This is a genomic window from Leisingera sp. ANG-DT, from assembly GCF_000813785.1.
Classification (GTDB): domain Bacteria; phylum Pseudomonadota; class Alphaproteobacteria; order Rhodobacterales; family Rhodobacteraceae; genus Leisingera.
The window spans coordinates 219,505-328,224 of sequence record NZ_JWLE01000001.1; the positions used below are offsets into that span (position 1 = coordinate 219,505).

116 protein-coding genes, 4 tRNA genes and 1 other RNA gene (1 of these 121 only partly in view) are annotated in these 108,720 nt (G+C 62.9%); 58 read left to right on the forward strand and 63 right to left on the reverse strand.

The features are described from left to right. Window positions 1-99: 99 nt before the first annotated feature. From nagZ to RA21_RS01085, 4 genes are all read left to right on the forward strand, one after another. Entirely contained in the window at window positions 100-1,104 is a 1,005-nt protein-coding gene (nagZ, locus tag RA21_RS01070; protein ID WP_039145588.1) for a beta-N-acetylhexosaminidase, read from the forward strand. Next, the gene (locus tag RA21_RS01075; protein ID WP_019296543.1) at window positions 1,097-1,891 is read left to right on the forward strand and encodes a segregation and condensation protein A; all 795 of its coding nucleotides are present in this window, start codon (window positions 1,097-1,099) and stop codon (window positions 1,889-1,891) included. Before nagZ ends, RA21_RS01075 begins: the two co-directional genes overlap by 8 nt. Then, window positions 1,891-2,568: an SMC-Scp complex subunit ScpB gene (scpB, locus tag RA21_RS01080; protein ID WP_019296542.1), complete on the forward strand. Its 678-nt coding sequence runs from the start codon at window positions 1,891-1,893 to the stop codon at window positions 2,566-2,568. Before RA21_RS01075 ends, scpB begins: the two co-directional genes overlap by 1 nt. An 82-nt stretch (window positions 2,569-2,650) precedes the next feature. Then, the gene (locus RA21_RS01085; protein WP_019296541.1) at window positions 2,651-2,848 is read left to right on the forward strand and encodes a hypothetical protein; all 198 of its coding nucleotides are present in this window, start codon (window positions 2,651-2,653) and stop codon (window positions 2,846-2,848) included. Here RA21_RS01085 and RA21_RS01090 read toward each other — a convergent pair. Continuing rightward, window positions 2,841-3,998, reverse strand: coding sequence for an MFS transporter (locus RA21_RS01090; RefSeq protein WP_052257560.1), 1,158 nt, complete (start codon window positions 3,996-3,998; stop codon window positions 2,841-2,843). The two genes, RA21_RS01085 and RA21_RS01090, sit on opposite strands and share 8 nt — an antisense overlap. A gap of 44 nt (window positions 3,999-4,042) precedes the next feature. Between RA21_RS01090 and RA21_RS01095 the strand changes: the two genes are divergently transcribed. Beyond that, on the forward strand, window positions 4,043-4,603 hold the full coding sequence (locus RA21_RS01095; protein ID WP_241483457.1) for an Lrp/AsnC family transcriptional regulator: 561 nt from the start codon (window positions 4,043-4,045) through the stop codon (window positions 4,601-4,603). A 151-nt stretch (window positions 4,604-4,754) separates the two neighbouring features. Here RA21_RS01095 and RA21_RS01100 read toward each other — a convergent pair whose 3' ends face one another. The 8 genes from RA21_RS01100 to RA21_RS01135 all read right to left on the reverse strand — a co-directional run bounded on the left by RA21_RS01100 (window position 4,755) and on the right by RA21_RS01135 (window position 11,949). Then, on the reverse strand, window positions 4,755-5,834 hold the full coding sequence (locus tag RA21_RS01100; protein ID WP_039145590.1) for a 2'-deoxycytidine 5'-triphosphate deaminase: 1,080 nt from the start codon (window positions 5,832-5,834) through the stop codon (window positions 4,755-4,757). A 125-nt stretch (window positions 5,835-5,959) separates the two neighbouring features. After that, a tRNA-Pro gene (locus tag RA21_RS01105) sits at window positions 5,960-6,036 on the reverse strand. Window positions 6,037-6,234: 198 nt separating this feature from the next. After that, window positions 6,235-8,421 (reverse strand): MerR family transcriptional regulator, encoded by a 2,187-nt coding sequence (locus RA21_RS23100; RefSeq protein WP_241483458.1) that lies wholly within the window; start codon window positions 8,419-8,421, stop codon window positions 6,235-6,237. Between the two features lie 16 nt (window positions 8,422-8,437). Continuing rightward, window positions 8,438-8,740, reverse strand: coding sequence for an integration host factor subunit alpha (ihfA, locus tag RA21_RS01115; protein WP_008207184.1), 303 nt, complete (start codon window positions 8,738-8,740; stop codon window positions 8,438-8,440). A gap of 101 nt (window positions 8,741-8,841) precedes the next feature. After that, a complete protein-coding gene (locus tag RA21_RS01120; RefSeq protein ID WP_019296536.1) occupies window positions 8,842-9,813 on the reverse strand; it encodes a beta-ketoacyl-ACP synthase III in 972 nt (323 codons plus the stop codon). Between the two features lie 18 nt (window positions 9,814-9,831). Continuing rightward, complete coding sequence (gene plsX / locus RA21_RS01125) at window positions 9,832-10,944, reverse strand: phosphate acyltransferase PlsX (RefSeq protein ID WP_039145593.1); 1,113 nt, start codon at window positions 10,942-10,944, stop codon at window positions 9,832-9,834. A 37-nt stretch (window positions 10,945-10,981) separates the two neighbouring features. Then, window positions 10,982-11,188: a 50S ribosomal protein L32 gene (gene rpmF, locus RA21_RS01130; protein WP_008558107.1), complete on the reverse strand. Its 207-nt coding sequence runs from the start codon at window positions 11,186-11,188 to the stop codon at window positions 10,982-10,984. Between the two features lie 224 nt (window positions 11,189-11,412). Further along, window positions 11,413-11,949, reverse strand: coding sequence for a YceD family protein (locus RA21_RS01135; protein ID WP_039145595.1), 537 nt, complete (start codon window positions 11,947-11,949; stop codon window positions 11,413-11,415). 101 nt (window positions 11,950-12,050) lie between these two features. On the opposite strand from RA21_RS01135, the gene RA21_RS01140 reads away from it, so the two are divergent. From RA21_RS01140 to RA21_RS01150, 3 genes are all read left to right on the forward strand, one after another. Further along, entirely contained in the window at window positions 12,051-12,524 is a 474-nt protein-coding gene (locus RA21_RS01140; RefSeq protein ID WP_029204843.1) for an outer membrane protein assembly factor BamE, read from the forward strand. Between the two features lie 64 nt (window positions 12,525-12,588). Continuing rightward, window positions 12,589-13,329, forward strand: a complete 741-nt coding sequence (locus tag RA21_RS01145; protein WP_052257561.1) for a GNAT family N-acetyltransferase — start codon at window positions 12,589-12,591, stop codon at window positions 13,327-13,329. Between the two features lie 69 nt (window positions 13,330-13,398). Further along, window positions 13,399-15,207, forward strand: a complete 1,809-nt coding sequence (locus RA21_RS01150; RefSeq protein ID WP_082008870.1) for an ABC-F family ATP-binding cassette domain-containing protein — start codon at window positions 13,399-13,401, stop codon at window positions 15,205-15,207. A 145-nt stretch (window positions 15,208-15,352) separates the two neighbouring features. Here RA21_RS01150 and RA21_RS01155 read toward each other — a convergent pair whose 3' ends face one another. Both RA21_RS01155 and RA21_RS01160 read right to left on the reverse strand, forming a co-directional pair. Beyond that, a complete protein-coding gene (locus RA21_RS01155) occupies window positions 15,353-15,907 on the reverse strand; it encodes a sugar O-acetyltransferase (protein ID WP_039145603.1) in 555 nt (184 codons plus the stop codon). A gap of 150 nt (window positions 15,908-16,057) precedes the next feature. Further along, window positions 16,058-16,345 carry a putative quinol monooxygenase gene (locus RA21_RS01160; protein ID WP_039145605.1) on the reverse strand — a complete coding sequence of 96 codons (288 nt, stop codon included), beginning with the start codon at window positions 16,343-16,345 and terminating at the stop codon, window positions 16,058-16,060. 95 nt (window positions 16,346-16,440) lie between these two features. Between RA21_RS01160 and RA21_RS01165 the strand changes: the two genes are divergently transcribed. Next, window positions 16,441-16,797 (forward strand): winged helix-turn-helix transcriptional regulator, encoded by a 357-nt coding sequence (locus RA21_RS01165; protein WP_019298567.1) that lies wholly within the window; start codon window positions 16,441-16,443, stop codon window positions 16,795-16,797. A gap of 299 nt (window positions 16,798-17,096) precedes the next feature. Here RA21_RS01165 and RA21_RS01170 read toward each other — a convergent pair whose 3' ends face one another. Together RA21_RS01170 and RA21_RS01175 are read right to left on the reverse strand one after the other, a co-directional pair. After that, window positions 17,097-17,852, reverse strand: a complete 756-nt coding sequence (locus RA21_RS01170) for an SDR family NAD(P)-dependent oxidoreductase (RefSeq protein ID WP_039145607.1) — start codon at window positions 17,850-17,852, stop codon at window positions 17,097-17,099. Between the two features lie 100 nt (window positions 17,853-17,952). Further along, window positions 17,953-18,867 carry a GNAT family N-acetyltransferase gene (locus RA21_RS01175; RefSeq protein ID WP_052257562.1) on the reverse strand — a complete coding sequence of 305 codons (915 nt, stop codon included), beginning with the start codon at window positions 18,865-18,867 and terminating at the stop codon, window positions 17,953-17,955. Between the two features lie 46 nt (window positions 18,868-18,913). On the opposite strand from RA21_RS01175, the gene RA21_RS22785 reads away from it, so the two are divergent. Next, on the forward strand, window positions 18,914-19,051 hold the full coding sequence (locus RA21_RS22785; RefSeq protein WP_193747109.1) for a hypothetical protein: 138 nt from the start codon (window positions 18,914-18,916) through the stop codon (window positions 19,049-19,051). 296 nt (window positions 19,052-19,347) lie between these two features. Here RA21_RS22785 and tyrS read toward each other — a convergent pair whose 3' ends face one another. Then, window positions 19,348-20,604: a tyrosine--tRNA ligase gene (tyrS, locus tag RA21_RS01180; protein WP_039145609.1), complete on the reverse strand. Its 1,257-nt coding sequence runs from the start codon at window positions 20,602-20,604 to the stop codon at window positions 19,348-19,350. Window positions 20,605-20,747: 143 nt separating this feature from the next. Between tyrS and RA21_RS01185 the strand changes: the two genes are divergently transcribed. Continuing rightward, the gene (locus RA21_RS01185) at window positions 20,748-21,857 is read left to right on the forward strand and encodes an anhydro-N-acetylmuramic acid kinase (protein ID WP_039145611.1); all 1,110 of its coding nucleotides are present in this window, start codon (window positions 20,748-20,750) and stop codon (window positions 21,855-21,857) included. 81 nt (window positions 21,858-21,938) lie between these two features. Here the strand turns inward: RA21_RS01185 and RA21_RS01190 are convergent, their stop codons facing one another. Further along, window positions 21,939-22,841: a fatty acid desaturase gene (locus tag RA21_RS01190; protein ID WP_039145618.1), complete on the reverse strand. Its 903-nt coding sequence runs from the start codon at window positions 22,839-22,841 to the stop codon at window positions 21,939-21,941. A 44-nt stretch (window positions 22,842-22,885) separates the two neighbouring features. After that, window positions 22,886-23,305, reverse strand: coding sequence for a cupin domain-containing protein (locus RA21_RS01195; RefSeq protein ID WP_039145620.1), 420 nt, complete (start codon window positions 23,303-23,305; stop codon window positions 22,886-22,888). A gap of 57 nt (window positions 23,306-23,362) precedes the next feature. Between RA21_RS01195 and RA21_RS01200 the strand changes: the two genes are divergently transcribed. Further along, entirely contained in the window at window positions 23,363-24,781 is a 1,419-nt protein-coding gene (locus RA21_RS01200) for a protein adenylyltransferase SelO (protein WP_039145622.1), read from the forward strand. 156 nt (window positions 24,782-24,937) lie between these two features. After that, entirely contained in the window at window positions 24,938-25,642 is a 705-nt protein-coding gene (locus RA21_RS01205; protein WP_039146448.1) for an endonuclease/exonuclease/phosphatase family protein, read from the forward strand. A gap of 234 nt (window positions 25,643-25,876) precedes the next feature. Here the strand turns inward: RA21_RS01205 and RA21_RS01210 are convergent, their stop codons facing one another. Then, window positions 25,877-27,193 (reverse strand): DEAD/DEAH box helicase, encoded by a 1,317-nt coding sequence (locus tag RA21_RS01210; RefSeq protein ID WP_029205083.1) that lies wholly within the window; start codon window positions 27,191-27,193, stop codon window positions 25,877-25,879. Window positions 27,194-27,545: 352 nt separating this feature from the next. Between RA21_RS01210 and RA21_RS01215 the strand changes: the two genes are divergently transcribed. The 5 genes from RA21_RS01215 to RA21_RS01235 all read left to right on the forward strand — a co-directional run bounded on the left by RA21_RS01215 (window position 27,546) and on the right by RA21_RS01235 (window position 31,875). Further along, window positions 27,546-27,959, forward strand: a complete 414-nt coding sequence (locus RA21_RS01215; protein ID WP_019298556.1) for a Fur family transcriptional regulator — start codon at window positions 27,546-27,548, stop codon at window positions 27,957-27,959. 195 nt (window positions 27,960-28,154) lie between these two features. After that, entirely contained in the window at window positions 28,155-29,048 is an 894-nt protein-coding gene (locus tag RA21_RS01220; RefSeq protein ID WP_019298555.1) for a DMT family transporter, read from the forward strand. A gap of 173 nt (window positions 29,049-29,221) precedes the next feature. Next, entirely contained in the window at window positions 29,222-30,496 is a 1,275-nt protein-coding gene (gene eno, locus RA21_RS01225) for a phosphopyruvate hydratase (RefSeq protein WP_039145624.1), read from the forward strand. Between the two features lie 53 nt (window positions 30,497-30,549). Then, window positions 30,550-31,176 carry a DUF2306 domain-containing protein gene (locus tag RA21_RS01230; protein WP_039145625.1) on the forward strand — a complete coding sequence of 209 codons (627 nt, stop codon included), beginning with the start codon at window positions 30,550-30,552 and terminating at the stop codon, window positions 31,174-31,176. 168 nt (window positions 31,177-31,344) lie between these two features. Further along, the gene (locus RA21_RS01235; protein WP_039145627.1) at window positions 31,345-31,875 is read left to right on the forward strand and encodes an AAA family ATPase; all 531 of its coding nucleotides are present in this window, start codon (window positions 31,345-31,347) and stop codon (window positions 31,873-31,875) included. Between the two features lie 341 nt (window positions 31,876-32,216). Here RA21_RS01235 and RA21_RS01240 read toward each other — a convergent pair whose 3' ends face one another. After that, complete coding sequence (locus RA21_RS01240) at window positions 32,217-32,492, reverse strand: glycine zipper 2TM domain-containing protein (protein WP_019298551.1); 276 nt, start codon at window positions 32,490-32,492, stop codon at window positions 32,217-32,219. Window positions 32,493-32,778: 286 nt separating this feature from the next. On the opposite strand from RA21_RS01240, the gene RA21_RS01245 reads away from it, so the two are divergent. Then, on the forward strand, window positions 32,779-33,240 hold the full coding sequence (locus tag RA21_RS01245) for a GNAT family N-acetyltransferase (RefSeq protein ID WP_019298550.1): 462 nt from the start codon (window positions 32,779-32,781) through the stop codon (window positions 33,238-33,240). A 3-nt stretch (window positions 33,241-33,243) separates the two neighbouring features. On the opposite strand, the gene RA21_RS01250 is transcribed toward RA21_RS01245, so the two are convergent. Both RA21_RS01250 and RA21_RS01255 read right to left on the reverse strand, forming a co-directional pair. Continuing rightward, window positions 33,244-33,693 (reverse strand): GNAT family N-acetyltransferase, encoded by a 450-nt coding sequence (locus tag RA21_RS01250; protein WP_019298549.1) that lies wholly within the window; start codon window positions 33,691-33,693, stop codon window positions 33,244-33,246. Beyond that, window positions 33,690-34,631 carry a nucleoside hydrolase gene (locus tag RA21_RS01255; protein ID WP_039145629.1) on the reverse strand — a complete coding sequence of 314 codons (942 nt, stop codon included), beginning with the start codon at window positions 34,629-34,631 and terminating at the stop codon, window positions 33,690-33,692. Before RA21_RS01255 ends, RA21_RS01250 begins: the two co-directional genes overlap by 4 nt. Before the next feature lie 268 nt (window positions 34,632-34,899). Between RA21_RS01255 and RA21_RS01260 the strand changes: the two genes are divergently transcribed. Further along, window positions 34,900-35,454, forward strand: coding sequence for a hypothetical protein (locus RA21_RS01260; protein ID WP_039145630.1), 555 nt, complete (start codon window positions 34,900-34,902; stop codon window positions 35,452-35,454). A 77-nt stretch (window positions 35,455-35,531) separates the two neighbouring features. Here RA21_RS01260 and mazG read toward each other — a convergent pair whose 3' ends face one another. Beyond that, a complete protein-coding gene (gene mazG, locus RA21_RS01265; RefSeq protein WP_039145631.1) occupies window positions 35,532-36,347 on the reverse strand; it encodes a nucleoside triphosphate pyrophosphohydrolase in 816 nt (271 codons plus the stop codon). Between the two features lie 63 nt (window positions 36,348-36,410). Between mazG and RA21_RS01270 the strand changes: the two genes are divergently transcribed. The 5 genes from RA21_RS01270 to RA21_RS01290 all read left to right on the forward strand — a co-directional run bounded on the left by RA21_RS01270 (window position 36,411) and on the right by RA21_RS01290 (window position 40,561). Beyond that, on the forward strand, window positions 36,411-37,577 hold the full coding sequence (locus tag RA21_RS01270; RefSeq protein WP_039145633.1) for a M20 aminoacylase family protein: 1,167 nt from the start codon (window positions 36,411-36,413) through the stop codon (window positions 37,575-37,577). A gap of 75 nt (window positions 37,578-37,652) precedes the next feature. Further along, window positions 37,653-38,621, forward strand: coding sequence for an agmatinase (gene speB / locus RA21_RS01275; protein WP_039145635.1), 969 nt, complete (start codon window positions 37,653-37,655; stop codon window positions 38,619-38,621). Further along, complete coding sequence (speB, locus tag RA21_RS01280) at window positions 38,614-39,561, forward strand: agmatinase (RefSeq protein ID WP_019298543.1); 948 nt, start codon at window positions 38,614-38,616, stop codon at window positions 39,559-39,561. The genes speB (RA21_RS01275) and speB (RA21_RS01280) overlap by 8 nt, the downstream gene beginning before the upstream one ends. Window positions 39,562-39,648: 87 nt before the next feature. Next, window positions 39,649-40,077, forward strand: a complete 429-nt coding sequence (locus RA21_RS01285; RefSeq protein ID WP_446720189.1) for a DUF1499 domain-containing protein — start codon at window positions 39,649-39,651, stop codon at window positions 40,075-40,077. Between the two features lie 136 nt (window positions 40,078-40,213). Beyond that, window positions 40,214-40,561 carry a DUF7668 domain-containing protein gene (locus tag RA21_RS01290; RefSeq protein ID WP_039145639.1) on the forward strand — a complete coding sequence of 116 codons (348 nt, stop codon included), beginning with the start codon at window positions 40,214-40,216 and terminating at the stop codon, window positions 40,559-40,561. A 39-nt stretch (window positions 40,562-40,600) separates the two neighbouring features. Here RA21_RS01290 and RA21_RS01295 read toward each other — a convergent pair whose 3' ends face one another. Further along, the gene (locus tag RA21_RS01295) at window positions 40,601-40,900 is read right to left on the reverse strand and encodes a hypothetical protein (RefSeq protein ID WP_039145640.1); all 300 of its coding nucleotides are present in this window, start codon (window positions 40,898-40,900) and stop codon (window positions 40,601-40,603) included. A gap of 60 nt (window positions 40,901-40,960) precedes the next feature. Between RA21_RS01295 and prfA the strand changes: the two genes are divergently transcribed. The 3 genes from prfA to RA21_RS01310 all read left to right on the forward strand — a co-directional run bounded on the left by prfA (window position 40,961) and on the right by RA21_RS01310 (window position 43,762). Beyond that, complete coding sequence (prfA, locus tag RA21_RS01300) at window positions 40,961-42,016, forward strand: peptide chain release factor 1 (RefSeq protein ID WP_019298540.1); 1,056 nt, start codon at window positions 40,961-40,963, stop codon at window positions 42,014-42,016. A 2-nt stretch (window positions 42,017-42,018) separates the two neighbouring features. After that, a complete protein-coding gene (gene prmC / locus RA21_RS01305) occupies window positions 42,019-42,870 on the forward strand; it encodes a peptide chain release factor N(5)-glutamine methyltransferase (RefSeq protein ID WP_193747161.1) in 852 nt (283 codons plus the stop codon). A gap of 214 nt (window positions 42,871-43,084) precedes the next feature. Next, window positions 43,085-43,762, forward strand: coding sequence for a DUF4167 domain-containing protein (locus tag RA21_RS01310; RefSeq protein ID WP_039145643.1), 678 nt, complete (start codon window positions 43,085-43,087; stop codon window positions 43,760-43,762). Window positions 43,763-43,842: 80 nt separating this feature from the next. Here the strand turns inward: RA21_RS01310 and RA21_RS01315 are convergent, their stop codons facing one another. From RA21_RS01315 to lptF, 7 genes are all read right to left on the reverse strand, one after another. Beyond that, the gene (locus tag RA21_RS01315) at window positions 43,843-44,610 is read right to left on the reverse strand and encodes a pyridoxine 5'-phosphate synthase (RefSeq protein WP_039146451.1); all 768 of its coding nucleotides are present in this window, start codon (window positions 44,608-44,610) and stop codon (window positions 43,843-43,845) included. 39 nt (window positions 44,611-44,649) lie between these two features. After that, window positions 44,650-45,492, reverse strand: coding sequence for a 16S rRNA (adenine(1518)-N(6)/adenine(1519)-N(6))-dimethyltransferase RsmA (gene rsmA / locus RA21_RS01320; RefSeq protein ID WP_039145645.1), 843 nt, complete (start codon window positions 45,490-45,492; stop codon window positions 44,650-44,652). A gap of 84 nt (window positions 45,493-45,576) precedes the next feature. Further along, a complete protein-coding gene (gene pdxA, locus RA21_RS01325; RefSeq protein ID WP_039145647.1) occupies window positions 45,577-46,548 on the reverse strand; it encodes a 4-hydroxythreonine-4-phosphate dehydrogenase PdxA in 972 nt (323 codons plus the stop codon). Beyond that, window positions 46,545-47,804: a peptidylprolyl isomerase gene (locus RA21_RS01330; protein WP_039145649.1), complete on the reverse strand. Its 1,260-nt coding sequence runs from the start codon at window positions 47,802-47,804 to the stop codon at window positions 46,545-46,547. The genes pdxA and RA21_RS01330 overlap by 4 nt, the downstream gene beginning before the upstream one ends. Continuing rightward, complete coding sequence (locus RA21_RS01335; RefSeq protein WP_193748042.1) at window positions 47,789-49,969, reverse strand: LPS-assembly protein LptD; 2,181 nt, start codon at window positions 49,967-49,969, stop codon at window positions 47,789-47,791. Before RA21_RS01335 ends, RA21_RS01330 begins: the two co-directional genes overlap by 16 nt. Then, the gene (lptG, locus tag RA21_RS01340) at window positions 49,953-51,056 is read right to left on the reverse strand and encodes an LPS export ABC transporter permease LptG (protein ID WP_039145651.1); all 1,104 of its coding nucleotides are present in this window, start codon (window positions 51,054-51,056) and stop codon (window positions 49,953-49,955) included. Before lptG ends, RA21_RS01335 begins: the two co-directional genes overlap by 17 nt. Continuing rightward, on the reverse strand, window positions 51,053-52,180 hold the full coding sequence (lptF, locus tag RA21_RS01345; protein WP_019298531.1) for an LPS export ABC transporter permease LptF: 1,128 nt from the start codon (window positions 52,178-52,180) through the stop codon (window positions 51,053-51,055). Before lptF ends, lptG begins: the two co-directional genes overlap by 4 nt. 201 nt (window positions 52,181-52,381) lie before the next feature. On the opposite strand from lptF, the gene RA21_RS01350 reads away from it, so the two are divergent. The 3 genes from RA21_RS01350 to RA21_RS01360 all read left to right on the forward strand — a co-directional run bounded on the left by RA21_RS01350 (window position 52,382) and on the right by RA21_RS01360 (window position 55,039). Continuing rightward, a complete protein-coding gene (locus RA21_RS01350) occupies window positions 52,382-53,857 on the forward strand; it encodes a leucyl aminopeptidase (protein ID WP_039145652.1) in 1,476 nt (491 codons plus the stop codon). Between the two features lie 6 nt (window positions 53,858-53,863). Continuing rightward, window positions 53,864-54,322, forward strand: coding sequence for a DNA polymerase III subunit chi (locus RA21_RS01355; RefSeq protein ID WP_019298528.1), 459 nt, complete (start codon window positions 53,864-53,866; stop codon window positions 54,320-54,322). Between the two features lie 165 nt (window positions 54,323-54,487). After that, window positions 54,488-55,039, forward strand: a complete 552-nt coding sequence (locus RA21_RS01360; protein WP_019298527.1) for a CHAP domain-containing protein — start codon at window positions 54,488-54,490, stop codon at window positions 55,037-55,039. 33 nt (window positions 55,040-55,072) lie between these two features. On the opposite strand, the gene RA21_RS01365 is transcribed toward RA21_RS01360, so the two are convergent. The 5 genes from RA21_RS01365 to RA21_RS01385 all read right to left on the reverse strand — a co-directional run bounded on the left by RA21_RS01365 (window position 55,073) and on the right by RA21_RS01385 (window position 59,056). Further along, window positions 55,073-55,489, reverse strand: a complete 417-nt coding sequence (locus tag RA21_RS01365) for a globin domain-containing protein (RefSeq protein WP_039145654.1) — start codon at window positions 55,487-55,489, stop codon at window positions 55,073-55,075. A 116-nt stretch (window positions 55,490-55,605) separates the two neighbouring features. Beyond that, window positions 55,606-56,187 carry a retropepsin-like aspartic protease family protein gene (locus tag RA21_RS01370; protein ID WP_039145656.1) on the reverse strand — a complete coding sequence of 194 codons (582 nt, stop codon included), beginning with the start codon at window positions 56,185-56,187 and terminating at the stop codon, window positions 55,606-55,608. 44 nt (window positions 56,188-56,231) lie between these two features. Next, window positions 56,232-56,852, reverse strand: a complete 621-nt coding sequence (locus RA21_RS01375) for a MarC family protein (RefSeq protein WP_019298524.1) — start codon at window positions 56,850-56,852, stop codon at window positions 56,232-56,234. Next, on the reverse strand, window positions 56,849-58,696 hold the full coding sequence (locus tag RA21_RS01380; RefSeq protein WP_019298523.1) for an ABC-F family ATP-binding cassette domain-containing protein: 1,848 nt from the start codon (window positions 58,694-58,696) through the stop codon (window positions 56,849-56,851). The genes RA21_RS01375 and RA21_RS01380 overlap by 4 nt, the downstream gene beginning before the upstream one ends. Before the next feature lie 81 nt (window positions 58,697-58,777). Further along, window positions 58,778-59,056, reverse strand: a complete 279-nt coding sequence (locus RA21_RS01385) for a hypothetical protein (RefSeq protein WP_039145657.1) — start codon at window positions 59,054-59,056, stop codon at window positions 58,778-58,780. A gap of 198 nt (window positions 59,057-59,254) precedes the next feature. Between RA21_RS01385 and ndk the strand changes: the two genes are divergently transcribed. Then, the gene (ndk, locus tag RA21_RS01390; protein WP_019298521.1) at window positions 59,255-59,677 is read left to right on the forward strand and encodes a nucleoside-diphosphate kinase; all 423 of its coding nucleotides are present in this window, start codon (window positions 59,255-59,257) and stop codon (window positions 59,675-59,677) included. Between the two features lie 56 nt (window positions 59,678-59,733). On the opposite strand, the gene RA21_RS01395 is transcribed toward ndk, so the two are convergent. The 3 genes from RA21_RS01395 to RA21_RS01405 all read right to left on the reverse strand — a co-directional run bounded on the left by RA21_RS01395 (window position 59,734) and on the right by RA21_RS01405 (window position 60,892). Then, window positions 59,734-60,252: a DUF4112 domain-containing protein gene (locus RA21_RS01395; RefSeq protein ID WP_039145659.1), complete on the reverse strand. Its 519-nt coding sequence runs from the start codon at window positions 60,250-60,252 to the stop codon at window positions 59,734-59,736. Continuing rightward, window positions 60,245-60,415 carry a YqaE/Pmp3 family membrane protein gene (locus RA21_RS22190; protein ID WP_019298519.1) on the reverse strand — a complete coding sequence of 57 codons (171 nt, stop codon included), beginning with the start codon at window positions 60,413-60,415 and terminating at the stop codon, window positions 60,245-60,247. The genes RA21_RS01395 and RA21_RS22190 overlap by 8 nt, the downstream gene beginning before the upstream one ends. A gap of 129 nt (window positions 60,416-60,544) precedes the next feature. Then, window positions 60,545-60,892 carry a TfoX/Sxy family protein gene (locus RA21_RS01405; RefSeq protein WP_039145661.1) on the reverse strand — a complete coding sequence of 116 codons (348 nt, stop codon included), beginning with the start codon at window positions 60,890-60,892 and terminating at the stop codon, window positions 60,545-60,547. A gap of 161 nt (window positions 60,893-61,053) precedes the next feature. Here RA21_RS01405 and RA21_RS01410 point away from each other — a divergent pair, with 161 nt between their 5' ends. Then, the gene (locus RA21_RS01410) at window positions 61,054-62,283 is read left to right on the forward strand and encodes a cytochrome P450 (RefSeq protein ID WP_039145662.1); all 1,230 of its coding nucleotides are present in this window, start codon (window positions 61,054-61,056) and stop codon (window positions 62,281-62,283) included. Window positions 62,284-62,297: 14 nt separating this feature from the next. On the opposite strand, the gene RA21_RS01415 is transcribed toward RA21_RS01410, so the two are convergent. Beyond that, window positions 62,298-63,344: an AraC family transcriptional regulator gene (locus RA21_RS01415; protein WP_052257563.1), complete on the reverse strand. Its 1,047-nt coding sequence runs from the start codon at window positions 63,342-63,344 to the stop codon at window positions 62,298-62,300. 91 nt (window positions 63,345-63,435) lie between these two features. On the opposite strand from RA21_RS01415, the gene RA21_RS01420 reads away from it, so the two are divergent. After that, a complete protein-coding gene (locus tag RA21_RS01420; RefSeq protein WP_039145667.1) occupies window positions 63,436-65,187 on the forward strand; it encodes an acyl-CoA dehydrogenase in 1,752 nt (583 codons plus the stop codon). 56 nt (window positions 65,188-65,243) lie between these two features. Continuing rightward, complete coding sequence (gene dmdD / locus RA21_RS01425; RefSeq protein WP_019298514.1) at window positions 65,244-66,050, forward strand: methylthioacryloyl-CoA hydratase; 807 nt, start codon at window positions 65,244-65,246, stop codon at window positions 66,048-66,050. A gap of 150 nt (window positions 66,051-66,200) precedes the next feature. On the opposite strand, the gene RA21_RS01430 is transcribed toward dmdD, so the two are convergent. From RA21_RS01430 to RA21_RS01445, 4 genes are all read right to left on the reverse strand, one after another. Next, window positions 66,201-66,275, reverse strand: a tRNA-Asn gene (locus RA21_RS01430). Window positions 66,276-66,412: 137 nt separating this feature from the next. Beyond that, window positions 66,413-67,117 carry a GntR family transcriptional regulator gene (locus tag RA21_RS01435; RefSeq protein WP_029205094.1) on the reverse strand — a complete coding sequence of 235 codons (705 nt, stop codon included), beginning with the start codon at window positions 67,115-67,117 and terminating at the stop codon, window positions 66,413-66,415. Window positions 67,118-67,255: 138 nt separating this feature from the next. Continuing rightward, window positions 67,256-67,330, reverse strand: a tRNA-Asn gene (locus RA21_RS01440). Between the two features lie 71 nt (window positions 67,331-67,401). Beyond that, a complete protein-coding gene (locus tag RA21_RS01445; protein ID WP_039145670.1) occupies window positions 67,402-68,319 on the reverse strand; it encodes an MBL fold metallo-hydrolase in 918 nt (305 codons plus the stop codon). 73 nt (window positions 68,320-68,392) lie between these two features. Here RA21_RS01445 and RA21_RS01450 point away from each other — a divergent pair, with 73 nt between their 5' ends. Then, a complete protein-coding gene (locus tag RA21_RS01450; protein WP_039145671.1) occupies window positions 68,393-69,712 on the forward strand; it encodes an ATP-binding protein in 1,320 nt (439 codons plus the stop codon). 108 nt (window positions 69,713-69,820) lie between these two features. Here RA21_RS01450 and RA21_RS01455 read toward each other — a convergent pair whose 3' ends face one another. Further along, on the reverse strand, window positions 69,821-71,005 hold the full coding sequence (locus RA21_RS01455; RefSeq protein WP_019297442.1) for a hypothetical protein: 1,185 nt from the start codon (window positions 71,003-71,005) through the stop codon (window positions 69,821-69,823). 360 nt (window positions 71,006-71,365) lie between these two features. Between RA21_RS01455 and RA21_RS01460 the strand changes: the two genes are divergently transcribed. Together RA21_RS01460 and RA21_RS01465 are read left to right on the forward strand one after the other, a co-directional pair. Beyond that, entirely contained in the window at window positions 71,366-71,629 is a 264-nt protein-coding gene (locus RA21_RS01460) for a spike base protein, RCAP_Rcc01079 family (protein WP_019297443.1), read from the forward strand. Next, window positions 71,629-72,333 (forward strand): hypothetical protein, encoded by a 705-nt coding sequence (locus RA21_RS01465; protein WP_039145672.1) that lies wholly within the window; start codon window positions 71,629-71,631, stop codon window positions 72,331-72,333. The genes RA21_RS01460 and RA21_RS01465 overlap by 1 nt, the downstream gene beginning before the upstream one ends. Window positions 72,334-72,436: 103 nt before the next feature. Here RA21_RS01465 and RA21_RS01470 read toward each other — a convergent pair. Both RA21_RS01470 and RA21_RS01475 read right to left on the reverse strand, forming a co-directional pair. After that, window positions 72,437-72,512: transfer RNA gene (locus RA21_RS01470), tRNA-Ile, on the reverse strand. Between the two features lie 37 nt (window positions 72,513-72,549). Then, window positions 72,550-73,485 (reverse strand): LysR family transcriptional regulator, encoded by a 936-nt coding sequence (locus tag RA21_RS01475; RefSeq protein ID WP_052257564.1) that lies wholly within the window; start codon window positions 73,483-73,485, stop codon window positions 72,550-72,552. A 119-nt stretch (window positions 73,486-73,604) separates the two neighbouring features. Between RA21_RS01475 and RA21_RS01480 the strand changes: the two genes are divergently transcribed. The 3 genes from RA21_RS01480 (at window position 73,605) to purN (ending at window position 76,349) form a co-directional block, all read left to right on the forward strand. Next, window positions 73,605-74,585, forward strand: a complete 981-nt coding sequence (locus RA21_RS01480) for an MBL fold metallo-hydrolase (protein ID WP_039145673.1) — start codon at window positions 73,605-73,607, stop codon at window positions 74,583-74,585. A gap of 124 nt (window positions 74,586-74,709) precedes the next feature. After that, window positions 74,710-75,756, forward strand: coding sequence for a phosphoribosylformylglycinamidine cyclo-ligase (purM, locus tag RA21_RS01485; RefSeq protein WP_039146459.1), 1,047 nt, complete (start codon window positions 74,710-74,712; stop codon window positions 75,754-75,756). Further along, complete coding sequence (gene purN / locus RA21_RS01490) at window positions 75,753-76,349, forward strand: phosphoribosylglycinamide formyltransferase (RefSeq protein WP_039145674.1); 597 nt, start codon at window positions 75,753-75,755, stop codon at window positions 76,347-76,349. Before purM ends, purN begins: the two co-directional genes overlap by 4 nt. On the opposite strand, the gene RA21_RS22495 is transcribed toward purN, so the two are convergent. After that, on the reverse strand, window positions 76,346-76,531 hold the full coding sequence (locus RA21_RS22495; RefSeq protein WP_019297449.1) for a hypothetical protein: 186 nt from the start codon (window positions 76,529-76,531) through the stop codon (window positions 76,346-76,348). The two genes, purN and RA21_RS22495, sit on opposite strands and share 4 nt — an antisense overlap. 231 nt (window positions 76,532-76,762) lie before the next feature. Between RA21_RS22495 and rnd the strand changes: the two genes are divergently transcribed. Further along, on the forward strand, window positions 76,763-77,920 hold the full coding sequence (gene rnd / locus RA21_RS01495; RefSeq protein ID WP_039145675.1) for a ribonuclease D: 1,158 nt from the start codon (window positions 76,763-76,765) through the stop codon (window positions 77,918-77,920). A gap of 72 nt (window positions 77,921-77,992) precedes the next feature. On the opposite strand, the gene RA21_RS01500 is transcribed toward rnd, so the two are convergent. Further along, window positions 77,993-78,502, reverse strand: a complete 510-nt coding sequence (locus tag RA21_RS01500) for a hypothetical protein (protein ID WP_039145677.1) — start codon at window positions 78,500-78,502, stop codon at window positions 77,993-77,995. 134 nt (window positions 78,503-78,636) lie between these two features. On the opposite strand from RA21_RS01500, the gene RA21_RS01505 reads away from it, so the two are divergent. Next, window positions 78,637-79,047 (forward strand): SufE family protein, encoded by a 411-nt coding sequence (locus tag RA21_RS01505; RefSeq protein WP_019297452.1) that lies wholly within the window; start codon window positions 78,637-78,639, stop codon window positions 79,045-79,047. Window positions 79,048-79,107: 60 nt separating this feature from the next. On the opposite strand, the gene RA21_RS01510 is transcribed toward RA21_RS01505, so the two are convergent. Continuing rightward, window positions 79,108-79,818: a DUF1638 domain-containing protein gene (locus tag RA21_RS01510; RefSeq protein WP_039145679.1), complete on the reverse strand. Its 711-nt coding sequence runs from the start codon at window positions 79,816-79,818 to the stop codon at window positions 79,108-79,110. A gap of 1 nt (window position 79,819) precedes the next feature. Continuing rightward, window positions 79,820-80,518: a corrinoid protein gene (locus tag RA21_RS01515; protein WP_019297454.1), complete on the reverse strand. Its 699-nt coding sequence runs from the start codon at window positions 80,516-80,518 to the stop codon at window positions 79,820-79,822. Window positions 80,519-80,740: 222 nt separating this feature from the next. On the opposite strand from RA21_RS01515, the gene RA21_RS01520 reads away from it, so the two are divergent. Continuing rightward, window positions 80,741-81,820 (forward strand): PA0069 family radical SAM protein, encoded by a 1,080-nt coding sequence (locus tag RA21_RS01520; RefSeq protein WP_039145680.1) that lies wholly within the window; start codon window positions 80,741-80,743, stop codon window positions 81,818-81,820. A 73-nt stretch (window positions 81,821-81,893) separates the two neighbouring features. After that, window positions 81,894-82,172, forward strand: a complete 279-nt coding sequence (locus RA21_RS01525; protein ID WP_019297456.1) for an acylphosphatase — start codon at window positions 81,894-81,896, stop codon at window positions 82,170-82,172. A gap of 77 nt (window positions 82,173-82,249) precedes the next feature. Here the strand turns inward: RA21_RS01525 and bmt are convergent, their stop codons facing one another. After that, complete coding sequence (bmt, locus tag RA21_RS01530) at window positions 82,250-83,272, reverse strand: betaine--homocysteine S-methyltransferase (RefSeq protein WP_039145682.1); 1,023 nt, start codon at window positions 83,270-83,272, stop codon at window positions 82,250-82,252. A 250-nt stretch (window positions 83,273-83,522) separates the two neighbouring features. Continuing rightward, on the reverse strand, window positions 83,523-83,840 hold the full coding sequence (locus RA21_RS01535; protein ID WP_019297458.1) for a DUF1476 domain-containing protein: 318 nt from the start codon (window positions 83,838-83,840) through the stop codon (window positions 83,523-83,525). Window positions 83,841-84,114: 274 nt separating this feature from the next. Here RA21_RS01535 and purC point away from each other — a divergent pair, with 274 nt between their 5' ends. The 6 genes from purC to RA21_RS01565 all read left to right on the forward strand — a co-directional run bounded on the left by purC (window position 84,115) and on the right by RA21_RS01565 (window position 92,626). Beyond that, window positions 84,115-84,876: a phosphoribosylaminoimidazolesuccinocarboxamide synthase gene (gene purC / locus RA21_RS01540; protein WP_039145684.1), complete on the forward strand. Its 762-nt coding sequence runs from the start codon at window positions 84,115-84,117 to the stop codon at window positions 84,874-84,876. A gap of 101 nt (window positions 84,877-84,977) precedes the next feature. Beyond that, a complete protein-coding gene (gene purS / locus RA21_RS01545) occupies window positions 84,978-85,208 on the forward strand; it encodes a phosphoribosylformylglycinamidine synthase subunit PurS (RefSeq protein WP_019297460.1) in 231 nt (76 codons plus the stop codon). Beyond that, entirely contained in the window at window positions 85,208-85,876 is a 669-nt protein-coding gene (purQ, locus tag RA21_RS01550; protein ID WP_039145686.1) for a phosphoribosylformylglycinamidine synthase subunit PurQ, read from the forward strand. Before purS ends, purQ begins: the two co-directional genes overlap by 1 nt. A gap of 36 nt (window positions 85,877-85,912) precedes the next feature. Continuing rightward, window positions 85,913-87,685 carry an ATP-binding protein gene (locus tag RA21_RS01555; protein ID WP_019297462.1) on the forward strand — a complete coding sequence of 591 codons (1,773 nt, stop codon included), beginning with the start codon at window positions 85,913-85,915 and terminating at the stop codon, window positions 87,683-87,685. A 30-nt stretch (window positions 87,686-87,715) separates the two neighbouring features. Next, on the forward strand, window positions 87,716-89,053 hold the full coding sequence (locus RA21_RS01560; protein WP_019297463.1) for a sigma-54-dependent transcriptional regulator: 1,338 nt from the start codon (window positions 87,716-87,718) through the stop codon (window positions 89,051-89,053). 588 nt (window positions 89,054-89,641) lie between these two features. Further along, a complete protein-coding gene (locus tag RA21_RS01565) occupies window positions 89,642-92,626 on the forward strand; it encodes an Rne/Rng family ribonuclease (protein WP_039145687.1) in 2,985 nt (994 codons plus the stop codon). A gap of 182 nt (window positions 92,627-92,808) precedes the next feature. On the opposite strand, the gene RA21_RS01570 is transcribed toward RA21_RS01565, so the two are convergent. Beyond that, window positions 92,809-93,042, reverse strand: coding sequence for a sulfurtransferase TusA family protein (locus RA21_RS01570; protein ID WP_029204941.1), 234 nt, complete (start codon window positions 93,040-93,042; stop codon window positions 92,809-92,811). Between the two features lie 94 nt (window positions 93,043-93,136). On the opposite strand from RA21_RS01570, the gene RA21_RS01575 reads away from it, so the two are divergent. From RA21_RS01575 to RA21_RS01585, 3 genes are all read left to right on the forward strand, one after another. Next, window positions 93,137-93,889 carry a cytochrome c biogenesis CcdA family protein gene (locus RA21_RS01575; protein WP_019297466.1) on the forward strand — a complete coding sequence of 251 codons (753 nt, stop codon included), beginning with the start codon at window positions 93,137-93,139 and terminating at the stop codon, window positions 93,887-93,889. 91 nt (window positions 93,890-93,980) lie between these two features. Next, a complete protein-coding gene (locus tag RA21_RS01580) occupies window positions 93,981-95,249 on the forward strand; it encodes a hypothetical protein (protein WP_039145689.1) in 1,269 nt (422 codons plus the stop codon). Beyond that, window positions 95,246-96,601 (forward strand): cytochrome P450, encoded by a 1,356-nt coding sequence (locus RA21_RS01585; protein ID WP_039145691.1) that lies wholly within the window; start codon window positions 95,246-95,248, stop codon window positions 96,599-96,601. The genes RA21_RS01580 and RA21_RS01585 overlap by 4 nt, the downstream gene beginning before the upstream one ends. Before the next feature lie 48 nt (window positions 96,602-96,649). On the opposite strand, the gene RA21_RS01590 is transcribed toward RA21_RS01585, so the two are convergent. The 4 genes from RA21_RS01590 to fumC are packed head-to-tail and all read right to left on the reverse strand — an operon-like array spanning window position 96,650 to window position 98,686. Beyond that, on the reverse strand, window positions 96,650-96,877 hold the full coding sequence (locus tag RA21_RS01590; RefSeq protein WP_039145693.1) for a hypothetical protein: 228 nt from the start codon (window positions 96,875-96,877) through the stop codon (window positions 96,650-96,652). Between the two features lie 23 nt (window positions 96,878-96,900). Next, a complete protein-coding gene (locus RA21_RS01595; protein ID WP_019297470.1) occupies window positions 96,901-97,119 on the reverse strand; it encodes a ribbon-helix-helix domain-containing protein in 219 nt (72 codons plus the stop codon). Next, window positions 97,116-97,292, reverse strand: a complete 177-nt coding sequence (locus tag RA21_RS01600; RefSeq protein ID WP_019297471.1) for a DUF4169 family protein — start codon at window positions 97,290-97,292, stop codon at window positions 97,116-97,118. Before RA21_RS01600 ends, RA21_RS01595 begins: the two co-directional genes overlap by 4 nt. Then, entirely contained in the window at window positions 97,292-98,686 is a 1,395-nt protein-coding gene (gene fumC, locus RA21_RS01605) for a class II fumarate hydratase (protein ID WP_039145695.1), read from the reverse strand. Before fumC ends, RA21_RS01600 begins: the two co-directional genes overlap by 1 nt. 201 nt (window positions 98,687-98,887) lie before the next feature. Here fumC and RA21_RS01610 point away from each other — a divergent pair, with 201 nt between their 5' ends. Beyond that, window positions 98,888-99,460 carry a hypothetical protein gene (locus tag RA21_RS01610; protein ID WP_019297473.1) on the forward strand — a complete coding sequence of 191 codons (573 nt, stop codon included), beginning with the start codon at window positions 98,888-98,890 and terminating at the stop codon, window positions 99,458-99,460. Window positions 99,461-99,534: 74 nt separating this feature from the next. On the opposite strand, the gene RA21_RS01615 is transcribed toward RA21_RS01610, so the two are convergent. The 7 genes from RA21_RS01615 to RA21_RS01640 form a co-directional block, all read right to left on the reverse strand. Next, entirely contained in the window at window positions 99,535-100,011 is a 477-nt protein-coding gene (locus RA21_RS01615; RefSeq protein WP_019297474.1) for an SspB family protein, read from the reverse strand. Window positions 100,012-100,129: 118 nt separating this feature from the next. Continuing rightward, window positions 100,130-101,401 (reverse strand): chromate efflux transporter, encoded by a 1,272-nt coding sequence (gene chrA / locus RA21_RS01620; protein WP_039145697.1) that lies wholly within the window; start codon window positions 101,399-101,401, stop codon window positions 100,130-100,132. Next, complete coding sequence (locus tag RA21_RS01625; protein ID WP_039145699.1) at window positions 101,398-102,213, reverse strand: chromate resistance protein ChrB domain-containing protein; 816 nt, start codon at window positions 102,211-102,213, stop codon at window positions 101,398-101,400. The genes chrA and RA21_RS01625 overlap by 4 nt, the downstream gene beginning before the upstream one ends. Before the next feature lie 131 nt (window positions 102,214-102,344). Continuing rightward, a complete protein-coding gene (locus RA21_RS01630; RefSeq protein ID WP_039146462.1) occupies window positions 102,345-102,770 on the reverse strand; it encodes a nuclear transport factor 2 family protein in 426 nt (141 codons plus the stop codon). 214 nt (window positions 102,771-102,984) lie between these two features. Next, window positions 102,985-103,334: a transfer-messenger RNA gene (gene ssrA / locus RA21_RS22195) on the reverse strand. A 126-nt stretch (window positions 103,335-103,460) separates the two neighbouring features. Continuing rightward, entirely contained in the window at window positions 103,461-103,691 is a 231-nt protein-coding gene (locus RA21_RS01635) for a hypothetical protein (protein ID WP_029204944.1), read from the reverse strand. A 34-nt stretch (window positions 103,692-103,725) separates the two neighbouring features. Then, entirely contained in the window at window positions 103,726-104,454 is a 729-nt protein-coding gene (locus RA21_RS01640) for a FadR/GntR family transcriptional regulator (protein ID WP_039145701.1), read from the reverse strand. 199 nt (window positions 104,455-104,653) lie between these two features. On the opposite strand from RA21_RS01640, the gene RA21_RS01645 reads away from it, so the two are divergent. The 3 genes from RA21_RS01645 to RA21_RS01655 form a co-directional block, all read left to right on the forward strand. After that, window positions 104,654-105,748 (forward strand): dimethylsulfoniopropionate demethylase, encoded by a 1,095-nt coding sequence (locus RA21_RS01645; protein ID WP_039145702.1) that lies wholly within the window; start codon window positions 104,654-104,656, stop codon window positions 105,746-105,748. Window positions 105,749-105,858: 110 nt separating this feature from the next. Continuing rightward, window positions 105,859-106,851 (forward strand): acryloyl-CoA reductase, encoded by a 993-nt coding sequence (gene acuI / locus RA21_RS01650; protein ID WP_039145703.1) that lies wholly within the window; start codon window positions 105,859-105,861, stop codon window positions 106,849-106,851. 292 nt (window positions 106,852-107,143) lie between these two features. Beyond that, on the forward strand, window positions 107,144-108,720 hold the 5' portion of the coding sequence (locus RA21_RS01655; RefSeq protein WP_039145705.1) for a BCCT family transporter. The gene runs 64 nt beyond the window's last position; only the first 1,577 of its 1,641 coding nucleotides appear in the window; the start codon lies at window positions 107,144-107,146; the stop codon falls past the right edge of the window.

Sequence of the window (108,720 nt, forward strand, 5' to 3'; positions counted from 1 at the left end):
CCCGCCCCCCACGGGGCGGGCGCTTTGCACCCTCCCCGCCGGGCCGGGCGCAGCCCTTTTTGTCACTGACTGGGGGAGCGCGAACACCAGGGGGCAATCATGACCTACGGAGCCACGATCCTTGATGCCGAGGGCCTGCGGCTGAGTGCAGATGAAAAGGCGTTCTTCCGTGATGCGGATCCCTTCGGCTTCATCCTGTTTGCCCGCAATCTGGAAGACGTTGAGCAGATCCAGGCCCTGTGCAACGACTTCCGCGAGGCGGTGGGCCGCAATTGCCCGATCACCATCGATCAGGAGGGCGGCCGGGTGCAGAGGCTGCACAAGCCGCTGGCGCGCAACTGGCGCCCGCCGCTGGAGCATGTGCAGCTGGCCGGCGAGGACGCCGTCCGTGCCATGTATCTGCGCTACCGTCTGATTGCGCATGAGCTGCACACCCTGGGCATCGACAGCAATTGCGCCCCGATCGCTGACATCGCCTATGCGGAGACTCACGAATTCCTGCGCAACCGGTGTTATGGCACCAGTGCCGCAACCGTGGCGCGGATTGCCCGTGCGGTGGCCACCGCACATCTGGACGGCGGTGTGCTGCCGGTGCTGAAACACATCCCCGGCCACGGCCGCGCCACCGCCGACAGCCACCTGGACCTGCCGCATGTGGCCAGCCACCCGGAAATGCTGGAGGAAGGCGATTTTGCCGCCTTTGCGGCACTCAATGACCTGCCGCTGGGGATGACCGCGCATCTGGTCTATGACGCCTATGACGACCGCCCGGCCACAACCTCTCCGGTGATGATGCGGCTCATTCGGGAGCGCATCGGCTTTGACGGGCTGATCATGACCGACGACATATCGATGAAGGCGCTGCAGGGCTCGCTGGCCGGCAACGCCCGCGCCTCGATCGAGGCAGGCTGCGATGTGGTGCTGCTGTGCAATGCCTCGCTGGAGGAACGGATCGCCGTGGCTGAGGCCGCAGGCACCATGAGCGAAGCGGCACAGACCCGCGCAGAGCGCGCGCTGGAGGCCCGCCGCGCGCCTGTTGCCCTTGACATTATGAGCGCTGAAAGAGAACTTGCCGCCCTCATGGGCGGGCAGGTGTATGGCTGAGCAGACACTTTTTTCAGAAGCGGACACGAGCGTAGAGGAACGGCTGGCGGCCGAGGCCCTGATCGTGGACGTGGACGGGTTCGAAGGCCCGCTCGACCTGCTGCTGACGCTGTCGCGCACGCAGAAAGTCGATTTGCGCAAGATCTCGGTGCTGGAGCTGGCAAAACAGTACCTGGCCTTTGTCGAGAAGGCCAAGGAACTGCGTATTGAGCTGGCCGCCGACTATCTGGTGATGGCGGCCTGGCTGGCGTTCCTGAAATCCCGTCTGCTGCTGCCCCCCGATCCGGAGGAAGAGGGCCCGTCGGGCGAGGAATTGGCCGCCCACCTGGCATTTCAGCTGGAGCGCCTTCAGGCGATGCGCGACGCCGCCGCACGGCTGATGGGGCGCGACCGGCTGGGCCGCGACTTCTTTGCCCGCGGCGAGGAAGAGAACGTCGCCCGGATCAAGACCGTGACCTATACCGCCAACCTCTTGGATCTGATGCAGGCCTATGCCCGCATCCGCACCAAGGAGGATTTCCGTCCCTTCGTGATGGACCGCGACTCGGTCTTCACCATGGAGGAGGCGCTGGACCGGATGCGCCATCTGCTGGGCTTTACCGGCGACTGGACCGACCTGATCAGCTATCTGCCGGACGGCTGGCACAGCGATCCGGTCAAGCGCCGTTCAGCGACTGCGGCGACCTTTGCCGCCTCGCTGCAGCTGGTCAAGGAAGGCAAGGCAGAGCTGCGCCAGAGCGAAACATTTGCGCCCATTCAGCTGCGCAGCCTCGACGAGGATACCTGATGGAAGATCAGATCATGGACGCGGCCAGCAGCTCTGGCCGGACCGAGAACGACACCCTGTTTGACGCACCGCCCATGGCAGAGCAGGAGCGGATGGTGGAGGCGGTGCTGTTTGCCAGCGCCGAGCCCGTTACCTTACGCGACCTGGAAGGCCGCATGCCGCCCGGCTGCAACCCGCGCGAGGCGCTGGAGCATCTGCGCAAGCGCTATGAGGGGCGTGGTGTGCGCGTCGTGCGCCTGGGTGATGCCTGGGCGATCCGCACCGCTCCGGACCTTGGCTTCCTGATGCAGAAGGAAACCACCGAGCTGCGCAAGCTGAGCCGCGCCGCGATCGAAACCCTGGCCATTGTCGCCTATCACCAGCCGGTGACACGGACGGAGATCGAGGAAATCCGCGGTGTGTCGGTGTCGCGCGGCACCATCGACCAACTGATGGAGATGGATTGGATCCGCCTCGGCCGCCGCCGGATGACACCGGGCCGGCCGGTGACCTTTGTGGTGACGCCGGATTTCCTGGACCATTTCGGACTGGAAAGCGCCCGCGACCTGCCGGGCCTCAAGGAACTGCGCGCCGCGGGCCTGCTGGAGAACCGGCCGCCGCCGGGAAGCCTGCCGCTGGGTCAGGGCGGCGACGAGGACGACGAGGCGGAAGAACAGGCGGAACTGTTCGAGGAGTGACGCCTCCGTGGCCTCGAGCGCCCGGAAATTGCCGCATTACTCTTCTACGGTGGCAGGCAAGCGAAGGCAGAGGACTGAGGCCATGAATGCGAACTGGATTATCCGCATGGTGCTGCGCCGCCTGATCGGGCGCGCGGTTAATGCCGGGCTGCGCCGCGCGGCGCAACACGGTGCGCAGCGGCTCGGCAAGAGCAAAGGGCCGGCACCGGGGTTCGGAGCCGGCCCCAGCCCGCAGCGCAAATTCCGCAATGCAAGGTCACGCATTCCCAAGGTCAAGTAGCGGAACTAGCGGGCAGCGCACCACCGGGCTTTCGCCGGAGGCCAAACGCCTCAGCCGCGCCGCTGAGCGCTAGGAAGGCCGATAGCCCCAGGCAGCCCGCCAAACCCCATCCTGCAAACAGCAGCCCGCCCGCGAAAGGCGCCGCAAAGACGCAGAGATAGGTGACGGTGCTGTAAAGCCCCATGATGGCGCCGCGCTGCGCAGGCTCCAGCGCCGTAAGGCGCGCCACCAGCAGGTTGAGGGCAAGATGCTGGAACATGCCCCAGACCAGGGCCGCCCCCAACAGTAGCAGGTATTGCGGTGCCACCGCCATCATTAGCAGGTAGCTGGCTGTGACCGCCAGCAGCACCGGCGCAGTGGCGCGGGCCAGTCCCAGCCGGTCCAGCAGCGGATCCAGCAGCACCGCGAGGCCAAAGCCGATTCCGTAGAACAGCGGCAACAGGCCCGCCTGCGTGGTGCTGAGGCCAAGCGCTTGGGTGATATGGGCACCGGTAAAGAAATAGCTGCAGTAAAACCCCATCATCAGCAGCGCGGTTGCCAAGAGGCCGCGGAAGATTCCCGGCACCCGAAGCGCCGTCAGCGGAGAAGTTGCCTGGCCGCTGGGGCTGCCTGCGGCGCGCATCGGCGAGGAGGCCGCCCATAAGGTCAGCGCCACACCCGCCAGGGTTCCGTAGACCGCGCGCCAGCCCGCGAGATCGGTGGCCCAGGCGCTGACGCTGACACCCAGCACCATCGACACGGTCCAGCCCGCCAGCACGTAGCCCAGCACCCGCGCCTCGCGTCCCTTGGGGGCTATCACCATTGCCAGCGTGTAGATCGAGGGCAGGGCGGCTCCGGCCGCCAGCCCACAGACCGCCTGCGCTGCCATCAGTGTCCAGACATCCGGTGCTGCGGCGCTGGCGCCCAGCCCGGCCCCAAGCAGCAGGAGGGCAGCACGCATCAGCCGCCCGGCACCGATCCGGTCCCCGAGCGGCGCCAGCAGCAAGGCTGCGGCGGCAACCCCCAGCCCATAGGCGCTGGCTGCCCGCATCACCTCTGCCGTGGTGGCATCCAGGGTCTGGCTGACCGCCGTCACCACCGGGGACAGCAGCAGGGAGTTGGCGCCAATCACGCCAATGGCGCTCATCAGGATCAGAATCGGGGTTCGCATGGGTTTACCTTGAAGAATGTTCAGATATCTTTGCTATGTGCTGAATGATGTTCTGTGAAGGGCGGGCGAAGATGGTCAGGGAAAAAACAGATGAGGTTCGGAGGAACGGCGGGGCCGCCCGTGTTCTGGACGCATTGGACCGAAAAATATTAGGCGCGCTGAGCGTCGATGCGACGCTCTCCTACGCCGCCATCGGCCAGGAAGTGGGCCTCTCGGCGCCCGCGGTGCATGAGCGGGTGAAGCGGCTCAGGGCCTCTGGCGCGATCCGGGCGACGGTGGCGCAGCTGGACGGGCCTGCTGTGGGCAAGCCGATGCTGGCCTTCATCCATGTGGACACGGTCGGCTGGGGCAAGACGGCGGAACTTATGTCGCTGGAAGCCTGGCCGGAGGTGGAGGAGATTCACACTGCCACCGGCGACACCTGCCTGATCCTCAAGGTGAGGGTGGCCTCGCCGCATGCGCTGGAGGGGCTCTTGGCCCGGATCTATGATGTCGAAGGGGTGCGCGGCACCCGCACCTATATGACGCTCTCCACCCATCTGGAGCGCACCGTGCAGGCCGGCGTCAGCGCGGAACTGGAAGAGGATTTATATATCAAGCGTTGAGGGCGCGGTGAAGTAACGGATCTATCGCCTGGCCGAAGGCCGGGCAGCGCCCGCCCCGCCCCCGTCAAACCGGAGGTTTGCCTCCGGCAAAACGGGCGAGCGCTTCGCTTCCTGCCCCGCCGGGCCGGGCGCAGCCCTTAGCTGCAGATGATTACTCCGGCGTCTTGAAATGCTTCGACAGTTTCAGCCCCTGGCCCTGATAGTTGGAGGCAATGCCCGCACCATAGAGCTGCTCCGGCACCTCGGCCATCTTCTCATAGACCAGGCGGCCAACCACTTGGCCGTGCTCCAGCACAAACGGCGCCTCGTGGCAGCGCACTTCCAGTACCCCGCGGGAGCCGGTGCCGCCGGCGGCGTCATGGCCGAACCCGGGGTCGAAGAAACCGGCGTAATGCACCCGGAATTCACCGACCATCGCCAGATAGGGGGCCATCTCCGCCGCATAGGCGGGCGGGATATGCACCGACTCGCGGCTCACCAGAATATAAAACGCACCGGGGTCCAGGATGATGCGGCCATCCTTGGTGCGTACCTCTTCCCAGTATTCCTGCGGGTCGTATTCGCCGATCCGGTCCAGGTCGATGACGCCGGTGTGCGGCTTGGCGCGGTAGCCGACCAGATCGGTGCCGGGCAGTTTCAGATCGACGGAGAAGCCAAGACCGTCCTCGATCACCGCCTCGCCATCCACCAGCGGCGAGCCGGCGTGCAGCATCTTCAATTCCGCATCCGACAGCACCGCCTGGCCGGTGCGGAACCGGATTTGGTTGAGTCGCATGCCGGGGCGCACCAGCACCGAAAAGGAGCGGGGGCAGATTTCTGCGTAAAGCGGGCCGGTGTAGCCGGGCTTGATGCGGTCAAACTCCTCGCCGCCGTCGGTGATGGTGCGGGTCAGGAGGTCCAGCCGCCCGGTGGAGCTTTTGGCGTTGGCGACGGCAGAGACATCATCCGGCAGCGCCAGCCCTTCCATCAGCGGCACCACGTAGACGCAGCCCTTCTCCAGCACCGCGCCGTTGCTCAGGTCGATCCGGTGCATCTCAAATTCGGTCAGCCGGTCGGAAACGCTGCGGCCCTGGCCGGCCAGAAACGACGCCCGCACCCGGTAGGCCACATTGCCGAGGCGCAAGTCGAGGCTGGCGGGCTGCACCTGGCCCTCCACCAGCGGTGTGCTGACGGTGATCTCCCCGCGTTCCAGCATCATTTCAATGGTTTGGCTGGGCAAAACGCCTGTCATTCTCTGTCCCCTCCGCGCGCCGGCTTTGCGGCGATGCTGTCCCATCCGGGCGCCATGCGCAATCGGCAAAGCTGGTTCCGGATGTGAAAACGCCCGGGTGCGTGAACACCCGGGCGTTTTTCATATGGTCGGGCTAGCAGGACTCGAACCTGCGACCTTCCGTCCCCCAGACGGACGCGCTACCAGGCTGCGCCATAGCCCGTTGCAAAGCCTTCTAACCGTTTTCGCAGCAGGGGCAAGAGGGGGCAGCAAGATTTTTTGCGGCCCTGCAAAGAAATTCAGCAGCCAGAAGCGGTTGCCGGGGCAGACACAGACGGCATCCGTTTCCCGGCGCGGGAAACGGCTCGGAAATCACGTGATTTCCGGGCCGGAATTCGCGCCGAATTCCGGCTTGCCGGCTTCAGGGCCTGTTCTGAACAAAAGCGCGCAGTTCATCGGCGCAGGCGGCAATGCCTGCCAAAGACCGCGGCGGCAGGCTGCGGGTTTCGGCCAGAAGCGTCAGGATGCCGGGCTGCACCGGGGCAGGGACGGCGGCTTCTTCGTCTGCCGCAGGCTGCTGTTCGGACATGTCCGCCGGTTCAGGTTCCGTTAGTGCCTCTGTCTGCTGTTCCGCACTCTCTGCCAGCGCAGGCTCCGTCTCTGCATCGGTCAGGGCATCTGCCTGCATATCCGGCTCTGCTTCCGCGAACACATCCGGCTGGGCATCTTGTCCGGCTTCCGCAAGAACCTCCGCTTCGCCGTCGTCCTGTGCGTCGTCCCCGCCGCCGTTGAAGCCGGTCGCGAATTCCAGCGCGTCCACCTGACGGGCAGCTTCGTCCAGATCATGCGGTGGGAAGGCTGCGGCGGGATCAGAGGGCTGATCTTCCTCCGGCTCTGGCGCTGCTTGCACGGACTCTTCTGCGGAAACGGCGAAGTCCAGCGGCTCCTCGGGCTGCAGTCCTGCAGCTGCAACCAGCGTGTCTTCTGCGGGCTCGGGCTCTGCCTGAGGCTCCGGCTCCGCCACGGGTTCAACTGCGGGGGCAGCCTCCTCTGTGAACTCAGCCGCAGCGGAAGCGGCTTCCGGTTCGGGGTTCTGAACGGCGTCCCGCATTTCTTCTGCTGCAGACAGTCCGGCGGCTGCGGGCACTCCGGCGGCAGTGCTGTCCTGCGCGAAGTTTTGCGGTTCCGCGGCCAGGTCCTCAGCGGGGGCTGATTCCGCCTCGTCCAAGTGCTCCTGACCGCTCAGCGGCGCGATATCCTCCAGCGGAGCAGGTGCCGTATCGGGGGCTGGGTTCGCTGCCACTTCCTGGCCAGTTTCCTGCGCGTCCTCTTGCAGCTGTTGCGCAGCCGCAGGTGGTGTCTCGGCCGCGGCAGGATCCTCCGCGGAAAGGGTTTCCGCCTCTTCCTCCGGTTCGGGCAGATGTTCCTGTCCGGTCAGGGGGGCGATCTCTTCCAGCGGTGAGGGCTGAGATTCGGGGGGGGTCCCTGCGGCAGCCTCTGGCGCGGTTTCCAAAGTTGCTTCCGCGGCTTCCGGCGCGGCCGCAAGCGCTTCCTCCGCAGGAGCGGGTGTGTCTGCAAAGGTTTCCTGCAGCTCCTCTGCGCCGTCAGCCGTTTCAGGCGCGGGGTCAGGGTCCGCGGCGGCCTCCGTCAGCTCCGGGGCCGGCGAATTCTCTTCAATGGCGGCCGGCTCTGCGGCGGCCTGATCCGCAAAAAGATCCTGCGGTGCCTGGCCGGTGGGCTCGGCCGGCTGTTCCGGGGCGGAATCACCCTCATGCAGAGCGGCTGCCGCAGCGGTTTCCTGTGTCTGAACCTGAGATGCAGATGCCTCATCGGGCATCACAGCGTCCGCTGCACCGGACAGCGGTTCCGGGGCTGCTTCAGACGCTGGCAGCGATGGCTCAGGCTGATCCTCAAACGGTGCAGAAGTTGCAGGCGCAGGCGTTTCGGGGGCCTCCGGGGCGCCGTCCTGGGGGGGCAAACCTGTTACGGCGGTTGCCGGCGGTTCTGCCTCTGCGCCGGATGGTTCCCCTGCAGGGGCCGCTGGCATCCCGCCGGAGGGGGCAGTGCTGCCTCCCGCTGCGGGTGGAGCCAGATCCATCTGCATTTGCGGCGCAGCGGCAGCTTCGGGCCGCGGGGAAGCGGGGGCTGGCTCCGCGGATGCGGAGGCCGGCGGGGCAGCGTCTGCACCGGAGGCTTGCGGGAAGCCAACCACATTGCTGTCTTCGGGGGGGGCTTCGGACGCGGCCTCAGCGCTTTGCTCCAGCGACTGATCCCAGTCATCGCCCAGCTTGTCCGCGGGCGGCGGCGCCTCAACAGCAGGCTCTTCCTCGCCGTCCAGCGGATGCGACAGGCTGGCGACATGGGCCACGCCCTGCTCGCGCAGCAGTGCCTGCACTTCCTTGATCGACAATCCGTCGACGTGCAGCAGTTTCCTGATCCCGCCCAGCAGCTGCATGTCCGCAGGCCGGTAATAGCGCCGCCCGCCGGCGCGCTTTACAGGTTTGACCTGGGTGAACTTGCTCTCCCAGAAGCGCAGAACATGCGCCTGCACGTCCAGCCAATCCGCAACTTCACTGATGGTGCGGAAGGCGTCCGGTGATTTCGACATGGCTTAATTGGTCCCGTTACTTACGGTTGCCGTCTGCCACGCGGTCTTTCATCAGGTGGGAGGGCCGGAAGGTCAGCACGCGGCGCGGCTGGATCGGCACTTCTTCGCCCGTCTTCGGGTTGCGCCCGACCCGGGCCGACTTGTCCCTTACGCTGAAGGTGCCGAACGAGGAAATCTTAACCTGTTCACCGCGCACCAGGGCATCCGACATATGCTGCAGCATGCTTTCTACCAGCTGTGCGCTTTCGTTGCGCGACAGGCCGACTTCCCGGAAAACAGCTTCACTCAAATCCATTCTTGTCAGTGTTTTTTCGCCCATACCAATCCCCGTTGTTTGCCAAAGCATAGGGCGGAGGGAATTTCCCTGTCAATATCAATGAATTGCACCGGGGTATTCGGGCGGAAATTAGAGCTGCGCGGTTACCAGCGCAGCACAACTGCTCCCCAGGCCAGGCCGCCGCCGATGGCCTCAGTCACGATCAGATCGCCTTCCTTGATCTGGCCGCGTTCCTTGCCGACCGACAGGGCCAGCGGGATGGAGGCGGCGGAGGTATTGCCGTGATCCTGCACGGTAACCACCACGTTGTCCATGCTGAGGCCCATTTTCTTGGCTGTGCCCTGGATGATGCGGATGTTGGCCTGATGCGGCACGATCCAGTCGACATCCGCTGCCGACAGGCCTGCACGGTCCAGCGCGGTGTTGGCGGTGGAGGCGAGTTTTTCGACCGCGTGGCGGAACACCTGATTGCCCTGCATCCGCAGATGGCCGGTGGACTGGGTCGACACCCCGCCGTCCACGTACAGCAGGTCCTTGTAGCGGCCGTCGGAGTTGAGGTCGGTCGCCAGGATGCCGCGGTCCGCATTGGTGCCGGGCTGTTCCTGCGCTTCCAGCAGCAGCGCCCCGGCACCGTCGCCGAACAGCACACAGGTGCCGCGGTCGGTCCAGTCCATGATCCGGCTGAAGGTCTCTGCGCCGATCACCATCACCCGGTTTGCCTGGCCCGAAGCGATCAGAGCGCTGGCATTGCTGAGCGCATAGACAAAACCCGCGCAGACCGCCTGCACGTCAAAGGCAAAGCCCTTGGTCATGCCCAGCTTGGACTGCACCATGGTGGCAGCAGAGGGGAAGGTGAGATCCGGGGTGGAGGTGGCCACAACGATGGCATCCACATCATCCGCGGTCAGGCCCGCGTCCGCCAAAGCGCGTTCAGCTGCCTTGGCGGCCATATCCGATGTGGTCTCTCCCTCAGCGGCAAAATGGCGGCGTTCGATGCCGGAGCGGCTGCGGATCCATTCGTCCGTTGTGTCCAGCGTGGCTTCGAATTCCGCGTTTTCAACCACCCGTTCGGGGAGATAGTGTCCTGTGCCAACAACTACCGCGCGTCGCGTCATCCGTCTGCCTGCCTATTTTCAGTCTTTTTCGGTGGCCGCCCGCATCTCGCGGGGGGCAGTATTATCTTGGGTATGCAGGCCGGCAGATGCAACCCGCGCGGCCAGCTTTTCGGCGAATCCGTGCTGTGCCAGCCGGAACGCCAGCTTGACTGCAGCGGAGACGCCCGTGGCATCGGCGCCGCCATGGGATTTCACCACCGTGCCGTTGAGGCCCAGGAACACGCCGCCGTTGACGCGGCGCGGGTCCATCCGCTTGGACAGCCGTTTCAGCGAGGTCATCGCCAGAACCGCGGCAATCTTGGACAGGAACGAGTACCCGAACGCCTCGCGCAATGCGGTGCGCATCAGGCTGGCGGTGCCTTCGCCGGTCTTGATTGCCACATTGCCGGTGAAACCATCGGTCACGATCACATCGGCAATATCGCCGGGAATGTCGCTGCCCTCGACAAAGCCGACAAACTCGTAATTCGCCTGCCCGGCTTGGTCTGAGATAAGCCCGTAGGCCTCCTTCAGCTCGGCGCGGCCCTTGTGTTCTTCGGTGCCGACATTCAGCAAGCCCACGCGGGGGCGGATGATGTCCATCGAGTTGCGCACGTAAGACGTGCCCATCAGGGCAAATTGCAGCAGATCCTCTGCATCCGCCTTCACGTCGGCGCCGACATCCAGCATCACGTTGAAGCCTTGCGGGTTCAGCGAGGGCCAGAGGATCGCAATGGCGGGCCGGTTGACGCCCGGCAGCTTGCGCAGGCGCAGCATCGACAGCGCCATCAGCGCGCCGGTGTTGCCGCAGGAGACGGCGCCCGAGGCCTCGCCGTTCTTGACCGCATCCAGCGCCGACCACATCGAGGTGCCCTTGCCGTTGCGCATCACCTGGGAGGGTTTATCCTCCATGGTGACCACATCGCGGACATCGCGGATCTCGACGCGGCCTTTCAGGGCGCGCTTCTTGGCAACCAGCGGTGTCAGCTGATCCGCGGGCCCGTGCAGGATAAACCCGATATCCGGGTTCTTTTCTGCAGACATGGCAATGCCGGCCACCACAACTGCGGGGCCGGCGTCTCCGCCCATGGCGTCAACAGAAATAGTGATGCGGCCGGCTTTTGCCTGATTTTGATCGGGTTTACCCGTCATGCGAAAGCCTGCCTGGCATCAGGATCCTGTCCGTGGCTTACGCCGCGTCCTCGTCGATCTCGATCTCGTCAGCCGCTGCGACGATTTCCTTGTCGTCGTAATGGCCGCAGGAGGGGCATACGTGGTGCGGGCGCTTCAGCTCGCCGCAGTTGCCGCATTCGTTCGGGTTCGCAGCAACCAGTGCATCGTGCGCGCGGCGGTTGTTGCGGCGCGATTTGGATACTTTGTTCTGTTGGACGGCCATGTCTCAACCTTTGTCTGTTTGGGCCTTGGGGCCATCCCCGCGGCGCGATTGCATTCTGTTCGATCAGTCTGACGTGCGTTTAGGCGTCTGCCCAAGCATTGTCCAACCAAAAATTCCGATGAGCGCGCGAAAATACTGCGAATCTCCGCTGGCGCAAGCTGTTTTTTACGGCAGGCAGAAGGGCGGCGCCAGAGGCGATTTTCTGCGCTGCAAAAATTCTGCCCTCAGTCCTCATCTTTCAGCTGGCCGCGCAGCGCGGCAAGGCCCGCGAAAGGCCGGGTGTCCTCGTCCCGCATCGGCTGTACGCCATCCTCGGCATAAACGGCTTCGCCGAGTTCTGCGCCGTCCTTGCGCGGATAGGCGGGGATATGCAGTGCCAGCGCCTCAGCCATCACGGCAGCCGGGTCGATGTGTGTGCCCAGCGGTTCGATGCTGTCATCTTCGGGCATTTCGACCTCGGCACCTTCCGGGGTCTCAACGCGGGCTAGGTAGGTGATCTCCACCTGTTCCTCGATCCGGGTGGTGACCGGCTCCAGCGTCACCACGCAATCCTGCACCACGGTGGCGCCCAGGCGGCCGGTCAGTTTCCAGTCCTTCTTGCCCATCGCCTTGATTTCACCGGTGAAGCGCAGTTTGCGCACTGCGTTCACCCCCATTTCCGCCGCAAGCGCGGTCAGGGTGTCCTTGTCCGGGATGATTTCAAAGGCAGTCGGGGTGTTCTGAGGCAGGTCCGCGACCCGCAAAGCGGTGCTGTCAGACATATTCGGGGACTTTCGTTTCTTGAACCGGAGGCGGTCATTAGGTAATCGGGTTAAAAGACGTATTCAAGCCGCCGGTCATGGCGGCAGGCTGGGGGGCAGTCATGGTTGCAAAGGCATTTCACTTCAAGGCCGTTTTGCGCGGCGCAGTATTTGCGGCGGCAGGGCTGGCACTGGCGGCCTGCACGTCCGTCTACCGCAAGCACGGTTATGTGCCGTCGCCGCATCAGCTGGCCGAAGTGGTGCCGGGCATCGACACACGGGATTCGGTGGCGGAAACCATCGGCATCCCGTCCTCGACCGGCGTGCTGAACGACAGCGGCTATTACTATGTCGCCACCCGGTTCCGCCACTACGGGGCCAAGGCGCCCGAGCCGGTGGCACGCGATCTCGTGGCGATCAGTTTCGACACTTCGGGCGTGGTGCAGGCAATCGAGCGTTACAGCCTGGAGGATGGTAAGGTGGTGCCGCTGGAGCGCCGGGTGACCAGCTCCGGTGTGCAGGACAACACCTTCCTGCGCCAGCTCTTGGGCAACCTGGGCAACTTTGGCCCCGGTCAGCTGCTGAACAACGAATAAGCCGGCTTCACTGCTCTGTCACAGCGCATATGTTATGGGCTGAGCCGGAAAGCTGGAGGCCGCCGTGGCGGAACCTGAGATATTGCTGAGCAAGGGGCGCTACCGTGCCCGGCTTGCTGCGGGTGCCGATGATGTGGCGGCGGCACAGGCGCTGCGGACACTGTGTTTCCGGACCGCCGCCGCCGACAGCGACCCCTTTGACAGCCGGTGCACCCATGTTCTGGTGGAGGAAAAGGCCAGCGGCGCGCTGGTCTGCTGTTTCCGGCTGCTGCTGCTGGAGGGCGGCGCAGTGCTGGAGCAAAGCTATTCGGCGCAATTCTATGATCTTTCTGCGCTCCAAAACTTTGCGGGGCGGATGGCGGAGCTGGGCCGCTTTTGCACGCACCCGGAATGGCAGGATCCCGACATCCTGCGTATCGCCTGGGGGGCATTGACGGGCCTTGTAGACGGGCAGGGGGTGCAGATGCTTTTTGGCTGCTCCTCCTTTGCGGGCACCTCGGCCGAGCCCTACAAGGAATCCTTTGAATTGCTGCGGCAGCGGTATCTGGCGCCTGCGCAGTGGCGCCCGGCTGAAAGGGCGCCTGAGGTGGTGCGTTTTTCCGTGGAGTCGCCGCGGACGGCAGATGTGAAGAAGGCACTGCAGGCGATGCCGCCCTTGCTGCGGGCCTATTTGGCGATGGGCGGCTGGGTCAGCGGTCATGCGGTGGTGGACCGGCAGATGAACACGCTGCATGTCTTCACCGGCCTTGAGACCGGCGCAATTCCTGACGCCCGCAAGCGGCTGCTGCGGGCAGTGGCCGGGTGATTATGAGTATTTCAGGAAAGATGAACGGGGAGCGTTGACGGGATTTGGCCGCCGGGGTAGCTGGCTGGCATGGCACGTATTCCTCTTTTGCAGATGTCCGGCATTTCCCTCACCTTCGGGGGTGATCCGGTTTTTTCGAACCTTGATCTGGTGGTGCAGCCCGGCGACCGGGTGGCGCTGGTGGGCCGCAACGGCTCGGGAAAATCCACGCTGATGAAGGTGATGGCGGGGATTGTTGAAGCCGATCAGGGCGACATCGTGGTGCCGCCGGGCAAATCCGTCGGCTACATGGAGCAGGACCCGAAGATGGAGGGGTTCGCTACCTTAGGCGATTTTGCCGCCAGCGAGTTGGACCCCGGCGAAATGTACAAGGTGGAACGCGCGGGCGAGGGGCTGAAATTTGATCCCGCAAGGCCGGTGGAAACTGCCTCCGGCGGCGAGCGGCGGCGCGCGGCGCTGGCCAAGCTGATGGCCGAAGCGCCGGACCTGATGCTGCTGGACGAGCCGACCAACCATCTGGATATCGAGGCGATCACCTGGCTGGAGAATGAGCTCAAAGGCACCCGCGCGGCCTTTGTGCTGATCTCCCACGACCGGGCGTTTCTGCGGGCGTTGACCCGCGCCACCCTGTGGGTGGACCGCGGCGAGGTGCGCCGCCAGGAAAAGGGGTTTGAGCATTTCGAGGCCTGGCGCGACAAGACCTGGGAAGACGAGGACATGCAGCGCCACAAGCTGAACCGGCTGATCAAGTCGGAAAGCCGCTGGGCGGTGGAAGGCATCTCTGCCCGGCGCAAGCGCAATATGGGTCGGGTGCGGGCGCTGCAGGACCTGAAGGCGGAACGCGCAGGCCAGATCAAGCGCCAGGGCGCCGCCGAGATGGCGCTCGAGGCAGGCCCCAAGTCGGGCCGCAAGGTGATCGAGGCCGAGGGGCTGAGCAAGGCGTTTGGCGGCAAGGAGATCGTCAGGGATTTCTCACTGAAAGTGCAGCGCGGCGACCGGGTGGCCTTTGTCGGCCCCAATGGCGCCGGGAAGACCACGCTATTGAAGATGCTGCTCGGGACGGAAGACCCGGATGCGGGTTCTGTGAAGCTGGGCACCAATCTGGAGATCGCCCTGTTCGACCAGACCCGTGACCAGCTGGACGGCGATTCGACCCTTTGGGAGAACCTGACGGCCGATCCGCTGCTCGGCATATCCGGCAAGGCCGATCAAGTGATGGTGCGCGGCCAGCCCAAGCATGTGGTGGGCTACCTGAAGGAGTTCCTGTTCGACGAGCGCCAGGCGCGGGCGCCAGTGCGCTCGCTGTCGGGCGGCGAGAAGGCGCGGCTGTTGCTGGCGCGGCTGATGGCGCGGTCCTCGAACCTGCTGGTTTTGGACGAACCGACCAACGATCTGGATGTGGAGACGCTGGACCTGCTGCAGGAGCTGTTGGACAACTACGACGGCACTGTGCTTTTGGTCAGCCACGACCGGGATTTCCTGGACCGGGTGGCAACCACCACCATTGCCATGGAAGGAAACGGGCGGGCCACGGCCTATGCCGGCGGCTGGAGCGACTACATCGCGCAGCGCGGGCCGCTGGAGGTTTCTGAGAAAGCGGAGAAGGTGAAGCCTGCAAAGGTAAAGCCCAAGCAGGAGAGCCAGCCCAAGGACGGGCTCAGCTTCAAGGAGAAGCTCCGGCTGGAGGCGCTGCCTGCGGAGATCGAACGGCTGGAAGCGGAGATCGGCAAGCTGCAGGAGCTGATGAGCGATCCCGAGCTGTTCACCCGCGAGCCGGTCAAGTTCAAGAAGGCCACCGAGGCGCTGGTGGAGCGGCAGGAAAAGCTGGCTGCAGCCGAAGAGGAATGGCTGGAGCTGGAGGAGAAGGCTGGGGCCTGAGGCCGGTTCCCCAGTTAGGTCAGTACGCCTGACCAAATGTTTCGCGCGCGAAACATTTGGTCAAGGATGCTGCCGTAATGATTTGGAAAGTATTAAGAAAGTTGAATCGCGGGTGAAGGCGGCGGGCGCTGGATTTACCCTTTGATTACCCCTGCCGGAGGCGGGCGGGATTGCCGGTGACGGTCTGGTCCGCGGCGACATCTTTGGTCACCACGGCGCCCGCGCCGACGATGGCGCCGTCGCCGATGGTGACGCCCGGCAGGATGATCGCGCCGCCGCCGATCCAGACATCTGCGCCAAGGGTGACGGGAAGGGCGATCTCCAGCCCCGTGGCCCGCAACTCCCTGTCTTTATGGTGCTGGGCGCAGTAGATCTGCACGTTCGGACCCAGCATAGTGCCATCGCCGATGCTGACGGGGGCGGTGTCCAGAATGGTGCAGCCCGCGTTCATGTAGACGTTGTTGCCTAGCCGGATGTTGACGCCGTAGGCGCAGTGAAACGGCGCCTCGATCAGGCAGTTTTCGCCGGCGGCGGTGAAGAGGTTGGCGAGCGGCGGGCTGAGGTTCTCAGCCGGATCAGGCAGTGCGGTGTTGTGCTGATGCACCGCAACCCGGGCCTGGTGGCGCAACGCGGAGAGTTCGCTGTCCAGGCAACAGTACCATTCCCCTTCCTGCATTTTCTGCCGTTCGGATTTGTTCATCGGGGCCTCCTGACCCGGAGTGAAGGGCGGGCGGCATCGATTGTCAATTGCGGGTGTGCTCCCGCACCCGCAGGCGCCCTGGCTTTGCCAAGGCGCCCTTTTGCGGCCTTGGGCCGGGCACCGCTGGTGCGGTGCCCGGCGGGCAGAAGCTCAGGCGGTTTGGGTCATCTCATTGAGGGTAAAGGCGGCCACCGCGCCCTCAGTCGCGGTCATATAGGCGGCCAGATGCGGTGCGTTCATGTGCTGCTGCCACAGCTCCCGCGATTCCCAGGTTTCGTAGAACACGAAAAACCCGGGCGTCTGGTTGTCCTGGTGCAGGTCATAGCGGATGCAGCCGTCCTCGGCGCGGGTGATGGGCACCAGCTTTTCGAGTTCAGCTTTGACCAGGGCTTCTTTACCGGGCTGGGCGGTAATCTGGGCGAGAATTGTCAGGGCCATTTGGGCCTCCTGTTCTTGAGGGATGTGACGGGACGGGATATGGCTGCACGGTGTATTCTGCGCAAGAACGCACATTTTGTGAGGGTAGGTACAAAATGGATACTGTAGATCAGGGCGAAAGCCGGGCCGCACGGTTCGAGACTTACGATTGCAGCGGCGGCTGCCCGGTTGAGGCGGCGCTGGAGCAGATCTCCGGCAAGTGGAAGGGGCTGATCGTCTATCACCTGCTGCCCGGCACCTTGCGGTTCAATGCCCTGGCGCGGGCACTGGGGGATGTGACGCAGCGCAGCCTGACCAAGCAGCTGCGGGAGCTGGAGGCGGATGGCATCGTGCACCGCAAGGTTTACGCCGAGGTGCCGCCGCGGGTGGAATACAGCCTGACCGGCAAGGGACAGGCGCTGCGCCCGGTGATCGAGGCGCTGGCGGCCTGGGGTGCCGGGCCGGGGAGCTAAGGCAGCGGCTTGGCAAGAAACTCCCGCGGCCGCAGGTGCCCTGGCTGCGCCAAGGCGCCTTTGTGCGGTCGTGGGCCGTTCGTTGCTGCGCAACGCTGAAGGTTTTGCTGAGAAGCGCTTCAGGGGCAGGTTTGCCCCTCAAGACTCCATCACAAGTGTGTTCTTTTTTGAGGCCGCCTCAAGGGTGAACGGCGCAAGCGCCGCCGCTTTGGGCTCCGCCCGTTCGCAAGCGAAACGCTCCCCCGGAGCGTTTCCAGGGAGCTTGCTCACCCCTTGACCCGCCCGCAACGGAAGGGGCATCAGCGCATGCGCAGGGCGCCGTCTATGCGGATGACCTCGCCGTTGAGGTAGCCCATCTCGACGATGAAGCCGGCGAGACGGCCGTATTCGCGCGGGTCGCCCAGGCGGGCGGGGTTGGGAACGTCGGCGGCCAGCTGCTGCTGCACCTCTTCCGGCAGGCCGGCCAGCATCGGGGTCATGAAGATGCCGGGCGCAATGGTCATCACCCGGATGCCGGAGGACGCGAGATCGCGCGCCATCGGCAGGCACATGCCGGCAACACCACCCTTGGAGGCAGCATAGGCGGCTTGGCCCTTTTGCCCGTCAAAGGCCGCAATCGACGCGGTGTTGATGATCACGCCGCGGGCGTTGTCCGCATCAGGCGCGTTCTTGGCGATCTCGACAGCGGCGAGGCGGGCGACGTTGAAGGTGCCGACCAGGTTGATGTCGATGGTGCGCTTGTAGGCATCCAGCGGGTGCGCGCCCTCCTTGCTCACGGTCTTGGCGCCGATGGCGATGCCCGCGCAGTTCACGCAAGCGGTGATCTTGCCCATCTTCTCTGCCGCGTGGGCGATGGCAGCGGAGACCGAGTCTTCGCTAGTTACATCGGTCTGGGCGAAGTGGCCGCCGATTTCCTCTGCCACCTGAGTGCCGCGTTCGGCGTCGCGGTCGAGGATGGTGACCTGAGCGCCTTGTTCGGCGAAATAGCGCGCGGTGGCCTCACCCAGGCCGGAGGCGCCGCCGGTGACGACGGCTGCGGTGTCTGCAAGTTTCATGAGCGGGGCTCCTCCCGGTTATCTGAACATCTGTTCATATAATGGAGAGGCCGGGCACCTGTCCAGCGGGACGGGACGTCGCGGACTTACGAGAAACCTGTCAGGCCATTTGCTGCCGGTCGAGCAAGGCCAGCGGGCGCAGGAGGCGGCCCAGCGGCTGCCAGAGACCCCAGGTGCCGCCCAGACGGTGCAGATGGGCGCCGGTGCCGAGTTTGAAGCGGGCAAGGCCTGGGGCGTCCTCGGTGTTGATGAGGCCGAGGTCGAGCCGGCAGATTCCCTTGGCGGCGAGCCAATTGGCGGCCTCCCACAATAGGAGGGGATGGGCGCTGAGCTGTTTGCCGCGGGCGGTGGTATGGGCGATGTGGTAGGTGGCGGTGCTGCCGTGGGTCAGGATCAGGATGGCGGCAACCGCTTCCTTGCCCTCAAACGCCTGGAAGAGTTTTGCCTGGCCCTTGTTTTCGCGGGTATAGGCGAGGGTGAGGCCAATGGGCCAGCTGCGGTAGCCGCGCTGTGTTTGCTGTGCCGCGTCGGCCTGGAACAGCCAGTGGCGCACGTCATGCGGCAGGTTCTGGCGGGTGAGGCGGAGGTTTTGCGCTTCTCCGTGCTTCAGCCGGTTGCGCCATTTCTGATGCAGGGCGGCGCGGCGCTGCTCTGCATCGCCTGTCAGGTCCCAGAGCGCGGCATGGGCTGGCGTGGCCAGCGGCACGGCGCCGAGGCGGGCAAGATGCGGCGCCGGGGATTCGGGCGACAGGATCAGCGGGGTGCGGGCGAAGCCGCCTGTGCGCAGGGCGGCCATCAGCGGTGCGGGATCAGTCAGGTCCGCCCGGTTTACCATCGCCAGCCGCAGCCCGCCGTGGAAGCGGCGGCGCAGTACCAGCGTGCCATTCAGCATCCGGGGCTCCTGTCCGCAGGCCATCAGCGCGCGGGCAAACTCCGGCGATTGCTGCAGGGCGCGGGGCCGGGGGCGAGTGGTTGCTGCTGCGGGCAGATCGGGATCGGGGGCGCTGTCGAACATGGGGTTATTAACGCACTGGAAACCTAAATCATGGTTAATTTCAGGCATGAAGAAAGCAAAACAGATCATGGGGCAGGCGGCAGCCGCCCCGCGGATGACCAAGGCGGCGGCGCTGCTGATTGCCATCGGCCTGTCAGTGCCGGTGTTTTTAGTGCTGACGCTGGTGGAAGCGCTGTTTTTCTGAGGCAGGATGATTTGCTGAGAGGCGTTTAAGGTCAGGTCTGCCCTTAAGCGCCTTTTTGAGTGTATCCTGGCCTTCCCCGCCTCAAGGGTAAACCGTGCTGCGCACGGCCGCATGCGCGGTCCTTGACCCGGGGCTGGCCTGAAGGGCCGTTGCATGAAACCGCTGGCGCGCCGCGCAGCGGCGCCCCGCCCAACCGTGAGGACCCGTCTTTGACGGGGCTGGAACGGGCGGGAGCATCTGCAGGCAAGAAAAAAGGGAGCGCGGAGGCCCCCTTTTTCCGTGTCATGTTAGAAGGTTCAGCCGTCCAGCTTCACCAGCGCGTGGCGTTTCTTGCCGGCGCTCAGCTTGATCGGCGAGGACAGCGCGCCTGCGTCGATCATCAGGCCTGCGTCGGTCAGCGGCTGGTCGTCGATCCGGGCGCCATTCTCGGAGATCAGCCGCTTGGCGTCCTTGCCGGATTTGGCGAGACCGGATTTCACGATCAGCTGCACGATCGAGATACCGTCGCCCAGGTCCGCAGGCGTCAGCGACAGCGTGGGCAGGTCGTCACCGACGCCGCCCTTTTCGAATACCTCGCGGGCGGTGGCTTCTGCCGCCGCAGCAGCCTCGGCGCCGTGCAGCAGGGTGGTCACCTCGTTGGCGAGGATCACTTTGCCCTCGTTGATCTCGGAGCCTTGCAGGGCGCCGATGCGTTCGCACTCCTCCACCGGCAGTTCGGTGTAGAGCTTCAGGAACCGGCCCACGTCGGCGTCGGTGGTGTTGCGCCAGAACTGCCAGAACTCATAAGGGCTGCGCATGTCGGCGTTGAGCCAGATCGCGCCTTCGGCGGTCTTGCCCATCTTCTTGCCATCCGAGGTGGTCAAGAGCGGCGAGGTGAGGCCATAGACCTCATGTTCGATGGTGCGGCGCGTCAGGTCGATGCCGTTGACGATATTGCCCCACTGGTCCGAGCCGCCCATCTGCAGGATGCAGCCGTAGCGGTTGTTCAGCTCCATGAAGTCATAGGCCTGCAGGATCATGTAGTTGAATTCGAGGAAGCTGAGCGACTGCTCGCGGTCGAGGCGGGATTTGACGCTCTCGAACGACAGCATCCGGTTCACCGAGAAATGGCGGCCGATGTCGCGCAGGAACTCGAGGTAGTTCAGCCCGTCCAGCCATTCGGCGTTGTTCAGCATCAGCGCCTTGTTCGGGGCGTCGGTTTCATAGTCGATGTAGGCGGAGAACACCTTTTTGATGCCAGCGATATTGTCGTCGATCTGTGCTTCGGTCAGCAGCGGGCGCTCGTCGGCGCGGAAGGACGGGTCGCCCACCTTGGTGGTACCGCCGCCCATCAGGGTGATCGGCTGGTGGCCGGTCTTCTGGAACCAGCGCAACATCATGATCTGAATGAGCGAGCCGACGTGCAGCGATTTCGCTGTGGCGTCAAAGCCGATATAGGCCGGGCGCACACCTTGCAGCAGGGCGTCGTCCAGGCCCTGATAATCGGTGCAGTCCGCGAGGAACCCGCGTTCCATCATGACTGCGACGAAATCCGATTTCGGTGTGTAGGTCATAACATGCCTCGGTCTATGGTTTTGCACCATGCCCTATAAATCGCATTGGCGCCGGTTGGAACCTGTTTTCCCGGCAAATTATGCGCTGTAGTATCCCCTGCAACGGGCGGTACGGCCCGGATCCAGAAGGATGGGGGCAGGCCATGAGCAGGGCCATTGCAAAAACGGGTGCGGTCAGGGCGCTGGGCGCGATGAGCGGCACCTCGCTGGACGGGGTGGATGCGGCGGTGGTGGTGACCGACGGCGCGCGCATTCACGGATTTGGCGAGAGCAGCTACCGCGAGTATTCGGCAGAAGAACGCAGCGTGTTGCGTGCGGGCCTCGGCAAGTGGGCGGGGCCGGAGGTTGAGGCCGCGGCAGAGGTTTGCGATGCGGCCCATGCGGCGGCGCTGGCGGAGTTCGGTGATGTGGAAATCATTGGCTTTCACGGCCAGACCCTGGCCCATGCGCCGCGGTTGCAGGGCACATTGCAGGTGGGCGACGGAGCAGCCTTGGCCGAAACGCTGGGCAAGCCTGTGGTCTGGGACTTCCGCACTGACGATGTGGCGATGGGCGGCGAGGGCGCGCCGCTGGCGCCGTTCTTCCATTTTGCCTGCGCCAAGTATATCGGCGCTGAGCGGCCCTTGTGCTTCCTGAATCTGGGCGGGGTTGGCAACCTCACCTATGTGGATCCGCGGTTTGACAGGCCCGAGCAGCCGGGTGCGCTCTTGGCCTTTGACACCGGCCCGGCCAATGCGCCGGTCAATGATCTGGTACAGGAGCGGTTGGGTATTCCCTGGGATGCGGACGGCAAAGTGGCGCGGTCCGGCACCGTGGAAACAGGCGCGCTGGAGCTGTTCCTGGCCGAGCCCTATTTCGCAAGAATGCCGCCCAAGTCGCTGGACCGGAACGATTTTGCCGAGATGGTCGGACTGGTCAATGAACTGAGCGATGCGGATGCGGCTGCCACCCTGATTGCCATGTGCGCGGCTGCCGTGGCGCAGGGCATGGAACATTGCCCTGAGCCGCCGGAGGTGGTGCTTGTCACCGGCGGCGGGCGGCACAACCCGGTGCTGATGGAGATGCTGCGGGTGTCGCTCGATTGTCCGGTAAAGCCGGTGGAGGACGCAGGGCTGGACGGCGACATGCTGGAGGCGCAGGCCTTTGCCCATCTGGCGGTACGGGTGTCGCGGGGAATGCCGACATCGGCGCCTGGCACCACCGGAGTCAGCGCCTGTGTGGGCGGCGGTGTGGTGAGCGTGCCGGGGGCGTAAGGTTGTGACCGGGCGGACAAGAAACTTCGAAGTTTCTTGGCAAATTTCTTCCAAGAAATTTGTGCGGCCTCTGGCGGCGGATCAGCGGGAGAGCTGGCGGAGGTAGTCCGCCGTGAACTCCCCGTACCCGTCTGACGTCGACTTCAAATGCGCGCGGGTGATCGCGTGGAAGGCCGGCAGCTGGTGAAAGGGCACATTCGGGAAAGAATGGTGCTCTGCGTGATAAGGCATGTTCCAGGCCACAAACCGCACCAGCCGGTTGGTGAAGGTGGTGCGGGAGTTTTCCAGCATGTTCGCCACCGGGGGGCAGAGACCGTGTTCCGCCAGCAGGTAGGCGCGTAGGACAGGCTGGCCGATCAGCAGCGGCACAATCCACAGCCACAGGATCAGCGGTGATACAAGCAGGCTCAGGATCGCGGCGGCGTAGATCGCCAGCAGCAGGCGCGCCTCCAGCCGCATGGCCGCGTGGCGGCGTTCCGGCAGGTAGGGCGCGGTGATGGTGCCAAAAGCGTTTTGCCAGAGGGTTGCCGCCATGCCGCGCCAATAGCCCCAGCCGCTCAGGTATTTCAGCCATTGAGCGAAGGTCTCCGGCCGCCCTCCGTGTTCCAGCTCCGGGTCGCGCTGAGGATCGTTGGTGTATTTGTGATGCGCCAGGTGGAAGTAGCGGAACCAGACAAAGGGCAGGGCGATGGCGACGGCGCAGAAATGACCTGCGGCCTCATTCATCCAGCCGCTTCGGAACGGGGTTTTATGGGTGCACTCGTGCGACAGGGTGAACAAGAAGACCAGAAGCACCCCCTGCGGCAGCATCAGAAGCGGCCAGAGGGGCACATGCAGCGCAATGCCGGTTGAGCAGGCGCCGAGCGCCGCCAGATACAGCGCCAGATGCCGCAGGCCCGCCGCGTCAGAGCGGGCGGTCAGTACCGCCTTGGTGTCCGGCGGCAGCGATTTGATGAGACGCGTGTGATCCGGTTCTGCAGACATATGGACAGTCTTGTCCAGACCGGCGATTCGCTGCAAGGGGCGGATCAGCCGCGCGGGATGTCGAAGCCGGGGGCAGCCAGTTCAAAGCCTTCAAACTGGAATCCCGGAGACACGGTGCAACTGGCCAGCGTGAAGTCCCCGGTGGTGCGGGCGGCTTGCCAGTGGCCCGTGGGCACGATCAGCTGCGGTGCGCCTTTGGTCAGGTCCGGGGTCAGCAGGTGGTCCTGCACCGGGCCTTCATCTGTCGCAGCCATTGACAGCACCAGCGGCGCGCCGGCGTGGTACAGCCAGATTTCGGTGGCGTCGACGCGGTGCCAGTGGCTGCTCTCGCCAGCCTTCAAAAGAAAGTAAATACAGGTGCCTGTGGGGCGGCCTTCATTTTCCGCACGCCAGGTTTCCTTGTACCAGCCGCCCTCCGGATGCTGCTGCAGGCCCAGGTGCTCGATGATCCGGTCTGCGTCCATTGCTGCTCTCCCCGCTTTGGTGCTGGTAAATCTCTATTCCAGTCATATGTTTGGGCCATGACACTCATGATCCCCTTTGACAACACCTATGCTGCCCTGCCGGGGCAGTTCTACTCCAAACTGCCGCCGCAGGCAGTGAAGGCGCCCAGGCTGGTTGCGTTTAACGAGGATCTGGCGCGGATCATGGCGATCACGCCCGGTGAGGCGGTGGAGATGGCAGAGGTGTTCAGCGGCAATCAGGTGCCGGAGGGGGCCGATCCGCTGGCGCAGCTATATTCCGGACATCAGTTCGGCACCTACAATCCGCAGCTGGGCGACGGGCGCGCGATCCTGCTGGGGGAGACGGTAGGGACGGACGGCCAGCGCCGGGACATTCAGCTGAAGGGGGCGGGGCGAACGCCGTACTCCCGCAACGGGGACGGGCGCGCTTGGCTGGGGCCGGTGCTGCGCGAATATGTGGTGAGCGAGGCGATGCATGCGCTTGGCATCCCGACCACGCGGGCGCTGGCGGCCGTGGAGACCGGCGAGACCGTATGGCGCGAGGGCGGCCTGCCCGGCGCGGTGCTGACCCGGGTGGCGGCAAGCCATCTGCGGGTGGGAACGTTTCAGGTATTTGCGGCACGCGGCGACAAGGCGAGCCTCAGGCAGCTGACAGACTATGCCATTGCCCGCCACTACCCGGAGGCTGATGGCCCGATGGGGCTGCTCAGCGCGGTGCGTGATGCGCAGGCCGAGCTGATTTCTGCATGGATGTCCGTGGGCTTTATCCACGGGGTGATGAACACCGATAATTTCTCGATCTCCGGCGAGACCATCGACTACGGGCCTTGCGCCTTCATGGATGTGTACCACCCGCATACGGTGTTTTCTTCGATCGACCGGGGGCGGCGCTATGCCTATGCCAACCAGCCCACGATTGCGGTCTGGAATCTGGCGCAGCTGGCAACCGCGCTGATCCAGCAGATGGACGACCCGCAGGCAGGTGTCGAGCAAGCAACGGAGATCGTGCATGCGATGCCCGCACTGACAGAGGCGGCCTGGCTGCGGCGGTTCCGGGCCAAGCTGGGGATCACCACGGAGCGGGACGCGGACCTGGAACTGGTCACCTCTCTGCTGGGTCGGATGGCGGAGAACCAGAGTGATTTCACCAATACCTTCCGCGCTCTGGCGGATGGCACGGCGCGGGATCAGTTCACCGATCCGGCAGCTTTTGATGCCTGGGCGGAGGACTGGCAGGCGCGGCTGGAAGACGAACCGGACCCGCAGGCGGTCATGCGTGCGGCGAACCCTGCCTTCATTCCACGCAACCATAGGATCGAGGAGATGATTGCCGGTGCGGTGGCAGGCGACTATGCGCTGTTCCACCGGCTGAACACAGTGCTGGCCAACCCTTACGAGGACCAGCCGGAGCATAGTGATCTGCAGCGTCCGCCGCTGCCCGAAGAAGTGGTGCAGGCAACCTTCTGCGGCACCTGATCTGCTCCTTTCTGATTGAAAATACCCGCGGGGGTGAAGTGAGCTGCAGGCTCAAGAGGGGGAGGCAGCCCCCCTTTTTAACCTTCTGCGGCGTGATGCCGGTTGTGCTTGGATGGCGTCCTGCCCCACACTCCGATTGAGACCCGGGACAAGCAGATGCCACAAAGACCCCCGCCGGACACGCTGCGGATTGCCACCTACAACATCCAGAAATGCGTCGGCCTGGACCTGCGCCGGCGGCCGGAGCGTATTCTGCAGGTGCTGGCCGGGTTGAAGGCGGATGTGGCGGTGCTGCAGGAGGCGGATAAGCGATTGCCGCCGCGCCCGGCGGCGCTGCCGCATTTCCTGGTCGAGGAGACCGGCTGGCGGGCCGCGGATCTCGGCGGTGCGGGGTCCTTGGGCTGGCATGGCAATGCGGTGCTGTACCGGAATGGGGTGCAGCTGCGGGCAAAGGGGCATATCGCGCTGCCCGGGCTGGAGCCGCGCGGGGCGGTCTGGGCGGAGCTGGAAACCGCGCTGGGCCCGGTGCGGGTGATCGGCGCGCATCTGGGGCTGACAGGCAGGGCCCGGCGCGAGCAGATGCATGCGCTGGCGCGGGCCGCGAAACGCGATGACGCCGCGGTGGTGCTGGCAGGGGATTTCAACGAATGGTCGCGCGGGGCGGTGCTGGAGCATATTGCCCCGGCGCTGAATTTTCTGCCGCCGAAACCGAGTTTTCCAGCGCTCAGGCCGCTGGGCGCGCTGGATAGGATCGCCCATTGCAAGCGGCTGACGGCGGTGGCGCATGGGGTGCATGGCAAAAGGCCCGCGCACATCGCCTCTGACCATCTGCCGGTCTGGGCGGATCTGCGGGCGGTCTAGCGAAGCGAGGGAGCTCCCGCGCCTTTCCAGGGAAATTGCCTGGGCAATTTACCGTCAGGCTTGGGCCGGGCGCTGCTGCGCAGCGCGGAGTATTTTCTGCTGAGAGGCGCTTAAGGGCAGGTGTGCCCTTAAGCGCCATTTCAAGTGTGTGTTCCGCCAGCGCCGCGTCAAGGGCAAGCCGCGCGTGCCGCGCGGTCCCTGCGGGACCCTTGACCCGGCGCTGGCGGGGAAGGCTTAGCGCGCGCGCTGTTTCTGGCCGCGGCGCTGGGCGTTGCCGGGCTTGCTGCCCTGGGGTTTGCCCTGGCTGTTGCCGCCGCCGCTGCCGCCACGGCGGCGCTGGCCGCCGGGTTTGCCGCCGCCGCGGCGCCCGTTGGGACGGCCGCCGGGCTTGCCCGCGGGGGCTGCCGGATCGGGCATCGCTTCCCAGGCGCGGCCGGAGGCGGTGGGGATGGTGATTTTCATCACTTTCTGGATCGCCTTCAGCTCTTCCATCTCATCCGGGGCGCACAGCGCAATTGCCTGGCCGTCCTTGCCCGCACGCGCGGTGCGGCCGATGCGGTGCACATAAGCGTCGGGCACGTTGGGCAGTTCATAGTTGTAGACGTATTTCACATCCGGAATGTCGAGGCCGCGGGCCGCCACATCGGTAGCAACCAGCACCTTGATCTCGCCCGCCTTGAAGGCCGCCAGGGCGCGTTCGCGCTGGCCTTGGGATTTGTTGCCATGGATGGACGCCGCGGCAAAACCTGCCTTGTCCAGCGTCTTCATCAGCTTCTCCATGCCCCATTTGGTGCGGCCGAAGACCAGGGTGCGCTCATCCTTGTGTTCGTTCAGCAGTTCCTTCAGCAGGTCAAGCTTGGCGGCCTTGGCGATGAAATGCACCGACTGGGTGATCTTGTCGGCGGCCTTGCCCGGAGGTGAAACCTCGATCCGGACGGGGCTTTGCAGGTAGGAGTTGGCGATCTCGTTCATCTGCTTGGGCATGGTGGCCGAGAACAGCATGGTCTGGCGTTCCGCGGGGATCAGAGCAGCGATCTTGCGCAGGGTGTGGATGAAGCCCAGATCCAGCATCTGGTCGGCTTCGTCGAGCACCAGGAAGTCGCAGGAAGCCAGGTCCAGCGCGCCGCGGTCGAGGATGTCGATCAGGCGGCCCGGAGTGGCAACCAGGATGTCGGTGCCCTTGGCGATGCGGGCGATCTGCGGATTGATGGAGACGCCGCCGACCACCAGGCCGACTTTCATCGGGGTGCCTTCAGTGAGGCCCTTCAGCGTGTCGGCGATCTGGTTGGCCAGTTCGCGGGTCGGTGCCAGAACCAGGCCGCGCACGGTCATCGCGGCGGGCTTGCGGCCGTATTGCATCATTTGCGCGATCAGCGGCACGCCGAAAGCAGCGGTTTTGCCGGTGCCGGTCTGCGCGAGGCCCAGCACGTCCTTGCCATTGAGGGCATGGGGAATGGCGCGCGCCTGGATCGGGGTGGGGTCGTTCAGACCCATGTCCTTGAGGCGCGCGAGGAGCTTTTCAGGCAGCCCCATGGTCGAAAATTCAGTCACGTATCGTCCTTTCACGGCCCTGCAGTCTGCACGGGCCGGAGTCCGCTGCATGGCAGCGGTGTCTTGCGGGGCAGGGACCTCGGGCGCGCGCTGGCCGGATGCCAGGCCGCTGGCCTCTGCAATCCCCACGCGTGATTTTGGGAATGGCGGCATATCACTAGACCCCGGAACTGTGGTTTGTGCGCAGGTTGCGCGTCCGGTCAATGGCCTCTGCTCACGCGGCAGGGAGGGATGCCTGGGTGCCAAATGGCTGTGGATAAGCTGTTTGTCAACCATTGATACGGTTGAAAAGCCTGTTTTCGCCGCAGAACGCATCCGCTAAAGAGGAAGACCAGAAAACCGCGAGGAAGATATGCAAAAGACGATTATCGCCCGATGCGAAGCCAAGGGGCTCCGCATGACCGGCCAGCGCCGGGTGATTGCCCAGGTGCTGCAGGACAGCGATGATCACCCGGATGTCGAGGAGCTGTACGCCCGCGCCAGCGCAAAAGACGCCGGGATTTCGATTGCCACGGTGTACCGCACGGTCAAGCTGTTCGAGGAGGCGGGCATTCTGGAGCGGCTGGAGTTCGGCGACGGGCGCGCGCGCTACGAGGACGCCGAGCGCGAGCATCATGACCATCTGATCGACATGAACACCGGCGAGGTGATCGAGTTCTGCGATCCGGAGATTGAGGAGCTGCAGGAGCGGATCGCCCGCAAGCTGGGCTATGAGCTGCGCGGGCACCGGCTTGAGCTCTACGGAGTGCCGCGCAAGGCGGAGTAGGCTAGCGGGGGTGTTTTCCAGCCCAAAGCCCGGTTGTGCGGGTAGCTGGTGTTCGGCTTATCACAAATATTGATGTGTGTGCTCACGTCTTGTCATGGGCCGGGGTCGGAAACGGAGTTGTCCGGCACCTTGTGCTGATGTCATTTGCCCGGATGGTCCGGCGTGCTGCCGGTCCGCATTACGGGACGCGCGAAAATGAACAACCTGCACGGCATTCTTCTGGTCATCGCCTCTATGGCGTTCTTCACGCTTGAAGACATGTTCATCAAACAGCTGTCAGGCACTTTGCCGGTTGGGCAGATCCTGATCTGCCTTGGCATTGGCAGCGGGCTGGTCTTTGCGGTGATGGCAAAGATGCAGGGCCACAAACTGTTTGCGCCGCGGTCCTGGCGTCTGCGCCCCGTGCTGCGCGCGGGGACAGAGGCGGTGTCGGCGATGGGCTTTGCTTCGGCGTTGGCGCTGGTTGATATCTCGGTTGTGGCCGCCGTTTTCCAGGCGACGCCGCTGGTGATCACAATGGGCGCTGCGCTGTTTCTGGGTGAACAGGTCGGCTGGCGGCGCTGGCTGGCGATCTGCGTTGGCTTTGCCGGGGTGCTGCTGATCATCCGGCCGGGTCTGGACAGTTTTGAGCCTGCGGCGCTCTTGGTGGTGATTGCGGTGCTGGGCGTCGCCACGCGGGATCTGATGACCCGGGTGATGGACAGCGCCGTTCCCTCTACCGTCGTCAGTTTCCAGGCGTTTTTGGCAGTCATTCCTGCGGGCCTGCTGCTGCTGGCCTTCACTCCCGGCGAGGCGCAGGTGATGGAGCAGAATGAATACCTGATGATGGCAGGCGGCGTTCTGTTCGGGGTCTTGGGCTATTACGGCATTGTCACGGCGATGCGGGTGGGGGATGCCTCGGCGGTGACACCGTTCCGCTATACCCGGCTGCTGTTCTCGATCCTGGCGGGCGTTCTGGTTTTTGGCGAGCGGCCCGATGCGCTGACCATGACCGGGGCGGCGCTGATCATCGGGTCGGGTCTTTACACCTTTGTGCGCGAGCAGCGGCTGGCACGGCGGGCCCGCCGTGCGGCGGCGGCTGCGGCCTGACGTCCCGGCTGGCGAATTTCCTCTGCCCTGTTGGCGCAAACAGCGCCTTGTTAGCCCTAACCTGCCGCTTTTATGCGTGTTAGCGATAACGATCCCGGTTTACTTTCCTGCAGCGGCTGGTATGACGCTGGCAGCAAAACGCGCCGCTTTCAGGCCAAACCAAGGATGGACAGATGAGCACCATTATCGACATTCACGCCCGTGAGATCCTCGACAGCCGGGGCAACCCGACGGTTGAGGTCGACGTGATCCTGGAAGACGGCACCATGGGCCGTGCAGCCGTGCCCTCGGGTGCCTCGACCGGTGCCTATGAGGCGGTGGAGAAGCGCGACGGTGACAAGTCCCGTTACATGGGCAAAGGCGTGCTGGAAGCGGTGGCCGCGGTGAACGGCGAGATCGCCGAGGAGCTGGTCGGCTTTGATGCTACCGAGCAAGTTGCGGTCGATCAGGCGATGATCGAACTGGACGGCACCGAGAACAAGGGCCGCCTGGGCGCCAACGCCATTCTGGGCGTGTCGATGGCGGTGGCCAAGGCCGCGGCCGATTTCACCACCCAGCCGCTCTACCGCTATATCGGCGGCACCTCGGCCCGGGTTCTGCCGGTGCCGATGATGAACATCATCAACGGCGGCGAGCATGCCGACAACCCGATCGATATTCAGGAATTCATGATCATGCCGGTGGCCGCGGAAAACATCCGCGACGCGGTGCGCATGGGCTCTGAAGTGTTCCACACCCTGAAGAAAGAGCTGTCGGCGGCGGGGCTGTCGACCGGGATCGGCGACGAGGGCGGCTTTGCCCCCAACATCGGCTCCTCCCGCGAGGCGCTGGATTTCATCCTGAAGTCGATCGAAAAGGCTGGCTACAAGCCCGGTGAAGAGATCTACCTGGCGCTCGATTGCGCCGCGACCGAATACTACAAGGACGGCAAATACGTGCTGGCGGGCGAGGGCAAGTCGCTGTCCAGCGAAGAAAACGCCGACTATCTGGCCGCACTTGTCAATGACTACCCGATTATCTCCATCGAAGACGGCATGTCCGAGGATGACTGGGACGGCTGGAAGCTGCTGACCGACAAGATCGGCAGCTCTGTGCAGCTGGTGGGGGACGATCTGTTTGTGACCAACCCGGCGCGCCTGGCCGAGGGCATCGAGCGCGGTGTCGCCAACTCGATGCTGGTGAAGGTGAACCAGATCGGCTCCCTGACCGAGACCCTGAAGGCGGTCGATATGGCGCATCGTGCCCGTTACACCAACGTGATGTCGCACCGCTCTGGCGAGACCGAGGACGCCACCATTGCCGATCTGGCTGTGGCCACCAACTGCGGCCAGATCAAAACCGGTTCGCTGGCGCGCTCTGACCGGCTTGCCAAGTACAACCAGCTGATCCGCATCGAGGAAGCGCTGGGTGAAGTGGCTGAATACGCAGGCCGCTCGATCCTGAAGTAAGATTGCGAAGCCCCGCCTCTCCGGCGGGGCTTCTCATTTTGAACCACACATAGATGTTCCGATTTGATACCGTATTTCTCTATCTGTTGAGCTGGCCGGTTCTGCGGGACAGTTTTGACCGTTTGCTTTTCCTGTTTCAGCCTCATGACGGGTTGCCTCTTGTGGACCAGCGCTATGCTGATCACCCACTGGCGTCAGCTGTCCACCTAATTCCTGGTATCGTGTTCTTTCTGATTGGCCCCCTTCAGTTTTCCCCCGTGGTCCGAAGGCGTTTTCCCAAGGCTCACCGGGCGCTGGGCCAAGTGTTCATTCTAAGCGGGGTGATTTCAAGCCTTGGCGTAATGCATATGGTGATGGTCTTCCCGGCGCTTGGCGGGGTTCTGACACAGGCAGTTACTTTCGCAATTTGCATCAGCTTGATGGCGGCTATGGCTTTCGCATACCGTTTTGCTCGCCTGCGGAAATTCGGAATGCACATGCGTTTGATGCGGCTGGCTTTTGCCCTTGGACTGACGGTCTCCACTGCGCGGGTTTACATTGAACTGGCCAATCAGTTGCTTTCTGTCCCCTTTGAACAGAGTTTTACCGCAGCATCGGCGGTGGGTTTGGTGACAAATCTGGCTGTTCTTCTTGTCCTGGAGGCGCGTGCGGGCGTTTTCCATAAGGCGTTGAGGTTTTGATGATTTGCCTCTGACCCATACTCAGTCTCTCCTTAAGTAAGAGGTAGTTTGCTGGCTATTCGGCTGGGCGAGGCGGCAAGTTTCCGCGAGTTTTCGTTTCTCTGAGAAACCCTATGCGGGTATTGCCGAATGATGGTAAATCTGTGCAGGCAAAACTGAGCTGAAAAGATGAAAGCGGCAATTATCCTGACAGGTTTGCCCGGCAGCGGGAAATCCGCACTTGGGCATGTCTTGGCGCGGCAACTGAGCTGGCCCTGTCTGGACAGGGATGACTTCCTGGAAGCCTTGTCTGTGCGCGCGGCTGATGCCACGCCGGAGCAGCGCAGGCGGCTGGAGCAGGAATGCGACCGCCTGTTTCAAACCGCCGCTGAAGCGCTCAGCCACTGTGTTCTGGTGGCTCAGTGGCAGCCGCGCGTAGGGGCGGCTGGTTTCGGAACACCAGCTGGCTGGTTGCAGCAGTATGAGACCTTGGTGGAGGTGCATTGCGCCTGCAGTGCCGAAGTTGCTGCGGAAAGGTTCGGCTCAGCCAAAAGGCGTCTTGAAGACCTGAGCAGCCGGGGTGATGTTCTGAAGTGGCTTCAAGTACTCGAAGCCGGCTACCCTCTGCAGGCGGGGCGGCTGATTTCTCTGCCGTGCGGCCTGGAATTCGACGCTGAGCAGCTGGGCCGTGCCTTGGCCGCAGAGCTGGCAGAGACGTAAGAAATCCCCATTTCGGCATATGTGGCCCGGATCACAGACGCTCACGCTGGCGTCATGTAGCCTGTTCTTACGCGGCGCAATGCAGCCGCGGGAAAGGGGAGCAAGCCATGACGATGCGGGCTTTGCGCACAGTGGCAATCTGTGCAGTTCTTTCGACCCTTCTGGGATGCAGCGGACCGGGAACCTACCCATTCAGCGGCCAGGCCGCGTCACCGGACGATCCGGTCCAGCGGCTGAATCTTGGCGGTGAAATACGCTGATGCCAGGGATGCGGCCTGACCGCAGGCTGCATCGGGAGATCTGGCGCCCTGGCCGGGGGGAGGGCGCCAGATCGTGAATTCTTAGCACGGGGCGGTGTAATAGGTGCCGTCGCCGCGGGAATATGCGCACTGCCGGGTCTGGTTGTTCTGCGCAACCAGCGTGCCTGCGGCGGCGCCACCAAGCGCTGCGATCAGGCGCCAGTCGTCGTCTGCCTTGAGCGCGTCAGCTGCGATCAGGCCGGCTGCGGCACCGCCTGCCACACCGGCAACGGTGCGCTGTTCCGGGGTCAGATTGGTACAGGCCCCGAGGCCCAGTACAGCGGAACTTGCAAGTGCAGGGATCCAGCGGAAAGTCATTTGATATCTCCATTTTCAGGTCCAGGGTGGCCATGTTTCAGGCCGCAGACGGGACTATAACGCCGGCCTCAGGAGGATGGTTCCGCATAAATGCGCGCTTTGGGGTCAGCAGCGCAAAACTGCCGGAGGGGGGCGCACAGCGGCGGGCTTTTGCCGGGGAGGGGTGGAAAGCCCGCCGTGACGTGCCGGGATTTTCAGTGAAACAGCCGCTTGGCCTTTGTAATAGACACGGGTGGCCAGCTGGGGTTAATTTGATCATATTATTGGCATGTATTGGGGGAATCCTTTGAACGGCACCAGCATTGAAGTTCGCCAGCTTGTTCCAGGCGAGGCCGCTGTTGCATCGCGATTCATTGCTGCATTGCTGGAGGAGCTTAGCGGTGGCGAGGCCGTGCAGTCTGACCAGTTGCTGCCTGTTGCGGAAGAAGTGCTGCGAACCGGCTCTGTTGCCGGTTTTGTTGCGGCCACCGCTGGGCGGCAGGTTGGGCTGCTCATGCTCAATGAATGCGCAGCAGTCTATGCGGGCGGGCGGTTTGGCGAGATCACCGAGCTTTATGTGGAACCGGACTGGCGTTCAAAGGGCGTGGCCGCGGCACTGGTTGCCGCGGCATCCGAGCATGGGCGCCAGCACGGCTGGAAGCGATTGGAAGTCGGGGCTCCTGATCAGCCGGCCTGGGCGCGGACCTTGGCATTTTACAAACGGAGCGGGTTTCAGGAGGTCGGCCCGCGGTTGCGCTGCCTGCTGTAAACGCTAGAGGCTCTTGCTCATCAGGATGTAGTTCTTGCGCGGCTGAAACCGGGTGCGCAGATAAAGCCGCTGCGCGGTCTCGTTTTCCCGGTCGACCTCCAGATGCAGGGCGCGCATGCCCGCCGTAGCCAGCGATTTTGGCAGCTCGGTCAGCACTTCAGTGGCGATGCCGCGGCCGCGCACGGCGGGGCGGATATAGAGCTCATCCACGAAACCGTCCATGCCGCCGAACTCCACGGACCAGCCGAAAGTGATGACGATGTAACCTATCGGCGCGCGGGTGGGGCCGATCAGGTAGACGGCGCCATAAGGGTGGCCGTTCAATAGCGGCTCGATTCCGGCGCGGCGGTGCTCGTCGCTGCTTTCCAGCCCGGATTCGGCATGGAAGGCGGCAACCAGTGCCAGCACGGTTTCCAGATGTTCCGGTTTGGCGAGATGCAGTGCGGCGCTCATAGGCGGGCGAGCCTTTCGGTCAGAAGGGTGAAGAAGCCGTCCGCGTCAGCATCACCGATGAAAAGGGCATTGGGCTTGCGGTTTGCAACGCCCCACCAGTCGGCGACGGTCATACCGAGGGTGAGGTCCGAACTGGTTTCGATCTCGACGTTCACATGACGGCCGGAAAACAGCTCTGGCTGCAGCAGCCAGGCGATGACGCAGGGGTCGTGCAGCGGGCCGCCTTCTGAGCCGTATTTCTCCACATCGAAGCGCTCGAAGAAATCCAGCATCTCCGCAGTGAAATGGCCAACCCGGGTATCAAGCGCGCGGATCGCCTCGACGCGCGGCTTGGTGGCCAGCACCTTATGCGTGACATCCAGCGGCATCACCGTGAGCGGCGCGCCGGATCTGAACACGATTTCAGCAGCTTCCGGGTCGACGTAGATGTTGAATTCCGCGGCTGGAGTGATGTTTCCGACCTCGAAATAGGCGCCGCCCATCATCACGATCTCCTGCACCCGGTCGATGATGTCCGGGGCGGTGTTGAAGGCGGCGGCAACATTGGTCAGCGGCCCAAGAGTGCAGAGCGTGACAGTGCCGGGTTCGTGTCGGCGCAGAGTTTCGATGATGAAATCGACGCCGTTCCCCTCGGCCAGCGGCATCTGCGGCTCCCATAGGTTAGGGCCGTCCAGGCCGGTCTGGCCGTGCACGTGTTCGGCAGTGATCAGCGGGCGGGCGAGCGGCGCCTTGCTGCCTGCATAGATAGGCACATCGGTACGGCCCGCGGCCTCGCAGACGATACGGGCGTTCTTACTGGTGAGCTCCAACCGCACATTGCCGGCCACGCAGGTGATGCCGAGCAGGTCGAGCTCTTCCGGGCTCGCCAGTGCCAGCAGGATGGCGACGGCATCGTCCTGGCCGGGATCGGTGTCGATGATGATTTTTCTGGCGCTCATGGCGGTCTCCGCGGGATCGTGAACCGGGAGACTACGCGCTGTTTCACCGGGATTGAACCGCTGCCGTGCAGGTATGCGCAAATTTCGCGGGATTTTCTGCGACGGAAGTTTGCTGCGCCCGCGTTTGCTTTCTATAGTTGCCTGACGCGGCGTCACGGACGGGATGGTTCGCAGGCGCAGGCAGTGATTTCTCAGCCCGCATTGTGGGCTTTATTGGTACGGCATTGGTTGGCCGGAAACACATTGATTTGCATGGGGAAAACAAGACATGCCCAAAGAGCCCAAGGTTGTTGGCGATATCCTGAAAGACAAGAAGATGACCGCCGCTTACATGGATTACTGCAAGCGGCGCTATTGCCTGAACGAGTTCATGTTCACCCAGAACAAGGGCAACGCGGAATCGCTGTGGACCCGCTACATGGACCAGAAGAAGGGCAAGGAACCGGTCAACATCACCTCCAAGACGCATCTGGCAGCCAAGGCGCTGGCCGACAAAGGCGACTTCAAGCACGCCGACTGGAAGAAGATCATCGCGACCGGCAAGGAAGAGGTCGTGAAGATGCTGAACAAGGATGTGATGGGGTTCACCGGCGGCGATGAATACAAAAAATACGTGGCTGAAAACGCTATGGGCGATCCTAAGAAGGCGGCCAAGCTGCTGGGTATCACTGACGTGAAGAAGCTGAAGGAAGTGATGGTGAACGTCGCCGTCGACGATAAGAAAACCGCCGAGAAGCTGTGGAAAGAGCTGGCGAAGAAGGAAAAGATCCTTGAGGATTACAAGGCGATTTCATCGTCCTTGAAAAAGGCCAACCTGGTCTGAGTCAGCGGACCCAGGGACCCGGCGGCGCTGCCGCCGGGATTTGAGTATTTAGGGAAAGATGAAAGATCTGGGCGCGTTCAGGCGCGCTCGTCGGCCTTTACCGCATCCCAGAGCGCATCCATTTCCTCTAGGTCACTGTCCTCAGGCCGTTTGCCGCGGGCGGCGAGCTTGGCCTCGACGCCCTCGAAACGGCGGGTGAATTTGGCGTTGGCAGCGCGCAGCGCGGCTTCGGGTTCAACGCCAAGGTGGCGGCCCAGGTTGGCCATCACGAACAGCAGATCACCGAATTCTTCTTCCACCTCAGCGTGGGAGAGGCTGTCGCGGGCCTCAACCAGCTCGGCGCATTCCTCGGTGATCTTGGCGATGACATTGTCAGCCGAGGGCCAATCAAAGCCAACCCGGGCGGCGCGTTTCTGCAGCTTGTAGGCGCGCAGCAGGGCGGGCAGGCCGACGGCGACACCATCCAGCGTGCCCTTCTGTTCCTTGCCTGCGCGCTCCGCTGCCTTGATTGCCTCCCAGTCCTGCGTCTGCTGCTCGGCGGATTTCTCGCGGCTTTCATCGCCGAACACATGCGGGTGGCGGGAGACCATTTTGTCCGACATGGTCCGGACCACGTCCTGAAAAGTGAAATGCCCGGCTTCCTCTGCCATCTGAGCGTGGAAGACCGATTGGAACAGCAAGTCGCCCAGTTCCCCCTTCAGTTCGTCCCAGGCCTTGCGTTCGATGGCATCGGCAACTTCATACGCCTCTTCAATGGTATAGGGGGCGATGGTGGCGAAATCCTGTTCGATATCCCAGGGGCAGCCGGTTTGCGGGTCGCGCAGGCGCGCCATGATCTCCAGGAGGCGCTCGATGCCTGCGGTTTGGTCGTGGATCAGGTCTGTTTCTTGCATTGCGGCTGCTCTTTTTCCGGTGTCAGATGCATCATCCCGAGTCTGGAGCAGGAGTCCACCCCGATGCCCGTTGTGAACCGTATTGCCGATTACGCCGAGGAGATGAAGGCCTGGCGGCGGCATCTGCACCAGATCCCGGAATTGGCGCTGGACCTGCCCAAGACCGCCGCCTTTGTGGCGGAGCGGCTGCGGGAGTTCGGTGTGGACGAGCTGCACGAGGGCATCGCACAGACCGGCATGGTGGCGATCATCAACGGGCAAGGTGAGGGGCCGACGATTGGCTTGCGCGCCGATATGGATGCGCTGCCCATCCCGGAGGAAACCGGGGCGGAGTATGCCTCTGGCCATGCGGGCAACATGCATGCCTGCGGCCATGACGGCCATACAACGATGCTGCTGGGCGCGGCGAAATACCTGGCGGAGACGCGCAATTTCAAAGGCCGGGTTGCGCTGATCTTCCAGCCCGCGGAGGAAGCGATCGGCGGCGCACGCATCATGGTCGAGGAAGGCATCATGGATCGGTTCGGTATCGGCGAGGTCTATGCGCTGCACAATGCGCCGGGCCTGCCGGAGGGGCATTTCCTGACCACCCCGGGCGCGCTGATGGCGGCAGTTGATACCTTCCACATCCATATCCAGGGCAAAGGCGGCCACGGGGCGATGCCGCATGAGACCCGCGATCCGGTGATGGCGGCCTGTGGCATCGCGCAGGCGATCCAGACCATCGTCAGCCGCAATCACCACACTCTGGAGGATCTGGTGGTCTCTGTCACCCAGATCCACACCGGCACCGTCGACAATGTGATCCCGGACACCGCCTATATCAACGGCACCGTGCGCACGTTTAACCCGGACGTGCAGAAAATGGTGATGCGGCGGATGAAGGAAATTGTTGCCGGGCAGGCGGCGAGTTACGGCGTCGAGGCAGAGCTTGACTACGAGATAGGCTATCCGGCCACGTTCAACGACGCCGAAAAGACCGGTTTTGCGGTGGAAGTCGCGAAGGAAATTTCCGGCGACGCCAATGTGGAGGCTGACGGCGGACGCGAGATGGGAGCGGAGGACTTCGCCTATATGCTGCAGGCGCGGCCCGGCTCCTACCTCTTCCTGGGGCAGGGCGACAGTGCCGGGCTTCACCATCCGAAGTATGATTTCAATGACGCGATTGCACCGGTGGGGGCGTCCTTCTTTGCCCGGCTGGTGGAACGCGCGCAGCCTCTGAACGGCTAGAGGCGCTGAGTAATGACAATGGCCCGCTGGGCCTGTATTTGATCAAAAGGTCAGCATAAACAGGAAGAATCCGCCATGGCACTGGAAGATGCAAAACGCATTGTCGATCACGCCTTCACCCGCGAGGATTTGAAGGGGCTGAGTCCGGAGATCACCTTTGGCGGGGCGACATCCTTTCTGCGCCGGAAGTACACCAAGGACCTGACGGGGGTGGACATCGCGGTGACTGGCGTGCCGTTTGACCAGGCCGTCACCAACCGTTCCGGCACCCGGCTGGGACCGCGGGCAATCCGGGAGGCATCGTCCATGCAGGCGCCGGATGAGCCCTACGGCTGGCCTTACAAACCGCTGAGCACCCTGGCGATTGCCGATTACGGCGACCTGGCCTTTGATCATGCCAACGTGCCTGAGTTTCCCGCAGCGCTGACGGAGCATATCCGCGGCATTCTGGCGGCAGATGCGGCCTCCGTCGTGCTGGGCGGGGATCACTACATCAGTTTTCCGATCCTGAAAGCCTATGCGGAGAAATACAGCCCGATTTCGCTGCTGCAGTTCGATGCCCATACGGACACTTGGGCGGATGACAACATGGACCGGGTCGATCATGGCACCATGTTCTACAAGGCCGTGAAGACAGGGATCGTGGATCCGGCCACGTCCGTGCAGGTGGGGATCCGTACCACCAATGACGACACGCTGGGGGTCAATATCATAGACGCGCCCACGGTGCATGAGATCGGGCCGGTGGAAACCGCGCGGCGGATCAAGGACATCTTGGGGGACCGGCCGGTTTATCTGACCTTTGATATCGACTGTCTTGACCCGGCCTTTGCGCCCGGCACCGGCACGCCGGTCTGGGGCGGGCTGAGCTCGGCACAGGCGTCGCGCATCCTGCGGGAGATTGCCGGCATCAATATCAAGGGCGGTGACGTGGTGGAGGTCTCTCCGCCCTTTGACACAACCGGCGCAACTGCTATTGCCGGGGCACACGCAGCGACGGAAATTATCTGCCTTCTTGGCTGGAACATGAGAGACAATGACTGACTTCAATCAGCCGATCAGCGGCAATGACCTGGCGCGGTTTTCCGGGCCGAACACCTTTATGCGGCTGCCGCAGGCGACCTCGCTGGACGGTTTGGATGTAGCAGTGCTGGGGGTTCCGATGGATATCGGCACCTCCTGGCGGTCGGGCACCCGGTTCGGACCAAAGCAGATCCGCGCGGAAAGCGCGATGCTGCGGCCCTACAACATGGCGACGGGCGCGGCGCCCTTTGACAGCCTGAACATCGCCGATATCGGCGATCTGGCGATCAATACGTTTTCGCTGCCGGAATCGCTGCGCATTATTGAAGACAGCTATGACGCGATCCTGACGGGCGGGGTGGTTCCGGTGGCAATGGGCGGTGACCATTCGATTACCTTGCCGATTCTGCGCGCGATTGCCAAGAAATACGGCCCTGTCGCACTGGTGCATGTGGATGCCCATGCGGATGTGAACGACGAGATGTTCGGGGAGCGGGAGACCCATGGCACTGTGTTCCGCCGCGCCTATGAGGAAGGGCTGATCGTCCCGGACAAGACCTATCAGATTGGCATCCGCGGCACCGGTTATGCCGCCACCGATTTTTCCGAGGCGCAGGGCTGGGGGTTCCAGCACTTCCCGGCGCAGGAGCTGTGGAACCGCTCGCTGCACCAGATGGGTGCGGAAATTCGCCGCGATATCGGCAATAGGCCGGTTTATGTCACCTATGATATCGATAGTCTTGACCCGGCCTATGCGCCGGGCACCGGCACGCCGGAAATCGGCGGGCTGACCACGCCGCAGGCGCTGGAACTGATCCGGTCCCTGAAGGGGGTCAACATCGTGGGCTGCGACCTTGTAGAGGTGTCGCCGCCTTATGACCCGTCGGGCAACACTGCCCTGGTGGGCGCCAACCTGCTCTATGAGCTGTTGTGCGTGCTGCCGGGCGTGGCAACGAGATAAGCGGTCCGGCCTCACACAGAAGGCCGGGGGAGGACCGCGTGTGAGGAGGAGGCAAGGGGTGACCTTGAAACCGCGTTGAGGCGGCTGATGCTGCTGGGCTGGCTGCTGCTGGCCGCGATAGTTGCCGGACTGGGGTTCGTCCGGCTGGCGCCAAGCGATCCGCTGGACTGGAACACCCAGCCGGAGCTGAGCGAGGATAAGGAATTCCGCGGCGGCGTGTTCCGGGTGATCCGGACCGGGCCGGACGGGCTGGAGCGGTTCCACCGTATTGCCAGCCACTCGCCGCGCACGAGCGTGCTGGCGGGCGGCCCGGACGACGGCATGGTGACCTATATTACCCGCACCCAGGTGCTGGGCTTTCCCGATTACACCACCGCGGCGCAGGACGGCGATCTGCTGAAAGTCTATGCCCGGCTGAGGTTCGGCCGGTCTGACCTTGGCGCCAACAAGGAGCGGATCAACGGTTGGCTGGCGGCGATGGAAGCGGCGGCGCAGGCTGTTTCGGCTGGCGAGTGAGCAAGGGCTCCCGCCTGCTCGCGGGCTTTTGGAAAAAGCCCCTCGCAGTTGGGCGTGGCGCCGCGCTGCCGCGCGGCGCAGGCTCATCGGCCTTTGGCGGCAGAGCCTAGGTGTACAGGCGATGAGGGTTTTCAGAATGAGTGAAAACAAAAAAATATCGGTGACGACGCGTCTTGTCGTTCAGATGCTGGTGGAAGGAGATTTCGATTCAATCGAAAAATTGAGTGGTGGTAACCGGTTGAGCGCAGCTGACATTTCCAGCGCGGTTGAGGAGTATGGCCGCACGCTCATTTCTCCTCCAGAAGAAAGCTACTCAAACATTGATGCTGTTCAGATTGAAGATGAGCTACCTTCAATGTGGTCAGTGAGATTTCATCTTTGGACTGAGGAAGAAGGGCAATCGGACTTGTCTATCGTGCTGACACTTTCTGATATTGGGCGCGACCTAATGCGAGTGGATTTTGATGGTATTTTGGTGCTATGAGTTCACACTTATTCGCATCAACACATCTGGTTCTGCAATTCAGAGTCGAGGTGGCTCTGGCGGGACGCTCGACATGCCGGGCTCATCCCCCAGCGACGCCGACAGGCAGCTGCTTTGCACCTCGCGCCACATCGGCACGTTCAGAGACATCTGGCATTGCGCCATGAACATGCGGCCGTCCACTTGCAGGCAGCGCAGCTCTCCCAGCTCCACGCGGGAGCCGGATTTGTCAGTGCAGTAGCAGTCGATGGTCTTGCCGCCCGGACCCTTCACATCCGCCAGCCCCAGGCCGGGCAGGGTGAGAAGGATTGTGGCAATAAGGGCTCTGGCATGTCGCATGGCTCTAGCATATCACATGGGGGTCACTTGGCCAAAACATGAACAACAATAGGCGCGCCCATGGTTCCCGAAGAACGGCTGGAACAGATCCTGCAGCGGTTTCAGTATCTTGAAGCCGCGATGGCGGATGGCGCCGGGGGCGGGGATATTGCCGCGCTGGCTAAGGAATACTCCGACCTGCGCCCGGTGGTGGAACAGGTGACGGCCTACCGTAAGCTGCTGAGCGATCTGGAAGAGGCGGAAGCGATGCTGGCGGACCCGGACATGAAGGACCTGGCCGCCGAGGAGATCCCGGAGCTGAAGGCCGCGATCCCGGAGGCTGAGCACGCGCTGCAGCTTGCCTTGCTGCCCAAAGATGCCGCCGATAGCCGTCCGGCGATGCTGGAAATCCGCCCAGGGACCGGCGGTGACGAGGCGGCGCTGTTTGCCGGCGATCTGTTGCGGATGTACCAGCGTTATGCCGAGGGGCAGGGCTGGAAGTTCGACATCATCGAGGAGCAGGTGACCGAATTGGGCGGCATCAAGGAAGTGGTCGCCCATATCAAGGGTGAAAACGTCTTTGCACGGCTGAAGTATGAATCCGGGGTGCACCGGGTGCAGCGGGTGCCAACGACCGAAAGCGGCGGGCGTATCCATACATCAGCGGCTACCGTGGCGGTGCTGCCGGAGGCGGAGGATGTGGACATTCATATCGACCCCAATGACATCCGCATTGATACCATGCGCGCGTCGGGGGCCGGCGGGCAGCACGTGAATACCACCGACTCTGCCGTGCGGATCACCCACCTGCCGACCGGCCTGATTGTGACCTCTTCGGAGAAGTCACAGCACCGGAACCGCGAGATTGCCATGCAGGTGCTGAAGACGCGGCTCTATGATCTGGAACGCCAGCGGATCGACAGCGAACGCTCAGCCGACCGCGCGAGCCAGGTCGGCTCCGGCGACCGGTCCGAACGCATCCGCACCTATAACTTCCCTCAGGGGCGCATGACCGACCACCGTATCAACCTGACGCTCTACAAGCTGGATCAGGTGATGGGCGGCGATCTGGAGGAGATCATCGACGCGCTCACCGCGGACAATCAGGCGCGGCTTCTGGCCGAGATGGGGCAGTGAGCATGGCAGAAACCGCGGCACAGGCAATGGCAGCAGCAACAGCCAAGCTCCGGGCTGCGGGGGTGCAGGATCCGGCACGCGATGCGCGGGTGCTGCTGGCGCATGCCGCGCGCATCGAGGCCAGCCGGGTGACGCTGATCGCGCCGGAGGAATTGGCGCCGGAAATCGCCGAACGCTATGAACAGCTGATTTCACTGCGGGCGGTGCGGGTGCCGGTTTCGCATCTGATCGGCGAGCGGGAGTTTTACGGGCGCCGGTTCAAGGTCTCGCGGGATGTTCTGGACCCGCGGCCGGAGACCGAAATCCTGATCGAGGCAGCGCTGGCGGAACCTTACGCGCGGGTTTTGGACCTGGGCGTCGGCTCCGGCTGCATCCTGGTGACTCTGCTAGCGGAACGGCAAGAGGCCACCGGGCTGGGCGTCGACATCAGCGAGGCGGCTTGCCTGCAGGCCAGCGCCAACGCGGTTCTGCACCGGGTCGAGGCGCGCGCCGATATCCAGCAATCGGACTGGTTCGAAAAGGTCGAGGGGCAGTTTGACCTGATCGTGTCGAACCCGCCTTATATCGCGCTGGACGAGATGGAGGGGCTATCCGCGGAGGTGCGCGGGCATGAGCCAGGCATCGCTTTGACCGATGGCGGCGACGGATTGGGCGCCTACCGGCAGATAGCTGCAAAGGCGGCGGCGCATCTGGCAGAGGGCGGCCGGATACTGCTTGAAATCGGCCCAACCCAGGGCCAGGCGGTCAGCGCGCTGCTGGAAACTGCCGGGTTCAGCGGCATTGCAGTGCTGCAGGACCTGGACGGGCGCGACCGGGTGGTGCGGGCGCATTCCTCCTCAAATCGCGGATTTTAGCGCGAAATTCCGCAGATTCGGTCGAAAAAACACAGAAAATCCTTTTGGCCCCCTTGTCTGGGGCTTCGGAACATGGTTACTCAAGATGAGCCGTATAGAGGTGAACGCTTCTCGAGCATTCCCGCGGCATCAAGCCCAAAAAAGCTAACGATCCGGCGCTGAGGCGCGCTGCATAGGGTCAACGGCGCATTAACTCAAGGCTTATGATAGGCATATGAGATCGTCCAAATCACGTTCACGCTCCAAGTCGAACCGGAACCGCCCGAATGGCGCCAATGTGGTCAACCGGGTGTTCGACAGCTCCGGTCCCGAAGGCAAGGTGCGCGGAACCCCGCAGCAGATCATCGACAAGTACAATCAGCTGGCCCGCGATGCGCAGCTGAGCAATGACCGCGTTGCAGCAGAAAATTTCCAGCAGCATGCAGAGCATTACCTGCGGATGCTGAACGAGGCGCAGCGCGAGATCGAAGCGCGCCGCGAGGAACAGGAACGCCAGAACCGCGAGCGCCAGGCAGAGCGCGACCGCGAGCGGGCGGAGCGGCTGGAACGCCAGGAGCGCGAGGCTGCGGCCTCTGCCGCGGCAGACAGCGACCCGGCCAGCGCGCCGCAGCCCGAGGTGATTGACCCGCGCGGCGACAATGGCAATGGCCAGGACAGCGGGTTGGTTGAAACGCCGGAGAGCCAGAGTGCGGCACCGGCTGAGGGGGCTGAAGAGGCTGCGCCGAAGAAGGCGCCGGCCCGCAAAACCCGCACCCGCAAGCCCGCAGCCAAGGCTGAGGGGGCAGAGGCGGCAGGCGAGGGCGGTGACGCCCCGGCGCCGAAGAAACCAGGCCGCCCGCGCGCCAAACCGAAGCCGAAGGCCGAGGATGGCCCTGCGGAAGCTGCTGAGTAATTCGGTAGCGGTCAGAAAAGCAAAACCCCCGAAGCTGAGTGCTTCGGGGGTTTTCTTTTGCGGAATTTTCGGCTGGCTGTTCAGGCGTCGTGGCCCAGCACACGCAGGTAGCGGCGGACGGTCTCCGGGAAGCCCAGCATCAGCGCATCTGCTGTCAGGCCATGGCCGATGGAGACCTCGGCCAGATCGGGAATGGCCTGGCGCAGGCCGGGCAGATTCTCGACGGTTAGGTCGTGGCCTGCATTCATCATCAGATTGCCAAGGGCGCGGGCCTCGTTCGCGGTATCCCGGATCATATCCAATTCGCGGATGGTGGCATCGGGGTCAGTCTGGTCCGCGTAGGGGCCAGTGTAGAATTCGATCCGGTCGGCGCCTGCCTGCTGCGCGAGCGCCGGATCAGCGGGGTTTGCGTCCACAAAGTAGGAAACCCGGATGCCGGCCGCCTTGAACTCCTCCGCAATGGGCAGGAGCATCTCGCCATCGGCGGCAAAATCCCAGCCATGGTCGGAGGTGGATTGCTCCGGTGTGTCAGGGACCAGCGTTACTTGATGGGGTTTGTTTTCCAGCACCAGGTCGATGAAATGCCTGGTTGGGTATCCCTCGATGTTGAACTCGGCCTGGGGGAACTCCTCGGCGATCAGGCGGGACAGGGCAGGCAGATCGGAAAAGCGGATGTGCCGCTCATCCGGGCGCGGGTGCACGGTGATGCCGTGGGCACCGGCCTGCAGGATAGCGCGGGAGATGTCGATCAGGTCCGGCCAGGGCACTTCGCGCCGGTTGCGCAGGTAGGCGACCGCATTGACGTTCACAGACAGGAGGGTCGGGCGCGCGGCAACGGCTTGGGTCATCTGAAAATCGGGCTCCGGCAGCATTTCTGGAAAAGAGGGTTAGGCCTTGGCGACTTCGCGCGCCAAGGTGCAGAAGGCCTCGAGGCTCACCTGTTCGGCGCGCTCGGTGGGCGGGATCCCGGCCGCGGTCAGATGTGCTTCGATATCAGGTGAGATGCCCTTGAGCGAGGCGCGCAGCATCTTGCGGCGCTGGTTGAAGGCGGCCGCCACGACCCGCGACAGGATGGCGGCATCCGCCGGGAAGCGCGGCTCGGGCAGGGCGTCCAGATGCACGACGGCGCTGGAGACCTTGGGCGGGGGGGTGAAGGCGCCTGGCGGGAGCGATAGCACGATACGCGCATCCGCCCGCCACTGCGCCAGGATCGCCAGACGGCCATAGGCCTTGGAGCCGGGCTGCGCCACGATGCGCTCGGCAACCTCGCGCTGGAACATCAAGGTGAGGCTCTGCCAGAACGGCGGCCAGTCCTTGGGCGTCAGCCAGCGCACCAGCAGTTCGGTGCCGACGTTGTAGGGCAGGTTTGCGGCGATGCGGATCGGCGGGGTGAGGTGCTCAAGCGGGTCGATCTCCAGCGCGTCGCCGTTGATCACGTCAAAGCGGCCTGGATACGCCTCTGCGATCTCCTGCAGGGCGGGCAGGCAGCGCTGGTCCTTCTCGACCGCCAGCACGCGGCGGGCTCCTTCGGCCAGTAATCCGCGGGTCAGGCCACCGGGGCCGGGGCCGATTTCCAGCACGTCGCAGCCGGTCAGATCGCCGGCCTGCCGCGCGATCTTGGCGGTGAGGTTCAGATCCAGCAAAAAGTTCTGGCCCAGCGACTTGCGGGCCGACAGCTGATGCGTGGCGATCACTTCGCGCAAGGGGGGCAGGCTGTCGATAGCGCTCATATCATCTGGACCTTGGGACTGGGCGCACGGCGCGCGCCAAAATTTTCATGCCTCCGGCGGGGATATTTCCGGTAACGGGAAGAATCAAGTGCTGGCGGCCATGGCCCGCGCCAGCTTCAGCGCCTCAATCAGACTGGAGGGGTTGGCCTGTCCGGTGCCCGCGATGTCGAATGCGGTGCCGTGATCTGGTGAAGTGCGGATAAAGGGCAGCCCCAGAGTCACATTGACGCCGCGGTCGAAATCCAGCGTCTTGATCGGGATCAATGCCTGATCGTGATACATGCAGACCGCCGCGTCATAGCGGGAGCGGGCGGCGGCGTGGAACATGGTGTCGGCCGGATGGGGGCCGGTGACGTTCAGGTCCTCACTTTGCAACTGCGTGATCAGACCGTTGATCCAGTCCAGTTCCTCGCGGCCCATGGCGCCGCCTTCGCCTGCGTGCGGGTTGAGGCCCGCGACAGCGATGCGCGGGGAGGCAATACCGAACTGGCTTTGCAGGCCGGCAGCTGTGATCTCGATCGTTTCACGCAACGTTTCCGGGGTCAGCGTGGCGGGCACGTCCGACAAGGCGATGTGGATGGTTGCCGGCACCACCCGCAACTGCTCGCTGGCGAGCATCATCACCACCCGGCTGCGGCCCGCCAGAGCGGCGAGGAATTCGGTGTGCCCGGGATAGGCAAAGCCTGCGCCGTCGATCAGTGCCTTCTTGTGAAAGGGGGCTGTGCAAACGGCGGCGGCTTCACCACCCTGGACCAGTCTCACGGCGGTCTCAATGGATTGGATGACGCCCGCAGCATTGGCCGGGTCCGCGGTGCCCTTGGCAGCGCTGCCGCCGAAGGCCATGGGCAGAACCGGAAAGCTGCCGGCACTGGCTGCAGCGGCCTCTGCCGGGGAAGAGATTTCCCGGACGGGTGTGCCGGAGGGCAGGTGGCGGGGATCACCGATCCAGAAGAACGGACAGCTGTCCCGCAGCGCCTGCCAAGCCTTGACGGCGATTTCCGGGCCGATGCCTGCGGGCTCTCCGCAGCTGAGGGCAATAGGCCCGGACAGGCTCATTTGATATCAATCCGCGCATCCGACCGCAGTTGTTCCAGGAAGCTGTCGGTCAGCGAAGTCATCCGCTGTGCGGTAAGCGCGTTAGCCACGGTTTCGCGGTTGGCGCCTTCGCCAAGGTCGGCAGTGCGGCCGCACAGCATCAGCACCATCAGGGTCTGGCCGTTGTTGCGGGTCAGCGCAGTCGAGGTCTCGCTGGGATCAAGCTTGGCCAATTCCAGCGCGATGTCGCGGGGAATGTCGGCGGGCGGCAGGCTTTGGATCTCCAGCACAGAGGGGTCCTGGCCCTGAGCGAGGCCATAGAAGTCCTCGCAGGTGTCGACATTGTTCACAACCTTCTGCGCGGCTGCCAGCCCTTCGGGTGTGCGCCCGCCTGGCAGGTAGTAGGCGGCGTATTCAATTGCGGTGTAACGCGGTGCGGCGCCTTCGACCTCGCGGACGCCGCGCATCTGGAACAGCGCCACGGCGTTCTGCAGCGGCAGAGGTTCTGAAATTTCGCCCGGTTTCAGTGCCAGCACGACTTCCTGCAGTTGCGGCGGCAGTTTGGTCAGCGGCATCCAGGGCAGGCGGCCGCCTTCATTGCGGCTGGCCGCGGCGGAGTATTGAGCGGCAGCTGCAGAAAAGCTGTCATAGCTCTTGAGCCTTGCCACCTGTTCGATCAACTCCTCGACCTGGGCAGCGTTCTGCTCGTTGATCGGGACAATGAACTCGCTCAGCAGCACCTGGACGCTGCCGGTGCCTGCGCTGCCCATAGCGCGGTCGATCTCTTCCGGAGTGGGGCGGGCCTGGGACAGGAAACGGGCGCGGGTGTATTCACGCCAGCCTAGTCCGACCTCAGTGAAGTCGCGCAGCGTTTGCGGCGCAACACCCTGCTGCTGCAAGGCTGTCAGGAACTCATTCAGCGACAGGTTGGCGCGGCCCGCCAGTTCTTCCATGCCGGCGGTGACATCCTCATCGGACAGTTCAATCCCTGCCTGCTTCAGCACGTCCAGCTTGAGCCGGTCGTTGATCAACTCCTCGCGGGCGGTCTCCAGCGGGTCGCCCGGCACCCGCAGTGCCGACTGAAAGCGGGCGCGCTGCTCCAGCTCGTAGCGGGTGATGACCTCGTCATTTACTGTAATTGCGGGGGCAAAGAGGTTCTGCGCCGCTGCCGGCAGGCCGGTCAGCGAAAGACCCGCGGCCAGCGCCAGCGCGGCTGCGGATTTGAGAGCACGGGAAAGGAAGGGAGCCGGGAACCGGGTATTCACGTCTTGCTGCATGACCGCCTGTACTGTTTGTTGCCGCTCTTCACGGAGAAACCGCTGAGGGAGATGGTAAAGCCGAAATCCGTTGTCGGCTCAACACTTGTTGTTGAGGTATAGCGCCGGTTGACCGAAAGGTCGACCGTTACGCATTCATTCTGATAGGCCACGCCGAGGCCTGCGCGAGTGGCGCGGGCGCCGGCAATGTCATAGCGCAGCCGGGCGCTGGCGGACCAGCTGGGGTTGATATCATAGCGCCCGTCGACCCAGATTTCCGAACTTTCCTCTACCCGGTCCTCGTCCGGATCGGTGCCCAGCCACAAGTAGGTGCCGGACAGGCTGGAGCGGTGTGTGTGCCACTCGCCGCGGACTTCGGCCTTGGAGAAGTTCAGCGAGCCGTTCAGCAGCCCGCGGCTGGAGAGGGCCAGCCCGTCGCCGAATTTGATCTGCCCGGCCAGCAGAAGGTCGGAAGAAGTGCCGCTGAGGCCCGAGCTTTTGGTGAAACGGGTGTCGTCCTCACTGCGCAGCACCTGGCCGATCGTGGCATAAGCCTGCCAGCCGTTCGGGGAATAGCGCGCCCAGTTGGTGCCATAGACCAGGGTGAACCCGTCCTCACGCGCATCGGTCGACGGAAAGCGGGACAGTGACAGCAGGTTGCCCTGATCGAATTCGACGAACCGGCTTTCTTCACTAACGACATCACCGCCGCCTTCATCGCGCCAGCCCAGCTGCAGGATCGGTTCCAGGTACTGGGTCGCGCCGCTGGCTTCACGCCGGGTCATCGGCAAACGGAAGGTCATCGCTCCGCGGGGGGTCAGACGGGTGACATCCTCTGTGAAAAAGGCGTCATCATAGGCCCGGAAAGCATCCGCCGCGGCGCCAAGCTCCGCCTCTGCCAGAATGCCGTAGCCGAATTTCCAGGTCCGGTGCCAGCTGAGGTCAGCCGAAAGCCGGGCAAGGTCGCGGCCGTTGGCGTCGGTCGCGGTGGCCTCAATGCTGGAGCTGCGGTGATGGCCGTGGCCTTGAAGTGTAAGGCGCATTTCACCGCCGGTCAGGGCAGGGAAATACCGCTTCTGGTAAAAGGCCTCTGCGATGCCGGAAGGGATATCGCTTTGGACTTCGCTGTCACGCAGGGTCTTGTAGTGGGTCAGTGACGTGCGGAACAGGCTGTCGCGGCGGATCCGGGCAAGCTCTGCCCGCGAGCGCAGGCGGTCAAGGTCCGGCAGGCCGTAGTCTTCGAGATAGGCATCATCTGAGACCGCTTTGACGTCGAAGGTGAAGCGGTAGTCGCGCGGCAAGTCGAACTGGCCGTCGCCGAAGATATAGCCGCGGTCCTGATCCGGATACAGATCGTCCCGGGTGTAGGCGCCATTGAACTCGATCCGGCCGCGACGGAAGGCTTGGCGGTAGCGCAAGTCCAGTGTTCGCGTTCTGGACGAGATATAAGGCGCCACGGTCAGATCCTTGTGCGGACCGAGGGTGAAAAAGTAGGGAATTTTCAGCCCGGTTCCGAGGTTCGAAGTGGAGCGCACCGAAGGAACCAGAAAACCGCTGGCCCTTTCCAGCGAAGGATCCGGCAGGCGGATTGCCGGGAAGTAAAATACTGGCACATCCAGCACCCGCAGCTGGGCACTTTCGAAATACAGCTGCCGTTCCTGCTGGTCGTGGGTCACCCGTTCTGCCCGGATCTGCCAAAGCGGCGGGCGGCCGTCGTCGCAGACATGGCAGGAGGTGACAGCCGTCTTGTAAAGCTGCGTATAGCGGCCGCTGACCCGTGTCATCTGCAGCGAGGCCAGCTGCAGCTGCTGCTGGAACACCATGCGGGCCCCAGTCAGGAGGCCATTGCGCAAATCCTGGTCCAGCTCGGCGGCATTGGCCAGGATCGTAATGTCACCGTCCTGGTCGATGCGGATCGGACCTTCGATCTGCAGCGTGCCTGTGGTCTGGTCAAAGGTGATCTTCTTGGCGCGGAGCCGGATGTTGCCCTGAAATGCTTCGACATTGCCTTCGGCCACGAGGGTGCGGTCCGGGGTGATGAAAACCTGGTCTGCAACCAGCATCGCGGGCTGGGCCGGATCCGGCGGCACGGCAGTCTGGGCCTGCAGGGCAGGGGGGGACAGCACCAGCCAGGGCAGCACGGCAGAAAGCAGCAGGGCGCGGCGCAAATTACCCGTCTTCGGCATGGAGAAGCAGTCCTAAGGTCAATAGTATCGCAGCGGCAGGGGGAGCCCAGGCGGCAAGGGCCACCGGTATTTGCCCGTTCTCGCCAAGGATTTGCGCGAAATTGCGGATGAAATAAAGCCCGAATCCCAACAGCACGGCCATCAGCACTGCAAGGCCGGTGCCGCCAAACCGGGCATGCCGCATGGTGAAGGACGCGCCGACCAGCACCATGGCGATCAGGAACAGCGGCCGGGCCAATTCAGCCTGAAGGCGGACTTCATAGCGTTTGGTGGTGAAGCCTGCTGCGGACAGCTCGCGAATGGTGGAGGGCAGATCGTAGATCGAGATGCCGCTGGCTGTGCCCAGTGTGTCCCGGATGCGGTCGGTTGTCAGCGTTGTCGGCAGTTGCAGTTCGTCATGCTGCGCGGCGCCGGTTTCGGGGTTGATGCCAGCCGTCAGCGGCCAGGCCTTGGCATTGGTCAGAACCCATTTGGTGCCGTCCAGCCGCGCACTGTCGGCAACGATGCGGCGGACCGGACCACCGGCGTTGGAGTAGGCGTGGATCGACACGTCAAACAGGGTTATGTCGGCGGCATCGCCGCTGTACCCCTTGGCATGAATAACCGATTGGCCGCGCAGCCCGCCCTGGCGCAGCCACAAACCTTCACCGCTGAGAGACAGCGCCGAGGGGCCGCCGTTGTGGTACGTCTCAGCCAGATCCTGATAGCGGTTGGCAGTGGCGGCTGCGATCGGGTTCAGCATGGTGACCGCAAGGCCGCCGATTACGGCGGCCATCAGCACTGGCGCCGCAAGCGCCCGGATGCCGGAGCGGCCAATGGCACGGGTGACCACCAGCTCGCTGCTGCGGGCAAGGCCGACAAACAGCACGATAGTACTGAGGATCATGATCAGCGGAAGAAACTCGCTAAGTGCTGCCGGAATGTTCAGCAGCGTCAGGCCAACCAGCTGGGCAAGGCTGAGGTCAACCGCTTCGAACCGGCGGACCTGCTCGTTCAGGTCGATCAGCACCACCAAAGTCATCAGGACAGCAACGATCACCATGAACCACTGCAGAAAACGGCGCGCGTAGTAAATGTCCAGCTTCATGCCGCGGCCTCCGGTGCCCGGCCACGAATGCGTTTCGGGCGGGCCGACAGGATCAGAAAGACCAGTGCCACTGCAAACCCCAACAGAGTGGGCAGGTAGATCAGCGGCCACAAACTGGGGTCTTGCAGCACCGGTTCGGAGACCACGCCGCGCAGGCCTTCAATGAAGATCAGCACGACGAAGGCAAGGAAGGCTTGGCGCCAGACCCCGAAGCGCGAGAAAGTGCCCAGCATCAGTGCGGAGAAGCCGATCAGCGTCACCGCGATGCAGACCAGGGCGCGGGCAAAGCGCAGGTGAAGCTCTTCGGCCTGAGCACCGGCGGAATAGCCGTCGCTTTTGGTAACCGCTGCGGTGCTGGTCATCAGCTCGAGGCTCGGAATGGCGCGGATATTGCGGGCCGGGTTCTCAGCTTTGCGGGCGAGTGAGCTGATATCGTAGGAAAAATCTGAGAAGAAAGTGGTCGAAAGCCGCTGTGTTTTGTGGTCCAGCCGCTGCGCCATCCCCTCCACCATGATCAGATGCGCGCTGGCGCCGTCTCGCACCAAAAAGGCACGGGCGCCGGTATAGGTTACCGTCATCTCCGGATCGCGGCGGTCCGACAGGAATACATCGTTCAAGGTGCCATCGGGGTCGATCTGGCGGATGTAGAAGGTCACGCCATCGGCAGGGTGAAGAAAGTCGCCCTCGCTCAGCAGCTTGGCGGTGATGTTGCGGGATACCTCGCTTTCGCGCACCTCAAGCTGGCTGATCGAGGCGGGCAGCAGGTAGTGGGTCAGTGCCGACATCATCAGCGCGGTGATGACGCCGAACGCCAGCGCCGGGCGCGCCATTTGCCAGGGGCTGGTGCCGGTGGCGCGCAGCACGGTGAGTTCGCTTTCGCTGTTCAGCCGGTTGGTGACCCAGACCGCAGCGCCAAAGGCGGCAATCGGCAGCACCATGCGGATCAGGTTCGGCAGGGTGAGCGCAGTGAACTCCAGGAACACCAGCGCCGACTGGCCGTTGCCGATTAGCGTGTCGAACAGGACAACAGCCCGGTTGACCCAGAATACGGCCACCAGAATCAAGGCAAAGAAGCCAAAGAAGAGCAGATACTGTGACAGCACATATCTGTCGTAGCGTGACACCCGATCCCCCCAGACCTTGCCATTGTTATTTTGCCGGACCTTAGTGGATTTGATTGGCGGGGAAAACTGCATTCTCGCCCCGTCCGGCAATCGGCGGTGGACCGCAGGTGCCGGCCAGCGCAACCGGGTCTTTCCAACCGCCGCTCTGCAGGATACCTCTGGAGCCAAGAACCAAACGATTTTCAGCAGGAGCGCGCAAGAATGAGCAGCCTTACCCCGATCCGTTTTGCCGAATACGACCCCAAGGCAATGGCTGAGATGACCGGCCGGGTGGCGGTCTTGGTGACCCCTGAAGGCAGCATGGATCAGGCCGCGCGCAGCGCCAACCGGATGGCCAAGGGCGCCATTGCCCGGCTGATCGATTCCGAAGGGTTCAAAAAGGCCAAGGCAGGTGATGTCATTTCACTGAACTGGCCCGCAGGCATGAAGGCCGAGGCGCTGGACGTGCTGGTGCTGCCGCGCAAGCTGACGCCGGTGGAGGCGCGGCAGGCGGGCGCCAAGCTGGTCAAGGGGGCTACTGGCAAGCGGTTGACCGTCATGGCTGGCAGCATGAACAAAGCCGCGGATCTGACAATGGGTATGGCCCTGCGGGACTATGCCTTCGACAATCACAAGTCGCCGAAGGACGACAAGGCCGAAGGCGAAGTGGTGGTCGCCTCCAAGGCTCCGGCGGATCTGGAAGCCGCCTGCGCGCCGTTGCTGGCGGTAGCTGAAGGCGTTCATATGACCCGTGATCTGGTCAATGAGCCCGCAAATGTGCTGACAACCACGGAATTTGCCCGCCGCATCGAAGACATGAAGGACATTGGCCTGGAGGTCGAGATCCTGGAAGAGGCTGACCTCGAAAAGCTGGGCATGCGCACGCTGCTGAGCGTCGGGCAAGGCTCCGACAGCCCATCCAAGGTGGCAGTGATGCAATGGAAGGGCGGCGCCAAGGATGCCGCACCGCTGGCTCTGGTCGGCAAAGGCGTTGTTTTTGACACAGGCGGTATCTCCCTCAAGCCGGCGGCGGGCATGGAAGAGATGACCATGGACATGGGCGGCGCCGGTGTGGTGGCAGGCACCATGCGGGCGCTGGCGCTGCGCAAGGCGAAGGCCAATGTGGTTGGCCTGGTCGGGCTGGTGGAAAACATGCCGTCGGGCAACGCCACCCGCCCGGGCGATGTGGTGAAGTCGATGAAGGGCGACACCGTCGAGATCATCAACACCGACGCCGAGGGCCGTTTGGTGCTGTGCGACGTGCTTTGGTACGCGCAGGAGCGCTTCAAGCCCGCGGGCGTGATCGATCTGGCAACCCTGACCGGCGCGATCATCATCGGGCTGGGGCATGAAAACGCCGGTGTCTTCTCCAATGATGATGACCTGTGCAATGCCTTCCTGAAGGCTGCCAAGTCTGAGGACGAGGGCGCTTGGCGGATGCCGCTGGGCAAGGCCTATGACGAGCAGCTTAAATCCCGCATTGCCGACATGAAGAACGTTGGCGGCCGCCCTGCGGGCTCCATTACTGCGGCGCAGTTCCTACAGCGGTTCATCAAAGACGATATGCCCTGGATCCATCTGGATATCGCCGGCGTGGCATCGGTCAGCAAGGACACGGACTATGCGCCCAAGGGGGCCACCGGCTGGGGCGTGATGGCGCTGAACCGGCTGGTCGCGGATAAGTTCGAGGCGGAATAAGCCGTTATGGGAGCCGCTTTTTTCTACCATCTGACGCAAAGGCCGCTGGAGGAGACCCTGCCGGTCCTTCTTGACAAGGCGCGCGGGGCGGGCTGGCGCATTGCGGTGCGCGGGCGCGATCCGGAGCGTATGGCCTGGCTGGATGACCGCCTGTGGCAGGGGCCCGAAGAGAGTTTCCGGGCTCATGGCCTGGCGGGCGGCCCCCATGACGCGCTGCAGCCCATCCTGCTGACGGCGGGCCCTGAGGCGGCCAACAATCCGGAGTGCGTGATGGCGGTGGATGGCGCCGCTGTCAGTGCCGAAGAAGTGCAGGCGCTGAACCGGGTCTGCATCCTGTTTGACGGCACCGACCCCGAGGCCGTTCAGCACGCGCGCACCCAGTGGAAGGCCCTGACGGATGCGGGCTGTTCCGCCCAGTACTGGTCCGAGGAAAGCGGCCGCTGGGAAAAAAAGGCCGAGAAATAGGCGGATATCCGTTTGTCGCACCCCGATGTCGGCGGAATTTTGCCGATAGCTTGTGTGAAATGTTTCGCAAGGGCAACAATTTCTCGATTTTTCGTCACGCGCCCATTATCCCTTCCAGCACAAAATTCCGGTCAACCGGAAACAGGCCAGGACACTGGGGGACAGATGATTTTTCGACAGGTGGTCAAGCGGCTGCGGCTGCTTCCTATTGCCGGCGCAGGCCTTCTTTTTCTGGCCAATTGCGGCGATGTTCAGAATGGATCAGTAAGCCGGGCAGAGGCTGAGGCCGCGCGGCTGGAGTATGCGGTTCAGGAAGTTCAGTACCTCCAGTCCAAGGGCCGCCGTGTCTGGTGTGTGCCCTTTGCCCGCAATGCCAGCGGAATCGAAATCTTTGGCAATGCAAAGACCTGGTGGGCGCAAGCCACGGGGCAATACAATCGCAGCAAGCAGCCGGAACCAGGTGCCGTGATGGCGTTCAGCGCCACCCGCTCCAACCCGCTGGGGCATGTCGCGGTGGTCTCCAAGGTTGAGGATGCGCGCAGGATCCGGGTCAATCACGCCAACTGGCACCGCAACAGAATCTCGCTCGGCATGGCGGTGGTTGATGTGTCGGAAAAGAATGACTGGTCCGCGGTCCGGCTGGAAAGCAACCCGGGCGCGTTCGGACGGGTCTACCCCGTCAAAGGTTTCATCACGGCTGAACCCGGCAACGGGTAACGCCGCTGCCGTGGTGCAGTTCAGTTGCGCGGGTCAGTGACCCGGAATTTCGCCGCGTTCGATCATCTTGACGGAAATTTCCTTGAAGGCCGAACGCCACAGCGTCTCCAGCTCAAGGGTCATTTCCTTGCCGAGCGCATGGCGCAGGGTGTCGATCAGCGCTTCTTCCATTGGGGCGAAATGGTCAGTGAGGACGCCAAGAGACGCATGTGTTTTGCCGAGCTGCTGAAATTGCGGGGCTACGGCGCTCTCATCATTCAGCCTGGCAATAATCACGCCCAGTGTAGTCATGAATTTCATGCCCTGGCCTTCCAGGTCTTCGCGGAACAGCTTGCGCAACTCAGGCGCATGCCGGAACAGCGCGTCATAGAAATAGGCTGGCGATCTGCCGGTTTCTTCCTTCAGCTTGGTGTAGCTTTGCTGCAGTTGCTTGAGCTCGTCATCTGTCACGGCGGCTTGCTCCTCTCTGATTGGTTTTCTGGCTTCCAATCTAAGGGTCATGCAGACGCAGTTCCTTGATCCGCCTCAATACATTGCACACGACAGGGATGCGTGGCACGCGGCCGTCAGCGTGTCAGTACCAGCGCACCATTGCGGATCTCGATGCTGGACCAGCGCTGCAGGTAGCCCATGCCCAGCAGGGATTGATCCAGTTCGCCCTGATTGACCCAAACGCGCAAATCCTTGTCGGTAATGCCGCCCAGCGAAATCTCATCCACCCAGACAGAGGCAGTGCGCACTTCGCCATTGGCGGTGCTGGCACGGCCGAGATAGGCGAGGTTGCCGGTATCAATGCCTGCGCTTTGCGCGTCGCGCTCATTCAGCACCACCTGGCTGGCGCCGGTATCGACCAGAAACTCGACTGGCGCGCCGTTCACTTCAAGCGTCAGGTAGTAATGGCCGTCAGGAGAGCGCGGCACCTCGACCCGGCCGGCATCCATCGCCACGCTTTGCTGCGGCCGGACGGTCTGCCGGATGTCCTCCCACAGCCCGTAAGAGGCGATCACACCGAGGAAGATGAAGCCCCAGACGGCAAACATCTGCAGCGTCTTGCCGAGGCTTTGGCGGTTCTGGACAAAGACCCATGACCCGACTGCAACCAGCAGGATGATCAGATAGATAAACCGTCCGATTTCATATTCGCCCATGCGCTCACCTCCTGGATATAATGTAGGTGCTGCGGGACGTTATACTAGCCGGCGAAACCGAAGTCGCGCAGGCCGTCCAGAACGAACTGCACCGAAAGTGCCGCCAGCAGCATGCCCAGAAGCCGGGTGACAACAGTGATCCCGGTCTTGCCCAGCATCCGTTCGAACAGGCCGGAGAACAGGCACATCACCAAGAGGATCGCCAGCACCGCGATCACCACGCCCATGACCATGGCGAAGCCCGCGAAACCGGGCTGCTGGCCGGTCAGCAGGATAACCGTGGCGATGGAGCCGGGGCCAGCCATCAGCGGGATTGCCAGCGGAAAGACCGAAGGATCGTCGAAGTCATCTTCCTCGCTGCGGTCCTCGCGCCGCTTGTTGCGGCGTTCGAACAGCATGTCGAGGGCGGTCAGGAACAGCAGGACGCCGCCAGCCACCCGGAAAGCGGGCATTGAAATGCCGATGAAACCCAGCACTGCTTCGCCAAATCCAGCAAAGATCGCCAGCAGGACCGCAGCCGTAATTGTTGCCCGCAGTGCTATGGAGCGGCGGCGGGAGGAGGACATGCCCTGGGTCAGGGCAATGAAAACCGGTGTCAGGCCGATCGGGTCGACGATGACGAACAAGGTAACAAAAGAGGTGATCAGAAATGCAGTGTCGATCATTGTGCCTCGGCTTTTTCCAGTTTCTCAACTGCCTTCATCCAAAGATCCTCGGCGCGGTCCTGCGCTTCCATCACTTCGGCATATTTGCGCTGCCAGACAACAGCCTCATCCTTGCGGCCTTCTTCGTACAGCGCGGGGTCTGCCAGCTTCTGGGCCAGCTTGTCCCGCATCTCGCTGACTTTTTCGAGCCGTGCCTCACCTTTGCGGACCTCGGCGCGCAGGGCCAGGATAGCGTCGCGGGAAGGGCGCTTGGGCTTGTCTGCCTTGGGTTTGCCCGCTGGTTTGTCGCGTGTCAGCAGCAGGTCGCGGTAGGCGGGCAGGTCGCCCTCAAACGGCTTTACAGTGCCGCCGGACACCAGCCACAGGCGGTCCGCCACTAGGCTGAGAAGGTGCATGTCGTGGCTGACCAGAATAACTGCGCCGGAGTAGGCTGTCAGCGCCTCAACCAAAGCCTCGCGGCTTTCGATGTCCAGGTGGTTGGTCGGTTCGTCAAGGATCAGCAGGTGCGGCGCGGGAAGGGTGGCCAGCAGCAGCGACAGGCGTGCTTTCTGGCCGCCGGAGAGACGGCCCACCGCGGTATCAGCCTGATCCGCGCCAAGGCCAAAACCGGCCAGCCGGGCGCGCAGCCGGGCCTGGCCCTCGTCGGGGCGTTCGCGCTGCAGATGCTGCAGCGGTGTTTCGTCGATGTGCAACTCATCCACCTGGTGCTGGGCGAAAAAGCCGATCCGCAGTTTGCTGGACTGGGTCATCCGTCCCGTCATCACGTCCAGGCGCCCCGAAAGCATCTTGGAGAGGGTGGATTTGCCCTCGCCGTTTTTACCCAGCAGCGCGATGCGGTCGTCCTGGTCGATGCGCAGATCCAGCCGGCTGAGGATCGTGGTGCCGTCATAGCCGACCGATGCCCCCTCGGTGGCGATGATCGGCGGCGACAGCTCCTCCGGTTCGGGGAAGGTGAACACGGTGCGTGCGGCGTCTTCGGGCGCGCGGATGGTTTCCATCTTCTCCAGCATCTTCACCCGGCTTTGCGCCTGTTTTGCCTTGCTGGCCTTGGCCTTGAACCGGTCCACAAAGGCCTGCAGGTGGGCGCGGCGGGCGTCCTGTTTCTTGGCCAGGGCGGCCTGATTGGCGCGATTGGCGGCGCGCTGGCGGGCGAACTGGTCATAGTTGCCGGAATAGAATGTCAGGCCAAGGTCTTCGAGGTGCAGAATGCCGTTCACCGAGCGGTTCAGCAGTTCACGGTCGTGGCTGATGATGATCACCGTGTGCGGGTATTTCACCAGATAGGCCTCAAGCCACAATGCGCCTTCGAGGTCCAGATAGTTGGTCGGTTCGTCCAGCAGCAGCAGATCGGGCTGGGAGAACAGCACTGACGCCAGCGCGACGCGCATCCGCCAGCCGCCTGAGAAGTCGGAGCAGGGGCGCTGCTGGGCCTCGTAGTCAAACCCGAGCCCTTTGAGAATGGAGGCAGCACGGGCCTCGGCCGACCAGGCGTCAATGTCCGCAAGGCGGGTTTGGATTTCCGCGATCCGCCCCGGATCCTGTGCGGTTTCCGCCTCCGCCATCAGCTCGGCACGTTCGGTATCGGCCGCCAGCACCGTGTCGATCAGCGACACGTCCGAGGCGGGGGCTTCCTGTGCCACCCCGCCGATCCGCGCCCGGCTGGGCAGGGAAATGCTGCCGGATTCCAGCGACAGCTCATTGCGTATCAGCCGGAACAGCGTTGTCTTGCCGGTGCCATTGCGGCCGACCAATCCGACTTTGTGTCCGGTGGGGATCGTGGCGCTGGCGCCATCGAACAGGAGGCGGCCTTCGACCGCATAGGAAATATCGCTGATACGTAACATGAACCGAGCACTGCGGCAGTGCTGCGGTGTTGTCAATGGGGGAGGGGAGCTGGCGGCGGCTGGCAGCCCCATCATGAGCTGCTATTTCAGATGCCGGGCCAGTTCATCGAAGGAGTAGGATGCAAATCCGACCAGCGGGCTCTCACCATCACGGCTGAAAGCAAAGACGTGGATCTCGTCATGGCTCAGGGTGGCGCGGCAGAAGGTGTCCGGTTTGGCGAGCTGCGCCGGACAGCTGTCCAGATCCGTGTGGGCGATAGCAGTTTCGAAAAGGCCGTATGTCATTGACATGGCAGTTTCAGCGGCAACCGCCGGGGCGGCTGCGAGGCAGGCGATCAGAGCAAATGCAGGTTTCATCATTCAACCTTGTTTCAAGTTTCAACCCTGTTCGCGCTGTGGTATCTGACAAAAACAATCAGATAATTGCAACCCCGAAGCAGCAGCTGCGTCAAAGCTGCGCAATCCCCTCTTTATCCTGTCACAGAGCCATGCTATCGGGGCGGCAATTCGTAACGGGCCGGGCATGACGTCCGGCTTTTCAGCACAGGAGTCTGCCCCATGGCACTGGAACGCACTTTCTCGATCATCAAGCCCGATGCAACCCGCCGCAACCTGACCGGCGCAATCAACGCCAAGTTTGAAGAAGCTGGCCTGCGCGTCGTGGCGCAGAAGCGCATCCACCTGACCAAAGCGCAAGCGGGCGAGTTCTACAAGGTGCACGCCGAGCGTCCGTTCTACGACGAACTGTGCGAATTCATGGCTTCCGCGCCGATCGTTGCACAGGTTCTGGAAGGCGAGAACGCCATCGCGAAGAACCGCGAAGTCATGGGCGCCACCAACCCGGCAGACGCCGCGGCCGGCACCATCCGCGCTGAGTTCGCTGAATCGGTTGGTGAAAACTCCGTTCACGGTTCCGACGCACCGGAAACCGCAGCGGTTGAAATCGCCTACTTCTTCTCCGGCCTTGAGCTGGTCGGCTAAGCCACAGGCTTATCCGGATCTAGAAGGGCTGCAACCTCCGGGTTGCAGCCCTTCTTTTATTGTGAAAACGGCCTGCCCAGCGGGTGCTGGCGGATCCCCGGCTGATTTTGTTGCCGGGCCGGTCTGGCGGCGTAGGCCGGGGACGCCCGCAGCTCCCGCGGAGCGCTCAGGCTGGAAAACTTTCTCCGTCCCAGGCGTTTCGGCAATGGTTCACGCCTGCCTGCCCGGTCCTCGAGGTGCTGGCGGAGCAGCGCTGCATTACGGGTGTTGGACTTCCAGGCCGCATCAAACAGGTCACCCAGCAGCGGCACCGCGCCGATCAGCGCGTCGATGCCTGAGTTGGCGGCCATCCGGGCCAGCACCGGGGCGGAGGCGCCCATGCGGTATCCGGAGTAGAGGATGTAGCCGGCAGGCAGCAGGGCAAACGCGTCGCCGATGCCTGGCACCAGGCCTGCGATGCTGTCCCAGCCTATCCTCACCCCAATAACCGGAACGCGGAAGGCGCGGTCCATACGATGGGCAAGGCGCTCAAGTTTCAGCAACCGCTTTTGCTGATATTCCGACAGTTCAGGCATGGCGCGGTGTCCTTGCAATAATCCAGACCGCGTGAACGATGCCGGGGATGTAGCCAAGAAGCGTGAGCAGAATGTTCAGCCAGAAATGCTTGCCCAGGCCCACCTGCAGGAACACGCCCAACGGCGGCAAAATGACTGCGAATATGATGCGGATCAGGTCCATGCCGGATCTCCCTTGGAAGCGACTGTCCTTGGAGACACAACGCTGCAGCGCTGGAAAAGGTTGCAGTCTTACCAGCTGGCTGGTTTTTCGCGGCCTTGCAATCGCCTGACCCTGGCCCCGCCCGGGGGGTTAGAGCGTCTTCAAATCCGCAGGCGTTGCACGCACGCCGATGGCGTCCAGTTCCGCCAGCAGTTTGGAGCTGTGTTGCGGGCGCGTCTCTGCCTTGATCGCTTCAAAGCGTTTGCGCAGCTCTTCTTTTTCTTTTCCCTTGCAGTCATTCCAGGGCCGCCCCTGCAAGGCCATCACCAGCACGTAGTAGCCGATGAAATGCGGCCGGCTGCCGGTTTGCAACAGCTTGGCATAGGCTGCATCGGCACCAATCGCGCGCAGCTCTTCGGCGGAGGTGATACCTGCGCGGTGGCAGGCTTCCTCGTAGGCGGGGCCGAGGTTGCGGATGGAGGAGATGGCTGTGTTCATGGTTTGTTTCTATCTGCGCGATCTTCTGTTGTCACGCGGAAATCTTGCATCGTTGTCATTGTTATCCGGCACTTTGACGCTGGGTTCCGCGCCGGAATGGGTGATTGACAGTCTCATTTGCTGCGGAAACGCTACCGGAGCAACCGGCAGGAGGGCGAAGGATGAGCAATGCAGCGTACAGGCCTGTGAGCGTTGAGGGATTTGACCTGGCGAACCCGCCAGAGGGGTTTATTGCGGATCCCTTCCCCTACTACGATGCCTTGTTGCACGATGCCCCGGTGCTGCCGCAGCCGGACGGGTCCTTGCTGGTCTGCCGCCATGCGGATCTGGACAGGATTTACCGTGATACCACTTTGTTTTCCTCGGACAAAAAACGCGTCTTTGCACCCAAATACGGCGCGGGTTCGCCGCTGTTTGAGCATCACACCACCTCGCTTGTGTTCTCCGACCCGCCCTTGCACACGCGGGTGCGCAAGATCATGACCTCTGCCCTGACACCGCGGGCGATTTCCAGGATGGAGCCGGGGCTGATTGAGACCGTCGACCATTTGCTGAACTCTATGGCGGGAAGCGGCGAGGTGGATCTGATAGGGGATTTCGCTGCCTCCATTCCGATCCAGATCATCGGCAATCTGCTGGATGTCCCACTGGAGGAACGGGCGCCCTTGCGGGATTGGTCGCTGGCGATCCTCGGCGCGCTGGAGCCTGCGCTGAGAGAGGCCCAACTGGCGGCGGGGCACCGCGCAGTGGAGGAATTCAAGGACTACCTGCAAGAGCTGATCGCACGGCGGCGGGCCAGACCGGGCGACATTGAGACCGACGTGCTGACCCGGCTGATCCGGGGCGAGGGGGCAGACGGGACCCTTAGTGAGATCGAGCTGATCCAGAATTGCATTTTCATCCTGAATGCAGGTCATGAGACCACCACGAACCTGATCGGCAACGGGCTGGCGCTGCTGAACGACCATCCAGAGCAACGGCGGCGCTTGCTGGAAGAACCGGAGCTGATAAAGCCCGCGGTGGAGGAGGTACTGCGGTTCCGCTCTCCGAACCAGCTGGGCAATAGGGAAACCACCGCAGAGGCGGAGATCGGCGGCATCCGGGTGCCTGCTGCGACCAACCTGCATCTGGTGATCGGGGCGGCGAACCGCGATCCGGGCGTGTTTGAAAACCCTGCGGAATTTGACATCGCCCGTACACCGAACCGGCATCTGGCCTTTGCTGGAGGTCCGCATGTCTGTGTCGGGCTGACGCTGGCGCGGCTGGAGGGCAAGATTGCCATCGAGCGCCTGCTGCGCCGGTTTCCGGACTACCGCATTTTGCCCGGGAGAGTGCCGGGCGGACGGATCCGGTTTCGCGGCTATGCGCGCTTGCCCGCGGCGCTGGGGTGAGGGGACGGCTGCACTCAGATTGCCGCTGACCTGTAGGCGCTCGGCGGTGCGCCGGTCCAGCGGCGGAAAGCGCGGTGAAAGTTGGCGGTGGAGGAAAACCCGGTGTCCTGCGAGATTTCCTCGATGCTTTTCAGGCCGGATTGCAGGTCGCGTATTGCCAGGTCGCGGCGCAGCCCGTCCTTGATGGCCTGAAAAGACGTGTCCTCAGCATCCAGTCGGCGCATCAGCGTGCGCGGGGTGACGCTTAGCGCTCTTGCTGCGTCCGCAAGATGACAATTCTCCCAGCTGCTCCGGTACAGGAATTCCCGTACTTTCAGCGACTGGGTGTGTTCGCGGAACCCGGTGAAAATCCAGTCGCGAGGCGCCCGGGCCAGAAAGTCGTTCAGTTCTGCATTGCTGCGGTGGCCGGGCAATCCAGCGGAGCCGGTGTCGAAGTCGATCGCGGACCACTGCGCACCAAAGCTGACAGGGGCAGGGAAGATGACCGCATAGTCCTGGGCAAACGCGGGGCGTTCAAAGGCGAACTGCACAGCGCGGACCGGCACTTCATATCCAGCAAGCCACGACAGCAGCCCGTGCGCCAGTTTCAGGATCAGCATGTGCCCGAACCGCTGCGCAGGCTGGCTGCCTTGGGGCACCAGTTGCAGGCCGGTGCTGGTGGTATCTTCTGTCAGGTCGACCCGGTAGTCGTCCAGCAGCAGGTTCCAGAACGTGGAAAACCGGTGCAAGGCGGCGGGCAGCGTGCTGGCTTCGCGCACGGTTGTCAGCAGATGCTGCAAGGCCCTGGGCCTTACCGGCCGGCTCCAGAGGCCCGTCATCTCGTCCCCGGTTTCAACTGCGGCAATCTGATAAAGCCGTACGATCTGATCCAGCGTGACCCGATGGGTCAGTTGCCCCTCCGCCAGATGCAGCCCGGCCCGTTGCAGGAAAGTCGCCAGTTGTCCTTCCTCGCTGCATTTGCGCAGCGCGTGCAGCCAGTCTCCGGCAAACTGCGGTGACACTGTTGCAAGGCTGGAGGAATCTGGCGGCGGGATCTGCATCGTGAATGCGATTCTTGTCATTTTTTGAAAGGATTTTGTCTGTAATGAACGTGGAATAGCACCATTACAACGCGTATCTGGCATGAAGGAACAATAATCCGGAGCCACGGAAATGACCTACCAGGCGCCCATTCGCGACATCATGTTCAACATTGAACACCTGCCACCCGAGCCGGAAGGGGCCTCAACCGGCGGCATCGACCTCGCGGACATGGAGGCAGCGCTGGACGGGCTTGGGCGCTTCTGCTCAGACGTCATAGCACCGCTGTCGCGGGTCGGGGATGAGGCCGGAGCGCGGCTGAAGGGGGCAGAGGCTGTGCTGCCTGAGCCCTACTCCCAGGCCTATGAGCAATTTGCAGAGATGGGCTGGCAAAGCCTGCCGCATCCGGAGAAGTTCGGCGGCATGGGCCTGCCGCGGGCGGCTGCAGCGGCTGCGACCGAGATTTTGAATGCTTCGGACCTCAGCTTTGGCCTGTGCCCGCTGCTGACCGATGGCGCGGTGGAGGCGCTGCTGCTGACCGGATCGGATGCGCAGAAACAGAAATACCTGGAGCGGATGATCTCCGGACAATGGTCCGGCACCATGAACCTGACCGAGCCGCAAGCAGGCAGCGATCTGGGGCGGGTGCGCTGCAAGGCGGAACCGGCGGGGGATGGCACTTTTGCAGTGTCCGGCACCAAGATCTTCATCACCTATGGTGAGCACGGGCTGACGGAGAACATCATTCACCTGGTGCTGGCCCGAACCCCGAATGCGCCGGCTGGCCCCAAGGGGCTCAGCCTGTTCATTGTGCCCAAGTTCCTGGTGGAGGAAGACGGCACGCTGGGCCGCCGCAACGCAGTCACCTGTGTTAGCCTGGAACACAAGCTGGGCGTTCGTGCCAGCCCGACCGCCGTGCTGGAATACGATGGCGCGACCGGTTTCCTGGTCGGCGAGGAGAACCGCGGGCTGGAGTATATGTTCGTGATGATGCGCGCCGCCCGCTTTGCCGTGGGTGTGCAGGGTGTTGCTGTGTCGGAACGCGCCTGTCAGCATGCGCTGCAATACGCACAGGACCGCGTGCAAAGCCGCCCGGTGGATGGCAGCACCAAAGATGCCGCGCCGATCATCCGCCACCCGGACGTGCAGCGGATGCTGCTGCGGATGCGGGCGCTGACCGAAGGCGGGCGGGCGCTGGCGATTGCCACTGCGGGCTGGCTGGACCTGGCCAAGCAGGGCAGTTCCGACGCTGAGGAAATGGCCGAGTTTCTGGTGCCGCTGGTCAAGGCCTTCTGCACCGAGCGGTCTCTGGAAGTCACTTCCCTTGGGGTGCAGGTGCACGGCGGCATGGGCTTCATCGAGGAGACCGGTGTTGCCCAGTTCTACCGCGACGCGCGGATCCTGCCGATCTATGAGGGCACAACGGCTATCCAGGCCAACGACCTTCTGGGCCGCAAGGTGCTGCGGGACGGCGGCGCAACTGCCCGCCGCTTTGCAGGGCTGGTGCAGGAGACTGAGCAGGCGTTGCAGGGTGGCAATGCCCAGGCGCAGGCCGTGGCAAAACGGCTGAGTGAGGCGCGCCAGATGTTTGAGGCCAGTCTGGCCTGGCTGCTGGAAACTGCCGGCAAGGACCCCAACGCGGCCTATGGCGGCAGCGTGCCGTTCCTGATGCTGACCGGCAATCTTGCTGCCGCATGGCAGCTGGGCCGGTCCGTCCTGGCGGCCAGCACCAAGCTGGAGCAGAACGAGGACACGGCCTTCATGACGCAGAAGATCGCTACGGCAGTCTTCTATGCGCAGCACATCCTGGTGGAATGCGGCGCCGAACACTTGCGTATCACCGAAGGCAGTACCAGCCTGGGCGATGCCGCAGTCAACTTTTGAATACTTAACACTAGCGGCACGGCTCTGTGCTGGAAAACTAAGAAAGGGCCAACTCCATGACCCAAGCGGCAAATACGCAATCTTATGAAAACCTTGAAATCGAACAGCAAGACAATGGCGTCAGCATCGTCCGGCTGAACCGCCCCACCAAGCGCAACGCGCTGGATACCGCAACAATCGAGGAGCTGGTCACCTTCTTCAGCAATGCCCACCGCAATGGCGTGAAGGCCGTGGTGCTGGCAGGCAAGGGCGACCACTTCTGCGCAGGGCTCGATCTGGTCGAGCATTGGAAGGCTGACCGCAGCCCCGACGATTTCATGCATGTGTGCCTGCGCTGGCATGAAGCCTTCAACAAGATGGAATACGGCGGCGTTCCGGTTATCGCCGCGCTGCAGGGCGCGGTTGTCGGCGGCGGGCTGGAACTGGCCAGCGCCGCCCATATCCGGGTAATTGACCAGAGCACCTATTTCGCGCTTCCCGAGGGCCAGCGCGGTATCTTCACTGGCGGCGGCGCCACCATCCGGGTCTCTGATATGATCGGAAAATACCGGATGATCGACATGATTCTGACCGGCCGCGTCTATCAGGGACAGGAGGCCGTCGATCTGGGCCTGGCGCAATACATCACCGAAGGTTCCAGCTTCGACAAAGCGCTGGAGCTTGCGGACAAGATTGCCGAAAACCTGCCGCTGACCAACTATGCGATCTGTTCGGCAATCAGCCATCTGAACAATATGTCCGGCATGGATGCGGCTTATGCCGAAGCAGTGGTGGCGGGCGTGGTGAACACCCAGCCCGCAGCCCGGGAACGGCTGGAGGCCTTTGCCAACAAGACCGCTGCCCGGGTGCGTCCCAACAGCTAATTCTTCGATGCGCGCCGCCAGTGGCAGGGGCAGCCTGGCGGCGCCAAAAAGCATTGTTCCCGGGGCTCCAGCCAGTGCGGCGGCTGCCCGGCCTGTTTGAAGCGCAAAAGAAAAGGGCCTAGCGAGTGATCGCTAAGCCCTTGAATTCTTTGGCTCCGGCGGTAGGGATCGAACCTACGACCAATTGATTAACAGTCAACTGCTCTACCGCTGAGCTACGCCGGAACATGTGGCGTCGTATAGGATTTCCGGCCTGCGGCGTCCAGAGGAAATTCTCATCCGGCAGCAATTTTTTTCGCTGCGCCTGGCTTCGCTCCGGCGGACGCCGCGAGGGCGATGCCGGTCCCCCATTTGTTTCCATTTCAAAGGTGGGTTGTCATCCTGTACCCCGGTGCAAAGAACAGCTTGGCCAGCGTCACCGGCTCGCCGCGCAGCCATGTAATGCGTTCGGCAGTAAAGATCGGATCGCCGGCCTGGGTGTCGAGAAATTCGGCAACGGACTGGTCGGCCTTGGTGGCCAGAAAACTCAGCTCCAGATTGGTGAATGGCACCTTTTGCACAAGCCAGTCATTGGGGCCGGAGCGGGAGAAATCCGCCTCCAGAACCTCTGGAATGCTGTCGGGCACGATCCAGCGGACTTCATACTGAAACGGCGTGTTGTCGGCATAATGCATGCATCTGAGGTGCAGCACTTCGCGGCCTTGCGGGATGTTCATCCTGGCCGACAGCCAGCCCGGCGCGGGCATGACCGCGCGCTCGACAAGGGCATACCGGTATTCTGCCCCTGTTTCCGAGATCTCATCGCGGACCAGCGGAATCGCAAACTGTGCTTTTCTGACCGGTGAATTCAGGACTCTGGTGCCGGCTTTGCGCTTGCGCTCCAGGTAACCTTCTTCCGCCAGCTCCCGCAGCGCCCTGTTGACGGTTGTGCGGGTGCTTGAAAATTCTTCGGCGAGGTCGGTTTCGCTGGGCAGCAGGCTGTCCGGCGCCCAGATCTTGTTGTGAATCCGGTCCAGCACGACCTGCTTGATATCGCGGTAGCTCATGTTTGCACGGGGTGCGGCCATGCTGCCTCCAATAAATTTTCTTATTGCTTATATATATAGACATAATGAGCTTGGAAAGCGTGCAACCGCCGAAGGGCAGCAGCAGGAGTCTGTAAATGCAAAAAAGCCCTCAAGCGGTTGAGGCTTGAGGGCTTATTATGGCTCCGGCGGTAGGGATCGAACCTACGACCAATTGATTAACAGTCAACTGCTCTACCGCTGAGCTACGCCGGAACGGTCCGTGCCGTATAGCGTTCCCGCAAATGGGCGTCCAGAGGGCAGCGGGCACTTTTTTTTGAAAAAATTCAGCCCTTCGAAAACTCAAAGACCGACGATGCCGACAGGGCGCCTTGAGGCTCTGCCATGCCACGGCCTGTGAGGTCCACCAGATGGGCAAAGACGTTGCGCTCCGCGGCCTTCAGCAAGGCAGGCGGGGTGCCGGTGTATATTTGCTCCGCCAGGCTGCGGGCGGTGGCCGGCGCTTGGGCCAAAGCAGCCAGAATGGCGGTTTCGCGCGATTCCCTGTGGGCAATCAGCCAGTCGAGCCGTTCTTGCGGATTATGAATGGGCGCTCCGTGGCCCGCATGAAAGACCCGCCAGCTGCGCTGCCGCAGGCGGCGGCTGGACGCCATGAAATCGGTCAGGTCGCCATCCGGCGGCGACACCAGCGAACTGGCCCAGCCCATGACATGATCAGCGGTAAAGCAGGCGTCGTTCCAGGCCAGGGCTATGTGGTTGCCCAGGTGGCCGGGGGTGTGGATCACTTCCAAATCCCAGCCGTCGCCGCTGATGACCTCTGCATCATCCACCGTGATATCGGGGGCGAATTGCCTGTCGATGCCCTCGCCGCCGCCTGCCAGCCCTTCCTTTGCCAAACGAGACATGACGGCGCTGCGGCCTGCCTGCGGCCCGCCAAAGGCATAGACCGGCGCGCCGGTGGCCTGACTCAGGCCGCGGGCCAGCGGCGAATGGTCCAAATGGCTGTGGGTGACAATGATATGGGTGATCTGCTGGCCGGGCTGCACTGCCGCAAGGATAGCGGCAAGGTGCGCGTCAGACTCCGGCCCCGGGTCGATCACCGCCAGACCGCCGGTGCCCAAGAGATAGGTGTTGGTGCCGCGGTAGGTCATCGGCGACGGATTCGGCGCCAGGATGCGGCGCAGACCCGGCTCCAGCTCCTCGGCCAGTCCGGGTTGCGGGTTGAAGTCGTCCGGTGCCTGCATGGTGCTGCCTCATTGATGATTTCCCGGCCCGGGCAATCTTCCCTCTTTCCCCGGCGCCCTATAGGCTTAGCCCATGTTCTTCCAATGGCTCAAACGATATATGCCGCGCAGCCTTTATGCCCGGGCGGCCCTGATCCTGGTGGTGCCGATCGTGGCGCTGCAGATCGTGATCTCTGTTGTGTTCATCAAGCGCGACCTGGAGGACGTGACGGTGCAGATGACCGCAACCATCCAGCGCGAGATGGAGCTGTTGCGCCAGATCGCGGATGCAGCACCGGACCAGGAGACGGCGCTGGTCCAGATCGCTCCGCTACTGAAGCCCTTGCAGATGCAGGCGCAGTTTCTGCCGCCCGGTGCGTCGCTGCCGGAGGATGAATTCAGCCTGATCGAGTTTTCCGGCCGGGTGGTGCGCGAGGAAATGCAAAAGACCTTTCCCGGGTTTCTGGCGGCGCGGTTCCTGCCGGACCGGATGGTGCAGATCTATTTCGGCACTTCACACGGGCTGATGGAGCTGAGCTTTGACCGCCGCAGGCTGACTGCCGCAGCGCCGCACCAGTTGATTGTCACAATGCTGCTGTTCGGCTTTTTCATGATGATGATCTCCTTCCTCTACATGCGCAACCAGCTGCGTCCGATCAAACGGCTGGCCAACGCGGCAGAGGCATTCGGGCGCGGCCGGGCAATGCCGTACTCACCCTCCGGCGCGACAGAGGTGCGGGCCGCGGGCAGCGCCTTTCTGGACATGCGTGCCCGCATTGAACGCCAGATTGAGCAGCGCACCCTGATGCTGTCCGGGGTGAGCCATGATCTGCGCACGCCGCTGACCCGGATGAAGCTGGAACTGGCGATGCTGGACGAGGAGGATGCAGCCCCGATGCTGCGCGACGTCGACGAAATGCAGGCGCTGCTGGACGCGTTCCTGGATTTCTCCCGCGGCGCGGCGGTCAGCGAGCCAGAGCCGGTGGACCCGCAAGAGCTGGTGCGCGGGATCATCAGCGATTGGCAGCGCCAGGAGCAGCAGGTGACATTGGGCGAGATGACCGGCGAGGGGGAGGTGATGCTGCGCCGCCAGCCGATGCAGCGGGCGGTATCCAACCTGATTTCCAATGCGGTTCGCTATGGCTCCTGCGCAAGGGTTTCCGTTGCGGTGACCGACAAATCCATGCGGATCAGGGTTGAGGACGACGGGCCGGGCATCCCGGCAGAACAGCGCGGCGACGCGGTGCGGCCTTTCACCCGGCTGGATCCGGCGCGCAATCAGAACCGGGGCTCCGGCGTCGGGCTGGGGCTGGCGATCGTGGCGGATACCGCACGCGCCCACGGCGGCACCCTGCGGCTGGGCGAAAGTGCCGATCTGGGCGGGCTCAAGGCGGATATCGTCATCGCCCGCTGAAACGGCCCGTGCAGAAACAGATCTGGCGGCCGCAAACGGGACCGCCAGCATCGTTATTTCTTGGCTTTTTCAGGCCGGCGCTTCTGGCATCAGCCGCGCAGCTGGAGGTCAGGCCAACTCCTTGGATAGGGTGTTAAAGCCGGTCTCAATCGCCGAAGCAGCCTTGACCAGGTTCTCGCCGCCGGAGGCAATGCTGGTCACCGCGGTGCTGAGGCCCAGGCTGCCGACCCAGATCACCCATTTGGCCCACACCGGGTCCTTGTGGCGCAGGGCGTCGACGGCCTTTTGCGAGTTGTCACGGAACTTCTCGGCTGGCTTGATGCTGACGTGATAGGCTTCGATGCTCTTGATCAGCTTGGCGGTTTCCTTGCGCGTGGCCTCCATGGCAGCAAACAGCCCATCCAGCTTCTTGCTCTTGTAACCGCGGTCCTTGGCCATCTTGCCCAGTTTCTTCTCGATCTCCTTGTCGAGCTTGCTCTGCTTGTCGAGAAGTTTGTTCAGTTCCTTGCCCAGTGCGGCGATTTCCAGGTCGATGTTCTTGAGTTTGGCCTTGTAGGTTTCCAGATGCTTGTCGACCCGGTTGAAACCCGCGGTTTCGATCATCAGGAAATCGGCCAGAAACTCCTTGCCGATCTCCTTGGCCTTCACCTTGGCCTTGGACTGTTTTTCATAGGCCGAAACCAGCTGTTTCAGCGCCTTCTCCAGCTCACCGTGGATCTTGACGATGTCGGAGGTCACTTTCTGCACCGCGCGCGCCACTGAAACGATGCTTTGCGCAATGCCATAGATGCTGGCGGCAATGGAAACACCGCCGGTCACCGCACCCGCCGCCAGCGAGGCAGTGGAGCCGATCGCACAGGCGCTGCCGAGCACAATCGCACTGACCACTTTGATGCGGTACTTCTTCCGGTCCTTGTTGGCCTGTTTCCACTTGTCGAAATGCTTGGTCGCGACCTGTTCAATCGACTTTTCGTATTTGGCAAAGATCTTCTTGATATCGGCGTCCAGCTCTTTGCATTCCTTGTCGCTCAGCGGCATCACCGAACCCAGATTGTTCGCTGCATCCACCCGAAGGCAGCATTCGTTCAGCAGCTTTTTGTATTCTTTGGTGGCATCATCATACAGCTTGGCGACAAAGCGGGCGTCGGTGTCGAGTTCCTTGGCAACGCTCTTGTCGACCTCGACGGTGGCGGTGAAGTTCATGTTGCCGAGCTGAACAAATTTGGGCTTCACCTTCTTGGTGACCTCATTTTTCACGTCAGCTTTGATGATGGTGAGCTTTTCTGTCGCCATATTCCTGATGCCTCTTAAATAATCTTGCGGCGGGGGCGGCGCCTGAAAACAGTATCGAAATCGCTACGGAACAAGTAATTTGCCCTGCTCTGAAGCCACCCTACCGGACGGCGGGGATTGTGAAAGCAAAAAGCTTACAGCCGGGTGAAGGCGGCCTGAGAATGGCGTGATCCTGCAAGTTTCTATGGCTTGGCGCCGCCTGGCCCGATGCATCAGGCTGCGCTCCCCAAACTGGACGCAGGGTGTTGCGCCGGGCAACCAATCAGCGCACGCCCGGTTTTCCGTATCTTCGTTTCTTCTGTGTATCTCTCTGGTTCAGGGGAAGCAGTCCATGAGCGCAACCTGCCTGGGAGTTACCACATGCCTCAGATTGATCCATTCACCAGTTTCCGCCGCGGGTTGGAAAGCCCGGCCACCCACCATCTGTCCATTACCCCGCAGGACGGAGTGGATCTGCCTGTCAGACCCAGGGTCCTGCGGGTGCTGGCCTCCGGCGATCTTGCCATGCGCGATGAGGCTGGAACAGTGATGACCTATGCGGTCACGGCCGGAGAAACCATCGGGTTCTCGGCGGTTGGCATCGAAGCAACCGGCACAACGGCATCTGTCGCGGGGTGGTACTGATGCTTGGGCTGGGGTTATCCGTTACCGGCACTGCACTGCAGGGGGGCACAACCCGCCCTGCCAGTGCGGGCCTGATCGGGTGGTACAGTGCCAAGGCGGCAGGAACCATCACACGCGGGGCAGGGGAGGAGGTCACTGCCGTCGGCAACCTTGTTCTCGGCGGCGCCAGCCTCGGCAAGCTGTCCGGCGGGGGACCGGTGTACGCGGCTTCAGAACCTTTGGCCGGCGGGCGCCCGGCGCTGGTCTGGCCGGATGCGGCAAATGCCAGCGGATTGGCGCTTGCAGCGGACGCGCTCGTCAAGGAAGTGTTTGCAGTCATGGCCTATGCCGATGGCACGCGGGGGGCGTTTGACACATATAACACGCTGATCACCGATCTCGCAGGTCTTGATGCCAGCAGCGCCAACCGCGTTATGGGCCATGAGGGCAACCCTGGCGTTTTCACACCCTCTCTGCCGCCCGGGATGACAATCCATCTGAACGGCGGAGCGGCAACCGCCACATTGCTGCCGTTGCCGCTGTCAGTCGTGCATATCAAATCCGCAACCCCTTTTGCGCTGGCAGCCATTGGTGGGCGCAATAATGGGATCAACCGGGCGTGGCGCGGGCCCGTGTGCGAGGTGCTGGCTTATTCGGAAACACTGGATGCAGAAGCAGCCGGCCGCAATGTCCGCTATTTGAAACAGGGTTGGGGCATTGGGTAGGCGTTTCGGGATGTGCTGCCGATGCCGGCCAGCGAGGCTGCCACCTGCCGCGGATTAGGGGTGAAAACTGTACCGGGTACAGAGAGGCTGCAGGCGGATGACGTGGTAGGCCCGGCAGGATTCGAACCTGCAACCAAAGCGTTATGAGCGCTCTGCTCTAACCGTTGAGCTACAGGCCCGCCATGAAAATGTGGTTAGGAAATGAAGCGGAGAAGGTCAAGCGGTGATTGCAGAGGCCAAGGGCGTTTCCGTGCTCTGGGCCCCGAGCAGGGATTCCAGCCGGGCAACTGTTTGCTCTATAGTCAAATCCCGGCGCCGGTCCGGCGTGCGGCGCGAGGGATAGACAGCAAACACGTCTTTTAATGGCGCCTCATATCCGGGCAGAACCTGCTCATATTCACCGCTGGCCAGTTGTTCTTCGACCATGAAGCGGGGTGCACGGGTATACCCCGATCCGCTGCTGACGGCATGCATGATAAGGTCCGGATCGTCGGCGGTGAAGCCGACCTGCACCGGCGCAGGATACTCCTGACCGCCGCGGCGCAATGGAAAGAACCCGCGGGTCTGATCCTCGTGGTGCTGAATGAACTTGAGCCGTTTCAGCTCCTCCGGCGTTTGTGGCCTGCCTTCGCGGTCCAGATAGTCCGGGGTGGCAAACAGAACCGTTTCCAGGGTGGAGATCTTGCGCCCGAAGCCGTCGGTGTCGCCCAGCCGCCCGGTGCGGATCGCCAGGTCGAACCCCTCGCGCACGACATCGACCAGCCGGTCCTCCAGCCGCATCACGATGTTCAGGTCCGGGTGTTCGCGGTTCAGGTCCAGCAGCATCGGCCCGATCACGCTGCGCCCGAGAAAGGAGTTCACGCTGATCCGGAAAGTGCCGGAGACGCTGCCCTCCAGCGCGTCGACTTCGGCTGTCATGCGGTTGTAGCCGGACAGCAGGGTCTGCGCATGGCTGAAAACCAGGTCGCCCGCGCGGGTGGCGTGAATGCCCTTGGCGGTGCGGTGCAGCAACTGCTGGCCCATCAGCGCCTCCAGTTGCTTGATCTGCTGGCTGACTGCAGACTGGGTAATACCGCGGCGCTGGGCAGTGCGGTTCAGGCTGCCTTCATCGAGGGCGATAGTGAATGTCTCCAGCAGGGTCAGCTTGTCCATGGCATGCCTATAAGAGTTGCTAATAGCCGTTATCGGTTCTGCCGGGCTGTAAGCTGCGAAAATGCGGCCTTAAGTCCGGTGCACGGGAATATTTCCTGAAACAGATATTGGAGTTTCTTATGACAATCAATCGCAGGGCATTTCTGAGCGGGCTGGCAGCGGCTCCGGCGGCGGCACTGGCAAGCGGGCTCGCTGGCAGCAATTGGGCTTGGGCGGCTGAGGGTTCAGCGGCGGCTGGCCCTGTCATCCACCCGTTCAGCCTTGGGGATGCCAGGATCACCGTGCTGCTGGATGGCCATCTGCCGCTGGGAACCCAGTTGTTCAATGACTACGATGCTGCCAAGGCGGAAGCGGTGCTGGCACAGGGTCTGCACCGGCAGCAGAACGATGCCCTTCAGATCCCGGTCAATGGCTACCTGGTGGAGCGCGGCGGGAAGAAGCTGCTGATCGACACCGGCACGGCGCAATTGATGGGGCCGGGCCTGGGGGCGCTGGGCGCCGGACTAGCAGCGGCAGGCGTTGCGCCGGAAAGTATTGATACTGTACTTTTGACGCATATCCACCCGGATCATTCTGGCGGGCTGATCACGCCGGACGGTGCCGCGGCCTTTGCCAATGCCGAACTGGTGGTTGCGCAGCGGGAATGGGACTTCTGGCATGACGATGCCATCATGGCCGGTGTGCCGGAAAGCAGCCGCGGCTTCTTTGAGATGGCCCGCCGATCCGTCGCGCCATATGCCGACCGCCTTCAGCTGCTGCAGGGGGAGGGCGAGGCCGCACCCGGCTTCACTGCGCTGGAACTGCCGGGCCATACGCCGGGCCACACCGGGTTCATGCTGGATACCGGCAGCGAGGGGCTGCTGTTCTGGGGCGATCTGATCCACAGCGCCGCGCTGCAGTTTGCGCTGCCGGACTGGACCATCGCCTTTGACACAGATCCGGCCCAGACCGCCCAGACCCGGCGCAAGATGATGGACCGGGCGGCGGCTGACAACCTGCTGGTTACCGGCGCGCATCTGGACTTTCCGGCGCTGGGCCGGGTGCTGCGGCAGGGAGAGGCCTTTGCGTATCAGGCAGCGCCCTGGCAATTCGGGATCTGAGACCGCCATTGCTGTCGTGAAAACCGCTCTGCTGCGCTGTCGGGGCTGGCGCAGCAGATTCCCTAGTTCCCTTCTGATGCGCCTTGCGCTAAAGGCTGCGCAACCGATTTGAAGGAGCCAAATGATGACCAGCGGCAAGAACGGCCTGACCTATGCAGATGCAGGTGTGGACATTGATGCGGGCAACGCCCTGGTTGACCGGATCAAGCCGGCCGCCAAGCGCACAAACCGCCCCGGCGTGGCCAGCGGGCTGGGCGGGTTCGGCGCGCTGTTTGATCTGAAGGCTGCAGGCTACAACGATCCGATACTGGTTGGCGCCACCGATGGTGTCGGCACCAAACTGCGGATCGCCATCGACACCGGTGTGGTGGACGGTGTTGGCATCGACCTGGTGGCGATGTGCGTCAATGACCTGGTCTGCCAGGGCGCTGAGCCGCTGTTCTTCCTCGACTATTTTGCAACCGGCAAGCTGGAAACCGACGTCGCTGCCCGCATCATCGAAGGCATCGCCGAGGGCTGCGTGCGCTCCGGCTGCGCGCTGATCGGCGGCGAGACCGCGGAAATGCCGGGCATGTACCCGGAAGGAGATTTTGACCTCGCGGGCTTTGCCGTGGGCGCCATGGAGCGCGGCACCGCGCTGCCTGAGGGCGTGGCTGAGGGCGACGTGCTGCTGGGGCTGGCGTCTGACGGCGTGCACTCCAACGGCTATTCGCTGGTGCGCAAGCTGGTTGACGTTTCCGGCCTGGGCTGGGACGCGGACTGCCCGTTCGGCGAAGGCACCCTGGGCGCGGCGCTGCTGACCCCGACACGTCTGTATGTGAAGCAGTGCCTGGCCGCAGTGCGGGCAGGGGGCGTGCATGCGCTGGCCCATATCACCGGCGGCGGGTTGACTGAGAACCTGCCGCGGGTGCTGCCCGAGGAGCTGGGCGCCGATATCGACCTGAACGCCTGGGACCTGCCGCCTGTCTTCAAGTGGATGGCCGAGACCGGCGGCATTGCCGAAGCGGAGATGCTGAAAACCTTCAACTGCGGCATCGGCATGATCCTGTCCGTTTCCGCGGACCGCGCTGACGAGCTGGTTAAAGTTCTGGAAGCGGAAGGCGAGACCGTCGCCCGCCTGGGCACCGTCACCGCAGGCGCCGGCATGCGCTATTCGGGCAAGCTGCTGTGAGCCACAAACGGGTTGCCATTCTGATTTCCGGCGGCGGCTCCAACATGGTGTCGCTGCTCGAGAGCATGACCGGCGATCATCCGGCGCAGCCCTGCCTGGTATTGTCCAACAATGCCGATGCCGGCGGGCTGGCCAAGGCCGCTGCGGCTGGTGTCGCAACCGCAGTGGTGGATCACCGCCCGTTCAAGGGCGACCGGGAAGCCTTTGAGACCGAGCTCGTGAAACCGATTTTTGAGGCCGGTGCGGACATCGTCTGCCTGGCCGGTTTCATGCGGGTGCTGACTGCAGGGTTCGTCTCGCAATTCGAGGGGCGGATGCTGAACATCCACCCCTCCTTGCTGCCGAAATACAAAGGGCTGCACACTCATGCCCGCGCGCTGGAAGCGGGCGACGCAGAGCATGGCTGCACCGTTCATGAGGTAACACCGCTGCTGGATGACGGCCCCATTCTGGGTCAGGCGCGGGTGCCGGTGCTGGCAGGTGACACGCCGGACGCGCTGGCCGCGCGGGTGCTGGAGCAGGAGCACAAGCTCTATCCGGCGGTGCTGCGCCGCTTTGCCGCGGGCGACAAGACGCCGGTTCTGCTGCCTTAACGGGTTTCCTGCACGGCCGCGCTGTTTCCGCGCCAGTCCAGCTGTTCGACTTGCTGTTCCGGCGCCATCAGTGCGGGCAGGCCGATCAGCACCAGCAGCAAGGCTGCCGCAAGCACCGGAATCAATCCTCGGGACAGCGTGAAACCACCGGTTTTGGCGGGGGAAAGATCAAGTATGGTCATCGTTAGTCCTCCTGTTACGGGTGTATCCCCAATCTAGGAGCACGGTATTCATAATGAAAATGAATGTTTGAAAAGGGTAACATCACAAGATGTGAACCCATGTGGCGCCCGTGTGCTGGCGGCCACAGCACCGCTGGCAGAAATCTTTGCCCGGCCTCGCACCTGTTTGCATTGGCCGGGACAAGCGCGTATCACGGCCCGGTCTTACTGATAATGAAAAAGCCGTAATTGATGAAAACTCTGACCTCTACCGAAGAACTGCAGGCCTTCTGCGAAGCTGCAGCGCAGCACGCCTATGTCACGGTGGATACCGAGTTTCTGCGCGAACGGACCTATTATTCCAAGCTCTGCCTGATCCAGCTGGCCTTTGCCGGGGACGGGGAGAACGACGCGGTTCTGGTTGATCCGCTGGCCGATGGCATCTCGCTGGAGCCGCTGTATGAGCTGTTCCGCAACGAGAATGTGGTCAAAGTGTTCCACGCCGCGCGCCAGGATCTGGAGATCTTCTGGGTCGACGCGCAGGTCTTTCCGAAGCCGCTGTTCGACACCCAGGTTGCGGCGATGGTCTGCGGCTTTGGCGAGCAGGCCGGCTATGAGACGCTGGTGCGCAAGATCGTCAAGCAGGGGCTGGACAAGACCTCGCGCTTTACCGACTGGTCGCGCCGTCCCTTAAGCGAGGCGCAGAAAACCTATGCGCTGGCGGATGTGACCCATCTGCGCAAGATTTACGAGTTCCTTGCCGCGGAACTGGACAAAAGCGGCCGCGCCCATTGGGTGACCGAGGAACTGCAGGTGCTGACCGATCCTGCGACTTATGACATTCAGCCCCAGGACGCCTGGAAACGGGTGAAAACCCGCACCAATTCCGGTAAATTCCTGGCCGTTGTGCGTGAGCTGGCAGCCTTCCGCGAGACCTATGCGCAGTCCAACAACGTGCCGCGCAACCGGGTGTTCAAGGATGATGCGCTGGTCGAACTGGCCTCGACCAAGCCGCGTAATCCGGGGGATCTGGGCGGCTCCCGCCTGCTGCTGCGCGAGGCTCGCAAGGGCGCGATTGCCGACGGTATTCTCGAGGCCGTGGCCAAAGGCGTTGCCTGCCCGGCTGAGAAGCACCCGAAGATGGACCGCAGCAAGGAGAAGCTGCAGGTGAACCCGGCGCTGGCGGATCTGCTGCGGGTGCTGCTGAAGGCCAAGACAGAAGCCGAGGGCGTGGCCGCCAAGCTGATCGCGCCGAGCGCGGATCTGGATGCGATTGCCGCGGGCCTGCGCGATGTGCCGGCCCTCAGCGGCTGGCGGCGCGAGGTCTTCGGCGCCGATGCGCTGCGGCTGTGCGAGGGCAAGATCGGCCTGGCTGCCAAGGGGCAGGACGTGAAGGTGGTTGAACTCTGACTACCCGGCCAGTGTAACAACCCAAAAGAAAACGCCCGCATCTGCGGGCGTTTTCTTTTTCTGGGGTAGGGCTTAGCGGCGGCGGCTTTCCCGCGCGTTTGTCTCGCCGTTCACCCGCACCAGGCGGATCTCCTGCAGGTCCTGGTTCGACAGAGTGCGGGCGGCGTGCAGAGTGCGGCTGAACTCGGTTCCGGTGATTGTCGGCTGTTCCGGATACACGATCCGGAAGTCGTAGGTCAGGACACCTTCCTCGGTGCCGTCAACCCGCCGCAGTTCGACGTCGAAGGCGCCCTGGCGCGCGGCGACGCCGGTAGCGTGGATGATAGCGCCCGTGCTGGTCCGCTCAATCTCCAGGCTGTCGATCCGGCTGATCAGGACGCTTTTGTCCTCGGGCGGTTTCTTGGCAAAAATGCCGCGCGCATTGCTGTCCTGCGGCAGCAGCGGATTGACGTTCTCCGCCACTTCCACCTCTGCCGGTTCCGAGCTGCCAAACCAGTTGGAGGGGTTCAGCCGTGAATCCCGCCAGCCGCACGCCGAAAGCACCAGCGCGCAGGCCAAAGTAAGAGCCAATGGTTTATGCATCTGTCCCCGCCCATTCAAAATGTCTTTGCAACGGATTACCCGATTGGCTGCAGCTTGAAAAGCGGTTGAAAAGGGGCGGGCAGGGGCTTAGGTGCTGATCTGCACCGGATGCGGGTTTTGAGGATAGACGGACGATGGCCACTGCCGCCTTTGAAGAGATCGTGGAAGACTTCGAGTTCATGGAGGACTGGGAGGACCGCTACCGCCATGTGATCGACCTCGGCAAGGCGATGGAGCCGCTGGACGATGCGCTGAAGGTGCCTGCGACCAAGGTCGACGGCTGTGCCAGCCAGGTGTGGCTGCATGCCACCATCGAGGGCGGTGAGTTCCGGTTCGACGGCGACAGTGACGCGATGATCGTGCGCGGCCTGATTGCGGTGCTGCGCTGCCTCTACAACGGGCTGCCGGTGGCCGAAGTCGCGGCAGTGGATGCCAAGGCAGAGCTGGGGCGGCTGGGGCTGAATGAACACCTGTCCTCGCAACGGTCCAACGGTCTGCGGGCGATGATCGAGCGGGTCCGCGAAACAGCGATGGCGCAGGCCTGAAGCGGGGCGAGGGGCCGGCCCCTCGCGCTCCCCGGAGTATTTCTGGAAAGATGAAAGGGGCTACCTGGCCCAGTTCGTCATGGCGGTTTCGAGGTCGCCATAACCGGTGTGGCGGTGTTCAAACGCCAGGCCCATCCGGTCTGCGCATTCGCGGGCCTTTTCCACCAGTTTTGGATCGCTTATCTGCGACTGATAGACCAGCTTGGTGTAATTGCCGAACACCATGTCCCGCAGCTCCGGGTTCTTGTCCAGGCCCATCGGGCGCCAGACAAAGGCGTCGAACTGCTTGACCAGAAAATCGGTGAGGTAAAAGGCTGTGATTTCTCCTTCTTCCGAGTGGCGGGCAAAAGTCTCATTACCCTCAAAGAAGGAATAGCAATGCGGGCCTGCGACCATCTCAACGCCCAGCTCCGCGCATTTTCGCTCCAGCGCGCCGCCGGTGCCGCAGTCGGCATAAACCACGAAGATCTTGTCATAGACCGCTGAATGCTTGGCCACGGCGCCGTCAACGGCGTCAACGATCTGTTCCGGGTAGAGGTGCAGTTTGGCAGGCAGGCAGGTGAGGTCGATGTGATCCATGCCGTTTGCGTCCTTGATGGCAAGGATCTCGCGCGCCAGCGCGCCGCAGGCGATCAGCAGGATGCGGCCAGTCTTCTTTTCGGGCGCGGCCAAGCCCTGTTCGGTGAGGGAGCTTTCCTCAAGCGTCCGCCCGGTGGGGGGGCGGAAGGCAGCCCGCTCTGTCAAGCGGGCTGCACGTCCTTTGCGTGCCAAATCAGGCGCTCATCGAGTTGTGCTTGCGCGCAACGAAGTCCTTGGCCATTTCCACGGCCACGGCTGCGTCACGGCAGTAGCCGTCGGCGCCGATTGCCTTGCCGAACTCTTCGTTCAGCGGCGCGCCGCCAACCAGCACGATGTAGTCGTCGCGCAGCCCTTGCTCGACCATGGTGTCAATCACCACCTTCATGTAGGGCATGGTGGTGGTCAGCAGAGCCGACATGCCGAGGATGTCCGGCTTGTGCTCTTCCAGCGATTCCAGGTAGTTCTCGACCGGGTTGTTGATGCCGATGTCGACAACTTCGAAGCCCGCGCCTTCCATCATCATGGACACCAGGTTCTTGCCGATGTCGTGGATGTCGCCCTTGACGGTGCCGATGACCATGGAGCCAACGCGCGGGGCGCCGGTTTCGGCCAGCAGCGGCTTCAGGATGGCCATGCCGCCCTTCATCGCGTTTGCCGCCAGCAGCACTTCGGGAACGAACAGGATGCCGTCGCGGAAGTCTGCGCCGACGATGGTCATGCCGCCAACCAGTGCCTTGGTCAGGATGTCGTAGGGCGTCCATTTGCGCTCGAGAAGGATGTTCACGCCTTCTTCGATTTCCTCTTTGAGACCATCATAGAGGTCGTCAAACATCTGCTGAACAAGTTCCTCGTCATCGAGTTCCGAGAGGATGATGTCTTCTTCGTCCGACATGCGCCTAATCCTTGCTGACGGGGGAATCCCCGGTGTTGGCCTATTTCTGAGGCTTTTGTGACAGAATGCTGTTTGCGAACTGCATTATTTGCGACACTGCCGCGTTTCTAACCGACGTATAGAGACAAATCCGGCGCAAGAATAATGAAGATTCCACATGGAAATCTTCGATTTTGCCCATTTGTTCTTTATTTGTTCTCTTGAGGCGGTTATTTTGCGTCCATGCCGTCGGAAATTACGCCACACACCTTGCGCCGCAAAACACGCGCCAGCCTCAGCAATGCGGCAGGCCGGTTCGATATGGCGCGGGAGGATGTGGATGACGGTTGGTTTCAGGACGTGCCGGACGCGGTGATTCCCACTGAAGTGCGTCTCGAGACGGCGCGCTCGCTGATCACCTACAACCGTTCACCCGATCTGCCGTTTGACCGGTCCATCAATCCCTACCGCGGCTGCGAGCATGGCTGCATCTACTGTTTTGCGCGGCCGACACATGCTTATCTGGGGCTGTCGCCTGGGATGGATTTTGAGACCCGGCTGATCGCACGCCCAAATGCTGCAGCGGTTCTGCGCAAGGAACTGTCGGCGCCGCGCTACAAGGTGGCCGCGATTGCGCTTGGCACCAATACGGATCCCTATCAGCCGTGCGAGCGGGATCTGCGCATTTCGCGCGCCTGCCTGGAGGTGCTGCGCGACTTCAACCACCCGGTGGCCATTGTGACCAAGGGCGCCATGGTGGAGCGGGACCTGGACATCCTGGCGCCGATGGCGGCCAAGGGGCTGGTAAGAGTGGGGATTTCCGTCACCACGCTGGACCCGGATCTGTCCCGCCGGATGGAGCCGCGGGCGCCGCTGCCCGCCCGTCGGCTGGCGGCGATCCGGCGTCTGACGGAGGCCGGGGTGCCAGTGCGGGTGATGACTTCGCCTGTGGTGCCGGGGCTGACGGATCATGAGCTGGAGGCGCTGCTGGCCGCCGGGGCAGAGGCGGGCGCGGATGCTGCCAGCTGGATCATGCTGCGGCTGCCGCGGGAGGTGTCGGAACTGTGGCAGGAATGGCTGGCCGAGCATGAGCCGGGCCGGGCGGCCAAGGTGATGGCGCGGCTGAGGGAAATGCACGGCGGGCGCGATTATGACCCGCGCTGGGGCCACCGGATGCGGGGCGAGGGGCGTTATGCCGAGATGATCGCGCAGCGGTTCAAGGCCGCCTGCAAGCGGCTGGGCCTGCAGGAGCGGACTGGACCGCTGCGCAGCGATCTGTTTGCCCGGCCGCCGCAGCCAGGCGACCAGCTGGCGCTGTTCTGACCGGCTCTTGATCAGCAGGCGCTGCGTTTTTGTGGTATGCTTGGGCCCTTCATGACGGAAAGGAAGGTTCCCAATGACCACTGTTGCTATGAAAGCGCGTGTCACGGGACGCGTGCAAGGCGTGGCCTTCCGCACCTGGGCGCGGGCGGAGGCGCTGCGCCACGGGCTGACGGGCTGGGTCCGCAATGAACCTGATGGATCGGTCAGGGCCTTGCTGATGGGGCCGTCGGACAGCGTCGCGGATATGGTGCGCCACATGGGCCGCGGCCCCGGTGCTGCTTCGGTCAAGGATGTTCTGACGGAACGGACCGATCCGGACCCGGGGATCAGCGGTTTTAGTATCACCGGATAGGCCAGGCCCGCGGGAAAAATTTGGCGCCGCGTTTTAAAAACGCGGCGCCATACGTCATTCCGATGACTGCTGCAGGGTCAGGCGCGGCGGCGTCCGCGGCGGCCGCGGCGCTCGCCGCCAGCGTTCGCATCCTCGCCGGTGCCATCGCTTTCAGAGGTGAAGGGGCCAAGCACTTCGACGATTTTCTCCAGCGCCGGAGCGTCGCCGCGCGGGCGGCTGTCCAGTGCGTCGCGCATGGAGCGCAGATGCGCCGGCATGGTGCCGCAGCAGCCGCCGATGATCTTGGCACCGGAATCGCGCGCCATCACCGCATACTCACCCATCAGTTCCGGGGTGCCATCGTAATGGATGTGGCCGTCGACGTATTTCGGAATGCCGGCGTTGCCCTTGGAAATAATCGGGCGCTCAGTGCCTTGTGCGGCGAAGCCGAGCACGGTGCGCAGGATGTCGGAGGCGCCGGTGCCGCAGTTGGCGCCAAAGGCCAAGGGAGCGTTTTCGAACTCTTCCACCAGCTGCGCCAGGTCAGAGGAGGTCACCCCCATCATGGTGCGGCCCGCGGTGTCAAAGCTCATGGTGCCGCACCAGGGCATGTCCGCCAGCTTGAAGGCTTCGGCTGCGGCGCGGAATTCTTCCGGGGCGGAAATGGTTTCCAGCCACAGCACATCGGCGCCGCCTTCCTTGAGGGCATCGGCCTGCTCGTGGAACATCTCAACCGCCAGGGCGTGGGACATCTCGCCGACCGGTTCGAAGATTTCGCCGGTTGGGCCGACGGAGCCGGCAACGGCGATCTTGCGTTCCGCCTTGTCGGCAACCTCGCGGCCCAGTTCGGCAGCGATGCGGTTCAGCTCGCGCACCCGGCCCTGCGCGTCATGCAGTTTCAGGCGCGCGGCGGTGCCGCCAAAGCTGTTGGTCAGGAACAGGTCGCTGCCGGCATCCACCGACCCCTGGTAAAGCGCCAGTATTTTCTTGGGTTCATCGACGTTCCACAGCTCTGGCGCGTCGCCGGACTGCAGGCCCATGGCAAAGAGGTTGGTGCCGGTCGCGCCATCCGCCAGCAGCACGTCTTTTGTTTCCAGAAGCTGTTTGAAAGTGTTTGTCATCGGTTGAGTCCCGTGTCAGCGGGCCGCCCCGGCGGACCGGGCGGCAAATTGGTCTGCTTCCCCTCTCTCACGCCGGGCGGGCAAGGGCAATTTCATTTTCTTCATCTTCATTATGAGAGTGCTGCCCGGCTGCCGCAAAGCCGCAGGCACAGGGGCGAATGCGGCGTGGCGCCACGAATTTCGCAACACACCGCGCGGAAAGTTCCGCAGGGGCAGTAAAGAAAATGGCGGAAACAGCCGTTGGCAGGCTTCAGTCTGCCTCGCTCAGGATCTGGTCCTTGGCCTGCGGCAGCAGTTCCGCGCGTTTCGCCCGGATTTCATCGGCAGAGGCCTTTCCTTCCAGCTCGCCTTCCAATTTGCGCACCACGTCTTCGTGGCCGGCTTCTTCCAGATCGGCTGCAACAACCGTTCCGGCAAAGGACTCTGCATCCTTGCCGCTCAGCCCCAACAGCTCTGCGGCCCACAGGCCCAGCAGCTTGTTGCAGCGCGCCTGCGCATTGAACTGCATCTCCTCATCATGCGCGAACTTCGCTTCAAAGGCCTGCTCACGCTCGTCAAATGTCGTCATATCGCGTCCTCGTTTAACCTGTTGCACCCCTCTGTATGATAGGAGCATGATCCCGGTGCAGGGCAAGAAAAAACTGTTCCTTGCAAGGCCCTTGTGCTGCGGTGGGCAAGGTTCCGGGAGCTGCGCTGCGTCCCCGGGGGAAGGGAACGTCTTTCTGCGGGCAGGGGCGGCGTTCACCTCAGCCGTGCAGCACGCTTGCGGCTGAGGCCCCCTTGCACTATGAGAGCGGCACATCGCAGGGCCGGATTCCCGGCATTGACCCGAAAGGTTCCCAATGGCGCGTCGCAAGAAGATTTACGAAGGCAAGGCCAAGACTTTGTATGAGGGCCCCGAGCCCGGCACCATCGTGCAGTACTTCAAGGATGACGCCACCGCCTTCAACGCTGAAAAACACGACGTGATCGAGGGCAAGGGTGTCCTGAACAACATCCTGAGCGAGTTCTTCATGCTGGGGCTGGCGCAGATCGGCGTGCCGACCCATTTCCTGAAGCGCCTCAACATGCGCGAGCAGCTGGTGCGCAGCTGCGAGATCATTCCGCTGGAAGTGATCGTGCGCAACTATGCGGCCGGCTCGATCTCCAAGCGCCTGGGCATTGACGAGGGCACCCAGCTGCCGCGCCCAGTGGTGGAATACTGCTACAAGGACGACGCCCTGGGCGATCCGCTGGTCACCGAAGAGCACATCGCCGCCTTTGGCTGGGCCAGCCAGCAGGACATGGACGACATCCTGAGCCTGGCGCTGCGCGTGAACGACTTCCTGTCCGGTGTATTCCTGGCTGTGGGCATCCGTTTGGTCGACTTCAAGATCGAGATCGGCCGGATTTACGAGGGCGACTTCCAGCGCCTGGTGATCGCCGATGAGATCAGCCCGGACAGCTGCCGCCTGTGGGACATCAACACCGGCCAGAAGCTGGACAAGGATGTGTTCCGCCGCGATCTGGGCAGCCTGACCGACGCCTACAGCGAAGTGGCACGCCGCCTGGGCGTGATGCCGAACAATCCGCCCGCGCCGGGCAAGCCGACGCTGGTGAACTGAAATAGGGACCCGCAGCGCCTGCCGCGCTGCGGGTCTTTGAGTATTTTTGGAAAGATGAAGCCCGGCAGGGCTTCGCCATCGAAAACCTGAGGGATGATGCGATGAAGGCACGGGTGCATGTGATGCTGAAGAACGGGGTTCTGGATCCGCAGGGCGAGGCTGTGCGCCACGCGCTTGGCGCTCTGGGCTTTGACAAGGTCGAAGGCGTGCGTCAGGGCAAGGTGATTGACCTGGATCTGGCCGAAGGCGCCACCGAGGCCGATGTGACCGCGATGTGCGAGAAGCTGCTGGCCAACACCGTGATCGAATCCTACAGCATCGAGATGGCCTGATGAAGGCGGCGGTAGTAGTCTTCCCGGGTTCGAACTGCGACCGCGATCTGGCGGTGGCGTTTGAACAGGCCGGTTTCGACGTGTCGATGGTTTGGCACAAGGACAGCACGCTGCCCGCAGGTGTCGACATCGTCGGCGTGCCGGGCGGGTTTTCCTATGGCGATTACCTGCGCTGCGGCGCCATCGCGGCGCAATCGCCGATCTGCAAGGCGGTGATCGAGCATGCGGACCGCGGCGGCTATGCCATCGGCGTTTGCAACGGCTTTCAGATCCTGACCGAAACCGGCGTTCTGCCGGGCGCACTGCTGCGCAATGCGGGGCTGAAGTACATCTGCCGCACCGTGAACCTGAAGGTGACAACGTCCGAGAGCGTCTTTACCCAAGGTTACAACGCCGGTGATGTGATCGGCGTGCCGATTGCCCACCACGACGGCAATTACTTTGCCGATGCGGACACGGTGAAGGCACTGCAGGACCAGGACCGGGTGGCCTTTACCTATGAGGACAACCCCAACGGGTCTGTTGCGGACATCGCGGGCATTCTGTCGGAAAACCGCCGTGTTCTCGGCATGATGCCGCACCCGGAACGGGCGGCGGACGAGGGCCATGGCGGCACCGACGGCGCGGCAGTCTTCCGCGCATTGGCGGGAATGGTCACCGCTGCGTGACTTGAGGATAAGCGGCGGCGGTCATAGGGTAAGTCTATGACCGCGCCGCGAAATGATTTGAGCAAACCCGAACCCAGAACGCGTTCCCGCACGATTTCCTGGCGGGCGCGGCTGGCGCTTGTGCTGTTCATGGCGGTGGCAGCTGTCACGGTCTGGACCACCAACCGGGCGCTAACCCACCGGTTCACGGAAAGCACCCGCAACCGGGCAGAGCTGCGGCTGGCGCTTTATTCCGGCAACCTGCTGAGCGAGCTGCGCCAGCATGCCATCGTGCCGCAGCTGCTGGCGCGCGACCAGACGCTGATCTCGGCGCTGCAATCCAGCGACTTCTCCCTGTCCACCCAGCGGCTGATTTCCTTTGTTGATGAAATCGGGGCCGCCTCGATCATGCTGCTGGCGCAGGACGGGCGCACAGTGGCGGCCACCGACCGCAACCGGCTGGGAGAGAGCCACCGCAACGCGGCCTATTTTGTCGATGCGGTGCGCGCCAAGTCGACGGTGTTCTCGGTGATCCCGCGCGAGGTGGGCGGCTACCGCTTTACGTATTCGCGGCGGATAATCGACGCGACCGGCGTGCTGGGTGCAATTGTGGTCGAGGTCGACCTGCAGAAATTCGAACGCGCCTGGGCGGGGATTTCAGACGCGGTGCTGGTCACCGACAGCACCGGCAACATCATCCTCGCAACCGAGGCACGCTGGCGCGGCCTGAAAGAAACCGACGCGCTGACCCTGCAGACGCCGGAGGGGGCCATTCAGCGGGCAATCCGTGCCACAACCGACTGGACCGCTCTGCCGCCCGATGCCTACCTGCAGGGCGAGGCGGTGATGCGGCTGGAAACGCGGGTGCCGTTTCAGGGCTGGCGCATGGCGACCTTCACCACCTATTCCTCTGTCCGCGAGCGGGTGAATGCGGTGCTGGCGCTGGAGATCATGGGATTCGCCATCCTTCTGGCGCTGGCGTTCTACTTTCTCAGCCGCAAGACGGCGCTGCGGATGGCGCTCTTTCAGCGCGAGTCGGCAGAGCTTCGCGTATTGAACGCTCGCCTGCAGCGGGAAATTGCCGAGCGGGAACGCATGCAAAAGACCCTCGCTGTGGCCGAGCAGAGCCTGGCGCAAAGCTCCAAACTGGCCGCCTTGGGCGAGATGTCCGCGGCTGTCAGCCACGAGCTGAACCAGCCGCTGGCGGCAATGAAAACCTATCTGGCCGGCGCCCGGCTGCTGCTGAACCGGAACCGCCCGGACGAGGCGCTGGCCTCCTTCGGGCGCATTGATGATCTGATCGAGCGGATGGGCGCGATCACGCGCCAGCTCAAGTCGTATGCGCGCAAGGGCGGCGATGCGTTCAGCCCTGTAAACTTGGGTGATGCGCTGGCTTCCAGCCTGTCGATGATGGAGCCGCAGCTGCGCCAGCGGCATGTGAAAATAACCCGCATCCTGCCGGAAGAACCTGTTATGGTGATGGGCGACCGGATGCGGCTGGAGCAGGTGATGGTCAACCTCTTGCGCAATGCGCTGGACGCCACCAAATCAGTGGCCGACCCAGAGGTGGAGATCCTGCTGGCGGCGGGTGAGACGGCAACCTTGTCGGTGCGTGACAATGGGATGGGTATCAAGGACTTCGACAACCTGTTTGAACCTTTTTACACCACCAAGCAGCCCGGCGACGGGGTTGGATTGGGGCTTGCCATCTCCTCGGGGATCGTCAACGACCTTGGGGGACGGCTGACCGCACGCAACGGGCAGAACGGCGGTGCGGTATTTGAAATGCAATTGCCGGTCCTGGTGGACGGTATCGAAGCTGCCGAATAGGCGGCGCGGAGTGATTAGGAGTGAACGCGCATGGCCCAGGCTATGAAAATCGCGATCGTGGACGACGAACAGGATATGCGGCAGTCGATCAGCCAGTGGCTGGCACTGTCAGGCTATGACACGGAGACCTTTTCCAGCGCGGAAGAGGCGCTCAAGGTCCTGGGGCCGGATTACCCGGGCATCGTGATCTCTGACATCAAGATGCCGGGCATGGACGGGATGCAGTTCCTGAAGAAGCTGATGGGCAGCGACAGCGCTTTGCCGGTGATCATGATCACCGGCCACGGTGACGTGCCGATGGCGGTGGAGGCGATGCGCGTCGGCGCTTTCGATTTCCTGGAAAAGCCCTTCAACCCTGACCGCATGTCGGAGCTGGCCAAGCGCGCAACCGGCGCCCGCCGCCTGACGCTCGACAACCGTGCGCTGCGCCGCGAATTGTCCGACGGCGGCCAGATCATGAAAAAGCTGATCGGCCAAAGCCCGGTGATGGAGCGCCTGCGCGAAGATATTCTGGATCTGGGGCAGGCTGACGGCCATGTGCTGATCGACGGCGAGACCGGCACCGGCAAGACGCTGGTGGCCCACGCGCTGCACGCGGTTGGCAGCCGGGCAGGCAAGAAGTTCGTGCTGATTTCCTGTGCCGCACTGGAGGAAGAGGCGCTGGCCAAGCGCCTGTTCGGCCCGATGCTGCCGGAAGACAGCATGCTGCCCGCAGTCGAGGAAGCCCGCGGCGGCACGCTGGTGCTGGAAGACATCGACGCGCTGTCGGAAACCCTGCAGGCCAAGCTGCTGAGTGTAATCAACGAACAGGGCACCCCGGCTGAAACCCGGATCGTCGCGATCTCCAACCTGCAGGAAGCGGGCAAGACCTGCGAAGATGCGCTGCGCCCGGATCTGTTCTACCGGCTGGCGGCGTTGCGCATCACCGTGCCGCCGCTGCGCCAGCGGGGTGAGGATATCCTGACCCTGTTCACCCGACTCAGCGAGCAGTTTTCCGAGGAATACGGCTGCGATGCGCCGCAGGTGAGCGCCCAGGAGGCCGCGCAGCTGCTGCAGGCGCCCTGGCCGGGCAACGTGCGCCAGCTGATCAACATCGCCGAACGTGCGGTGCTGCAGTCGCGCCGCGGCTCCGGCACCATCGCATCGCTCCTGATGTCCGATCACGAGGAGATGCAGCCGGTGATGACCACCGAGGGCAAGCCGCTGAAGGAATATGTGGAAGCGTTTGAGCGGATGCTGATCGACAACACCATGCGCCGCCACAAGGGCTCGATCGCCAGCGTGATGGATGAGCTGTGCCTGCCGCGCCGGACCCTGAACGAGAAAATGGCGAAATACGGCCTGCAGCGCTCGGATTATCTGGCCTGAACTGGCAGCAGCCGTTTCCCGGGGCGGGAAACGTCCCGGAAAACACGTGCTTTCCGAGCTGGAATTCGTGCCGAATTCAGCGGCTCCGCGGGAAAACTAACCTGAAATTAACGGCTTGCCTGATAGGGGCAAGCCGTTTGCATTTTCAGGCCCCGTGGTGACGAATGTCCATTGTCATTACCTATCCACAGGCCTTATGCTGGCGCAACGGGCTGGAAACCGGCATTTGGTTCCGCCCGTTCTGATGAGTTTCGCTGGCTTCAGCTTTTGTCCGGCAAGATCCGAGAAAGCTGCAGCCAGACCGATTGGCCCCCTTGACCCAAGGGGGCAGTTTAGCGCCCAAGCCGGAAATCAAGCCGGTGCAGGGATAACAAGGCAGGCACGGGCACACCCCGTCTGCCGGAGAAGAACCGCGATGACGCGCGCGAGAGCGAAGAGCACTGAGGCAGGAAGGCCGGGCACAGCCCCCGGGACCACCTGCTGCACCGCGCCGTCCATTATCGCCCTGACAAGACACCACCCGAAACGCGCGCGGCCGCCTGGAAGCAGGAGGCTTGCGGGCGCACAGGGCAGGTGCACCAAGGACCCATGGCTAAGAAGATGCTTATTGACGCCACCCACGCGGAAGAGACCCGCGTTGTGGTGGTCGATGGAAACAAGGTTGAGGAATTTGACTTTGAATCCGAAAACAAACGCCAGCTTGCTGGCAACATCTACCTCGCAAAAGTAACCCGCGTAGAACCGTCCCTGCAGGCGGCCTTTGTGGACTATGGCGGAAACCGCCATGGTTTCCTGGCGTTTTCCGAGATCCATCCGGATTACTACCAGATCCCCGTCGCGGACCGTGAGGCCCTGATGGAGGAAGAGCGCGCCTATGCCGAGGCGATGCGCGCGCGTGATGAGGACGAGGAAGAGAAACCGGCCAAGCCCAAGCGCTCGCGCCGTTCCAAATCCTCTGCCAAGGCAGCCAAGGCGTCGTCCAAGGATGCGGTGGAAACCAAAGAGGTCGAGGCCACTGAACCGGCGGCTGGCGAAATCGCCGGCATGGAAACCATTGACCTGACCGACAGCACTGAGGCGGCGGACGTCCCGGCAGAGCTGGCCGAGGTGCCGGAGGGTTCCTCGCCGATGGAGCGTGTCGCCGAGACCCCGGTGGAAGAGCCGGAAGAAGGTGAGGCTGCTGAAGCCGCACCTGCAGCGGAAGCGGAAGAGCCTGCTGCCGCAGCAGCTGAAACAACTGAAGAAGTTCCGGCTGAAGACGCCACAGCTGAGGCAAGCGATGAAAGCGGCTCCGAAACAGAGGCCGAAACCGCCTCTGCGGATGCGGAAACGTCTGCCGAGGCAGCCAAGGGCGCTGCTGACAGCGAAGAGGATGGCGACGACGACGGTGAAACCAGCCGCGCTGATGCCACCTCGAAGGACGAAAGCATCGAGTCGGTTGCCGACGAGGACGACAGCGAGGACATCCGTCCGCCGCGCAAACCGCGTCCGCGCCGCTACAAGATCCAGGAAGTGATCAAGGTCCGCCAGGTGCTGCTGGTGCAGGTCGTCAAGGAAGAACGCGGCAATAAGGGTGCGGCGCTGACCACCTACCTGTCGCTGGCCGGCCGTTACTGCGTGCTGATGCCCAATACCGCCCGTGGCGGCGGCATCTCCCGCAAGATCACCAATGCAGCCGACCGCAAGAAGCTGAAAGACATCGCCACCGAACTGGACGTGCCGACCGGCGCGGGCCTGATCGTGCGCACCGCCGGTGCCAAGCGCACCAAGTCCGAGATCAAGCGCGACTACGAATACCTGCAGCGCCTGTGGGAGCAGATCCGCGAGCTGACGCTGAAATCCATCGCGCCGGCCAAGATTTACGAAGAGGGCGACCTGATCAAACGCTCGATCCGCGACCTCTACAGCCGTGAGATCGACGAGGTTCTGGTGGAAGGCGATCGCGGCTACCGCATCGCCAAGGACTTCATGAAGATGATCATGCCGTCCCATGCCAAGAACGTGAAGCACTACCAGGACGGGCTGCCGCTGTTTGCGCGCTTCCAGGTGGAAAGCTATCTGGCGGGTATGTTCAACCCAACGGTTCAGCTGAAGTCCGGCGGCTACATCGTGATCGGCGTGACCGAAGCGCTGGTGGCGATCGACGTGAACTCCGGCCGTGCCACCAAGGAAGGCTCGATCGAGGAAACCGCGCTGAAGACCAACCTGGAGGCCGCCGAAGAGGTGGCGCGCCAGCTGCGCCTGCGTGACCTCGCCGGCCTGATCGTCATCGACTTCATCGACATGGACGAGCGTAAGAACAACGCCGCCGTCGAAAAGCGCATGAAGGACAAGCTGAAGACCGACCGGGCCCGCATCCAGGTGGGCCGGATCTCGGGTTTCGGGCTGATGGAAATGTCGCGCCAGCGCCTGCGTCCCGGCATGATCGAGGCAACCACCGCGCCGTGCCCGCATTGCCACGGCACCGGTCTGATCCGCTCCGACGATTCGATGGCGCTGTCGATCCTGCGCCAGATTGAGGAAGAGGGCACCCGCCGCCGCTCCCGCGAAGTGCTGGTGCGCTGCCCGGTCTCCATCGCCAACTTCCTGATGAACCAGAAGCGCGAGCACATCGCCCAGATCGAGGCGCGGTATGGCCTGTCCGTGCGCATCGAAGGCGACGCGCATCTGGTCAGCCCGGACTTTGTGCTGGAGAAGTTCAAGACCGCGTCGCGTACCGTTCCGGCGGCAACTGCACCTGTGGTTTCTGTGGATACTTCGATCATGGATCAGGTGGACGCGGAAGAGACCAAGCAGGACGAGGAAGAGAGTGCTGCTGTGTCCGAAGCGGAAGCGCCTGAAGACACATCTCAGGATGACAAGCCCAAGCGCAAGCGCCGCCGCCGCCGCCGCCGGAAGGGCGGCAATGGCGAGCAGTCTCAGAATGGCGAGACCGGCGAGACCGGTGACGAGACATCCGAGGATCAGGAGCAGCCCAAGGAAGAGGCCGCAGAGGCATCTGAGGCTGCTGTTGAAGGCGAGGAAGCCCCGGCGGAAGAGGTGAAGGAGAAGAAGCGCTCCCGTACCCGCACCCGTTCGCGCAAGCCGAAGACCAAACCCGCTGAGGCGGAAACCACGGCAGGTGAGGAAGCCGCTGCTGACGCTGCAGAGGCCCCGACGGAAGCTGCAGAGGATGCTGTTGCGGCTGTCGAAACTGCCGGTGCTGGTGAAGCAGCCGCGCAGGAAGCAGAAGCTCCGGTGGCGGAAACCGCTGAAGAGGCTCCGGCGGAAGCTGAAGCCGCCCCTGCCGAAGAAGCCGCTGCTGAGGCGGAAGAGGCTGCTGCAGAGACTGTTGGCGGCACACCAGAGGAAGCCGTTTCTGAAGAAGCTGAGGCTGAGCCTGCGGCAGAAGAACCTGTTGCGGAAGAACCCGCTGCGGAAGAGGCAGTAACGGAGGAAACCGAAGCTGCCGAGCCTGCGCCAGCGGTCGAAGAAAAACAGCCTGAGCCTGCCATGGCCGGTGCTGAGGCGGCGCCGGAACCGGCATCACCGCCCAAGCCCAAACGCCGCGGCTGGTGGTCGATGGGCAGCTGAAGCCGGCATATGATTCTGGGGAAGGCAGGCCGTTTGGCCTGCCTTTCTTTTTTTTGTGCGCTCTATTGATTGCGGCAGCCGTTTTCCGGCGCGGAAAACGACCCGGAAAACACGCGTTTTCCGAGCCGGAATTCGCGCCGAATTCCGGTTCCTTCGGTGGAAAGTCTCAACTCTCTCCGGGGTTAGCCGCCCTTGCGGATCAAATAGATCTGGTGGCCGGTGCCGGTGCTGTGGCCAAGAAATTCATGACCCGCCTCATTGCAGAAATGCGGCACGTCAATCACGGCTGCAGGGTCATCCGCCAGCAGTTCCAGAATCTGGCCGGGCTGCAGCGATTTCAGCCGCTTGCGGGCCTTCAGGACGGGCAGGGGGCAAAGCAGCCCGATTGCGTCAACGGTCTCTTTGATCTCGGTCATGGTGTGCAGATAAGCGGGATGTTTCATGCTGTCCACAAGGATGTGACCAGCCGTCCCCGTGACGTTGGTCCGCGGCTGGCATAAGTGTTGGAACATGTTTGGAATCGAGATCATCGACGCAGGGCTGCTCCCTGCCATGCTGGTGGCGCTGCTGGGCGGCGTGATCAGTTTCCTGTCGCCCTGCGTGCTGCCGATTGTGCCGCCTTACCTGGCCTATATGAGCGGTGTCACCATCGGCGAAATGCAGGGCACTGTCGCCGCGCGCCGCAAGGCAATCATCGCCGCGCTGTTCTTTGTTCTCGGGCTGTCAACGGTGTTTCTGCTGCTCGGTTTCACCGCCTCAGCTTTTGGCGCGTTTGTGCTGAAAAATCAGGAGCTTTTCGCGCAGGTCTCAGGCGTCGTTGTGATTGTGTTCGGCCTGCATTTCCTGTCGGTATTCCGCATCCCCCTGCTGGACCGCGAGGCGCGGATGGAAGCGGGCGAGTCGGGTGGTTCGGCGCTTGGCGCCTATGTGCTGGGTCTGGCCTTTGCCTTTGGCTGGACGCCCTGCATCGGGCCGCAATTGGGGGCGATCCTGTCGCTGGCTGCATCGGAAGCCTCGGTCAGCCGCGGCACCATCCTGCTGGGCGTTTATGCCGCGGGGCTGGGGGTGCCCTTCCTGCTGGCGGCGATGTTCCTCAACCGGTCGATGACACTGATGAACAAAATGAAGCGCCACATGGGGCTGATCGAAAAAGTGATGGGCGGACTGCTGCTGTTTGTCGGCATCATGCTGGTCACCGGCTTGTTCACCACCTTCTCCTGGTGGCTGCTGGAAACGTTCCCGGCGCTGGCAGCACTGGGCTGAGACCAAACGATGCGAGGGGCCTTCGGGCCCCTTTTTCTTGAACCTTCCGGGCCTTACTCTTGCCGGATTGCGCTGCTAGTCTGCCCGCAGAATGGCAGAGCAGGTCAGCGTGGATCAAAGCGGTTCCAATCCCCAGCAGGTGCGCAGGCGGCGGGTGTTCTACATCCCCGGCTATGACCCGATTCATCCGCGACGCTACCGGGAACTGTACCGCAAGGAAGGCGCCGCGCAGGCGGGGATTTCCGGCTACAGCCTGACGCTCTCTCCGAAACAGACCAAAGGCCCCTATGGCTGGCATGTCGCCGCGGAGATAGACGGGCAGCGGACCGAGGCGGACGTTGAGGTGCTGGTCTGGTCCGACATCGTGCGCGGCAGCATGGAGTCGTCGATTCCGGGCACCTACTGGCAATTGGTGCGGACCGCCTGGATCTATACTTCAACCGGCGCGCTGCGGCGGCTGATGCGGTTGCGCAAGGGGCCGGTGATCGCGGCACTCTATCCGGTCGGGATGCTGCTGCTGCAGGCGCTGCTGGCACTGCTGCTGGCCTGGGGCGTTGCCCATGCAATTGGCATTCTTGCCGGTCTGGCCAGCCTTGGCAGCCCGTTGGCCGCACTCATTGGATGGGCCCTGGGCCTTGGCGCTGGCTATGCGCTGCTGCGCTGGTTCAAGAAACGCGATGGCAAGTTCTTTGCCTATTACCTGATGCATGACTATGCCCATTCGGCTGCATCGCGGGGCGCCATCCCGCCCGAAATGGAAGCGCGGATGGACAAATTCCGCACCTTGATCCGCGAGGCGCTGGACGACCGGGGACTGGATGAAGTGCTGGTTGTCGGCCATTCCTCCGGCGCGCATCTTGGCGTTTCAGTGCTGGCGGACCTGGTCCGGGAAGGGCTGCCGCAGAAACGGCCGGTCCTGGGGTTCCTGACATTGGGGCAGGTGGTGCCAATGGTCTCTTTCCTGCCGCGGGCACGGCGGCTGCGAACCGATCTGAAATACCTGTGCCAGCGCGAGGAGCTGGCCTGGGTGGATGTCACCGCGCCCGGTGACGGCTGTGCCTTTGCGCTCTGCGATCCGGTGGCGGTCAGCGGTGTGGCCCCGGAGGGCAAGCGCTGGCCGCTGGTGTTCTCGGCAGCCTTTACCCAAACCCTCAGCCCGGCGCGCTGGAAGGAGTTACGCTGGCGCTTCTTCCGGCTGCATTTTCAGTATCTCTGCGCCTTTGACCGGCCCGGCGACTATGATTATTTCCGCATCACTGCCGGGCCGCTGACGCTGGCGGAACGCTACAGGGACCGCAAGCCCTCCCGGTCACGTATTGACGTGCCGGTCTCGAAATTCACGTCGGTGGCCGCGGAATGAACCAGGCATTGCCGCCGAAACCGCCTGCACGGCCGGACCGGGTGTCATTGTGGCGCTATATTAGGCTGTTCCGCCAGGACATCCTCTCGGCCCAGCCTGCAAAGCTTTACCGCGCCTGGATGGCGGAGTTCCGAACGCCGTTCTTCCGTTCTTTTCTCGTCAACCAACCGGAGCTGGTGAAGCTGCTGCTGAAAGAGCGTCCTGACGATTTCCCCAAATCGGACCGTATTGCTGAGGGGCTGAAGCCCTTGCTGGGAAATTCGGTGTTCCTGACCAATGGCGAGGCCTGGAAGCGGCAGCGACGGATCATCGACCCGGCCTTTGAAGGCGGCAGGCTGAAGGACACCTTTCCAGCAATGCGTGCGGCGGCTGAGGCCGCAGTGACGCGCCTGGAAGGGCGGCAGGGACCGGTGGAGATCGAAGAGGAAACCTCGCACGCGGCAGCGGATGTGATTTTCCGCACGCTGTTTTCTATCCCGATAGAGCATGAGGTGGCGGGGAAGGTCTTTACCCGTTTCCGCGACTATCAGCGCAGCCAGCCCTTGCTGAACCTAGCGGCCTTTGTGCCGCTGCCGCGCTGGATGCCGCGGTTCTTCCGCGGCGGCACCCGCCGGAACGCGGCGGAAATCCGGGCGCTGATTGCACAGCTGACGTCCGACCGCATGGCGGCAATCGAGGCAGGAACAGCGCCGGATGATCTGGCGACCAAGATCATGACTACCCGTGACCCGGATACCGGCAGCACCTTTGATGCGGGCGAGATGGTGGACCAGGTCGCGATCTTCTTTCTGGCCGGCCATGAAACCAGCGCCTCGGCCCTGGCTTGGGCGCTGTATCTGATGGCGCTGTACCCGGACTGGCAGGAGAAAGTGGCGGAAGAGGCGGCCGCGCTGGAGGACGACAGTTTTGCAGCGGTGTCAAAGCTGAAGATCAGCCGCGATGTGTTCCGGGAAACCCTGCGGCTCTACCCGCCGGTGCCAATGATGGTGCGCGAAGCCGCCTGTCCGGAACGGTTCAGGGATCGCCACGTGCCGAAAGGCGCGCAGATGGTGCTGAGCCCCTGGCATCTGCACCGGCATGAGCGGCTGTGGGACAATCCGGACGGGTTTGATCCGGCTCGCTGGGGAACGGAGAACGGCAAGCAATGCCAGCGCGACGCCTATATTCCGTTTTCAGCAGGCTCCCGGGTCTGCACCGGGGCAGGGTTCGCCATGGTGGAAGGGCCGCTGATCCTGTCGATGATCCTGCGGCGGTTCCGGATTGAGCCGGTGGCGGGCAAAGCGCCGGTGCCGGTGGCACATCTGACCGTGCGGTCGCAGTACGGCATCTGGCTGCAGCTATCGCCTAGATAGCCAAGAAAATTCGAATTTTCTTGGCAAATTTCGTCGAAGAAATTTGCGTCACTGAATGATACGCACGGCATCCTGATTGCAGAAGATGACAACCTGGCCTGCATTCTCCACGGCGTGATAACCGCGGCGTTTCAACTCGAACCGGAAACGGTCCCAGCCAAGCAGCCGTTCAATGTCACGTTTCTTGCGGCGGACCACACCTCCCTTTGCAGCAGCTTGGGACTGAAAAAGCTGCTGCAGCCAAGCATCTGCTGAAAGAGGAGCGGGCATCGTCATCCCGCAAGTCTCCGCATTCGTGGTTAACGCCCTCTTAACCGGCGCAGCACAAACAGCCGGATCGCGGAGGCCAGACCGCAGTCCTCGCCGCGGGTTTCATCAATTTCGGCTGCCAAGTCGTTGATTGCGCGGTCTTCCTGTGCGGCGATCTCGCGGAAGGCATCCCAAAAGTCATCCTCTAGCGACACCGAGGTCCGGTGCCCGCGCAAGGTCAGGGAATGCTTCTTGGGGCGCCCGGTCATTCGTCGCGCTTGTGATCGTCCAGGCGTTGGGCGTCCTGGTCATTGCGCGCCTTGTCCAGGTCTTTCTCTGCCTTGGTCCGCCCGAAGGTCACGGCGTTCCGGTCAGCGCGGGCCTTTTTCTCGGCCCGCGCTTTTTCTTTTCTGTACCGGTTCAGATTGACCGGCTTGCCCATCAGTCCTTGGGCCCGATCATCTGCTCGGGGCGAACCACGGCGTCAAAGGTTGCTTCGTCCACGAAGCCGAGCGCAATTGCCTCTTCCTTTAGCGTGGTGCCGTTTTTGTGGGCGGTTTTAGCGACCTTGGTGGCGTTGTCATAGCCGATGGTGGGCGCCAGTGCGGTGACCAGCATCAGCGACTCCTTCATCAGCTTGTCGATGCGTGGCTCATTGGCCTGGATGCCGTTCAGCATCCGCTCGGTAAAGCTGTCCGCGGCGTCGCCCAAGAGCTGGATCGACTGCAGCAGATTATAGGACATCATCGGGTTGTAGACGTTCAGCTCGAAGTGCCCTTGCGAGCCTGCAAACTTGATCGCCGCGTCATTACCCATCACATGCGCTGCCACCTGGGTCAGTGCCTCTGCCTGGGTCGGGTTCACCTTGCCCGGCATGATTGAGGAGCCCGGTTCGTTTTCCGGCAGGATCAGCTCGCCCAGGCCAGAGCGCGGGCCGGAGCCGAGGAAGCGGATGTCGTTGGCGATCTTGTAGCAGCTGCCCGCAATGGTCGCGAGCGCGCCGGACAGGAACACCAAGGCGTCATGGGCGGCCAGTGCCTCGAACTTGTTGGGGGCGGTGACAAAGGGCAGGCCGGTGATTTCTGCCATGTTGGCGGCCACGGTCTCTCCCCAGCCTTTCTGGGTGTTGAGACCGGTGCCGACAGCGGTGCCGCCCTGTGCCAGTTCATAGATGCCGGGCATTGCCGCCTCGACCCGTGCCAGGCCCTGGCGGATCTGGTGCGCATAGCCGCCGAATTCCTGGCCCAGGGTCAGCGGGGTCGCGTCCTGGGTGTGGGTCCGGCCGATTTTGATAATGTCCTTGAACTCTTCCGCCTTGGCCTCCAGCCCTTCAGCCAGTTTGGTCAGGCCCGGCACCAGCACGTCGCGCACGGACATCGCGGTGGCGATATGCATGGCGGTGGGGAAGGTGTCGTTGGAGGACTGGCCCATGTTGCAGTGATCGTTCGGGTGCACCGGATCCTTGGAGCCGATCACGCCGCCCAGGATCTCAATCGCGCGGTTGGCGATCACCTCGTTGGAGTTCATGTTGGACTGGGTGCCGGAGCCGGTCTGCCAGACCACCAGCGGGAAGTTGTCGTCGAACTTGCCCTCAATCACCTCGCCCGCGGCCTGGATCACCGCATCGGCGATTGTCGCGTCCAGCTTGCCAGAGGCCTTGTTGGCCATGGCGCAGGCTTTCTTAATCACGCCAAGCGCGCGCACGATTGCCACCGGCTGCTTTTCCCAGCCGATCGGGAAGTTCATGATCGAGCGCTGGGTCTGCGCGCCCCAGTATTTCTCTGCCGGGACTTCAAGCGGGCCAAAACTGTCGGTTTCGGTGCGGGTTGCGGACATCCGTCTGTTTCTCCGTTGAGTATGCGATTGTATGCCGTTTAGCCTGTGCCGGACGAGGGCGCAATTGGCCAGTTGCGCGCAGCATAGCCAAAAGGGCCGCAAGGTATAGTGGTGAATTGGCGCAATCCCGTGCGTGCCATTGCCCGCGAACATGCTATGCTTAAACTGCGGGAAACGGGTTTTGCCGTATCCGGAAAGGAAATGAATGTGCCAATCCGCTTGTCTCTTGAAATGTCATTGAAATCCCTTGCCGCTTTGCTTTTAGCGGGCGGAATTCTCGCGGCTGCAGCAGGGCAGGGGATTGCAGCCGGAATTGCGCAGTTTGCAGGCGAGTATTCCGGCAGTGTCGAAATCGTCAAGGCTGACGGCGACACTGATCCGCGCGATATGAGCGTGGTAATCCGCGAGATGAAGAAAGGGTTCACCATCAAATGGACCTCCACGACGGAGCGGGACGACGGCAGCAGGAAATCCAAAACTTACGAGATTGAATTCCAGACGTCCCGGCGCGACGGTGTCTATTCAGCAGCAATGAAGCGGAATGTATTCGGCCACGAGGTGCCGCTTGATCCGATGGAAGGTGAGCCCTTTGTATGGGGGCGGATCACCGGTGACACTCTGACTGTGTTCTCGCTGTTCATACATCCGAACGGTGATTATGAGATGCAGCAGTACGACCGCACGCTCGCGGAGGGCGGGCTGGATCTGGTCTATATATCGCGCCTGAATGGGGAGCCGAAGCGGCAGCTACAGACATTCCTCACCCGGCACTGAGATCTGTTTTTGTCCCGCAAACAAAAAGGCAGCCTGCCAGGCTGCCTTGATCGGGGGGGGACTGCAGGTGCAGCCTATTTGCGGAAACTGTCGAGGGACACCACGTCCGCGTCCTTTTTCTTGGGTTCCGGCTGATCTTCGGCGCTGAGCGGGTCTTCCTCTGCGTCCGGCTCTGCGGAATAGCCTTCCCCGTCTTCGTCGGCGCTTTCGAACCGGAGCCCGAACTCCACCGAGGGATCCACAAAAGTCCGGATCGCATCATATGGAATGTAGAGCGGCTCGGGTGAATCGCCAAAGTTCAGAGTGACCGCAAAGCCGTCTTCGTCCACGGTCAGATTGTCGAACCAATGCTGCATGACCACGGTCATTTCGCCGGGGTAGCGGTCCGACAGCCAATCGGCCAATTCAACATCCGGGTGGGCCGTATCGAAGGTGATGAAAAAGTGATGGTTACCGGGCAAGCCATTCTCGGAGATGTCCTGCAGCACGGTCCGGATCAGGCCGCGCATGGCAGAGTGCATCAGGTTGCCATAGTCGATTTCACGGGACATGCAGTCACCCTTTGTTCATTTGCCGTTAAGCATAGGAGATTCTGCTGGAAACAAAAGAGCAGCCTTGTCGGCTGCTCAAATATTTTTGCCGCGGCGGAAGATCGGAGAAGCGCTGCAGTCAGCTGATTGCAAACGGGAATTCGGAAACGGCCAGGCCTGCCGCTGCCATCACTGCCAGCAGCAGCAGCATATTGCCGCGCACTGCCAGGGCCGCGAGCGGGGCAAGCAGAACCAGCACCACGGCCGGGGTGTTCATGCTGCTCCAGACAGGTGCGGGAATGTGCAGGATGCCGGCGTCGAAGGTTCTTGTTTCGGCAAAGGCGACATGGATCAAAAACCACACCGACAGGTTCAGAATGACACCGGCCACCGTGGCCGTTACCGCCTTCAGCGCCATCCCCAGCCGCGGGTGCGATGCGATGCGCTCCACATAGGGCGCAGCGGCAAAGATCCACAGGAAGCAGGGCATGAAGGTGGCCCAAAGCGCAACCGCGCCGGCAGCGAGGAACAGGCCGGAACCGCCCGCCTGCAGTCCTGACAGCATGGCAACGAACTGGGTAACCAGGATCAGCGGGCCGGGGGTGGTTTCCGCCAGCCCCAGCGCGTCGATCATCTGGCCCGCGCTGATCCAGCCGAACTGGCTGACCACGGTCTGGCTGATATAGGCCAGCACTGCGTAGGCCCCGCCAAAGGTGACAACCGCCAGTTTTGAGAAGAACCAGCCGATGTCGGCCAGGAACGCTGCTCCGCCCAGGCTCAGGGCGATCAGCGGCAGCAGCCACAATGCGCCCCACACCAGGATGGCTTGTGCGGTACTGCCATTGCGTGCAGGCGGGTTCGGTGACGGTGCCGCCGTGTTCCCGTCCTTGCGCATCAGTCCCAGGCAGCCGGCGGTCAGAACAACCAGCGGAAACGGCAGGTTCAGCAAGAACAGCGCTGCAAACCCGAAACCCGCCAGAGACCAATCCAGAGGATGTTTCAACGCCTTTCCTGCAAGGCGGCGAAGCGCCTGGAGAATGATGACCACCACCGCCGCTTTTATTCCTAGAAACGCAGACTGAACCGCAGGCAGGGTGCCGAATTGCGCATAAAGCCAGACCAGCAGTGCAATCACGGCAGCGCCAGGCAGCACAAACAAGAGGCCCGCCAGCAGCCCGCCTGCGGTGCCCCGCATCCGCCAGCCGGTATAGGTCGCCAGCTGCATCGCTTCCGGACCCGGCAGCAGCATGCAGAAACTCAACCCGCGCAGAAAGCTTTCTTCGCTCAGCCAGGGGCGGTCCTCCACCAGTTCCTTGTGCATCACGGCGATCTGGGCCGCGGGGCCGCCAAAGCTCAGCACGCCGATGCGCCCGAAGACACGGAGCATTTCCGTCCACGAAGGCTGGCTCATGATTTCCGGTCCGCGGGCCAGTCATGACCTTCGCCGCGCCCGTCGCGGGCCCAGCGGTAAAGCGCGTCATACAATGTCATGCCTGCCTCAAGCTGCTGGTGGTCGTCTTTATACTGGCGCGACAGGCCCACCGAGACAGCCAAAAGCCCTGCCGCCTCCGGTGCCAGATTATGCCGGTTGGTGTCGGCGCCTCTCACAACGCAGGCTAGCGTGTCAAGCGCCGGGGTTCTGAGCCCGAATTCGTCCAGCATGGTGTCAAAGGTGCAAAACTCATTCCTGTGCGACCAGAAAACGCCCTCAACATCAAAAGGGGTGGCGCCGAAGCGTTCTGCCACGCCAGCAACTTCTGATGGCGCCACAAACAGGAAACGGGCCTGGGCGTCCACAAAGCGGCGGATCAGCCAGGGGCAGGCGATGCGGTCGATCTTGGGACGGTGGCGGGTCACCCACAGGGTGCTGCCGCCAACCGGCGCGGGCAGGGCGCTGGCGGGAATGCGCGGCGCGCCTTTGTGGCCGCGCCAGCCATACATGCCACCCTGCAGATACTCAGCCTCAATCCCGTCATTGCGCAGCCAGGCGGCAACGCCTTGCGACAGTTTCAGGCCTTTCTGGCAGATCACCACACAGGGCCTCCCGCCGAGGCGAGCCTTGAGGCTTTCGATTTCGGTATGGGGATGCCGGAAGGAACCGGGAATCAGAAAGGGGTCTTCGGCAAAGTCTTCATCAGTGCAGATATCCGTAAGAACCGGCGCATTCGGCGTGCCGATCAGGCGCAAGAGCTGGGCAGGGGTGATTTCATTTGGGGCAGCCATGGGCATGTCTCCTCGCGAGCAAGGTTAACATGCGAACCTTGGGCTGTCGCCTCACGGGGCGTTCGCGTCTCTCCCCATGCATTCTTACAAGCGCGTTTGTGCCCCTCTTGTCAAGCAATTGCAGGCTGCGGCTACCGCAACCTTTCCCCGGTCATGCAAACCGCCATGGCCTCAGGCGGCAGCTGGCCTAGCTGTTCGAACATCCTGAAATAATCCATGTTGGAATGCAGCTCCGCGATCTTGCCGTCCGCCACCCGTGCCATAACCTGCCCGGTGATCTGAAAGGCAGTTCCATCCTTGGGATCACTGGTGTCAACCAGCAGCCGGATGGATACCCAGTCCCGGGTTTCCATTGCATGGGTGAAGGCCACCTTCATGGGCCCCACGAGATTGCGCAGCGCCGCCACCACTTCGCCGTAGTCGCATTCCGGCTCGGCGAGGGCTGAGACCGCACCCGAGATCACTGTCTTTGCCGTCATCACCTCGTCAACTGCATCAAGGTTACCTTTGCACCAGACCTCCTGAAACCAGAAATGCAGAAGACTTGTCAGCGGCATGTCTGTGCAGCTATCCGGGTCGAACGGTGCCGCCATGTTCGGGTATCCCTCTGCAGAAGGCTGAGCCGGGCCGTCCGCCGGGGATGCCCGGCGCGGCGAAACGTGGAGTGTGCTGGCGGTTTTGGTCATGTTCACCCTTCGGGGGACCGGGCCCGGTTTACGGCGCGGCTGCATCCGGTTGCGTTAAACAAGCATAATATCCTGGGAATGGTAAAGTGCAGGTTTCTGTTGCCAGGTACCTGCGAACCCCGCCTTACGCGGCTAGGCGCAAGGACTTAGATTTCGATTCCTCGAACTGCTTACGCAGCCAGAGCAACCGGAGCACGATTGTCGTTTGCAATTGTACTGTTTGGGCCGGTACGGTGGCACCCCGCCGAGACAAAGCAAAACCCCTTTAGACGTCCGTCGATCCTGTTTCGGCCCCATGATCCTCAAACGAAGGATTTTGGTGGAGCCGCCGGGTACCGCCCCCGGGTCCGATCCGCTTATTACGAGCGCGTTTATGTCCATAGTTCCCGAAGGAACAGGAGTCATATAAGCGGCTTCTGCGCGGATGCAAAGGGGAGAACCGGAATCCTGCGAGGATTCCGGCCAGTTTTCCGGTGCGGAAAACTGGTGTCAGCCGAAACCGCAGCCCCCGAAAATCCTCGCAGGATTTTTGGCCGTTTCCCGCGCCGGGAAACGGCGGCGCTAAATCAGTCTGCGGATCGGGGCGCCGTTGCAGAAGATGATGACCTGCTCGCGGTTCTGCACCGCCTGAAACCCGCGGGCGCGCACCTCTGTCAGAAAGGCGTCCATCCCGGCATAGCGTTCAATGTCGCGGCGCTTGCGGCGGACCACACCGCCGTTCTGCACCGCCTTGCAGGCGAAGATATCGCGCAGCCAGATATCAGGGGAAAGGGCGGAGCCAGGTTTAACCATGCCGGAAGTTTCCCGGTTCATGGTTAACAAACTCTTACCTCCTTGCCCGGGCCGCAAAGACATTGGCTGCCAGTTCGCGGGTTTCATCTTCCAGGTCCTGCAGGCCCGCAACTGCTGCGCCGCCATCGCCCGCCTCGATGGCATCGGCAATCCGGGTGTGAAGCCCGGTGATCACGGCGCGGTCGCGGGCGGTGAAGGTGATCATGTTCATCAGGGGTTGCATTGCCTCCACCGCGCCGGCCAGCTGATAGGACAATACCGGATTGCATGCCCCGTCCACCAGCGCCCGGTGAAAGGCCACGTCGGAGGCACAGAAGGCCACATCCGTCAGCCCTGGCTGCCCTTGGCGGAAAATCTCTGCCCGCATAGTCGCCAGATGGTCAGCGCTGCGGCGTGCGGCCGACAGCGGCGCGCAAGACCGCTCCAGCGCATAGCGCGCCTCGCAGGCGGTATCAAAGCTCACCTCATTCATACTCAGCAGCAGTGTCGATGTGGTGACCTGCTGCGCATAAGCGTCCTCAAAGCTAATACGATTCACAAAGGCACCGCCGGACGCCCCGCGCTGGGTGCGGATCAGCGATTGCGCCGCCAGCCGTTTCAGCGCTTCGCGCACCGTCGGGCGGGAGACCTGAAAATGATCCGACAACTCCGCTTCCGACGGCAGCCGCTCATCCACGATCAAGTCGCCGGAGATGATGGCATCCTTGATCGCCTGCGCTATCTGAACCGACAGATCGGCGGAACTGCTTGGGTCAATCTGCATACCCGGTGTCCTTGCAAAGTGCGGCCCGGATGCGGTCCGGGCAAGAAATCATTTGTCTGACATTTAAAAGTCTGACATTTAAAACCTAAGGCTTGAGTCGGGGGAGGGCAATGCCTGGATCCTCTGCACGCAGGCTTTTGCGGCAGTGGCTCTGCCGCACGCAGCCAATCACCTGAAACGCTCAAACGGAGACTTGAGCATGGCAAGCATTTTTCCCTCCCGCCGCATCCGGCGCACGCCCTTTTCCCCCGGTGTCGAGGCCGCGGGCGTCAAGGGCTACACGGTCTACAACCACATGCTGCTGGCAACGGTGTTTGACAGCCTGGAATACGACTGCGCCCATCTGAAGGAGCATGTGCAGGTCTGGGACGTGGCCTGCGAGCGCCAGGTCAGCATTAAAGGTCCCGATGCGCTGCGTCTGATGAAGCTGATCAGCCCGCGCGACATGGACAAGATGGCAGACGACCAGTGCTACTATGTGCCGACGGTCGATCACAACGGCGGCATGCTGAACGACCCGGTGGCGGTGAAACTGGCCGCGGATCATTACTGGCTGTCGCTTGCCGACGGCGACCTGCTGCAATTTGCGCTGGGGATCGCCATCGCCAAGGGCTTCGACGTGGAGATCACGGAGCCCGATGTTTCCCCGCTGGCGGTGCAGGGCCCGAAGGCAGATGAGCTGATGGCCCGCGTCTTTGGCGAAGCGGTGCGTGATATCCGTTTCTTCCGCTACAAGCGTCTGGACTTCCAGGGGGCTGAGCTGGTGGTGGCGCGCTCCGGCTGGTCCAAGCAGGGCGGCTTCGAGGTCTATGTCGAAGGCGCTGATCTGGGCATGCCCTTGTGGGACGCGCTGTTTGCGGCAGGTGAAGACCTGAACGTGCGGGCAGGCTGCCCCAACGCCATTGAGCGGATCGAAAGCGGGCTGCTGAGCTACGGCAATGACATGACACGGGAAAACACCCCTTTTGAATGCGGGCTGGGCAAGTTCTGCAATTCTCCGGAGGAGTATATCGGCAAGTCCGCACTGTCAGAACAGGCGGCAAACGGCCCCGCCCGCCAGATCCGGCCGCTGGTGATCGGCGGGGAGATCCCGCCCTGCCTGGACGCCTGGCCGCTTTTTGCGGACGGACGCCGGGTCGGAGAGATTGGCTCGGCCATCTTCTCGCCGGAGTTCGGAGTGAACGCGGCCATCGGCATGGTGGACCGGTCTCATTGGGCGCCGGGCACTATGCTGGAGGTTGAGACCCCGGCAGGCATGCGGCCTGCAACAGTGCAGGAGAAATTCTGGCGCTGACGCTGAACACCGGGGGCGCTGCCCCCGCCGCGGCAGGCCGCGGCGCCCCCGGGATATATTGGGCCAGATGAACATGGGATCTGGTCCGCGGTACAGGAAAGGATGGCACGATGTTCAATGCACTGGTGGTGAACAAGGACGAAGACAGCGGCAAGACCTCTGCCGCGGTGGAGCAGATCAGCCTGGATCAGCTGCCCGAGGGCGAGGTGACCGTGGCCGTTGAATACTCCACCGTGAACTACAAGGACGGTCTGTGCATCGGGCCGGGCGGCGGGCTGGTGCGCAAGTACCCGCATGTGCCGGGCATCGACTTTGCCGGCACCGTCGAAGCGTCCTCAGATGACCGCTACAAACCGGGCGACAAGGTTGTGCTGACCGGCTGGCGCGTGGGCGAGGCCCATTGGGGTGGCTACAGCCAGAAAGCCAACGTACGCGCCGACTGGCTTGTGCCGCTGCCCGAAGGTTTGAACAGCCGCCAGGCAATGGCCGTGGGCACCGCGGGGTTCACCGCAATGCTGGCGGTAATGGCACTAGAGGATCACGGGCTGGAGCCAGGCCATGGCCCGGTGCTTGTTACCGGTGCCGCGGGCGGTGTCGGCTCTGTCGCCACCGCGATCCTGGCAAACCTGGGCTATGAAGTGGCCGGCGTGACCGGCCGTCCGGAAACGGCGGACTACCTGAATTCGCTGGGTGCAACGCAGATTGTTGCGCGGGAGGAGATCAACGAGACCACCAAGCGCCCGCTGGAGAGCGAATCCTGGGCGGGCTGCGTGGACGCTGTTGGCGGCGCCATGCTGGCGCGGGTACTGGGGCAGATGAAATACGGCGCCTCGGTGGCTGCGGTCGGCCTGGCGGGCGGCGCGGCGCTGCCTGCGACCGTGATCCCCTTCCTGCTGCGCGGCGTGAACCTCTTGGGCATCGACTCGGTCATGCAGCCCTATGACAACCGCGTCCGTGCGTGGCAGCGCATCGCCAGCGACCTGCCGATGGACAAGCTGGAGGCGATGATCCAGCCCGCGGCCCTCAGCGATTTGCCGCAATTGGGCGCGGACATCCTCAAGGGTCAGGTCAAGGGCCGGGTGGTGGTGGACGTGAACGCCTAAATCCTTATAATAGCTTGCATCTGTCGGAAGACGCGCGGCGATGTCCGCGCGTCTTTTATTCTGTAAGGGCGGCCCCAATATCGGGCTGCGGTGTTTCCGGGCAGTCTTTCGGGCTGCATTGCCCCGCGGTGCCCGGGCAGACGCCCATAGGCCGCAATAAATCTGAATACCCGGGCATGATCCGATTTGCCGCCCTTTATCCGCTCATTGCCGCGGACAAGGCGGCGCGCCGCCTCCTCCGAGAGCGCAAACGGAGGTTTGCCCGGCAAAGCAATTTGGGAAGGAGGCCGCAATGGCTGACGAAACCACCAATCAGGGTATCCCCGCCCCGGAGGGCGAGGCAGATATCATCGACACCGAATACGAGATCGGTCAGGACAATATCGAAACCCAGATCGGCCCGTTCGGGGTCGACATCCACAATCCGGTGTTCCTGGTGTCCGGCTTGGTCATCGTGGCCTTTGTGTTTTACGCGCTGGCGCTGCCGGAACAGGCAGGCGCCTTTTTCAACTGGCTGCGCCCAGCGGTCACCAGCAGTTTTGACTGGTTCTTCTTCGGCGCCGCCGACCTGTTTGTCCTGTTCTGCCTGTTTCTGATCGTCTCCCCCTGGGGCAAGGTCCGTCTGGGCGGCAATGAGGCCACACCGGATTACAACTACCTAGGCTGGTTCGCGATGCTGTTTGCCGCAGGCATGGGCATTGGCCTCATGTTCTATGGCGTCAGCGAACCGATGAGCCATTTCTCCACCGCTTTCGGCGGAACTGCTGTGCCAGAGGGCGGCGGCGCCCGCACCGACTGGGCGCCGCTGGGCGCTGCAGCGGGGGATGAGGCCGAGGCGGTGCGCCTGGGGATGGCCGCGACGATCTTCCATTGGGGTCTTCACCCCTGGGCGATCTATGCCATCGTCGCGCTGGCCCTGGCTCTGTTCACCTATAACAAGGGACTGCCGCTCACGATCCGCTCTGCCTTTTACCCGATCTTCGGCGAGCGTGTCTGGGGCTGGACTGGCCACGTCATCGACATCCTGGCGGTTTTTGCCACGCTGTTCGGCCTTGCAACCTCGCTTGGCTTCGGTGCGACCCAGGCCAACGCAGGCCTGAATGAGCTGTTCGGCGTGCCGACCGGCGCCACCACCGAGGTGATCCTGATTACCGCTATTACCGCTGTTGCGCTGATCTCGGTGCTGCGCGGGCTGGACGGCGGTGTGAAGGTGCTGTCGGAGATCAACATGGGGCTGGCCTTCCTGCTGCTGATCTTCGTGCTGCTGGTTGGCCCGACCATGGCCATCCTGACAGGTTTTGCCGCCAGCCTGATGGCCTATGTCGAATATCTGCCGGCACTCTCCAACCCGATCGGGCGCGAGGATGTGAACTTCAGTCAGGGCTGGACCGCCTTCTACTGGGCCTGGTGGATCAGCTGGTCGCCGTTTGTGGGCATGTTCATCGCCCGCGTCAGCCGCGGCCGAACCGTGCGGGAGTTCGTGATCTGCGTGCTGCTGATCCCCAGCCTCGTCTGCGTCCTTTGGATGAGCGTCTTTGGCGGCACCGCCATTCACCAGGTGCTGTCTGACGGTTTCACCGGGGCGCAGGACGCGGCGCTTGAACTCAAACTGTTCAAGATGCTGGGTGAGCTGCCGCTGGCCGGCATCACCTCCTTTGTCGGCATCGTGCTGGTGGTGGTGTTCTTCGTGACCTCGTCGGACTCCGGTTCGCTGGTGATCGACACCATCACAGCAGGCGGCAAGGTCGACGCGCCGGTGCCGCAGCGGGTGTTCTGGTGCATCTTCGAAGGCGCCGTTGCCATCGTGCTGCTGCTCGGCGGCGGTCTTGGCGCGTTGCAGGCGATGGTGATCTCGACCGGGCTGCCATT

Coding starts and splice junctions, on each gene's coding strand:
- nagZ (WP_039145588.1), top strand. CDS start 100: ATGACCTACGGAGCCACGATCCTTGATGCCGAGGGCCTGCGGCTGAGT.
- RA21_RS01075 (WP_019296543.1), top strand. CDS start 1,097: ATGGCTGAGCAGACACTTTTTTCAGAAGCGGACACGAGCGTAGAGGAA.
- scpB (WP_019296542.1), top strand. CDS start 1,891: ATGGAAGATCAGATCATGGACGCGGCCAGCAGCTCTGGCCGGACCGAG.
- RA21_RS01085 (WP_019296541.1), top strand. CDS start 2,651: ATGAATGCGAACTGGATTATCCGCATGGTGCTGCGCCGCCTGATCGGG.
- RA21_RS01090 (WP_052257560.1), bottom strand. CDS start 3,998: ATGCGAACCCCGATTCTGATCCTGATGAGCGCCATTGGCGTGATTGGC.
- RA21_RS01095 (WP_241483457.1), top strand. CDS start 4,043: ATGATGTTCTGTGAAGGGCGGGCGAAGATGGTCAGGGAAAAAACAGAT.
- RA21_RS01100 (WP_039145590.1), bottom strand. CDS start 5,834: ATGACAGGCGTTTTGCCCAGCCAAACCATTGAAATGATGCTGGAACGC.
- RA21_RS23100 (WP_241483458.1), bottom strand. CDS start 8,421: ATGTCGAAATCACCGGACGCCTTCCGCACCATCAGTGAAGTTGCGGAT.
- ihfA (WP_008207184.1), bottom strand. CDS start 8,740: ATGGGCGAAAAAACACTGACAAGAATGGATTTGAGTGAAGCTGTTTTC.
- RA21_RS01120 (WP_019296536.1), bottom strand. CDS start 9,813: ATGACGCGACGCGCGGTAGTTGTTGGCACAGGACACTATCTCCCCGAA.
- plsX (WP_039145593.1), bottom strand. CDS start 10,944: ATGACGGGTAAACCCGATCAAAATCAGGCAAAAGCCGGCCGCATCACT.
- rpmF (WP_008558107.1), bottom strand. CDS start 11,188: ATGGCCGTCCAACAGAACAAAGTATCCAAATCGCGCCGCAACAACCGC.
- RA21_RS01135 (WP_039145595.1), bottom strand. CDS start 11,949: ATGTCTGACAGCACCGCTTTGCGGGTCGCGGACCTGCCTCAGAACACC.
- RA21_RS01140 (WP_029204843.1), top strand. CDS start 12,051: ATGGTTGCAAAGGCATTTCACTTCAAGGCCGTTTTGCGCGGCGCAGTA.
- RA21_RS01150 (WP_082008870.1), top strand. CDS start 13,399: ATGGCACGTATTCCTCTTTTGCAGATGTCCGGCATTTCCCTCACCTTC.
- RA21_RS01155 (WP_039145603.1), bottom strand. CDS start 15,907: ATGAACAAATCCGAACGGCAGAAAATGCAGGAAGGGGAATGGTACTGT.
- RA21_RS01160 (WP_039145605.1), bottom strand. CDS start 16,345: ATGGCCCTGACAATTCTCGCCCAGATTACCGCCCAGCCCGGTAAAGAA.
- RA21_RS01165 (WP_019298567.1), top strand. CDS start 16,441: ATGGATACTGTAGATCAGGGCGAAAGCCGGGCCGCACGGTTCGAGACT.
- RA21_RS01170 (WP_039145607.1), bottom strand. CDS start 17,852: ATGAAACTTGCAGACACCGCAGCCGTCGTCACCGGCGGCGCCTCCGGC.
- RA21_RS01175 (WP_052257562.1), bottom strand. CDS start 18,867: ATGTTCGACAGCGCCCCCGATCCCGATCTGCCCGCAGCAGCAACCACT.
- RA21_RS22785 (WP_193747109.1), top strand. CDS start 18,914: ATGAAGAAAGCAAAACAGATCATGGGGCAGGCGGCAGCCGCCCCGCGG.
- tyrS (WP_039145609.1), bottom strand. CDS start 20,604: ATGACCTACACACCGAAATCGGATTTCGTCGCAGTCATGATGGAACGC.
- RA21_RS01185 (WP_039145611.1), top strand. CDS start 20,748: ATGAGCAGGGCCATTGCAAAAACGGGTGCGGTCAGGGCGCTGGGCGCG.
- RA21_RS01190 (WP_039145618.1), bottom strand. CDS start 22,841: ATGTCTGCAGAACCGGATCACACGCGTCTCATCAAATCGCTGCCGCCG.
- RA21_RS01195 (WP_039145620.1), bottom strand. CDS start 23,305: ATGGACGCAGACCGGATCATCGAGCACCTGGGCCTGCAGCAGCATCCG.
- RA21_RS01200 (WP_039145622.1), top strand. CDS start 23,363: ATGACACTCATGATCCCCTTTGACAACACCTATGCTGCCCTGCCGGGG.
- RA21_RS01205 (WP_039146448.1), top strand. CDS start 24,938: ATGCCACAAAGACCCCCGCCGGACACGCTGCGGATTGCCACCTACAAC.
- RA21_RS01215 (WP_019298556.1), top strand. CDS start 27,546: ATGCAAAAGACGATTATCGCCCGATGCGAAGCCAAGGGGCTCCGCATG.
- RA21_RS01220 (WP_019298555.1), top strand. CDS start 28,155: ATGAACAACCTGCACGGCATTCTTCTGGTCATCGCCTCTATGGCGTTC.
- eno (WP_039145624.1), top strand. CDS start 29,222: ATGAGCACCATTATCGACATTCACGCCCGTGAGATCCTCGACAGCCGG.
- RA21_RS01230 (WP_039145625.1), top strand. CDS start 30,550: ATGTTCCGATTTGATACCGTATTTCTCTATCTGTTGAGCTGGCCGGTT.
- RA21_RS01235 (WP_039145627.1), top strand. CDS start 31,345: ATGAAAGCGGCAATTATCCTGACAGGTTTGCCCGGCAGCGGGAAATCC.
- RA21_RS01240 (WP_019298551.1), bottom strand. CDS start 32,492: ATGACTTTCCGCTGGATCCCTGCACTTGCAAGTTCCGCTGTACTGGGC.
- RA21_RS01250 (WP_019298549.1), bottom strand. CDS start 33,693: ATGAGCGCCGCACTGCATCTCGCCAAACCGGAACATCTGGAAACCGTG.
- RA21_RS01255 (WP_039145629.1), bottom strand. CDS start 34,631: ATGAGCGCCAGAAAAATCATCATCGACACCGATCCCGGCCAGGACGAT.
- RA21_RS01260 (WP_039145630.1), top strand. CDS start 34,900: ATGCCCAAAGAGCCCAAGGTTGTTGGCGATATCCTGAAAGACAAGAAG.
- mazG (WP_039145631.1), bottom strand. CDS start 36,347: ATGCAAGAAACAGACCTGATCCACGACCAAACCGCAGGCATCGAGCGC.
- RA21_RS01270 (WP_039145633.1), top strand. CDS start 36,411: ATGCCCGTTGTGAACCGTATTGCCGATTACGCCGAGGAGATGAAGGCC.
- speB (WP_039145635.1), top strand. CDS start 37,653: ATGGCACTGGAAGATGCAAAACGCATTGTCGATCACGCCTTCACCCGC.
- speB (WP_019298543.1), top strand. CDS start 38,614: ATGACTGACTTCAATCAGCCGATCAGCGGCAATGACCTGGCGCGGTTT.
- RA21_RS01285 (WP_446720189.1), top strand. CDS start 39,649: ATGCTGCTGGGCTGGCTGCTGCTGGCCGCGATAGTTGCCGGACTGGGG.
- RA21_RS01290 (WP_039145639.1), top strand. CDS start 40,214: ATGAGTGAAAACAAAAAAATATCGGTGACGACGCGTCTTGTCGTTCAG.
- RA21_RS01295 (WP_039145640.1), bottom strand. CDS start 40,900: ATGCGACATGCCAGAGCCCTTATTGCCACAATCCTTCTCACCCTGCCC.
- prfA (WP_019298540.1), top strand. CDS start 40,961: ATGGTTCCCGAAGAACGGCTGGAACAGATCCTGCAGCGGTTTCAGTAT.
- prmC (WP_193747161.1), top strand. CDS start 42,019: ATGGCAGAAACCGCGGCACAGGCAATGGCAGCAGCAACAGCCAAGCTC.
- RA21_RS01310 (WP_039145643.1), top strand. CDS start 43,085: ATGAGATCGTCCAAATCACGTTCACGCTCCAAGTCGAACCGGAACCGC.
- RA21_RS01315 (WP_039146451.1), bottom strand. CDS start 44,610: ATGACCCAAGCCGTTGCCGCGCGCCCGACCCTCCTGTCTGTGAACGTC.
- rsmA (WP_039145645.1), bottom strand. CDS start 45,492: ATGAGCGCTATCGACAGCCTGCCCCCCTTGCGCGAAGTGATCGCCACG.
- pdxA (WP_039145647.1), bottom strand. CDS start 46,548: ATGAGCCTGTCCGGGCCTATTGCCCTCAGCTGCGGAGAGCCCGCAGGC.
- RA21_RS01330 (WP_039145649.1), bottom strand. CDS start 47,804: ATGCAGCAAGACGTGAATACCCGGTTCCCGGCTCCCTTCCTTTCCCGT.
- RA21_RS01335 (WP_193748042.1), bottom strand. CDS start 49,969: ATGCCGAAGACGGGTAATTTGCGCCGCGCCCTGCTGCTTTCTGCCGTG.
- lptG (WP_039145651.1), bottom strand. CDS start 51,056: ATGAAGCTGGACATTTACTACGCGCGCCGTTTTCTGCAGTGGTTCATG.
- RA21_RS01350 (WP_039145652.1), top strand. CDS start 52,382: ATGAGCAGCCTTACCCCGATCCGTTTTGCCGAATACGACCCCAAGGCA.
- RA21_RS01355 (WP_019298528.1), top strand. CDS start 53,864: ATGGGAGCCGCTTTTTTCTACCATCTGACGCAAAGGCCGCTGGAGGAG.
- RA21_RS01360 (WP_019298527.1), top strand. CDS start 54,488: ATGATTTTTCGACAGGTGGTCAAGCGGCTGCGGCTGCTTCCTATTGCC.
- RA21_RS01370 (WP_039145656.1), bottom strand. CDS start 56,187: ATGGGCGAATATGAAATCGGACGGTTTATCTATCTGATCATCCTGCTG.
- RA21_RS01375 (WP_019298524.1), bottom strand. CDS start 56,852: ATGATCGACACTGCATTTCTGATCACCTCTTTTGTTACCTTGTTCGTC.
- RA21_RS01380 (WP_019298523.1), bottom strand. CDS start 58,696: ATGTTACGTATCAGCGATATTTCCTATGCGGTCGAAGGCCGCCTCCTG.
- RA21_RS01385 (WP_039145657.1), bottom strand. CDS start 59,056: ATGATGAAACCTGCATTTGCTCTGATCGCCTGCCTCGCAGCCGCCCCG.
- ndk (WP_019298521.1), top strand. CDS start 59,255: ATGGCACTGGAACGCACTTTCTCGATCATCAAGCCCGATGCAACCCGC.
- RA21_RS01395 (WP_039145659.1), bottom strand. CDS start 60,252: ATGCCTGAACTGTCGGAATATCAGCAAAAGCGGTTGCTGAAACTTGAG.
- RA21_RS22190 (WP_019298519.1), bottom strand. CDS start 60,415: ATGGACCTGATCCGCATCATATTCGCAGTCATTTTGCCGCCGTTGGGC.
- RA21_RS01405 (WP_039145661.1), bottom strand. CDS start 60,892: ATGAACACAGCCATCTCCTCCATCCGCAACCTCGGCCCCGCCTACGAG.
- RA21_RS01410 (WP_039145662.1), top strand. CDS start 61,054: ATGAGCAATGCAGCGTACAGGCCTGTGAGCGTTGAGGGATTTGACCTG.
- RA21_RS01415 (WP_052257563.1), bottom strand. CDS start 63,344: ATGACAAGAATCGCATTCACGATGCAGATCCCGCCGCCAGATTCCTCC.
- RA21_RS01420 (WP_039145667.1), top strand. CDS start 63,436: ATGACCTACCAGGCGCCCATTCGCGACATCATGTTCAACATTGAACAC.
- dmdD (WP_019298514.1), top strand. CDS start 65,244: ATGACCCAAGCGGCAAATACGCAATCTTATGAAAACCTTGAAATCGAA.
- RA21_RS01435 (WP_029205094.1), bottom strand. CDS start 67,117: ATGGCCGCACCCCGTGCAAACATGAGCTACCGCGATATCAAGCAGGTC.
- RA21_RS01445 (WP_039145670.1), bottom strand. CDS start 68,319: ATGCAGGCACCGGACGACTTCAACCCGCAACCCGGACTGGCCGAGGAG.
- RA21_RS01450 (WP_039145671.1), top strand. CDS start 68,393: ATGTTCTTCCAATGGCTCAAACGATATATGCCGCGCAGCCTTTATGCC.
- RA21_RS01455 (WP_019297442.1), bottom strand. CDS start 71,005: ATGGCGACAGAAAAGCTCACCATCATCAAAGCTGACGTGAAAAATGAG.
- RA21_RS01460 (WP_019297443.1), top strand. CDS start 71,366: ATGCCTCAGATTGATCCATTCACCAGTTTCCGCCGCGGGTTGGAAAGC.
- RA21_RS01465 (WP_039145672.1), top strand. CDS start 71,629: ATGCTTGGGCTGGGGTTATCCGTTACCGGCACTGCACTGCAGGGGGGC.
- RA21_RS01475 (WP_052257564.1), bottom strand. CDS start 73,485: ATGGACAAGCTGACCCTGCTGGAGACATTCACTATCGCCCTCGATGAA.
- RA21_RS01480 (WP_039145673.1), top strand. CDS start 73,605: ATGACAATCAATCGCAGGGCATTTCTGAGCGGGCTGGCAGCGGCTCCG.
- purM (WP_039146459.1), top strand. CDS start 74,710: ATGACCAGCGGCAAGAACGGCCTGACCTATGCAGATGCAGGTGTGGAC.
- RA21_RS22495 (WP_019297449.1), bottom strand. CDS start 76,531: ATGACCATACTTGATCTTTCCCCCGCCAAAACCGGTGGTTTCACGCTG.
- rnd (WP_039145675.1), top strand. CDS start 76,763: ATGAAAACTCTGACCTCTACCGAAGAACTGCAGGCCTTCTGCGAAGCT.
- RA21_RS01500 (WP_039145677.1), bottom strand. CDS start 78,502: ATGCATAAACCATTGGCTCTTACTTTGGCCTGCGCGCTGGTGCTTTCG.
- RA21_RS01505 (WP_019297452.1), top strand. CDS start 78,637: ATGGCCACTGCCGCCTTTGAAGAGATCGTGGAAGACTTCGAGTTCATG.
- RA21_RS01515 (WP_019297454.1), bottom strand. CDS start 80,518: ATGTCGGACGAAGAAGACATCATCCTCTCGGAACTCGATGACGAGGAA.
- RA21_RS01520 (WP_039145680.1), top strand. CDS start 80,741: ATGCCGTCGGAAATTACGCCACACACCTTGCGCCGCAAAACACGCGCC.
- RA21_RS01525 (WP_019297456.1), top strand. CDS start 81,894: ATGACCACTGTTGCTATGAAAGCGCGTGTCACGGGACGCGTGCAAGGC.
- bmt (WP_039145682.1), bottom strand. CDS start 83,272: ATGACAAACACTTTCAAACAGCTTCTGGAAACAAAAGACGTGCTGCTG.
- RA21_RS01535 (WP_019297458.1), bottom strand. CDS start 83,840: ATGACGACATTTGACGAGCGTGAGCAGGCCTTTGAAGCGAAGTTCGCG.
- purC (WP_039145684.1), top strand. CDS start 84,115: ATGGCGCGTCGCAAGAAGATTTACGAAGGCAAGGCCAAGACTTTGTAT.
- purS (WP_019297460.1), top strand. CDS start 84,978: ATGAAGGCACGGGTGCATGTGATGCTGAAGAACGGGGTTCTGGATCCG.
- purQ (WP_039145686.1), top strand. CDS start 85,208: ATGAAGGCGGCGGTAGTAGTCTTCCCGGGTTCGAACTGCGACCGCGAT.
- RA21_RS01555 (WP_019297462.1), top strand. CDS start 85,913: ATGACCGCGCCGCGAAATGATTTGAGCAAACCCGAACCCAGAACGCGT.
- RA21_RS01560 (WP_019297463.1), top strand. CDS start 87,716: ATGGCCCAGGCTATGAAAATCGCGATCGTGGACGACGAACAGGATATG.
- RA21_RS01565 (WP_039145687.1), top strand. CDS start 89,642: ATGGCTAAGAAGATGCTTATTGACGCCACCCACGCGGAAGAGACCCGC.
- RA21_RS01570 (WP_029204941.1), bottom strand. CDS start 93,042: ATGACCGAGATCAAAGAGACCGTTGACGCAATCGGGCTGCTTTGCCCC.
- RA21_RS01575 (WP_019297466.1), top strand. CDS start 93,137: ATGTTTGGAATCGAGATCATCGACGCAGGGCTGCTCCCTGCCATGCTG.
- RA21_RS01580 (WP_039145689.1), top strand. CDS start 93,981: ATGGCAGAGCAGGTCAGCGTGGATCAAAGCGGTTCCAATCCCCAGCAG.
- RA21_RS01585 (WP_039145691.1), top strand. CDS start 95,246: ATGAACCAGGCATTGCCGCCGAAACCGCCTGCACGGCCGGACCGGGTG.
- RA21_RS01590 (WP_039145693.1), bottom strand. CDS start 96,877: ATGACGATGCCCGCTCCTCTTTCAGCAGATGCTTGGCTGCAGCAGCTT.
- RA21_RS01595 (WP_019297470.1), bottom strand. CDS start 97,119: ATGACCGGGCGCCCCAAGAAGCATTCCCTGACCTTGCGCGGGCACCGG.
- RA21_RS01600 (WP_019297471.1), bottom strand. CDS start 97,292: ATGGGCAAGCCGGTCAATCTGAACCGGTACAGAAAAGAAAAAGCGCGG.
- fumC (WP_039145695.1), bottom strand. CDS start 98,686: ATGTCCGCAACCCGCACCGAAACCGACAGTTTTGGCCCGCTTGAAGTC.
- RA21_RS01610 (WP_019297473.1), top strand. CDS start 98,888: ATGAATGTGCCAATCCGCTTGTCTCTTGAAATGTCATTGAAATCCCTT.
- RA21_RS01615 (WP_019297474.1), bottom strand. CDS start 100,011: ATGTCCCGTGAAATCGACTATGGCAACCTGATGCACTCTGCCATGCGC.
- chrA (WP_039145697.1), bottom strand. CDS start 101,401: ATGAGCCAGCCTTCGTGGACGGAAATGCTCCGTGTCTTCGGGCGCATC.
- RA21_RS01625 (WP_039145699.1), bottom strand. CDS start 102,213: ATGGCTGCCCCAAATGAAATCACCCCTGCCCAGCTCTTGCGCCTGATC.
- RA21_RS01630 (WP_039146462.1), bottom strand. CDS start 102,770: ATGCCGCTGACAAGTCTTCTGCATTTCTGGTTTCAGGAGGTCTGGTGC.
- RA21_RS01635 (WP_029204944.1), bottom strand. CDS start 103,691: ATGGTTAAACCTGGCTCCGCCCTTTCCCCTGATATCTGGCTGCGCGAT.
- RA21_RS01640 (WP_039145701.1), bottom strand. CDS start 104,454: ATGCAGATTGACCCAAGCAGTTCCGCCGATCTGTCGGTTCAGATAGCG.
- RA21_RS01645 (WP_039145702.1), top strand. CDS start 104,654: ATGGCAAGCATTTTTCCCTCCCGCCGCATCCGGCGCACGCCCTTTTCC.
- acuI (WP_039145703.1), top strand. CDS start 105,859: ATGTTCAATGCACTGGTGGTGAACAAGGACGAAGACAGCGGCAAGACC.